Here is a 115,343-nt window from a genome sequence, read left to right on the forward strand (position 1 = left end):
GGGAATGCATTCGTCTGTGGGAGCGGGCTTGCTCGCGAAGAGGCCCAGTCAGGCAACACAGATTCTACAGAAGAAACCCGGCCACTTTCTGCGCCGCCGCCTCCAAATGCTGCTCATGGCTAAACCCCGAGGCCTTGAGCGGTTTCAAATCATGATCCCCCGCCCCCAGCCACATCACCTCGATACTCGGTGACAGCACGTAACCGCGCACCGCCTCGCGGTTACCCAAGGCATCGCGCTCGCCCTGGACGATCAGGGTCGGGGTCTTCAATTCTGCCAAGTGCTCGACCCGCGGCTTCTGCGGTTTGCCCACCGCATAGAAGGGATACCCCAGGCACACCAGGGCATCAGCTTTCAGCTCATCGGCCAGCAGGCTCGCCATGCGCCCGCCCATGGACTTGCCGCCAATGGCCAGCCGCCCAGCGACATAAGGCCGCACCGTGGCGTGCACCTCGCGCCAGCACTCCAGCAACCTGGGGGCCGGGTTCGGCGGACGTTTACCGCCGTCCAGGCGTCGTTGAGCCATGTAGGGAAACTCGAAGCGCAACACGTTGATGCCATGCCCGGCAAGCCGCGCGGCCATTTCGTTCATGAACCCGCTGTCCATCGGCGCACCGGCGCCATGGGCCAGGATCAGGGTCGGCGGCTCGGCGCCAACACCCGCTTGCGCCGCCGTCCATAGCCAACCGTGTTCGGCCACACATCGCGCCCATTGATCTCTATCAATACTGGCCTTGTGCTGTTTGTCCATGCTTGCCTCGCTTTTAGTCTGCCTATAACTCCAGGCGAAGAACGCCGCACTGCCTTGCGCAGGCGCTCACTTCGGCTGAACCGTGGATGGGGAACCATGAACACTTCTATCAGTACCGCCTACAACTACAAGGTGGTCCGCCAATTCGCCATTATGACGGTGGTGTGGGGCATCGTCGGCATGGGGCTCGGGGTTTTTCTCGCGGCCCAATTGGTCTGGCCACAACTCAACTTCGATTTGCCATGGACCAGCTTCGGTCGTCTGCGCCCACTGCACACCAACGCGGTGATCTTCGCCTTCGGCGGCTGCGCCCTGTTCGCCAGTTCGTTCTATTCGGTGCAACGCACCTGCCAGACTCAATTGTTCGCCCCGAAACTGGCCGCGTTCTGCTTCTGGGGCTGGCAACTGGTGATTCTGCTGGCGGCCATCAGCCTGCCGCTGGGCTACACCAGCTCCAAGGAATACGCCGAACTGGAATGGCCGATCGACATTCTGATCACCATCGTCTGGGTCGCCTACGCCATCGTGTTCTTCGGCACCGTGGCCAAGCGCAACACCAAACACATCTATGTCGGTAACTGGTTCTTCGGCGGGTTCATCCTGACCGTGGCGATCCTGCACATCGTCAACAACCTGGAACTGCCGGTGAGCTTCACCAAATCCTACTCGGTGTATGCCGGGGCCACGGACGCGATGGTGCAATGGTGGTATGGCCACAACGCCGTGGGCTTCTTCCTCACCGCAGGCTTCCTGGGGATGATGTATTACTTCGTGCCCAAGCAGGCCGAGCGTCCGGTGTATTCCTATCGCTTGTCCATCGTGCACTTCTGGGCGCTGATCACCCTGTACATCTGGGCCGGCCCGCACCACCTGCACTACACCGCGCTGCCGGACTGGGCCCAGTCGCTGGGCATGGTGATGTCACTGATCCTGCTGGCACCAAGCTGGGGCGGCATGATCAACGGCATGATGACCCTCTCGGGCGCCTGGCATAAATTGCGCAGCGACCCGATCCTGCGGTTCCTGGTGGTGTCCCTGGCGTTCTACGGCATGTCGACCTTTGAAGGCCCGATGATGGCGATCAAGACCGTCAACGCCCTCTCCCACTACACCGACTGGACCATCGGTCACGTTCACGCCGGCGCCTTGGGGTGGGTGGCGATGATTTCCATCGGTGCGCTGTATCACATGATCCCGAAAGTCTTCGGTCGCCCCCAAATGCACAGCATCGGCCTGATCAACGCGCACTTCTGGCTCGCGACCATCGGCACCGTGCTGTACATCGCCTCCATGTGGGTCAACGGCATCGCCCAGGGCCTGATGTGGCGTGCGGTGAACGAGGACGGCACCCTGACCTACTCCTTCGTCGAAACCCTGGTGGCCAGCCACCCTGGCTTCGTCGTGCGGTTGGCGGGCGGGGCAATCTTCCTCTTCGGCATGTTGCTGATGGCCTACAACACCTGGCGCACCGTGCGGGCCTACCAGCCCGACGAAGCCGCCGCTGCCGCGCAGATGGCTTGAGGAGTCCGCCATGAAACACGAAACAATCGAAAAAAACGTCGGCCTGCTGATGCTGCTGATGGTCCTGGCCGTGAGCATTGGCGGCCTGACCCAGATCGTGCCGCTGTTCTTCCAGGACGTGACCAACAAACCGGTGGACGGCATGAAGCCCTACACCGCGCTGCAACTGGAAGGCCGTGACATCTATATCCGCGAAGGCTGCGTCGGCTGCCACTCGCAGATGATTCGTCCGTTCCGCGCCGAGACCGAGCGCTACGGCCACTATTCGGTAGCCGGTGAAAGCGTCTGGGACCACCCATTCCTGTGGGGTTCCAAGCGCACCGGGCCGGACCTGGCCCGGGTCGGTGCGCGTTACTCCGATGACTGGCATCGCGCTCACTTGTACAACCCGCGCAACGTAGTGCCTGAGTCGAAGATGCCGGCCTACCCGTGGCTGGTGACCCAAGCGGTGGACAGCAGCCACACCGAAGGCAAGCTGCGCGCCATGCGCACCCTCGGCGTGCCGTACACCGACGACGACATCAGCGCCAGCGTGGCCTCCCTCAAGGGCAAGACAGAGATGGACGCCCTGGTGGCCTACCTGCAAGTGCTCGGCACTGCCATCAAGAGCAAGAGGTGAGCCTATGTTCCTTGAAATGAGCACTGGAATGATCCGCGGCCTGGGCACGGTCGTGGTGTTCGTGGCCTTCATCGGCCTGACCCTGTGGGTGTTCAGCAGCAAGCGCAGCCCGGAATTTGCCGAAGCGCGCCTGCTGCCGTTCGCCGACGAGCCACCCGCCGACATCGCCAACCCCCAAGACCCCGCAACAAGGAGCACCCGGCCATGACCACCTTCTGGAGTACGTGGATCAGCGTACTGACCATCGGCAGCCTGATGGGTCTGACCTGGCTGCTGATCGGCACCCGCAAGGGCGAGACCAAGGGCAGCGTCGACCAGACCATGGGCCACAGCTTCGACGGCATCGAGGAGTACGACAACCCGCTGCCGCAGTGGTGGTTCCTGTTGTTCGCCGGCACCTTGGTGTTTTCCGTCGGCTACCTGGTCCTGTATCCGGGCCTGGGCAACTGGAAAGGCATCCTGCCCGGCTACGAGAATGGCTGGACCGGCGCCCATGAATGGGAAAAGGAAATGGCCAGGGCCGATGCCAAATTCGGGCCGATCTTCGCCAAGTTCGCCGCGATGCCGCTGGAAGAAGTCGCCAAGGACCCGCAGGCACTGAAGATGGGTGGGCGTTTGTTCGCCTCCAACTGCTCGGTCTGCCACGGCTCGGACGCCAAGGGTGCCTTCGGCTTCCCGAACCTGGCCGACAGCCACTGGCGCTGGGGCGGCAGTGCCGAAACCATCAAGGCCACCATCATGGGTGGACGCATGGCCGCGATGCCGGCCTGGGGCGAAGTGTTGGGTGAGGCCGGTGTCAAGAACGTGGCCGCGTATGTACGCCATGATCTGGCGGGCCTGCCGCTGCCGGCAGACAGCAGCGCCGACCTGCAAGCCGGCCAGCAAGCGTTCAATACCACCTGCGTCGCCTGCCACGGTGCCAACGGCAAAGGCACCGAAGCCATGGGCGCGCCAGACCTGACCTTGCCGGCCGGCTTCATCTACGGCACCAGCCTGGCGCAACTGCAACAGACCATCCGTCATGGCCGCCAGGGCCATATGCCGGCGCAGAGTGAGCTGCTCGGCAATGACAAAGTGCAACTGCTGGCGGCTTATGTCTACAGCCTGTCCCACGCGGCGGGCACCGAGCGCCTGCAGGCTGAACGCAAAAGCGAATAAATCCTGACCACACGAACAGCCGCATCCATCTGGATGCGGCTGTTCCGTGCCTCTGCGCGACTCATTGTCGCACCCCTTCTCTACGCGCCTTTCGGTTACCCGCAATCGGGTCTAAGCTTGCCCGAGCGAGCACTGGCGACTGCCGGTTTCAGGTTGATCCGAACCGATGTGTCCCACAATCCGGTCGATAAAAAGGCCGCAAAGGCCGGTGGATACCGGCTATTGCGCCAAGGGCCTCCCATGACCCCAACGCCGTGTTGGAACACACCCCGTTACAACCGACCCGACCCCCTCGCCTCTTTCCTTCGCTGCGACAATTTGTCGAGGGCCAATTTTGTCCCTACGTCGCGCATGGAAAGGCCGCAGAATCAGCTTTCGAAAGCATTGACCCAGGTCATGGCGCGTTGCAATGACCCCCCGCTTTCTCCATACTTGCGACCGATTTTTATCCTAATAAAACACCCAAACCGTGGAACCTTAGAATGAGCACAGCAATCAGTCCGACTGCTTATAACTATAAGGTAGTCCGCCAGTTCGCCATCATGACGGTGGTCTGGGGGATCCTTGGCATGGGGCTCGGTGTATTCATCGCCTCGCAACTGGTCTGGCCGGAGTTGAACTTCGATCTGCCATGGACGACGTTTGGACGCCTGCGCCCGCTGCACACCAACCTGGTGATCTTCGCCTTCGGTGGTTGTGCGTTGTTTGCCACTTCCTATTACGTCGTGCAGCGAACCTGCCAAACGCGACTGATTTCCGACAGCCTCGCCGCCTTCACCTTCTGGGGTTGGCAAGCGGTCATCGTCGGTGCGATCGTGACCTTGCCGATGGGTTTCACCACCACCAAGGAATACGCAGAGCTGGAATGGCCCCTGGCTATTCTGCTGGCCATCGTCTGGGTGACCTACGGTCTGGTGTTCTTCGGCACCATCGTCAAGCGCAAGACCAAGCACATCTATGTCGGTAACTGGTTCTACGGTGCCTTCATTGTCGTCACCGCCATGCTGCACATCGTCAACCACGCGTCCCTGCCGGTCAGTTTCTTCAAGTCCTACTCGGCCTACTCGGGCGCCACCGACGCGATGATCCAGTGGTGGTACGGCCATAACGCCGTGGGCTTCTTCCTGACCACCGGCTTCCTGGGGATGATGTATTACTTCGTGCCGAAACAGGCCGAGCGTCCGATCTATTCCTATCGCCTGTCCATCGTCCACTTCTGGGCGCTGATCACCTTGTACATCTGGGCTGGTCCGCACCACTTGCACTACACCGCGCTGCCGGACTGGGCACAGTCCCTGGGCATGGCGATGTCGATCATCCTGCTGGCTCCGAGCTGGGGCGGCATGATCAACGGCATGATGACTCTCTCGGGCGCCTGGCATAAGTTGCGCACCGACCCGATCCTGCGGTTCCTGGTGGTTTCCCTGGCGTTCTACGGCATGTCGACCTTCGAAGGCCCGATGATGGCCATCAAGACCGTCAACTCCCTGAGCCACTACACCGACTGGACCATCGGCCACGTACACGCCGGTGCCTTGGGCTGGGTGGCGATGATCTCCATCGGCGCGATCTACCACATGATCCCGAAACTGTTCGGTCGGGCGCAGATGCACAGCACCGCGCTGATCAACACTCACTTCTGGCTCGCTACCATCGGCACCGTGCTCTACATCGCCTCGATGTGGGTCAACGGCATCACCCAGGGCCTGATGTGGCGTGCAATCAACGACGACGGCACCCTGACCTACTCGTTCGTTGAAGCGCTGCAAGCCAGCCACCCTGGTTTCATCGTCCGAGCCCTGGGCGGCGCGTTCTTCGCCAGCGGCATGCTGTTCATGGCCTACAACGTGTATCGCACCGTTCGTGCCTCTGACCCGGCCGAAGCTGAAGCCGCCGCCAAGATCGCCGTAGTTGGAGCTCACTGATGAAGCACGAAACAGTAGAGAAGAATATCGGCCTGCTGGCCTTCTTCATGGTCATCGCCGTCAGCATCGGCGGCCTGACCCAGATCGTTCCGCTGTTTTTCCAGGACGTGACCAACAAGCCGGTCGAAGGCATGAAGCCGCGCACCGCCCTTGAACTGGAAGGTCGCGACGTCTACATCGCCAACGGCTGTGTCGGCTGCCACTCGCAGATGATCCGTCCGTTTCGCGCCGAAACCGAACGCTACGGCCACTACTCGGTCGCCGGTGAAAGCGTCTGGGACCACCCGTTCCTGTGGGGTTCCAAGCGTACCGGCCCGGACCTGGCCCGTGTGGGCGGTCGTTACTCCGACGACTGGCAGCGTGCGCACCTGTACAACCCGCGCAACGTAGTGCCTGAGTCGAAAATGCCGGCTTACCCGTTCCTCGTAGAAAACAAGCTCGACGGCAAAGACACCGCCAAGAAAATGGAAGTCTTGCGTACCCTGGGCGTGCCTTACACCGACGAAGACATCGCCGGTGCCAAGGATGCCGTGAAGGGCAAGACTGAAATGGACGCGCTGGTGGCCTATCTGCAAGGCCTGGGCACCATCATCAAAAGCAAACGGTGATTTAGATGGATATCGGGATGATTCGTGGCCTGGGCACCGTCGTCGTGATGGTGGCCTTTATCGGTCTGGCGTTGTGGGTGTTCAGCCCCAAGCGCAAGTCGGAGTTTGACGACGCGACCTTGCTGCCGTTCGCGGATGATCCCGAAGCCATCAAGCACGTCGAGCAAGCTTCTAGGAGTAACAAAGAATGACTACGTTCTGGAGTCTGTACGTCACAGTCCTCAGTCTGGGTACGATCTTCGCCCTGACCTGGCTGCTGCTGTCGACCCGTAAGGGCCAGCGCGCCGAACAAACGGAGGAGACTGTCGGTCACTCGTTCGATGGCATCGAAGAGTACGACAACCCACTGCCTAAATGGTGGTTCATGTTGTTCGTGGGCACCATTATCTTCGCCTTGGGTTATCTGGTGCTCTACCCGGGCCTGGGCAACTGGAAAGGCCTGCTGCCGGGGTATAACTACCTGGACACCGAAAAGCAGACCCCTTTCGCCAATGGCCAGACCGGCTGGACCGGCGTTCATGAGTGGGAAAAGGAAATGGCTCGTTCGGACGCCAAATTCGGCCCGATCTTCGCCAAGTTCGCTTCCATGCCGATTGAAGAAGTCGCCAAGGACCCGCAAGCCCTGAAGATGGGTGGCCGCCTGTTCGCCTCCAACTGCTCGGTCTGCCACGGTTCCGACGCCAAGGGTGCCTATGGCTTCCCGAACCTGACCGACGCCGACTGGCGCTGGGGTGGCGAGCCGGAAACCATCAAGACCACCATCATGGGCGGTCGTCATGCGGTGATGCCGGGCTGGGCTGCCGTGGTTGGCGAGCAAGGTGTCGCCGACGTCTCCGCCTACGTGGTGACCAGCTTGCACGGCCGTAAACTGCCGGAAGGCGCCAAGGCCGATCCGGCCAACGGCCAGAAGCTGTTCGCGGCCAACTGCGTGGCCTGCCACGGTCCAGCCGGCAAGGGCACGCCTGCCATGGGCGCACCTGACCTGACGCACCCGGCCGGGTTCATCTACGGTTCGAGCTTCGCTCAGTTGCAGCAGACCATCCGTTACGGTCGCCAGGGCCAGATGCCTGCCCAGGCCGATCTGCAGGGTAACGACAAGGTCCACCTGCTGGCTGCCTACGTCTACAGCCTCTCTCACGGTGAAAAAGCGCCCGCGGCTGACGCCCAGTAACGCCAACGCCTGATGTACCAAAGGCCCCGTCAACTCACGTTGACGGGGCCTTTTGTTTGCCGGTGCGATGAGACGAAATTGTTTTATCTTGCCCGCAATCAGCAGCGGTAGTAACGTGCCTACATTCAGTTCTATTGAGGACGCCGCCATGTCCATCACCACTATTTCCAGCCGCGAATTCAACCACGACACAAGTGGTGCCAAAAAAGCCACCCGCCAGGGGCCGGTCATCATCACCGACCGTGGCAAGCCGGCCCATGTGCTGCTAAGCATTGAGGAGTACCAGAAACTGACCGGCATCGGCACCAGCATTGTCGAGTTGCTGGTCATGCCCGACACGCCGGATATTGATTTCGATACCGAACGTGCCGTCATCTCTCCTCGACCGGTGGACCTGTCCTGATGTACCTGCTCGACACCAACGTCATCTCGGAACTGCGCAAGCCCCATGCCGATAAAAACGTACAGGCCTGGGCGCGTAGCGTGCCCGCCCCCAGCCTTTACGTCTCGGCGATTACCGTATTGGAATTGGAAACCGGCGTGTTGCGCTTCGAGCGCAAAGACCCGACGCAAGGCAGCCACCTGCGCGCATGGCTGGATAACCACGTCATGCCCGCATTCGCCGGAAGAATCCTGGCGGTCGACCGCGCCGTGGCGCTGCGCTGCGCTCGCCTGCACGTACCGGATCGCAGCAATGAATGCGATGCACTGATTGCCGCCACCGCACTGGTCCATGGCCTGATCGTGGTCACCCGCAATGTGACTGATTTCCAAAGCAGCGGCGTGGCCTTGCTCAATCCATGGTCGAGCTAATATAACGTCGCGACGGACCCTCAATTATCGCCAAGGAGATAGGCGCAATGGACATCGAAACACTTCAGCGCCCAACGATGAGCCCCCGGCATGTCTGACGCGCTCTGGGCCGCTCGCCTGGGCGATGCACTGAACCACACATCGATGATGGCTGACATTCTCGGCGGCGTGCTGGAAGTGGCAGGGTCTTTCCTTTATCAAAAACGAGCAAACCTCGTTCTACAACATCTTGTACCGCCAGTAGCAACCACTCTCAGATCACGTTTGCCGACATAGCACTCCCTCATCATCTTTGCGCCTTTACGTCGATCCACGATACCGGCACAAATCAAGCAAGCGCGCCTGTCGAACGAGTTGCCAGGCCTTTGGTTTTTTCGCCAACGCCATGGAATGTCTATAGTCAATTGATCTGGGTCATGACTTGTTACATCCGCTACACCATTCTGCGCAGAGCCCCAACGCGACCAAAGGTCGCACCCTTGGACTAGACCTACAGGCGTATCATTGCGCCACTGCAATACCCTTTCTGACCGTGGTTGGCACGTACTGACCCCGGCACTTTTCCACTGCCGTGGGATGCATTCTGATGAGTAACCAGATTCCGGTACATGACGTCACCCCGCCTGCCAAAGACGCGAGCAAAAGCGTTGACTTGTATGCCTCTCGGGAAAAAATCTACACACGCGCCTTCACCGGCCTGTTCCGCAACTTGCGGATGGTCGGCGGTGGTTTTTTGTTCCTGCTGTATTTCGGCACGGTCTGGTTGAATTGGGGCGGCCACCAGGCTGTCTGGTGGAACCTGCCCGAACGCAAATTCTTTATTTTCGGCGCGACCTTCTGGCCCCAGGACTTCATCCTTCTGTCAGGGCTGCTGATCATTGCCGCCTTTGGCCTGTTTTTCATCACGGTATACGCTGGACGGGTCTGGTGCGGCTACACCTGCCCGCAAAGCGTATGGACTTGGATTTTCATGTGGTGCGAGAAGGTCACCGAAGGCGACCGCAACCAACGCATCAAGCTCGACAAGGCGCCCATGAGCGGGAACAAATTCCTGCGCAAGGCGGCCAAGCACAGCCTGTGGTTGCTGATCGGTTTTGTGACCGGCATGACCTTCGTCGGCTATTTCACGCCGATTCGCGAACTGGTGTTCGAATTTTTTACCGGCCAGGCCGATGGCTGGTCGTATTTCTGGGTCGGCTTCTTCACTCTCGCCACTTACGGCAACGCCGGTTGGCTGCGCGAGCAGGTGTGCATCTACATGTGCCCTTACGCTCGTTTCCAAAGCGTGATGTTCGACAAGGACACCCTGATCGTTTCCTACGACCCGCGTCGCGGCGAAAGCCGTGGCCCGCGCAAAAAGGGCGTTGACTACAAAGCCCTGGGCCTGGGGGACTGCATCGACTGCACCATGTGCGTCCAGGTCTGCCCCACCGGTATCGACATTCGCGATGGCCTGCAGATTGAATGCATCGGCTGCGCGGCGTGCATCGACGCCTGCGACAACATCATGGACAAGATGGATTATCCGCGCGGGCTGATCAGTTACACCACCGAACATAACCTCTCGGGGCAGAAAACCCATAAACTGCGCCCACGCCTGATCGGTTATGCCCTGGTGCTGCTGGCAATGATCAGCCTGTTGGTGACCGCGTTCTTCATGCGTTCGCTGGTGGGTTTCGACGTCAGCAAGGACCGTGTGCTGTACCGCGAGAACGCCGAAGGCCGGATCGAGAACGTCTACAGCCTCAAGATCATGAACAAGGACCAGCGCGATCATACATACGTGCTGGAGGCCTCCGGCCTGCCGGATCTCAAGCTCCAGGGACGCCGGGAAATCAAGGTCGCGGCCGGTGAGATCTTCACCCAGCCGGTAGAACTGTCCAGCGCACCGGACCAACTGCCGTCGAGCACCAACGAGGTGACGTTCATCCTCAAGGATGCCGATGACGACAGCGTTCATGTTGAAGCCAAAAGCCGGTTCATCGGCCCACAAATTCGTTGAGAGAACTGAACATGCCTGCAGCAACCGCCACCAGCCCTTGGTACAAGCATCTCTGGCCGTGGATCATCATTGCGATCCTGGCCTGCTCGGTGACGCTGAGCCTGACCATGGTGACCATCGCCGTGAACAACCCGGACAATCTGGTCAACGACAATTACTACGAAGCCGGCAAAGGCATCAACCGCTCCCTGGAGCGCGAACTGCTGGGCCAGACCTTGCAGTTACATGCCAACGTACAACTGGATGACGTCACCGGCGAAGTCAATCTGCGCCTGAGCGGTGACAGCCGGCCCCAGACCCTGGAACTGAGCCTGATCTCGCCCACCCAGCCGGAGAAGGACCGCAAGATCGTCCTGACCCGCAACGACAGCGAACCGGGCCGGTATGTCGGCCAGTTGACGGACAAGATCGAAGGTCGGCGCTTCGTCGAATTGCTGGGGGTCGAGAACGACAAGACCTGGCGCCTGTTCGAAGAAGAGCAGATCAACCATGACCAGGCCATCCTGCTCGGCGATGAACCGCTGCAAGGCGCTGAAGACCTGAAAAAATAAGCTGCTTTCCTGTGGCGAGGGAGCTTGCTCCCGCCGGGCTGCGAAGCGGCCCTGTCTTTTGGCCTGACACTCCTTTCAGGCATATTGAGTTCCAGGATTACGACTGCTTCGCAGCCGAGCGGGAGCAAGCTCCCTCGCCACAAAGGCCTTCATAGCGACAACCATGACCACTCCACAGCCTTGCTACCACTGCGCCCTGCCCGTCCCCCCGGGCAGTCGCTTCACCGCCGTTGTCCTGGGTGAAACCCGTGAGCTGTGCTGCCCGGGCTGCCAGGCGGTGGCCGAGGCCATCGTCGCCGGAGGCCTGGAAAGCTATTACCAGCATCGCAGCGAAGCATCGGCCAACCCCGAAACCCTGCCGGTCCAGTTGACCGATGAGCTTGCGCTGTACGACCGCCCGGACGTGCAGCGGTCGTTCGTGCGCCATGAAGACGAGCTGGCCGAAGCCACCCTGCTGATCGAAGGCATCAGTTGCGCCGCCTGCGGCTGGCTGATCGAAAAACACCTGCGCAGCCTGCCGGCCGTGGCCGAGGCGCGGCTGAACCTGTCCAATCACCGCCTGCACGTGAGCTGGGCCGACGCTCAATTACCGCTGAGCACCTTGCTGGCCGAACTGCGCCAGATCGGCTACGTCGCCCATCCCTACCAGGCCGACCAGGCCAGCGAACAACTGGCCGCGCAAAATCGCCTGGCCCTGCGCCAATTGGGTGTCGCCGGTTTGCTCTGGTTCCAAGCGATGATGGCGACCATGGCCACCTGGCCGGAATTCAACATCGACCTGAGCCCGGAGATGCACACCATCCTGCGCTGGGTCGCGCTGTTCCTCACCACACCCATCGTCTTCTATAGCTGTGCGCCGTTCTTCAAGGGCGCGATGCGCGACCTGCGCACCCGGCATCTGACCATGGACGTTTCGGTGTCCCTGGCCATTGGCGGCGCCTACGTCGCCGGGATCTGGACGTCCGTCACCGGCGTCGGCGAGCTGTATTTCGATGCCGTGGGCATGTTCGCATTGTTCCTTCTGGCCGGTCGCTACCTGGAACGCCGCGCCCGGGAGCGCACCGCAGCCGCCACCGCTCAACTGGTCAACCTGCTGCCGGCCTCGTGCCTGCGCCTGGAGGACAACGGCCAGAGCGAACGGATCCTGCTCAGCGAACTGCGCACCGGTGACCGGGTGCTGGTGCATCCCGGCGCGGTCCTGCCAGCCGACGGCAGAATTCTCGACGGTCAGTCCAGCGTCGACGAATCGCTACTGACCGGCGAATACCTGCCACAACCTCGTCAAGTGGGCGACACGGTGACCGCTGGCACGCTTAACGTGGAGGGCGCATTGACGGTCCAGGTCCTGGCACTGGGGCAAGACACCCGACTGTCAGCCATCGTCCGGTTGCTGGAACGGGCCCAGGCCGAGAAGCCGCGGCTGGCGGAAATCGCCGACCGCGCCGCCCAATGGTTCCTGCTGTTCTCCCTGGTCGCCGCGGCGGCCATCGGTGTGCTGTGGTGGCAGCTGGATGCCTCTCGCGCCTTCTGGATCGTGCTGGCGATGCTGGTCGCCACCTGCCCTTGCGCACTGTCCCTGGCCACGCCCACCGCGCTGACCGCCGCCACCGGCACGCTGCACAAGCTTGGCCTGTTGCTGACTCGCGGCCATGTGCTGGAGGGCCTGAACCAAATCGATACGGTGATTTTCGACAAGACCGGCACCCTCACCGAAGGGCGTCTGGCGTTGCGCGCCATTCGAACGCTGACGGCCTTGGACAGTGATCGATGCCTGGGTCTGGCCGCCGCCCTGGAAAATCGCTCCGAGCACCCCATCGCCCGTGCCTTCGGCCGCGCGCCACTGGCCGCCGAGCAAGTACAGAGCACGCCGGGGCTGGGACTCGAAGGCCTGGTGGGCGAACAACGCCTGCGCATTGGCCATCCCGGTTTTGTCTGCGAACTCAGTGGCGCGGCGGTGCCGGTGATGCCGGATGAACCCGGACAATGGTTGCTGCTGGGAGATGATATCGGTCCGCTGGCCTGGTTCGTCCTCGATGACCGCCTGCGCGCCGACGCTCCAGCTTTACTGGCCGCTTGCAAAGCCCGGGGCTGGCGCACCCTGCTGCTGTCGGGCGACAGTTCGCCCATGGTCGCCAGTGTCGCCGCCGACCTGGGCATCGATGAAGCCCGGGGCGGTTTGCGCCCGGACGATAAACTGGCTGTGTTGCAACAGCTGCATCAGCAGGGCCGCAAGGTGCTGATGCTCGGCGACGGGGTGAACGACGTGCCGGTGCTGGCAGCGGCGGACATCAGTGTCGCCATGGGCTCGGCCACCGATCTTGCCAAGACCAGCGCCGATGCGGTGCTGCTGTCCAACCGTCTCGACGCCCTGATCCACGCCTTCAGCCTGGCCCGGCGTACACGGCGGGTGATCATTGAGAACCTGGTCTGGGCAGCCCTGTACAATGGCCTCATGTTGCCGTTCGCCGCCCTCGGCTGGATTACGCCGGTGTGGGCCGCGATCGGCATGTCCATCAGTTCGCTGACCGTGGTGTTGAATGCGCTGAGGCTGACTCGCCAGCCCAAGACGCAGGTTTTCGATGCCTCGCCCGATACCCGCCCGCTGCCGGCCTGAGCCGCGCGGGCATGGAGTTCCGACATGCCAGCTCTTTACGTGATGATACCGGCCGCACTGCTGATCGTGGCCATCGCCGTCTACATCTTCTTCTGGGCCGTGGACAGCGGGCAGTACGACGACCTCGACGGTCCGGCCCACAGCATTCTGTTCGACGATCAGGATCCGAACCACAAGGCGGCGGTGGACGAAGCCAGCGGCGAGCCCCGCCATCCGGACGACAAGGCCCCGCCCCATGCTTGATCTGGCGCCACTGTTGGTCTCGGCGCTCATCCTGGGTTTATTGGGCGGCGGGCATTGCCTGGGGATGTGCGGCGGCCTGATGGGTGCGCTGACCCTGGCAATTCCCAAGGAACAGCGTAGCCGGCGCTTTCGGTTGCTGCTGGCCTACAACCTGGGGCGGATTCTGAGTTACGCCACTGCAGGGTTACTGATCGGCCTGGCCGGCTGGGCCGTGGCCAATAGCCCGGCGGCGATGGTCATGCGCGTGTTGGCCGGGCTGCTGTTGATCGCCATGGGCCTGTACCTGGCGGGCTGGTGGAGCGGGCTGACCCGCATCGAAGGTGTCGGTCGTGGCCTGTGGCGGCATATCCAGCCCGTGGCCAACCGTTTGCTGCCGGTGTCGAGCCTGCCCCGAGCCTTGCTGCTCGGCGCGCTCTGGGGCTGGTTGCCGTGCGGGTTGGTCTACAGCACCCTGCTCTGGTCGGCCAGCCAGGGCGATGCGCTGGACAGCGCGTTGCTGATGCTCGCCTTCGGCCTCGGCACCTGGCCGGTGTTGCTCGCCACCGGCATGGCCGCCGAACGCATCACCGCCCTGTTGCGCAAACGCAGCGTGCGCATGGCCGGTGGCTTGCTGGTGATTGTCTTTGGCGTCTGGACCCTGCCAGGACCGCATCAGCATTGGCTCATGGGGCATTGACCGAGTCGCCGCCATCGCGAGCAGGCTCGCTCCCACACTGGATCGCGGCTTACCCCACATCTCATGAACACCGCAAACCCCTGTGGGAGCGAGCTTGCTCGCGATGAGCCCCCCAGCCCCACGCCCGTTGACGCAAATCAACACGCCCCCACGCCCACTTCCCTAGACTCGCGCCCATGCCTGCCTATCCGGGGAACGCCCGCATGCTCAACGCCATTCATTGGGACTCAAACCTGATCCGCCGCTACGATCTGGCGGGGCCCCGCTACACCTCGTACCCGACTGCGGCGCAATTCGGTAGCCAGGTAGGGACCTTCGACCTGCTCCACGCCCTGCGCGAGAGCCGCAAGGCCCTGAAGCCACTGTCGCTGTATGTGCATGTGCCGTTCTGCGCGAACATTTGCTACTACTGCGCCTGCAACAAAGTCATCACCAAGGACCGCAGCCGCGCCCATGCCTATCTGCAACGCCTGGAGCAGGAGATCCAACTGATCGGCTGCCATTTGGACCCTTCCCAGCGCGTTGAGCAGTTGCACCTGGGCGGCGGCACCCCGACGTTCCTCAACCATGACGAATTGCGCCAGTTGATGGCGAGGTTGCGCCAACACTTCAACCTGCTGGAGGACAATGGCGGCGACTACAGTATCGAAATCGATCCCCGGGAAGCCGACTGGTCCACCATGGGTCTGCTGCGGGAACTGGGTTTCAACCGGGTCAGCATAGGCCTGCAAGACCTTGACCCGGCCGTGCAGCGCGCCGTCAATCGCCTGCAAAGCCTGGAAGAAACCCGCGCGGTGATCGAAGCCGCCCGGACCTTGCAGTTCCGTTCGATCAACATCGACCTGATCTACGGGCTGCCCAAACAGACCCCGGAAAACTTCGCCCGCACCGTCCAGGAAGTCATCCATCTGCAGCCGGACCGGCTTTCGGTGTTCAACTACGCCCACTTGCCGGAACGCTTCATGCCCCAACGCCGCATCAACAGCCAGGACCTGCCCAATCCGGCGCAGAAGCTGGCGATGCTGCAAGGCACCATCGAACAACTGACCGCGGCGGGTTATCGCTATATCGGCATGGACCACTTTGCCCTGCCCGACGACGAACTGGCGATTGCCCAAGAAGACGCCACCCTGCAACGCAACTTCCAAGGCTATACCACTCATGGTCACTGCGACCTGATCGGTCTTGGCGTGTCGGCCATCAGCCAGATCGGCGATTTGTACTGCCAGAACAGCAGCGACCTGAACCATTACCAGAACACCCTGGCCGACGGTCAACTGGCGACCAGTCGCGGGCTGCTGTGCAATGCCGACGACCGGCTGCGGCGCGCGGTGATCCAGCAGTTGATCTGCCGCTTCAATCTGGTATTCACCGACATCGAGCAAACGTTCAACATCGATTTTCGCGGTTACTTCGCCCCGGTGTGGCCACAACTACAAGGGATGGCCGAGGACGGGCTCATTGAATTAAACAGCACCCACATCAAGATACTGCCCGCTGGGCGCCTGCTGGTGCGATCAGTGTGCATGGTTTTTGATGCCTATCTGGACGGACACAATCGACAGCGCTTCTCCCGGGTCGTCTGAGCGCGACAATTTGACGACGAAAGCCCACTGGCCGGAGTACCTGCGCTGGGTTACCCTTACGGCTTATGTGTGTTTTCCCACAAGGATTTAAGAAATGTCCGAGCCAGTCAAACTGCGCGCTCACAACCAGGCCCATTGCAAGGACTGCAGCCTGGCCCCCCTCTGCCTGCCACTTTCGTTGAATCTGGAGGATATGGATGCGCTAGACGACATCGTTAAACGAGGCCGACCGTTGAAAAAAGGTGAATTCCTGTTTCGCCAGGGTGACACCTTCGATTCCGTCTATGCCGTGCGCTCGGGCGCCTTGAAAACCTTCAATCTGAGCGATGGCGGCGAAGAGCAGCTCACCGGCTTTCACCTGCCCAGTGAACTGGTGGGTCTGTCGGGCATGGACACCGAGAGCCATCCGGTCTCGGCCCAGGCGCTGGAAACCACCTCGGTGTGCGAGATCCCCTTTGATCGCCTGGACGAGCTGGCCTTGCAACTGCCGCAACTGCGGCGTCAGTTGATGCGGGTCATGAGTCGGGAGATCCGCGACGATCAGCAAATGATGCTGCTGCTCTCGAAGAAAACCGCCGACGAACGCATCGCCACGTTCCTGGTCAACCTCTCGGCACGTTTCCGTGCCCGCGGTTTTTCGGCCAACCAGTTCCGGCTGAGCATGTCGCGTAACGAAATCGGCAACTACCTGGGCCTGGCGGTGGAAACCGTGTCCCGGGTATTCACCCGTTTCCAGCAAAATGAATTGATCGCCGCCGAAGGCAAGGAAATTCATATCCTCGACCCGATCCAGCTCTGCGCCCTGGCAGGCGGCTCGATCGACGGCTGATGGGGAGCGCGGCCCGAGGTTCGTCCTGCCGCGCTATACTCCGGCGTTTGCAGCCTGCCAGGACACTAGACGATGGTCTTCGACTCCTTCGACATCAAATCCCTGATCCGCCCCGTGATCGACTTCCCCAAGCCGGGCGTGATCTTTCGCGACATTACCCCACTGTTCCAGTCCCCCACCGCACTGCGGCTGGTGATGGACAGCTTTGCCCACCGTTATGTCGAGGCCGAATTCACGCACATCGGCGCGATGGATGCCCGGGGCTTCCTGATCGGCTCGATCCTGGCCTATCAACTGAACAAACCCCTGGTGCTATTTCGCAAGCAGGGCAAGCTGCCGGCGGATGTGCTGGCCGAGGGTTACCAGACCGAATACGGCGAGGCCTTCCTGGAAGTCCACGCCGACAGCCTGTGCGAGGGTGATTCGGTGGTGATGTTCGATGACCTGATTGCCACCGGCGGCACGCTGATCGCCGCCGCCAACCTGATCCGCCGCATGGGCGCCAAAGTCCACGAAGCCGCAGCGATCATCGACCTGCCGGAGTTGCTTGGCTCTCAGCGTCTGGAAGACATGGGGATACCGACGTTCTGCCTGACGCAGTTTTCGCTGAGCGAAAGATAACCGGCAAACGACGAACCTGTGGGAGCGGGCTTGCTCGCGAAAGCGGTGGGTCAGCTGACGCTTATGTTGACTGACACACTGCCTTCGCGAGCAAGCCCGCTCCCACTGGCTTTTGGGTGGCGGTTACAACGCGATCGGTTTGCGCCCGGCAAACGAATGCGCCAGCGTCCCGCCGTCCACCAGTTCCAGCTCGCCACCCAGCGGCACACCATGGGCGATGCGTGAGGCGATCAGGCCCTTGTTGTTCAGCAGTTGGGCAATGTAGTGGGCGGTGGCTTCGCCTTCGACCGTCGGGTTGGTGGCGAGGATGACTTCCGTGAAAGTACCGGCCTCTTCAATCCGCGCCATCAGCTGCGGAATGCCGATGGCTTCCGGCCCCAGGCCGTCGAGCGGAGACAAATGCCCCTTGAGCACGAAATAGCGCCCGCGAAAACCGGTCTGCTCCACGGCGTACACATCCATGGGACCTTCCACGACGCACAGCAGGCTGTCGTCCCGACGCGGGTCGGCGCATTGTGGGCAAAGGTCGTCTTCCGTGAGGGTGCGGCATAAGCGGCAATGCCCGACCCCCTCCATGGCCTGACTCAGGGCCAGAGCCAGACGCGAGCCGCCGCTGCGATCACGCTCAAGCAATTGCAACGCCATGCGCTGAGCAGTTTTCTGACCCACACCCGGCAAAGTTCGCAGGGCGTCGATCAGTTGGCGAATCAAAGGGCTGAAGCTCATGGTGGAAATGTCCGACATAACAACGAGACGCGGTTTATACCCGCGCCTCCGATTAGCGTCAAATACTCAATCCTGCGCCACCCGGACCACCAACTTGCCGAAGTTGCGCCCTTCCAGCAGACCGATAAAGGCCTGAGGCGCATTCTCAAGGCCATCGACCATGTCTTCGCGGAACTTGACCTTGCCGTCGCGCACCCAAGGCGCCATCGCGCTGATGAACTCCGGCTGACGGCCACTGAAGTCGTCGAACACGATAAACCCCTGGATCCGTACGCGTTTGGTCAGCAAGGTGCGCTGCAATTGCGGCAAGCGATCCGGACCACTCGGGGCTTCATGCTCGTTGTAGGACGCGATCAGGCCACAGAGTGGAATGCGCGCCTTGGCGTTGAGCAGCGGCACCACGGTGTCGAACACCTTGCCACCGACGTTTTCGTAATAGATGTCGATGCCCTTGTCGCAAGCCCGGGCCAGTGCCTCGGCAAAGTCATCGCGCTTGTGATCGACACAGGCGTCGAACCCCAACTCGTCGACCACGTACTTGCATTTCTCGGGGCCGCCGGCCACACCGACCACCCGCAGGCCCTTGATCTTCGCCACCTGGCCGACCACCGAGCCGACTGCACCCGAGGCCGCCGCGACCACCAGAGTTTCCCCGGTCTTGGGCTGACCGATCTCCATCAAGCCCATGTACGCGGTCATGCCCGGCATGCCCAGCACACCCAGCGCCATCGACGGGCTGGGCAGCCCGGATGGGATCGGAATGACATTGCGGCCATCGCTGACCGTGTGGCTCTGCCACCCCGTAGCGCCCACCACCAGATCCCCCTCCTGAAACTTCGGATGCATCGAACGCTCGACCCGGCTGACAGCACCACCGGTCATCACCTCATCGATTTCCACCGGCGCGGCGTAGGAAGGTGCATCACTCATGCGCCCACGCATGTAAGGGTCCAATGAGAGAAACAACGTCTTGAGCAGGATCTGCCCCTCCTCCAGCTCCGGCAACGTCACCTGCTCCAGACGAAAGTTGTCCGGGGTGGGGGCACCTGTGGGGCGGGAGGCGAGGACGATGCGCTGGTGGGTGGTCGATGCTTGTGACATGGAAGCGTCTCCTTGATCGTTGAGTGGGACCTATAGGAAGCAGACTCTTTTGAATGGGGTGTGTTCGATGTTTTTGCCGTTGGACCGCGGCGCCGCTTTCGCGAGCAAGCCCGTTCCCACAGGGGACTGTGGTGGACATAGATATTGATGTCCCTCCTGGGACAGTGTGGAAGCGAGCTTGCCCGCGAAAGCAATCGTACAGACACCACATTTCCCGAACACAAACAAAAATGCCAGGCGCGATGCCTGGCATTGTGTGTAGCCCATCCCGATCGGGATGGCGAGTCAGAACGGCAGTTTCATGCCCGGCGGCAGTTGCATGCCAGCGGTCATGCCGGACATTTTGTCCTGGCTGTTGGCTTCGATCTTGCGCACTGCGTCATTGACGGCGGCGGCGAACAGGGCTTCGAGCATTTCCTTGTCGTCTTCGCTCAGGCCTTCGACCACACTCGGATCGATGCTGACACGCTTGATGTCGTGGCGGCCGGTCATGACCACGGTCACCATATCGCCGCCGGACTTGCCGGTGACTTCGGCGTTGGCCAGTTCTTCCTGCATCTTGGCCATTTTTTCCTGCATTTGCTGCGCCTGCTTCATCAGGCCGGCCATGCCACCTTTCATCATGGGAATCACCTCGAAAGTACTTGGATAAACACCGCGCCCGGCCCGTTCGGCCTGGCGCTTTCAGTTATGAGCCCTGGGTCACCGGGGCCTCGACAGGTTCGATAGTATCGTGACGGACCACGGCGCCGAACTGTTGCATCATTTGCTGGATGAACGGATCACTGTGGATCGACTCCTCGGCTTCGCGCTGACGGTCGGCACGGCGGCGGGACGCAGCCTGGGCCGGCGTCTCCTGCTCAGGCTTGATCAGCTCGATGCTCAGCGTCAGGGTGCGCTGGTGATACTGGTTCAGCGCATCGTTGAGACGGCGCTGCTGCGTGGCGTTGAACAACGCACTGTGGGCCGGGTCCAGGTGCAGCAGCCAGTGGTCGCCCTCTACGGAGATCAGCGTGCAGTTGGCGGCAATACTGCCGGTCATGCCGGTAATCGGCAGTTTCGGGAACAGCTCCAGCCATTGCAGGGCCAGCCCGGTGGCCGGCATCGCCGCCGGTTCAGGCTCGGGCTCCGGGGCCGGCTCCGCGGTATGTTCGCTGGCCAGCTCGTCCAGATAGCTGTAGGCCGAATCCATGTCCGGCTCGATGTAATCCTCGTCCAGTGGCGGCTCATCATCCAGGTCCATGCCCGGCGTGGCGACATCAACGTCCGCCACCGTGGGCTCAGGCACCGGTGCAGCCACCCACTCGGGTGCGTCGGGTACCACGCTGTCGGGCGTGGGCATGGGCATCGGCGGCAGCTCGGGTTGCTCAGCGACGGTTTCCAGCACCGGCTCCACGGCGGGCTGCTGGACGACCTGGGCCTCGACCGGATCGTTCCAAGGCAGGTCGACCACTGCTTCAGCGACCGGCTGCGGCAAGGCCTCGACGACCGGCTCAGGCTCGGGTTCAGGCGCCGCGACGACAGGCACGGGGGCCGGTTGCGCCACCGCTGCCGGGACAGAGACCACTGCCGGCGCAACGACGGGCGCGGCAGCCACTGGCTTGGCGGAATCAGCTGTGGCCTGGCTGATCCCCACTGGCTTTAGCGGTTGCCTCGGGGCGTTTTCCGTGTCGGCCGGCCGGAACGCGAGCATTCGCAGCAGCACCATTTCGAAACCGCCGCGCGGATCCGGCGCCAGGGGCAGGTCACGACGGCCGATCAGCCCCATCTGGTAATAGAACTGCACGTCTTCGGCCGGCAGTGCCTGAGCCAGGGCCAGCACGCGGTCACGGTCACCATGACCGTTATCGACCCCCTCGGGCAAGGCCTGGGCAATGGCGACACGGTGCAATACGTTGAGAATTTCCGAGAGCACGCCATTCCAGTCCGGCCCCTGCTCAGCCAGGTGACGCACTGCTTCGAGCAACGCCTTGGCGTCACCTTCGATCAGCGCATGCAACACGTCGTAGACCTGGCCGTGGTCGAGAGTGCCAAGCATGGCCCGCACATCGGCGGCCATGACCTTGCCTTCACCAAAGGCAATGGCCTGGTCGGTCAGGCTCATGGCGTCACGCATCGAACCATCGGCGGCGCGCCCCAGCAGCCACAGCGCATCGTCTTCGAACGGTACGTTCTCGACACCCAATACGTGGGTCAAATGCTCGACGACCCGCTCCGGCGTCATGTTCTTGAGAGAGAACTGCAGGCAGCGGGACAAAATGGTTGCAGGAAGCTTCTGCGGGTCGGTGGTCGCCAGAATGAACTTGACGTAGGGCGGCGGCTCCTCGAGGGTCTTGAGCAGCGCATTGAAGGAATGGCTGGACAGCATGTGCACTTCGTCGATCAGGTAGACCTTGAAGCGCCCACGGCTGGGTGCGTACTGCACGTTGTCGAGCAACTCACGGGTGTCTTCGACCTTGGTGCGGCTGGCGGCGTCGATCTCGATCAGGTCGACAAAACGGCCTTCGTCGATTTCCCGGCATACCGAACACTCGCCACACGGCGTCGAGGTAATGCCGGTTTCACAGTTCAGGCACTTGGCGATGATCCGCGCGATAGTCGTCTTGCCAACGCCGCGCGTGCCGGTGAACAGGTAGGCGTGATGCAACCGCTGGCTGTCCAAGGCATTGATCAGAGCCTTGAGCACATGGGTCTGGCCGACCATTTCGCGGAACGAGCGCGGACGCCATTTACGTGCAAGAACCTGATAACTCATCGAAAACCATCGCCACTGGAAAGCAGAAGCGGCTAATGCTAGCGGAGCAGGGGCGAAATTGCATCCGGTGTGCTCGTCTAATCTGTCTAAGCTTGGGTCAGAGCCCGGTTGTCGGCAGGATTTTGCACCATCAGGAGAGTTTATGCGTTCGGCCATGGGGGCTTTGCTGCTAATAGGTTCAGGGTGTTTTGCAGGCGAAATTCCGTTGCGTTTCGCCATTACCGATAGCTGGGCCATGCCCATGCTCCAGACTGAAGACGGTCGCCCGATCCAGGGCATCATCCCCGACGTAATGACGCGCCTGGCGGCCAAGGTGGGGAGGCCGGCGCAGTTTCATGTGCTGGCCCGCGCTCGCCTGGACAATGCCATGAAACACGACGAAGTCGACGTACGGTGTTATGTCATCCCCGACTGGGTAAAGGATACGGGTGGCGATTACCTGTGGAGCGTCCCGCTGTTTTTCCAACGCGACGTACTGGTGGGCACGGCCAGCGCCCCCAAGGTGGTGACACCCGCCACCCTGCCCCACCAGCCTATCGGGACCGTGCTCAGTTATGCCTACCCGACCTTGCAGCCGCTATTCGACGGCGGGCATCTGCGGCGTGACGATGCACGCAGCCAGGAACAAGTCCTGGCAAAACTTCTGGCCGGTCGTTATCGCTACGCGGTGAGCAATCAATGGGCGCTGGACTGGTTCAATCAACAGCATCCCCCGGACCGGCAACTGCGTGCCGTGGCTGTTCTCCAGGAGCGCGTGCTGGGCTGCTATGTGCGCGATGATCCAAACATTCCGGCACAACGCATTCTGCGTACTTTATTGACCATGAAAACGTCAGGGGAAATCGACGTGATCATCCGGTCCTACACCGGACATAAAGAGTCGCCGGAGGCCGGATCCGATTCGCCCTGAACGTCCGGCTGATGCTGCCATTGCGGCGGCGAAGCAAATCCGCTCACCCAATCAGGTACCTGGCCGGGTGGCATGGGCCGGGCGATAAAATAACCTTGGGCCACTTCGCAGCCCAGGCGCAGCAGCAATTGACCATGCTCCAGGCTGTCCAGCCCCTCCGCCACCACCTGACGACCAAACGCCCTGGCCAAACCGATGACCGCTTCGGTCAGCGCCAGATCATCCCGGTCATTGAGTATGTCGCGGACAAAGGTTTTGTCGATCTTGATGGTCTGCGTGCGTAAATGCTTGAGGTCGTTGAGCGAACAGTATCCCGTGCCGAAACCGCCCAGGGAAAAGCCCACACCCAAGGCCTGGCACGCCTGGAGGCAGGCACTGACGTGGGCAAGGTTTTCCACCGCGACGGATTCAACGATCTGCAGATCCAGCATACGCGGCGACACCGCCGGATGCCGTTGCAGGACCTGCCGCAATCGCTCGACGAAATCCGCACGCTGAAAATGCCGCGCCGAGATATTGATACTCACCGGCCAGACTTGCCCCGCCTGCTGCCATTGCTGCAACTGAATCAGCACCTGCTCCATGACCCACTCACCGATCTCGACGATCAGGTCGGTCTCCTCCACCAGCGGCAGGAACTCCCGGGGCGGCACCAAGCCTCGTTGTGGATGTTTCCAGCGCAGCAGCGCTTCGAGCCCCACTACCGTGCCATGGCGCATGTTGACCTTGGGCTGGAAATGCAGCCGCAACTCGTTGCCGGCCATGGCCTGCCGGATTCGCTCGACGGTCTGATAAGTGGCCCGCACCTCCTGGTCCCGGGACACGTCGAACAAATGAAAGCGATTGCGGCCGCTCTGCTTGGCCACGTACATCGCCTGGTCGGCGTGGCGCAACAAGGTATCGGCGTCTTCATTGTCAGCGGGAAACAGGGTGACGCCAATGCTGGCGAAAACCTTGATGCCTTTGCCATCGATGGTGTATGGCAGGGAGACGGCAACCAGCACCCGGTTCAATGCGGCATGCAATTCATCAAGCCCGCGCACATGGCGCAGCACCAGCACAAATTCATCGCCAGCCAACCGCGCCACCACATCCTCACCGCGCACGATGCTGCGCAAACGCCTGGCGACCTCCACCAGCAACTGGTCACCACTGGCATGGCCGTGACCATCGTTCACGGCCTTGAAGCCGTCCAGGTCAAGCATGCACACCGCCAGGGGCAAGCTCTGCGCCCTGGAGAAGTCCAGGGCCTGGTCCAGCAGATCGGACAGGTAGGTGCGGTTGGGCAGTCCGGTCAACACATCGTGACCGACCCGCCATTGCAACGAATGCAACAACTGACGCTTCTCGCTGACATCAAAACGAATCGCCAGGTAGCGCTCGATCTGCCCGGTCGCATCGTCGATCACCGGCACCAGGGTGGTATCGACCCAATGCAGCGTACCGTCCTTGGCCCGGTTGCAGATTTCGCCCTTCCAGACCTGCCCCAGGGCGATGGTGCGCCACATGGCACTGAAGAACTCGCCAGGGTGCTGGCCTGAGTTGATCAGGCGATGATTCTGCCCCAGCAGCTCGTCGCGCGGGTAGCCAAAAAGCTTACAGAATTGGTCATTGACGTAGGTAATGCGCCCGCTCAGATCGGTTTCAGAAAAAATCGCGGCGGCGTCAACGGCTCTGCGGTACTTCTTATCCATCGAAGCAGTCATCCATGAGTCAGGCTCATTTGTCGCGCGCGGTTGCACCGCCCCAGGACAGGCGAAAAATCAACTAGGCTCAAACACCTTGAGATACGCTGGAGCGCGGGCCGTGGCGGTGCTACCTGAAGGCGCCCAGCGTCGCCTTGTGTACAACAAGAAAACACAAGGCCCACTCTTTTCGCACATCCAGGCTTCTGAAGCAGGTCACCAAATGCCCGTGCCAAAGGCCGATTCTACGAAACGCATCACATTTTGCAAAGCAAGGTGATGGATCATGCGGTTGCCTAATGCAAAAATCTATCGTTAAGTTCTTGATTCTAAATGGGAATTAAGCGATGCAAATTTCAAGTTTGGGTCCAGCCATCAGACGCTATCGCAAAGTAGCGGGGCTTACTCAGGCTGAACTTGGCGAAAAAACCGGTTTTGACCCTAAAACCATCAGCCGCTTCGAAACCGGCACCTACACCCCGAGCATCGAAGCCTTGGTCTTGCTTGCCGACAAACTGGATGTGCAGCTCAAAGCATTTTTTGCCGACATGGACGACGAGGATGAACAGCGAGCGTACCTGTTTGGCGTCATCCACAGAGCCACCGCGAAGGATCTGGGGAAGCTGATTGCGGCGGTAGACCACGCACTGTCGAAGCCCTGATGAGGTGATGCAAAGAAGCCCGGCCTGTCGATGAGCGACAGGCCGGGCTTCTTTTTTGGTGTTCGGTAGTTCTGCCCTCTGAATCCAGACAGCAGAAAGCGACGATAAATATCGTTCGGTCAATAAAAGAAATATGGAATGTTAGAAAACCTTGCGAACGAAGGCTTGGGCGTTATGGAGGCAACCCCACCAGCCACACCCCGGCACACAATGTTCCCGCTGTGGCTGCTTCCTTCCGGATCTGACCAGGTTCACGGGTAATCGTTGCGGGGGGACCGATGGGGTCACCATAACGACGCCCGCCTGACGGCGAGCCGCGCCATTGTACCTATCTGACGAGAAGTTACAACCGTTCGCGCCAGATTAAAAAACTGAAGATGTTCAAGCACTTGCCTGTGAGAACAAAGGGGCTCCCACACGTCGAGCGGTTACAGCAACACTTGGTCAGCCCGACCGCCCTCCTCCTGAATCACCAGATGGATGAAATGCAGCTTGGTGATCACCGCGGCCGGTACGACGAACGGGTAGAAATCCGGTTGGCCCATGCTGCGCGACAGTTCGTTGAGCATGCCGGCCAGTTCGATCCAGGCGTTGACGAACGAGAGGAAGGCCACGCCACCTGTATGTTCGGGGTCGAACAAGGTCTCAGGCGGGAACGGTTGGTAGTCGAAATCCATGTCCCCGGCGCTCATACCGAACCCCAGGGCCGTGTCCACCGCGTCCATCATGTGCAGGTAATGCGCCCAGGTTTCCGCCCAGTCTTCCCAGGGATGCATGGTCGCGTAGGCGCTGACGTAGTGGGTTTGCCAGTCCAGCGGCGCGCCTTGCTGATAGTGGCGCTCCAGGGCTTCGGTATAACTGGCTCGCTCGTCGCCAAACTGCTCGCGAAAGGCATCGAGCCAATGGCTGTTGGCGATCAACCGGTCCCAATAGTAGTGCCCCACTTCATGACGAAAGTGCCCGAGCAAGGTGCGATATGGCTCGTGCATCTGCTGGCGCACATGCTCACGGTGGGCATCGTCCGCCTCTTTGATGTCGAGGGTGACCAATCCGCTGGCGTGGCCGGTGGTTGGAGGCGTGCCGTCGAGATCGACGCCGATGAAATCGAAGGCCAGGCCCTCACTTTCACTGACGGTTTTTGGAATGACCGGCAAACCAAGGGTGATCAGTTGCGCCACCAGCCGGCGCTTGGCGGTTTCGACTTTGCACCAGCGTTCGGGGTTTTCCGGGATCGACAGGTCGGGAATGGTGCGGTTCAGGCTGCAGGCGATGCACAGGGTATCGTGCCCGTTGGCCGGCAGCAGCCAATTGCAGGCCGCCGGGGTGTCGAGGTTGGCGCAACGGCGGAACAACCCGGCTTGCGGATCGGCGTCCAGCGTCCAGGTGCCGGGTTGCTCCGCGGGTTGCAGGGACGACAACCGGCTTTGCTCGGGTTGATAACCCAGCGCTGCCAAGCAGGCCAGGCACTGGCTGTTGCGAAAAAACAGGGACTGGCCGCAGCGACACGTCCATACCTTACTGTTGCGCGGGCGCTCGCCCATGAAAGGGGCGGTGATGCGGGAGCTCAGTTGTTCGAAAAAGCGGTACATGGTGATCTCCGGGGACCTGCAAGACTAGATCCTCCCCTGTGCGTGATCGTTCCCGGAAGCGTGCGAATCATCCGAAAATTGTGAGCATTGTGTAGGACGCTGCCGGACCGGGCTACGTCGCCTTGCGCCATTGCCTACAACTGCGCCAGAATCCGCCGGCTTGTGCGCCTAGGGGCCGGGCTTTATCGTTTCCGGGTCGCTGACGAATCAGCGATCGGGTTTGGTAGCCCGTCTCCCACATGACGCATAGCGTCACCTTTGGCGGTGTCTTTTTTGGCATTTGTCTAATGGTGGCCATGCGCAGGGCGCCCTCGGGCGCGCCGGTTTTCCATGTGGGCCGGTCTACCAACCTTCGTATGGCCGCCACCCAATCGTTTGGTAGCGAGGGTGATGGCTCCTTTAAACACACATGGAACTTCATCGTATGTTCAAAGCAACCCCCAACCCACCGGACACCGATCCAACATCCCCGCACAAAACCGCCGCTGCTCAAAAACTCGACGAAGCCGCCGAGCGCGCCCTCGACTTCTACCTGAAACCAAAACCGGAACAGCCGGAGGCCGATCCCGCACCTGGCCAACTCTTCACCGTGGTGAACGGCGTCGACACCGAGTGCCTGCTCGCCAACCTCAGCGAAACCCTGGCTTCGGGCCGATGCCATGATCAGTGATCTGGTGTTCGAGCAGGAGGGTTCACGGCGGCATGTTGCGCTGGGCATTGCGCAGTTGATCGAGCTGGGAAGGTTGCTGGCGAACCGGGCGCTGGATAACGTCGACCCGCGCTAGCCGACTCTCCACATGCCCCTGTGGCGAGGGGATTTATCCCCGCTGGGCCGCGCAGCGGCCCCAACCCTGTCAACTCAATCAACCAGACAGACCGAGATGTCAGATTTAGGACTGCTGCGCAGCCCAGCGGGGATAAATCCCCTCGCCACAATGGGTCCGAGTTTCCTGCGAATTGCTCGCACGGTGCGGGCCCATCTCCAAAAGCGGAATGCGGAGCGTCCTTGGCAACGCTCCTTTGCTGCACGAGCAAACGTTCCCGGCTAAACCGTGATGCCGTGCTGACTCAAAAACGCCACAAACGCCTCTTCATCCAGCACCTTGAGCCCAAGCTCATTGGCCTTGGTCAGTTTCGACCCCGCCCCCGGCCCGGCGACGACGCAATGGGTTTTCGCCGACACGGAACCGGCCACCTTGGCCCCCAGGCTTTCCAGTTTGTCCTTGGCGACATCGCGGCTCATCAGCTCCAGCGACCCGGTCAGTACCCAGGTGTGCCCCGCTTCAGGCAGGCCTTCGACGACTTTTTTCTCGCTCTGCCAGTGCATGCCGAAATCCTGCAACTGCTTCTCGGCGGCTTCGGCCTGTTGGCGGTTGGCGGCGACAGCGAAGAACTCGCGCACGGCGTTGGCCTGCTTTTCCGGCAGAGCCTGGCGCATGTCCAGCCAGTCGGCGTTCATGACCGCTTCAAGCGAGCCAAACTTGTCCGCCAGTTTCTGCGCCCCGCCCGGCCCGACCGAAGGGATGTTCAGTTTGTCCAGAAAACCGCCCAGGGTGGTGCTGGCGGAGAACTCGGCGCCCAGTTCGCCCTGGTCCTGGATCTCCAGGCCATGGCGCAGCAGATCCTTGATCACCTGGCGATTGTGCGGGTCTTCGAAGAAGCTGTGGATCTCGTGGGCCACTTCCAGGCCGACGTCCGGCAAGTACGTGAGCACGTGAGGCAAGGCCGCTTGCACACGCTCCAGTGAACCGAGGGAGCGGGCCAGGACCTTGGCGGTTTCCTCACCCACGTCCGGGATGCCGAGGGCGTAGATGAAGCGCGCCAGGCTCGGCTTCTTGCTGTCGACGATGGCCGCCAACAGGTTCCTGCTCGACAGCTCGGCGAAGCCTTCCAGGTCGACCACTTGCTCGAAGGTCAGGGCATACAGATCGGCAGGCGAACCCACCAGCCCCTCGTCCACCAACTGTTCGACGCTTTTCTCGCCCAGGCCTTCGATGTCCATGGCCCGGCGCGACACGAAATGAATGATTGCCTGCTTGAGCTGGGCCCCGCAGGCCAGACGCCCGACACAACGGTACACCGCGCCTTCACTGATGGTTTCGCGGCCCTTGCTGCGCTTGATCAGTTGCGTACGCTCCACGTGGGAGCCGCACACTGGGCATTGTTGCGGCACTTCAACGGGGCGGGCGTTTTCCGGGCGACGCTCGGTGACGACTTGCACCACTTGCGGAATCACGTCACCGGCGCGTCGGATAATCACCGTGTCCCCGATCATCAGGCCCAAGCGCGCCACTTCGTCCATGTTGTGCAGCGTGGCGTTGGCCACGGTCACGCCGGCCACCTTGACCGGCTTGAGTCGTGCAACGGGTGTCACGGCGCCGGTGCGGCCGACCTGGAACTCGACGTCCAACAGTTCGGTGAGTTCTTCGCTGGCCGGGAATTTATGGGCGATGGCCCAGCGCGGTTCCCGGGCGCGGAAACCCAGTTCGCGCTGGGAGGCGATGCTGTTGACCTTGAACACCACGCCGTCGATTTCGTAAGGCAGCGCATTACGCCGCTCGCCGATGTCGCGGTAGTAATCCAGGCACTCGTCGATGCCGTGGGCCCGTTTCAATTCGCGGCTGATGGGCAGGCCCCAGGCTTTGAGCTGCTTGAGATTGCCGATGTGGGTGTCGGCAATGTCCGTGGTCACCTGGCCGATGCCATAACAGCAGAATTCCAAGGGACGATTGGCGGTGATCTTCGAATCCAGCTGACGCAGGCTGCCCGCGGCCGCGTTGCGCGGGTTGGCAAAGGTCTTGCCCCCCGCCTCCAGTTGCGTGGCGTTGAGACGCTCGAAGCCGGCCTTTGACATGTACACCTCGCCGCGCACTTCCAGCACCGGCGGCCAGCCAGTGCCCTGCAGCTTGAGGGGAATGTTGCGCACCGTGCGTACGTTGACGCTGATGTCTTCGCCGGTGGTGCCGTCGCCGCGCGTGGCACCGCGCACCAGCAGACCGTCCTGGTACAACAGGCTGACCGCCAGGCCGTCGAGCTTCGGCTCACAGCTGTACTCCACCGCCGCGCCGCCGCCCAGCAAGTCACCCATGGGCAGGTCGAGGCCTTCGGTCACCCGACGGTCGAACTCACGCATCGTGGTTTCGTCGAAAGCGTTGCCCAGGCTGAGCATCGGGATTTCGTGGCGGACCTGGCTGAAGGCCGACAGTGCAACACTGCCGACCCGCTGGGTCGGGGAATCGCTGGTCACCAGTTCAGGATGCTGTTCTTCCAGGGCCTTGAGCTCATGGAACAAGCGATCGTACTCGGCGTCCGGGATGCTCGGTTCGTCGAGGACGTGGTAGCGGTAATTGTGCTGATCCAGCTCGGTACGCAGCTGTTGGATGCGGGTTTCGACGGCAGTCATGGATGTTCTCTCATAAAGCAAAAGAGCAGCCTAGGCTGCTCATTCTCAATACTTCGATCGCTCGTAGGAACTGTAGGAGCTGTAGGAGCTGACGAGTGCAACGAGGCTGCGACCTTTTTTCCCCGGACTAGCGTCTCAAGCCAAAGACCGCAGCCTTCGGCAGCTCCTACAGGGCCTGCGATCTTTGGCCTCAGCGTTTCTGGGTCAACGCCCGGCGTTCGAATTCGACGATGCGCTGGCGGTAATGTTCGATGGTCTGGGCGGTCAGCACGCTGCGCTGGTCATCCTTGAGCTCACCATTGAGTTCCTGGGACAGCTTGCGCGCCGCGGCCACCATCACGTCGAAGGCCTGCTTGGGATGACGCGGGCCTGGCAAGCCGAGGAAGAAACTCACCGCCGGGGTGCTGAAGTGGTCGATGTCGTCCAGGTCGAACACGCCAGGCTTGACAGCGTTGGCCATGGAGAACAGCACCTCGCCGTTGCCGGCCATGCTTTCATGACGGTGAAAAATGTCCATCTCGCCAAAACGCAGGCCGCTTTCCAGGATGTTCTGCAACAGCGCCGGGCCCTTGAAGCCGGCCGGGTCGCGGCAGATCACACTGATCACCAGCACTTCCTCGGCCTGGGCCTGGTCCTTGTCGCCGCGCACGGGCTTGCTCTCGTCCGGGAAGTCGTCGCGGCTGCTGAAGCTAGGGCCGCCGTCCAGGTCAAGATTGAGGTTCAGGTCGCCCTGGGACGGCTCGCTGTTGCGCTTGCCGCGCTTGGAACCCGACTCCCGCGGCTCGCGCACTGGCGCGCTCATCGATGGCAAGTCGTGCTCATCCAGTTGCGGCTCCTTATGGGTATCCAGCACCCGGGGCGGGCCCAACAGCTCGGCATTGCCATCGTCATCCGGCAGGTTCGACAGGCTGCGGTCGAGGCGAAACTTGAGTTTCCCCTTGCCGCCGCGCATGCGCCGCCAGCCGTCGAAAAGAATACCGGCAATGACAATAATGCCGATGACGATCAGCCACTCGCGCAGACCGATTTCCATGTAATCCCGTGCCTCTATAAAAATGCTGAAAAATAAGGGGCTTAGCTATGTGCAAACCGCTTTAAAACGTGGCGCCAACTCTATGTTCTGAATGGCGTTTTGCCCACGCATACGAAAAATTGACATTAAACTAGCACGACCAAAGATAACTTTACACCGTCTGTCGAATAGGCTTGCGCCATTCTGTGAATTGAATGACGCGCCCAAGGTTCAAAAAAATCCTACAGCATCCCAAGTAGATGCCCTACGGGCTATGTTTCAGGCATCCACCATCGCCATCGCCTCCTCCACATCCACCGCCACCAGACGCGAGCAACCCGGCTCATGCATGGTCACGCCCATCAACTGGTCGGCCATTTCCATGGCGATCTTGTTGTGGGTGATGTAGATGAACTGCACCGTCTCAGACATCTCTTTTACCAGCCGTGCATACCGCCCCACGTTAGCATCGTCCAGCGGCGCATCCACCTCGTCGAGCATGCAGAACGGCGCCGGGTTCAATTTGAAAATGGCAAAAACCAGAGCCAGTGCCGTCAGCGCTTTTTCACCCCCGGAGAGCAAATGGATGGTGCTGTTCTTCTTGCCTGGGGGGCGCGCCATGATAGTCACCCCTGTATCGAGTAAATCTTCGCCCGTCAGTTCCAAGTAAGCGCTGCCGCCACCGAAAACTTTCGGGAAAAGTGCCTGCAAACCGCCGTTGATCTGATCAAAGGTATCCTTGAAGCGATTACGGGTTTCCTTGTCGATCTTGCGGATAACGTTTTCCAGGGTCTGCAACGCTTCCACCAGATCGTCGTTCTGGGCATCCAGATAGCGCTTGCGCTCGGACTGCTGCTGATATTCGTCGATGGCCGCCAGGTTGATGGCGCCCAGACGCTGAATGCGGGCGGCGATGCGTTCCAGCTCTTCTTCAGCCTCTTTCTCGTTGGCCCCGGCCAGCAACGTGGCGAGCACGCCGTCGAGGTCGTAGCCGTCTTCGAGCAACTGGTCCTGCAAGGCTTTGCGGCGCACCGTCAGGGCCTGCCATTCCATGCGTTGCTGTTCCATCTGGCTGCGGATCAGTTGGGATTGCTGTTCGGCCTGACTGCGGCGCTTTTCGGCGTCGCGCAGTTCGCGGTCGGCGTCTTCCAGGGCAATTTGTGCGGTCTTGAGCTCTTCATCAACGCTCATGCGCTTGTCGAGCAATTCTTCAAGTTTGAGGCGCAACTCTTCCAGCGGCGCTTCGCCCTCCTCCAGGTTCAGGCTCAATTGCTCGCGTTTTTCGGTCAGGCGCTCGGACTGCATTTCCAGCCGCTCCAAGGCCTGGCGCGTGGAATCGTACTGCGCCTTGAGCGAACCCAGGCGTACCGCCAACTGATGGGCGTGATCCTTATGTTGTCGCGCATCCTGACGCACCCGGTCGAGGCGTTCGCGCAGACCGTCGCGCTGAGCCAGCAGCAACTCGCGCTGCTCGGTGTCCACGGCCATGGCATCGAGGGCTTCCTGCAGTTGCAAGCGCGCTTCACCGACCTGCTCATGCTCCAGCACCCGCTGTTCACTCAGCTCGGCGATTTCTTCCTCAAAGCGCGTGCGGCGCAGGGCCAGTTGTTCAACCTTGGCTTTGCCGGCCGACAACTGCGCCTTGAGTTCGCCCTGCTGGCGTGCTTCGTCCTGCAACAGCCGACGCAAGTGTTCGCGGCCGTTCTCCTGCTGGCGCTGTTGCGCCCGCAGATTCTGTAATTCGGCTTCCAGGGCTTCGACGCTCGCTTCACGCTCTTCGCGCTCGGCACTCAGGTGCTGGATTTCCTGGCCCCGGGCGAGCATGCCGCTCTCGGCTTCGCTGGCCCGGCGCACCCGCAGAAAATGTCGGCCGACCCAATAGCCGTCCCGGCTGATCAGGCTTTCACCGGTCGCCAGTTGCCCCCGCAGGGCCAAGGCTTGTTCAAGACTGTCCACCGGTTTCACCTGCCCTAACCAAGGGGACAGGTCGACCTGGGCCTCGACTTTATCCAGCAAGCTGCCCGGCACCCGCACGCCATCGCCAGCGGGGCTGAGCAGGCGCAGATCGCCCTGGGTGAAGCCCGACAGATCGAAGCCTGCGAAGTCATCCACCAGCACCGCTTGCAGATCGGCGCCCAGTACGGTTTCCACCGCCAGCTCCCAGCCGGCATCGACCTTCAGGCCTTCAGCCAGTCGTGGACGCTCGGCCAGATGCTGGTCGCGCAGCCATTCGGCGGTGCCGGTGCCTGGGTCCAGCGCGGCTTGCTGCAAAGCCTCCAGCGAAGCCAGACGGCCATTGAGGCGCTGCAATTCGCCCTGGGCCTGCTGCTGATTCTGCAGGGCCAGTTGCAAGGCCTGGCGCAGCTGCTCGAGCCGTTCAACCTGGGCATCTTCACTGGCTTGCAAGTCTTCCAGGGTCGCTTCGCTGGCAGCCAGTTGTTCGCCCAGTTCAACAATTGCCGCGTCTTCGGGGTCTGCCGCAAGCAATGCGCGCTCTTCCGTCAGGCGGCGCTGACGCTCGGCCAGACGTTCCATGCTGGCTTCCAACTGCTGGATGCGCGACTGCTGGACTTCGGCCTGACGCCGCGGCTCGGCGGAGGCCAGGTTGAAACTGTCCCACTGCTCCTGCCAGCCATGCATCGTCAGCTCGGCTTCTTCCAGGGCGGCGGCAGCCTCTTCGGCCGCCGCGCTGGTGAGCTCCTGCTCCGGCGTGAGCCGGTCCAGTTCTTCGCCAAGGGTCAGCAGCAACGTGCGGTCGTGGCCCAGGTGGGATTCGGTTTCCAGGCGCGCGCGCTCGGCCTCTTTCAAATCATCCTGCAACTGGCGCAGCCGTTGCTGACCGTGCTGGATGCTCTGCTCGACCCGGGCAATGTCGCCACCCACCGAATAGAAGCGCCCTTGCACCAGGTTGAAGCGCTCGGACAGGTCGTGGTGGCCGTCGCGCAAACGCTCGATGGCGGCGTCGGCATTGCGCTGCTCGGCCACCAGGGCTTCGAAGCTGACCTCCTGATTGCCGATGATCGCCTCGCGCTGGCCCACCTGCTCGTTCAGTGCCTGCCAACGCAAGGCTGACAGCTGGGCCTTGAGCTGACGCTCTTCGCCTTTGTATTCCTGGTACTTCTTGGCGGCCTCGGCCTGGCGGTGCAAGCGTTCGAGCTGGCGCTCGAGTTCTTCGCGCAGGTCGGTCAGGCGGGCCAGGTTTTCATGAGTGCGACGAATGCGGTTTTCGGTCTCCCGGCGCCGCTCCTTGTATTTGGAGATGCCGGCGGCTTCTTCGATGAAGTTGCGCAGGTCTTCGGGCTTGGCCTCGATCAGCTTGGAGATCATGCCCTGCTCGATGATCGAGTAGCTGCGCGGGCCCAGGCCGGTGCCGAGGAAAATATCGGTGATGTCGCGACGTCGGCACTTGGTGCCGTTGAGGAAATAACTGTTTTGGCTGTCGCGGGTCACCTTGCGGCGGATGGAGATTTCCGCGTAGGCCGCGTACTCGCCGATCAGGGTGCCGTCGGAATTGTCGAACACCAGCTCGATGCTCGCCTGGCTCACCGGTTTGCGACTGGTGGAGCCGTTGAAGATGACATCGGTCATCGACTCGCCGCGCAGGTTCTTGGCCGAGCTCTCGCCCATCACCCAGCGTACGGCGTCGATGATGTTCGACTTGCCGCACCCGTTGGGCCCGACCACCGCCGCCATGTTACTGGGGAAGTTCACCGTGGTCGGGTCGACGAAGGATTTAAACCCCGCCAGTTTGATGCACTTGAGCCGCACGTTCAGGCCGCCGTCAGGGCAGAAACCACCAGATCGCAACTGCGCTGGGCGTAGGCCGTCAGCACGATGCGGATCTGCGGCAAATCACGGGCCAGCACGGCGCTCAGCAGGCGCTGGAACAGGTCGAGGAATTCGCTCATCTCGGCCTTGCGCTGGTCCAGGGCCAGGAAGTACGCGCGGCTCATGGCCGGTTGCAGGTTCTCGACGGTTTCCTGCAAATACGGGTTGTTGGCAAAGGGGTACGCCGCGCGCATCACACTGAAACTTTCATCGACGAAGGTGCGGATGTCCTGGCGCGCGAAGGCGTCCTGAAGGCGCTGCTGGATCTCGAGGAACGGCGCCATGTCCGCCTGTTCCTGCCAGCCATGGGCAACCGCATTGCCCAACAGGATGTACAGCTCGCTCATCAGCGCACAGAGGCTGCGCACCTTGTGTTCGCTCAGTTCGGTGACGTGTGCGCCACGGCGCGGCAGGATCGCGATCAGATGCCGGCGCTCCAGTATCAGCAAAGCCTCACGGACCGAGCCGCGACTGACGTTGAGCGCCAGCGTGACCTTCTGCTCCTGGATGCGCTCGCCCGGCTTCATTTCGCCACGGATGATGCGCTCGGCCAGGTGATGGGCGATTTGCTCAGCGAGGCTGTCCGGGGCCTTGAACGTCATGGTTGTCCTTCAAACTCTTCGATTTGCACAAGCGGCGCAGTGTAGCGCACTCGATACGTCATGGCGCAGGGCCTGCAGCGGGTTTTTGGCACGATCTAAGCAAAAAAGTTTGAGCCCTCATCCTGAAACAGAATCTGTGGAAGAACCTGTGGGAGCCGAGCTTGCTCGCGATAGCGGTCTGTCAGCTTGCATCCATACTGAATGTACCGCCGTCATCGCGAGCAAGCTCGGCTCCCACAGGGTTCTACAGTGTTCCTAGATCGTTGCTCATCGACAAAGCGGATTTTCTTGACCTTTAAGTCAGAAAATCGTTGACCGCAAAGTCAGACCTGATAAATTCAGCCTAAGTCGATACAACAATAATGAGTCTGCGAGGCCTTCCGTGATCCAGTTTTTACTCAACCAGGAACTCCGTAGCGAGCACGCCCTGGACCCGAACCTGACCGTGCTCAACTATTTGCGCGAACACGTCGGCAAATCCGGTACCAAAGAAGGCTGCGCCAGCGGCGACTGTGGCGCCTGCACTGTGGTCGTAGGCGAGTTGCAGACCGACGAGGACGGCCGTGAACGCATTCGTTATCGCAGCCTCAATTCGTGCCTGACCTTTGTCTCGTCCCTGCACGGCAAACAACTGATCAGCGTCGAAGACCTCAAACACCAAGGCCAATTACACAGCGTCCAACAGGCGATGGTCGATTGCCACGGTTCGCAATGCGGCTTCTGCACACCGGGCTTTGTGATGTCTCTGTTCGCCCTGCAAAAGAACAGCGAACAGCCCGACGCCCACAAGGCCCACGAAGCCTTGGCCGGCAATCTGTGCCGCTGCACCGGCTACCGGCCGATTCTGGCAGCCGCCGAGCAGGTCTGCTGCGCCAAGCAAGCGGACCAGTTCGACGCCCGCGAAGCCGAGACCATCATTCGGCTCAAGGCCATCGCGCCGACTGACACTGGCGAGCTCAACAGCGGCGACAAACGCTGTCTGGTGCCGCTGACAGTGGCCGACCTGGCCGACCTCTACGACGCCTATCCCCAAGCGCGCCTGCTGGCCGGCGGCACGGACCTGGCCCTGGAAGTCACCCAGTTCCATCGCACCCTGCCGGTGATGATCTACGTCGGCAACGTCGCTGAGCTAAAACGTATCGAGCGTTTTGACGATCGCCTGGAGATCGGCGCTGCCACCACACTCTCCGACTGCTACGAGGCCTTGCAGGCGCAATACCCGGACTTTGGCGAACTGCTGCAGCGCTTCGCTTCGTTGCAGATCCGCAACCAGGGCACCCTGGGCGGCAACATCGGCAATGCTTCGCCGATTGGCGACTCGCCGCCCTTGCTGATCGCCCTCGGCGCACAGATCGTGTTGTGCAAGGGCCAGACCCGCCGCACCCTGGCGCTGGAAGACTATTTCATCGATTACCGGGTCACCGCCCGCCAGGAAAGCGAATTCATCGAGAAGATCATCGTGCCCCGGGCCAGCGCTGAGCAGGCGTTCCGCGCCTACAAGGTTTCCAAGCGCCTGGACGATGACATTTCCGCTGTGTGCGCGGCGTTCAACCTGCGTATCGAGCATGGCGTGGTCCAGGACGCCCGGGTGGCCTTCGGCGGCATGGCTGCGACACCCAAGCGTGCCAAGCATTGTGAAGCCGCGTTGATCGGTGCTCCGTGGAACGACAGCACAGTCGAACGGGCTTGCGCCGCCCTGGCCGAGGACTTCACACCGCTGTCGGACTTCCGCGCCAGCAAGGAATACCGCCTGCTCAGCGCGCGCAACCTGCTGCGAAAATATTTCATCGAACTGCAAACGCCGCACATCGAGACTCGGGTGACCGCTTATGTCTAACCATCACGCCGTAGAGAAAACTCAAGCCGAGCTGGCCGAACTGTTCGCCCGCGACCTGACCACCGGCGTGGGTCGCAGCGTCAAGCATGACAGCGCCGCCAAGCACGTGTCCGGCGAAGCCCAGTACATCGACGACCGCCTGGAATTCCCGAACCAGTTGCACGTTTACGCCCGCCTGTCGGACCGCGCCCACGCGCGGATCATCCGCATCGACACGGCGCCTTGCTACGCCTTTGAGGGCGTGCGCATCGCCATCACCCATGAAGACGTGCCGGGCCTCAAGGACATCGGCCCGCTGTTGCCCGGCGATCCGCTGCTGGCCATCGATGACGTACAGTTCGTCGGCCAACCGGTGCTGGCCGTCGCCGCCAAGGACCTGGAAACCGCGCGCAAGGCCGCGATGGCGGCCATCATCGAATACGAAGACCTGGAACCGGTGCTGGACGTGGTCGAGGCCCTGCGCAAGCGGCATTTCGTGCTGGACAGCCACACCCACCAGCGCGGTGATTCGGCGGCGGCGCTGGCCAGTGCCGAGCATCGCATCCAGGGCTCGCTGCACATTGGCGGCCAGGAACACTTTTACCTGGAAACCCAGATTTCCTCGGTGATGCCCACCGAAGACGGCGGCATGATCGTCTACTGCTCCACGCAGAACCCCACCGAAGTACAGAAACTGGTGGCCGAAGTACTCGACGTTTCGATGAACAAAGTCGTGGTGGACATGCGCCGCATGGGCGGCGGCTTCGGTGGCAAGGAAACCCAGGCCGCCAGCCCGGCGTGCCTGTGCGCGGTCATCGCCCACCTCACCGGCCAGCCGACCAAGATGCGCCTGCCCCGGGTCGAAGACATGCTGATGACCGGCAAGCGCCACCCTTTCTACATCGAATACGACGTCGGCTTCGACAGCACCGGACGTCTGCACGGCATTGCCCTGGAGCTGGCCGGCAACTGCGGGTGCTCGCCGGACCTGTCGGCCTCGATTGTGGACCGGGCGATGTTCCATGCCGACAACGCCTATTACCTGGGCGATGCAACCATCAACGGCCATCGCTGCAAGACCAACACCGCGTCGAACACCGCTTACCGGGGCTTCGGCGGGCCGCAAGGCATGGTCGCCATCGAAGAGGTGATGGATGCCATTGCCCGGCATCTGGGGCTCGATCCACTGGCGGTGCGCAAGGCCAACTACTACGGCAAGACCGAGCGCAACGTCACCCACTACTACCAGACCGTCGAGCACAACATGCTCGAGGAGATGACCGCTGAACTTGAGCAAAGCAGCCAGTATGCCGAACGCCGCGAAGCGGTCCGTCGCTACAACGCTAACAGCCCTGTGCTGAAAAAAGGCCTGGCGCTGACCCCGGTGAAATTTGGCATTTCGTTCACCGCCAGTTTTCTCAACCAGGCCGGGGCGCTGATTCACGTCTATACCGACGGCAGCATCCATCTGAACCATGGCGGCACGGAAATGGGCCAGGGCTTGAACACCAAAGTCGCGCAAGTGGTGGCCGAGGTGTTCCAGGTGGAAATGGACCGGGTGCAAATCACCGCAACCAACACCGACAAGGTGCCAAATACCTCACCCACCGCTGCCTCCAGCGGTGCCGACCTCAATGGCAAGGCTGCGCAGAATGCCGCCGAAACCATCAAGCAACGCCTGGTGGAGTTCGCTGCGCGGCAGTACAAGGTCAGCGAAGAAGACGTGGCGTTCCACAACGGCCATGTGCGGGTGCGCGATCACATCCTGACGTTCGAGGCGCTGGTCCAGCAGGCGTATTTCGCCCAGGTCTCGCTGTCGAGCACCGGTTTCTACAAGACCCCGAAAATCTATTACGACCGCAGCCAGGCCCGGGGCCGGCCGTTCTACTACTACGCCTACGGCGCGGCGTGTGCCGAGGTGATCGTCGACACCCTGACCGGTGAATACAAGATGCTGCGCACCGACATCCTCCACGACGTCGGCGCCTCGCTGAACCCGGCCATCGACATCGGCCAGGTCGAGGGCGGTTTCATCCAGGGCATGGGCTGGCTGACCATGGAAGAGCTGGTCTGGAACGACAAAGGCAAGCTACAGACCTGCGGCCCGGCCAGCTACAAGATTCCGGCGGTGGCTGACATGCCGCTGGATCTGCGGGTCAAGCTGGTGGAAAACCGCAAGAACCCGGAAGACACCGTGTTCCACTCCAAAGCCGTGGGTGAGCCGCCGTTCATGCTTGGTATCGCCGCGTGGTGCGCCATCAAGGACGCCGTGGCGAGCCTGGGGGATTACCAGCACCAGCCAAAAATCGATGCGCCGGCGACCCCGGAGCGGGTGTTGTGGGGGTGTGAGCAGATGCGGGCATTGAAGGTGGCCAAGGCGGAGGAAGCAGAAGTCGAAGTGGCTTCGCTCTAGACCGCGGCGCGGCCGATCGCGAGCAAGCTCGCTCCCACAGGGGATTTGTGAACACCGCCCCAATGTGGGAGCGAGCTTGCTCGCGATGAGGCCAGAACAGACAAAAGAGATGTTGAGGTGAAATATGTACAACTGGATCAGCGCCCTCGCCGACCTGCAAGATCGCGGTGAACCCTGCGTGCTGGTGACGATCATCGAGGAACTCGGCTCGACCCCGCGTAATGCCGGTTCGAAGATGGTGATCAGCGCCAGCCAGACGTTCGACACCATCGGCGGTGGGCACCTGGAATACAAAGCCATGGAGCTCGCCCGGCAGATGCTCGCCAGCGGCCAGCAAAGCACCCATCTGGAGCGCTTCAGCCTCGGCGCCAGCCTGGGCCAGTGCTGCGGCGGCGTGACCGTGCTGCTGTTCGAACCCATGGGCCAGGTCCAGGCGCAGATTGCCGTATTCGGCGCCGGCCATGTCGGCCGCGCCCTGGTGCCGCTACTGGCGAGCCTGCCCTGCAAGGTGCGCTGGATCGACTCCCGGGAAGCGGAGTTTCCCGAACACCTCCCCCACGGCGTGCGCAAGATCGTCAGTGAAGAGCCGCTGGATGAAATCGACGAACTGCCCGCCGGCAGCTACTGCATCGTCATGACCCATAACCATCAACTGGACCTGGAATTGAGCGCCGCGATCCTCAAGCGCAACGACTTCGCCTACTTCGGCCTGATCGGTTCGAAAACCAAACGGGTCAAGTTCGAACATCGCCTGCGTGAGCGCGGCTTCGACAGCAGCACCTTGCAACGCATGCGCTGCCCGATGGGCATCGGCGACGTCAAAGGCAAGTTGCCTGTGGAAATCGCCATCTCCATCGCCGGTGAAATCATCGCCACCTATAACGCGGATTTCGGCCAGCACACCACGCGCGCCGAACCGATTGCCAAGCTGCTGCCGGCCTCGCGCCGCAGCCAGGCGCACCGTTGAACCATCGTTGAGAATTCCCATGCCCCTGACACGTAAAGCCTACCGCGCCGCCCTGCTCCACAGCCTCGCCGACCCTGCCGAAGTCGGTATTGAAGCGTCCTATGAATATTTTGCAGACGGTCTGCTGGTGGTGGAAAACGGCCAGATCAGCGCCATCGGCCACGCCAGCGAGTTGCTGCCGACCCTGGCGGCCGACATCGAGATCACGCATTACCAGGACGCGCTGATCACCCCCGGCTTCATCGACACCCACATCCACCTGCCGCAAACCGGCATGGTCGGGGCTTACGGCGAGCAATTGCTGGACTGGCTCAACACCTACACCTTCCCCTGCGAAAGCCAGTTCGCCGACAAGGCCCACGCCGACGCCGTCGCCGATATTTTCGTCAAGGAGCTGCTGCGCAACGGCACCACCACCGCGCTGGTGTTCGGCAGTGTGCATCCGCAATCGGTTAATTCGTTTTTCGAGGTGGCCGAGCAACTCGACCTGCGGATGATCGCCGGCAAAGTGATGATGGATCGGAACGCCCCGGACTACCTGACCGACACCGCCGAATCCAGCTACACCGAAAGCAAAGCGCTGATCGAGCGCTGGCATGGCAAGGGCCGCCTGCATTACGCCGTGACCCCGCGTTTTGCGCCGACCAGCACGCCGGAACAACTGGCCCTGGCGGGTCAGTTGCTGGGGGAATATCCCGACCTGTACATGCAGACGCACATCAGTGAGAACCTGCAGGAAGTGCAATGGGTCAAGGAACTGTTTCCAGAGCGCAAAGGCTATCTGGACGTCTACGACCACTACCAATTGCTGGGCGAGCGTTCGGTGTTCGCCCACGGCGTGCACCTGTGTGACGACGAATGCGCGCGCCTGGCACAGACCGGTTCGGCCATCGCATTCTGCCCGACCTCGAACTTTTTCCTCGGCAGCGGCCTGTTCAATCTGCCAATGGCCGAGAAGCACAAAGTGAACGTGGGATTGGGCACGGACGTCGGTGGCGGTACCAGTTTCTCGTTGCTGCAAACCCTGAACGAAGCCTACAAGGTGATGCAGTTGCAGGGTGCTCGCCTGAGCCCGTTCAAGTCGCTGTACCTGGCCACTCTTGGCGGCGCCCGGGCCTTGCGTCTGGAAGACAAAATCGGGAGTTTGCAGCCAGGCAGCGATGCGGACTTTCTGGTGTTGGACTACAACGCCACGCCGCTGCTGAGCTATCGCCTGCAACAGGCCCGGGACATTGCCGAGCGGTTATTCGTGTTGATGACGCTGGGGGATGACCGGACGGTGGCGCAGACTTATGCAGCTGGCCGATTGGTGCATCAGCGCTAGATTTCTAGCGCCTGTCAGACCGCCAATCGCGAGCCTGCTCGCGATGAAGGCAACTCGGAACGCCTGATTCAACCCATCAAAGCTTGGCCGTCGACCGCCCTGGCTTCTTGCTCTGCAACAAGTGCGAAAACACCGCATGCAAATCATCCGATGCGCTTTCTTCGTCGAGGTTGAGCTTGCTGTCGATGTGGTCCATGTGATGCATCATCAGGTCCACCGCCAGGGTGGCATCGCGGGCCTCGATGGCGTCGATCAATTGGGTGTGTTCGTCGTAGGAACAGTGGGAGCGGTTGCCGCTTTCATACTGGGCGATGATCAGCGAGGTCTGGGACACCAGGCTGCGCTGGAAGCTGATCAGCGGGGCATTCTTCGCCGCCTCGGCCAGCTTGAGGTGGAACTCGCCTGACAGGCGGATGCCGGCGCCACGGTCACCCCGGGAAAAACTGTCGCGCTCGTCGCTGACCATCTGCCGCAGCTCGGCAAGCTGTTCGGCGGTAGCGTGCTGCACCGCCAGCTCGGTGATTGCCCGCTCCACCAGACGCCGGGCCATGAATACCTGGCGGGCCTCTTCGACACTCGGACTGGCCACCACGGCGCCACGATTGGGCCGCAACAGCACCACACCTTCGTGGGCCAGACGCGACAGCGCACGGCGAATGATGGTGCGGCTGACCCCGAAAATCTCTCCCAACGCCTCTTCGCTCAACTTTGTACCGGGCGCCAGGCGCTGCTCGAGGATGGCCTCGAAGATATGCGCATAGACAATATCGTCCTGGGTTCCGCTGCGGCCGGCTTTGCCTGCTCGCGGTTGTTTCTTGAGGGGTTGCAACTGTTCGTTCATGGGCACTCGAGTCGGGAGAACTGCGGCGAATTGACCGTGACTGTAATACGCCTCAGCGGGTCGCTGACAAGTATCACGTAAATAATACGGCGATTGTACACAACCTCTGATGGCAACACGACTGTACGGCTGTTTGCGGACGTGGCTGTATTGCAATCGGCAACGGGGTTGAGTTTAGGCTTAAACCCCTAATCTGTGGCCCCAGCCCTCCTGTAATTTACAACAAGGACCACCGCCCACCATGACCGAAGTCACGACCACGCCACTTCGCCCGCTGGCCGATACGTCGCCCTCGGCCATCGTCGCCGGGTTCATCGCGATGATGACCGGTTACACCAGTTCCCTGGTGCTGATGTTCCAGGCCGGGCAGGCGGCAGGGCTGACCAGCGGGCAGATTTCTTCGTGGATCTGGGCGATTTCCATCGGCATGGCCGTGTGCTCCATTGGCCTGTCGTTGCGGTATCGCACACCGATCACCATCGCCTGGTCGACACCCGGCGCGGCGCTGCTGATCACCAGTCTGGGCGGGGTCAGTTATGGCGAGGCCATCGGCGCCTACATCACCTGCGCGGTACTGGTGACGATCTGTGGCTTGACCGGCAGCTTTGAGCGTCTGGTCAAGCGCATTCCGGCCTCGCTGGCGGCGGCGTTGCTGGCGGGGATCCTGTTCAAGATCGGCAGCGAGATTTTCGTCGCCGCCCAGCATCGAACCGGCCTGGTGCTGGGGATGTTTTTCACCTACTTAATCGTCAAGCGCCTGTCGCCGCGCTACGCGGTGCTGGCGGCGTTGCTGATCGGTACAGCGCTGTCTGGTTTGATGGGACTCCTGGACTTCAGCGGCTTTGCCTTGGAAGTCGCCACGCCGGTATGGACCACGCCGCACTTCTCACTGGCGGCCACCATCAGCATCGGCATTCCATTGTTCGTAGTGGCGATGACCTCGCAAAACATGCCGGGCATCGCCGTGCTGCGGGCAGACGGCTACAACGTGCCGGCCTCGCCACTGATCACCAGCACGGGCATCGCCTCGCTGCTGCTGGCGCCGTTCGGCTCCCACGGCATCAACCTGGCGGCCATCAGCGCGGCCATCTGCACCGGTCCCCACGCCCATGAGGATCGTAATAAGCGCTACACAGCGGCGGTCTGGTGCGGGATTTTCTACGGGATTGCCGGAGTGTTCGGCGCGACACTGGCAGCATTGTTCGCGGCGCTGCCCAAGGAACTGGTGCTGTCCATCGCGGCGCTGGCCCTGTTCGGCTCAATCATCAATGGCTTGAGCATCGCCATGAGCGAAGCCCGGGAACGGGAAGCGGCGCTGATCACCTTCATGGTCACGGCATCGGGGTTGACGCTGTTTTCCATCGGCTCGGCGTTCTGGGGGATTGTGGCGGGGGTGTTGACCTTAGTGATTCTGAACTGGCGCAATGCCTAAAAAAAAGATCGCAGCCTTCGGCAGCGCCTACATTGGAATGCGTACATCCTGTAGGAGCTGCCGAAGGCTGCGATCTTTTTGACCGGCAACCCGAGGAACGGGCTGCCGGCTCAAACCATCAAGCGACCGGATTGATCGGCTTTTCCGGGTACCAGACGTCCATCAGCGGGCTGACTTCAACGCTGGTCAGCTCAGGACGCGCCTTGAGCCAGGCTTCAACGGCCGCACGCTGCTCTTCGGACACCGAGCCACGCTTCTGCAGGCAAACCAGACCGTAGTCGTCGCCGCCAACATAGCCCAAGCCATTGGCTTCCATGGCTTCTTTCAGGAAAGCGTCGAGGAAAGCGTCAACGGCCTCATCGGCCAGATCTTCTTTGAAATCCAGGTTCAGTTCGAAACCCAGCTCTTGAAATTCATCCACGCACAGTTTTTTGCGCAGACGCTGGGAACGGTTAGTCGCCATTGGAACAATCCTCATAAGTAATAACGGCCGGCACTCTACCAGTTTGGTGCACCGTTTGCCCGCCTGATCGGGTGTGTGGGCCTACCGTCGGTAAAAAATAGCGCCCCGAAGGGCTCAGGCACGGCACAAGCGGTTGCACCTTGGGGCATAATGCGGACACTTTCATGACGTTGAGGGCGTTCATTTTCATGTCCTCGTTTTTTCCCCCTCGCCCGTAGGGTTTTATTTCAAATGATCAAATCGTTGCGTCCACTGCTTTTGGCCGGCCTTCTTCTTCCCCTGGCCCTGCCCGCGCCCACCAGCGCCGCCACCATCAATACGGCCCTGACGCCCAATGTGCAAAAGGCCCTCAAGAACAGCAAGCTGCAAAACAACGCCTTGTCCCTGGTGATGATCCCGCTCAACGGCCCTGGCACCCCGACCCTGTACAACGCCGACGTCTCGGTAAACCCGGCCTCCACCATGAAACTGGTGACCACCTATGCCGCCCTGGAGATGCTGGGGCCCAATCACCAGTGGAAGACCGAGTTCTACACCGACGGCACTCTCAGCGGCGGGATTCTCAACGGTAACCTGTACCTCAAGGGCGGCGGCGATCCCAAGCTGAACATGGAAAAGCTCTGGCTGCTGATGCGCGACCTGCGGGCCAATGGCGTGCAACAGGTGACCGGTGACCTGGTGCTGGACCGCGGTTTCTTCGTCAAACCGCAGTTGCCTGAATTCAACGACGACGGCAACGACAAAAACAAACCGTTCCTGGTCAAGCCCGATTCCCTGCTGGTCAACCTCAAGGCCTTGCGTTTTGTGGCCCGCAATGACGCCGGCCGGGTGCTGGTGTCGGTGGAGCCACCGATCGCCAGCATTCGCATCGAAAACCAGGTCAAGGCACTCAACTCCAAGCAATGCACGGGTGGCGTGCGCTACAACCCGGTGCCCCAGGCGGACGGCAGCGTGACCGTGACCGTTGGTGGTCAGCTCGGTGACGGTTGCAGTTCCCAGACTTACCTGGCGCTGCTGGACCACCCGACCTACACCGCCGGAGCGGTGCGGGCGATCTGGAAGGAGCTGGGCGGCAGCATCCAGGGCAAGGACCGTCTGGCGGCGACTCCGAAAAGCGCCAAAGTGCTGGCCCGGGCATTCTCGCCGGACCTGGCGGAGATCATTCGCGACATCAACAAATACAGTAACAACACCATGGCCCAGCAGTTGTTCCTGAGCCTGGGCGCAGAATTTCGCAACGAAGCCGACGGTGACGACGCCAAGGCGGCACAACGGGTGGTGCGCCAATGGCTGGCGAGGAAAGGCATCACCGCGCCGCACCTGGTCATGGAGAACGGCTCCGGCCTGTCCCGCGCCGAAAGGGTGAGTGCCCGGGAAATGGCCGCGATGCTGCAAGCCGCGTGGCGCAGCCCGTACTCCGCCGAATTCATCAGTTCGATGCCTATCGCCGGCACGGACGGCACCATGCGCAAACGCCTCAAGACCACCGCCATGGCCGGCGAAGCCCACGTCAAGACCGGTACCCTGAACACCGTTCGCGCCATCGCAGGCTACAGCCGTGACATCAACGGCAACACCTGGGCCGTGGTGGCGATCCTCAACGACCCGCGGCCATGGGGCGCTTCGTCAGTGCTGGATCAGGTGCTGCTGGACCTGTACCGCCAGCCGAAACTGCCGCAGACAGCTTCGGTGCTCTAAACCGAGGCACAAGGCATGCGCCTGTGGGAGCGGGCTTGCTCGCGAAGGCGGTATCACATTCAACCTCTGCGTTGACCAGTGCGCCGCTTTCGCGAGCAAGCCCGCTCCCACAGGTGACCGAGTGCACTTACAGGTTACTACCCCAACTGCACCTCTACCCGATCCCGTCCGGCCTGCTTGGCCGCGTACACGCCGGAGTCGGCTCGCAACAGCAGCGCATCCGCCCCCTCCCCCACGCGCCAGGTGGCGATGCCGAAGCTGGCGGTGATGACGCCCACATCCTCGATCGGCGCGCTGCGCACCCCCTCCCACAACCCCAAGGCCAAGGCATGGGCGCTTTCGCCGTCGGTGTCCGGGCATAACACGACAAACTCTTCACCGCCCAACCGGCAGAACACGTCGGTGCGTCGCAGCCGCTGGGTGATGCGCTGGCAAACCGCCTGCAACACCCGATCGCCCACTGCATGGCCGTGCTGATCATTGATGCGTTTGAAGTGGTCGATGTCGAGCATGATGACCGCCAGCTCCCCGGTGCCTCGCTCCACCCGAGCCATCTCGGTGGTCAGGCGCTCCTGGAAATAGCGTCGATTGCGAATACCGGTCAGGGCGTCGGTCACTGACAAGGCGCGCAGTTCCTCTTCCACTCGTTTGAGATCGGAAATGTCCGAAATGTACCCATGCCATAACACCCCACCGCCCGGCAGTTCCTCGGGCGTGGCCTCGCCGCGCACCCAACGCAACCCACGCTGCGGCAGTTGCAGCCGATACTCCTCGCGCCATGGGCTCAGCGTTTCGGCGGAGGTCCGGATCGAAGCGCGTACCCGTGCACCGTCCAACGGATGGATGCGCGAAAAAATCGATTCGGCGTTGCGCACCAGCACATCGGGCTCCAATTCATAGATATCGCGAAGGCCGTCGCTGGCGTACATCACGCTGAACTGCCCATTGAAGTCCATCTTGAACTGGTAGATGCCCCCGGGCACGTGGGCACTGAGTTTCTTCAGCAACAGGTCCCGGGCGGCCAGGGCCTCGTGAACGCGCTTGCGTTCGGTGATGTCGATGCAGATCGCCAGATGCCCGACCCACAGTCCCTGATCATCAAGCATCGGGGTGGCCAGCATGTTCACGGCCAGATGGCTGCCATCGCGGCGCACCAGCGTCCATTCCCGGGCCTGCTGGCCACCCTGTTCGCCGCCCTCGACCAACATAGCGTGGCACGTGGGGATCGGCTTGCCATAACGCGCAGCCAGTTGTACGGCCCGGGCCTGCAGCTCACGCGGAAGGTGCAGGCTTTCAAGGGTCATGCTGTGCAAGACCTCGCTGCTGTCGTAACCCAGCATCTGTTCGGCGCCCGCATTGAACGTGGTGATCACCCCGCGCAGATCCGTGGCGATGATCGCAACCTGGGTCGCGGCATTCAGCACGCCACGCAACTGGCTGTGGGTGCCTCGCAGTTCCTGCTCACGGTCGCGCAGTTCCCGGGTCCGTTGCTCTACCAGTTCCAGGGCCCGCTGTCGCTGGCTGACCAACACATACAGCAAGGCGCTGAGGAGCAGGCTGAGCAAACTACCCAACACCATCAGGCTCGCCACTGAAGAAGAGTTGGTGGACAGGAACATGCGACTGGGCCGAAGCTCTATCCGATAGTCGTGATCGGCCAAGCGCAACAGGCGGGTGGCTGACAAATTGCTTTCCCCTGGTGGATCGGGCGACTCGAACAGCACTTCCTCACGATCGTCCGTGGACAGGTCCATGACCCGCATCGAAAGATTGTCCTGACCGGACGCCGGCAGGCCATCCCCCACCAACTGGCGCATGCTCACGGCAGCCGCGACGTAACCGAACGGTTCCCTGGACCACGCCCTCGTGACCGGCGCGACCAGCAACACCCCGCGCACCGTGGTGGAAGCCTCACTCACCAAGTCCAGTGGTTGCGATACCACCATGGTGTCACGGTGGCGAGCGCGCTCAAGGGTGGCACGGCGCAAGGGATGGGCGAGCAGATCCAAACCCCGTGGGGCCTTGAAGGAAGGCTGACTCTGGAGGTACAGCACGGGCGCGTATTCGTCCCGCTCGGCGGCCAGGCGCAGGCCACCGGAGTCGTCTGGCTCACGGATGGAAAACGTATCGCCCCCCTCGGTCCGGGCTTGTTGTTCGAACGATGATCGTTCGGCGCGCTGTACCCGAGGCGCCCAGGCAAACGCCTGGGTGCGCCGCAATAAGGCTTCGGCATAGCCATGGAATTCCCTCTCGGAAACCCCGGCCGAATTGGCAAAGAAACGCCTCAGGCTGTCGAGACGTTGCTCTTGGTCCTGGAAACGCTCCTCGATACGACTGAAGCGCTCCTGGGCTTGCAGTTCAAAGCGCTGGCGCAATTGCTGGTCAAACAGACTGGCCATCGCCCAGGTCAGCAAACCGGTCAGGAACGCACCGGCCAGCAGCACCAGCGAAGCCACCAGCCAGGCCGACACATCTTCGCTGATAAAACCCAGGATCCTGGGGCGCACCTGATGCAATGCCATAAATACAACTCAGAAAGGGGCAGGCATAGGTATCGCCCTGTCCACAGGCTTAAGTTATAGCTATTAGCCATTACTTTGACCAGTACAAAAACGCCCGAAAGCCTTGAGTTTCAAGGCTTCCTGGATCCAAAGGGCTAGGGGTCAGCGGGCCATGATCTTCCAGGCACGATGAATCTTGCCGTTGCGGGCAAAATCCGGATCGATGGTCTTGGCGGTGATCTCCTCCACCGCATAACGCTCGCCCAGATTGTCCTCGAGCTGGAACTTGCGGAAGTTGTTGGAGAAGTACAGCACGCCCCCCGGCGCCAGGCGCGCCATGGCCAAGTCCAGCAGTTGGACGTGGTCGCGCTGTACGTCGAACACCCCTTCCATGCGCTTGGAATTGGAGAAGGTCGGCGGGTCGATGAAGATCAGGTCGTATTCGTCACGACTGGCTTCGAGCCAAGCCATCACGTCGCCCTGCTCCAGGCGATTCTTGTCCGAGAAGCCATTGAGCGACAGATTGCGCCGCGCCCAGTCCAGGTAGGTTTTCGACAGGTCGACACTGGTGGTGCTGCGCGCACCGCCCTTGGCGGCGTGGACACTGGCGGTCGCGGTGTAGCAGAACAGATTGAGGAAGCGCTTGCCGGCCGCCTCTTTCTGGATCCGCAGGCGCATCGGCCGGTGGTCGAGAAACAGCCCGGTGTCCAGGTAGTCGGTGAGGTTGACCAGCAGCTTCACGCCGCCTTCGTTGACCTCGGTGAACTTGCCCTGGGCGCTCTGACGCTCGTACTGCTTGGTGCCGCTCTGCCGCTCGCGACGCTTGATCACCACGCGGCTCTTGTCGATATTCAGTGCCTGGGGGATGGCGGCCAGGGCGTCGAACAGCCGGGCCGAGGCCTTTTCCGGGTCGATGGATTTTGGCGCGACGTATTCCTGGACATGCACCCAATCGTGGTACAGGTCGATGGCCATGGAGTATTCCGGCATGTCGGCATCGTAGACCCGATAGCAGTCTACGCCTTCACGCTTGGCCCATTTGCTCAGCAGCTTGAGGTTCTTTTGCAGGCGATTGGCAAACATCTGCCCGCCTTCGCTCAAGCGCGCCTGCTCGATCACGGGCGCTGGGGCCGGTGCCGGTTTGATAGGGTTGCCGTTCTTATTGTACTGGCGCTCTTGCGGCACCTCGGGCGCCTGTTCGTACTCAGCCTGCTCACGCTCGGCCTGGCGCTGTTCCGGGGTACGACGCTCGCCGGTGACGAACTGATCCGGCAGGACCTTGATCAGCAGCAACTTGCACGGCAAGGCGCCGTTCCAGAACGAATACTGCTTGTGACTGCGAATGCCCATGCGCTTGCCCAGGTCCGGCGCACCGGTGAATACCGCAGCCTCCCAGTTCAGGCAGGCCTGGCGCAGGCGCTCGCCAAGGTTCTGGTAGAGATAAAGCAAGCTGGCTTCGTCGCCCAGACGCTCGCCGTACGGCGGGTTACAGATCACCAAGCCTTTCTGGTTCTGGTCCGGGCGGGGTTCAAAGGTGGCGACTTCACCTTGATAGATCTTGATCCACTCGCTCAGGCCGGCACGTTCGATGTTGTTGCGTCCGGGTTGAATCAACCGTGGGTCTGCCTCGTAACCGCGAATCCATAGCGGTGGCTTGGCCAGCCCGGCGGCGGCACGGGCGCTGGCCTCTTCGTGCAGTTTCTTCCATAACGCCGGCACATGGCCGAGCCAGGCGGTAAAACCCCACTGCTGGCGACGCAGGTTCGGCGCCATGTCGGCGGCGATCATGCCGGCTTCCACCAGGAAGGTGCCCACGCCGCACATCGGGTCGGCCAGCGCCCCGCCTTCAGCGGCAATACGCGGCCAGCCGGCACGGATCAGGATGGCCGCGGCAAGGTTTTCTTTCAGGGGCGCGGCACCTTGCTGCAGGCGATAGCCGCGCTGGTGCAAGCTGTGGCCGGAAAGATCAAGAGAGAGAATCGCTTCGCCACGATCCAGGCGCAGGTGAATGCGCAGATCCGGGTTGAGCTTGTCGATGGACGGCCGCTCGCCTGTCGGGGTGCGCAGTTTGTCGACAATGGCGTCCTTGACCTTCAAGGCGCCGAAGTGGGTATTGTCGATACCCGAACCGTGTCCGCTGAATTCCACCGCGAGGGTGCCATCGGCGAGCATGTGGTCTTGCCAATCGACATCCAGCACGCCGTGATACAGGTCTTCGGCGTCCTTCATCGGGAAACGCTTGAGCACCAGCAACACGCGGTTGGCCAGGCGCGACCACAGGCACAGGCGGTAAGCCGTTTCCATGTCGGCCATGCCACGCACGGCCGATGTGTGTTCACGCGCCTCTTCAAGGCCAAGCCCGACGGCTTCCTCGATCAGCAGGCCTTCAAGACCTTTGGGGCAAGTGAGGAAGAGTTCGAAACGATCGGACATGGGGTTTTCCAGAGCCTTTGGCTAAGTGGACCGGGCAACGCATTGCCGGACCGGGTTCAATCAGGCGCTTTTCTCAAGAGCACCCGCGTGGCACGAGAGTGTGCCGTCCCGCCCTCGCCGTTCAGCTTAAAAGAGCTTAGAGGCGAGGGCAGATAAAAAATTCTGTGCAACAAATTGTGAAAACTCGACCCTTTCGTCGAATAGTACCCGAGTGCAACGGGAGGACATTCTCATTCGCCTGGGCCTGCCCCCTTCGATGCAGGGCCGATCATACAGGGGTCTTGCTCGAAAGCGGGTAACGAACATCATGTTACTTATCGCCCTAACATCTTTATTGTTACGTGCTTATGACAAAACGATCATTCCATCCATGTGACGCTTTGGTTAGAACTCAACACAGGTTGACGTCGCAACGGCGTCAACACCTCGGCTCGTCACGCCGGCAACGAGCCACCAACGGCAGAATGATTCTGCCCTGGCCTCGATAGAGGTCAACGCGAAGCAACAGTCAACAAGTGAGGGCAACACCCTATGAGAAGACTTAAGCGTGATCCGTTGGAAAGAGCATTTTTACGCGGTTACCAATATGGCGTTGGTGGTAAATCCCGTGAGCTTTGCCCCTTTACTCTACCGTCGGTACGTCAAGCCTGGATCAATGGCTGGCGAGAAGGACGCGGCGACAACTGGGACGGTATGACCGGCACTGCGGGTATCCACAGACTCAACGAACTTCACGCCGTAGGCTGACACAGGGCTTAACACTCAAGAACTCGACAATTTGATACCCACATCGATTTAACCACGCGCGTCCCATCCGGACGGCGGGCTACGGCCCAGGGGCTCCTTTGAGGAGCCCTTTTTAATGCCTGGGTTTCAGCGAACGCTGCAAAAAGCCGAGCGGTGAACCCAGTTGTGGCGAGGGGATTCATCCCCGCTGGGCTGCTCAGCAGCCCCTCAGAGTGTCAGGTTTAACGAGTAAACTGTTTGGGGCCGCTTCGCGCCCCAGCGGGGATAAATCCCCTCGCCACAGTTGAATCGCGTTGCACCTTGATAATCAACGCAGCGCGGCAATCGCATCCACCGACTCCCGAATCAACGCCGGCCCCTTATAGATAAAGCCCGAATAAATCTGCACCAGGCTCGCGCCCGCGCTTATTTTCTCGGCAGCATGCTTGCCCTCGGTGATGCCGCCCGCCGCGATGATCGGCAAGCGCCCCGCCAGTTCCGCGGCCAGGACCTTTACGGTATGGGTGCTTTTTTCACGCACCGGCGCACCCGAGAGCCCGCCCGCCTCGTCGCCGTGTTCCACCCCCTCGACGCCTTCGCGACCCAACGTCGTGTTGGTGGCAATCACCGCATCCATTCCTGTTTCGATCAGGGCCTGGGCCACTTGAGCGGTCTCTTCGTCGGTCATGTCCGGGGCGATCTTGATGGCCAGTGGTACATGCTTGCCATGGATCACCGCCAACTCGGCGCGACGCCGGGCCAGGTCAGCCAACAGTTGCTTGAGCGAATCACCGAATTGCAGGCTGCGCAGCCCCGGCGTGTTCGGGGAGCTGACGTTGACGGTCACATAACTGGCATGTGCGTAGACCTTGTCCAGGCAGATCAGATAATCGTCGACCGCACGCTCCACCGGTGTATCGAAGTTCTTGCCGATATTGATGCCCAGCACACCCTTGTACTTGGCCGCGGCCACCCGCCCCAGTAAATGGTCGACACCCAGGTTGTTAAAGCCCATGCGGTTGATGATCGCCTCGGCGTGCGGCAGGCGGAAAATCCGTGGCTTGGGGTTGCCTGGCTGGGCACGCGGGGTGACGGTGCCGATTTCCACGAAACCGAACCCCAGTTGGGCAAAACCGTCGATGGCCGCGCCATTCTTGTCCAGGCCCGCCGCCAATCCGACCGGGTTGGGGAATTCAAGCCCCATCACCTTCACCGGCAGTTTCGCCGGCGCCTTGCACAGCAGACCATTGAGGCCCAAACGTCCACCCGCGCCGATCAGGTCCAGGGACAGATCGTGGGAGGTTTCCGGGGAAAGTTTGAACAGCAGTTCACGGGCCAGGGTGTACATGGGCGGCTTGGACTCGGGCGACGAAATGAGGCGGCGATTATAGCCGGGCAACGATGATTCAAGCGAGGCGCCCGGACAAAACAGCGGCGATGGCATATGCCTTGCACCACTTGTGTTCATCGGTGCCCATACCAACGACGGAATGAGTGCCACACTGTATTTGAAGGACAACGGCGTCGTCATCCGGCCTTGCAACCATCCGGATACGGCGCCTTTTTTGTGGAAAGGTGATGCGCGATGAATGAAATTCCAGCCAACCCCCTGGCCTGGGTCAACGGCAGCGATGCCCCGGAAAAGAGCGCGATCAATCTTGGCTTCATGGCTTTGAGCGACTGCGCCCCGCTGGTGGTGGCCGCCACTCAGGGCTTCGCCCAGCCTTACGGGCTGACCTTGAACCTCAAGCGCCAAGCATCCTGGGCCAACCTGCGGGACAAGCTGGTCAGCGGTGAAATCGACGCCGCCCACAGCCTGTATGGCCTGATCTACGCAGTGCACCTGGGCATCGGCGGGGTCGCGCCAACCGACATGGCGGTGTTGATGGGGCTGAACCAGAACGGCCAGAGCATCAACCTTTCCCATGGCTTGCAGGCCCAAGGCGTGACCAGTCCTGAGGCACTGGAACGGCATGTGCACCAAACTCGCCCGAAACTGACCTTCGCCCAGACGTTCCCCACTGGCACCCACGCCATGTGGCTGTATTACTGGCTTGCGGCCCAGGGCATCCATCCGTTGTCGGATGTCGACAGCGTGGTGGTGCCACCACCGCAAATGATCGCCCACCTGCAGGCCGGACGCATTGACGGGTTCTGCGTGGGCGAGCCGTGGTGCGCCAGTGCGGTAAAGCAGAACCTGGGCTTCACCCTGGCGACCACCCAGACCATCTGGCCCGATCACCCGGAAAAAGTCCTGGGCTGCACTCGCGCATTTGTCGAGCAATACCCCAATACCGCCCGCGCACTGGTGATGGCGATCCTGCAAGCCAGTCGCTTCATTGAGCAAAGCACCGAGAACCGCCGCAGCACCGCACAACTGCTGAGTGCGCCCGAATACCTGGATGCGCCGCTGGACTGCATCGAGCCGCGCCTGCTGGGGATTTACGCCGACGGCCTGGGCAACAGCTGGCAGGACCCTCACGCGATGCGCTTCCACGGCAACGGCGAAGTGAACCTGCCCTACCTGTCCGATGGCATGTGGTTCATGACCCAGTTCCGCCGCTGGGGCCTGTTGCGTGAAGACCCGGACTACCTGGCCGTGGCGCGGCAAGTCCAGCAACTCAAGCTATACCGTGAAGCCTGCGCGGCGCTGGACATTGCATCCCCCTGCCAGGACATGCGCAGCAGCCAATTGATCGACGGCACCACCTGGGACGGCTCGGAGCCGGCCGCTTATGCCAAAAGCTTCAAACTGCACGCCTTGAGCGATGCGGCTCCCCTCTTCGCCAGCCGCTGACAGGAGCCTCGACCATGCTGCGTATCCTGCTGATCAACGACACCGCGAAAAAAGTCGGCCGCCTCAAAGCGGCCCTGATTGAGGCCGGGTTCGAAGTCATCGACGAATCCGGCTTGACCATCGACCTGCCGGCGCGCGTCGAAACAGTGCGTCCGGACGTGATCCTGATCGATACCGAGTCACCGGGGCGCGATGTCATGGAGCAAGTGGTGCTGGTCAGTCGTGACCAACCACGACCGATCGTCATGTTTACCGACGAACATGACCCGGATGTCATGCGCCAGGCGATCAAGTCGGGCGTCAGCGCCTACATCGTCGAAGGCATCCACGCGGCGCGCCTGCAACCGATCCTCGACGTGGCGATGGCGCGCTTCGAAAGCGACCAGGCCCTGCGCGCCCAACTCCTGGCCCGGGACCAGCAACTGGCCGAGCGCAAACGCATCGAACTGGCCAAGGGCATGCTGATGAAGATGAAAGAATGCAACGAAGAACAGGCCTACACCCTGATGCGTCGCCAGGCCATGAGCCGCCAGCAGAAGCTGATCCAGGTGGCCGAGCAGATCATTGCAATGAATGAGCTGCTCGGCTGAAAGCCTTGCAGTGCCTGACCCGGCGCTATCGCGAGCAAGCTCGCTCCCACATGGGTTCTAGGGTGAACGCAGCATTCGCTAGCGCCCCAGATCAAGTGTGGGAGCGGGCTTGCTCGCGAAGGCGGTGGGTCAGTCGATATCGATGTTGGAGATGAGATTGCTTTCGCGAGCAAGCCCGCTCCCACAGAGGTCAAGTGGTGGACGCAGCATTCGCGCGCGCCCCAATCCACTGTGGGAGCGAGCTTGCTCGCGATAGGCCTTGCCCCAATCCTCTGTTGGCACAGTTCTCGCTTTAACAAACCCACAGGTAACCAACGGCGGTTGCCCCACCTACGACAAAGACGTCGCACACCCTCCTCGCCCTCTGGCGATCCGGGTTGCGGCGTTTTTTTGTTTTGGCCCCAAAGCCCGGGGCCGGTGGTGCAGCCACAGGCGGCGCACTGCTTCAAGGCACTGACTCATTTCTCGAGACTTTTACAGCTGAGGTGCGCGATGAATTCAAGCTTCTGGAAATCCGGCCACACCCCGACACTGTTCGCGGCCTTCCTCTATTTCGACCTGAGTTTCATGGTCTGGTACCTGCTCGGCCCGCTGGCGGTACAAATTGCCGCCGATCTGCAACTGACCACTCAACAGCGCGGCCTGATGGTGGCGACGCCGATCCTGGCCGGTGCCGTGCTGCGCTTGTTCATGGGCCTGCTGGCCGATCGCATTTCACCGAAAACCGCTGGCATCGTCGGCCAGGTGATTGTGATCGGTGCACTGTTCTGCGCCTGGAAACTGGGCATCCACAGCTACGAACAAGCCTTGCTGCTGGGGCTGTTCCTGGGCGTGGCCGGCGCTTCATTCGCCGTGGCCCTGCCGCTGGCGTCCCAATGGTATCCGCCACAGCACCAAGGCAAGGCCATGGGCATCGCCGGTGCCGGTAACTCGGGCACTGTGCTGGCAGCCTTGATCGCACCGGTCATGGCGGTGGCATTCGGCTGGGGCAACGTCTTCGGCTTCGCGCTGATCCCGCTGGTGCTGACCCTGGTCCTCTTCACCTGGCTGGCCAAGAACGCTCCCGAGCGACCAAAAGCCAAGTCCATGAGCGACTACCTCAAGGCCCTGGGCGACCGGGACAGTTGGTGGTTCATGTTCTTCTACAGCGTGACCTTCGGCGGTTTCATCGGCCTGGCCAGTGCCCTGCCCGGTTACTTCAACGACCAGTACGGCCTGAGCCCGGTGACCGCCGGTTACTACACCGCCGCCTGCGTCTTCGGTGGCAGCCTGATGCGTCCATTGGGCGGCGCGCTGGCGGACCGTTTCGGCGGCATTCGCACGCTGTTGGGCATGTACACCGTCGCAGCCGTCTGCATCGCGGCCGTGGGCTTCAATCTGCCAAGCTCCTACGCGGCCCTGGCCCTGTTCGTCTGCACCATGCTTGGTCTGGGTGCGGGCAACGGCGCAGTCTTTCAATTGGTGCCACAACGCTTCCGTCGCGAGATCGGCGTGATGACCGGCCTGATCGGCATGGCCGGCGGCATCGGTGGTTTTGCCCTGGCGGCGGGCATGGGCGCGATCAAGCAAAGCACTGGCAGCTATCAACTGGCGCTGTGGCTGTTCGCCAGCCTTGGCGTGCTGGCCTGGTTCGGCCTGTATGGCGTCAAGCGTCGCTGGAGGACCACCTGGGGTTCGGCAGCCGTCACCGCGGCTCGGGTATAAATAGCCCCCATGAGCCTGCAACTGAGTTTTGCCGAAGCCAGTGCCATCGGCCCGCGGGAAGAAAACCAGGACGCCCTGCGCCTGGTGACCCCGGCGCCGGCCCTGGCCGCCAGCAAGGGCTACCTGTTCGCCATCGCCGACGGCGTGAGCCAATGCGCCGATGGCGGACTGGCCGCTCGTTCGACCTTGCAGGCCCTGGCCCTGGACTACTATTCCACCCCGCAAACCTGGGGTGTCGCCCAGGCGCTGGACCGGCTGTTACTGGCACAGAATCGCTGGCTGCAAGCCAACGGTGGCGGGCAACCGCTGCTCACCACCGTCAGTGCCCTGGTCCTGCGCGGCCGGCGCTTCACCCTGGCCCACGTGGGCGATTGCCGGGTCTACCGCTGGCACGACAATCATCTGCAACGGGTCAGCGAGGATCACGTTTGGGAACAACAGGGCATGCAGCACGTGCTCAAGCGTGCCCTGGGACTGGATCAGCACCTGATCCTGGACTTCCTTGATGGAGAACTGCGCACCGACGAGACCTTCGTACTGCTCAGCGACGGCGTCTGGGCGGTTCTGGGGGATACGGCCATCGCCGCTATCCTGCGCGACCAACCGGACCTGGACAGTGCCGCGCAAACCCTGGTCAACGCCGCGCACCTGGCCGGCAGCCAGGATAACGCCAGTGCCCTGCTGGTGCGGGTCGACGCGGTGGGCGAAGCAAGCATTGGCGATGCACTGGCCCGGTTGCAGCAATGGCCCCTTCCCCCGGCCCTGAAACCGGGGCAAGTGTTCGAAGGTTGGCAGATCGAAGGTCTGCTTGGTCAAAGCCAGCAATCGTTGCTCTACCGGGTACACGATGGCCAGGGCCAACCGTGGTTGCTGAAAACCTTGCCGGGGCACCTCCGGGACGATGCCCAGGCCGGGCAGTCGTTGCTGTCGGAAGAATGGTTCCTGAAGCGGGTGGCAGGGCGGCAGTTTCCAGAAGTCCACGGCGTTCCCCAGCGTCAGCATTTGTACTACGTCATGCGGGAGTATTCCGGCAAGACCCTGGCCGAGCTATTCAACCAGGGCGGCCCATTGCCTCTGCCTCAGTGGCAGGACCTGGCGCAGCGGCTGGTGCACGCGGTGGGCCTGTTGCATCGAAGGCAGATCTTTCACCGCGATATCAAGCCGGAGAACCTGCACCTGGGCGATGACGGGGAACTGCGCTTGCTGGATTTCGGACTGGCGTACTGCCCGGGATTATCTGAAGACCAGGCCAACGTGCTGCCCGGCACGCCCAGCTATATCGCACCGGAAGCCTTCGCGGGCACCGCACCGACCGCGCAACAGGATTTGTACGCCGTCGGCGTGACCTTGTATTTCCTGCTGACGGGGCACTACCCCTACGGCGAAATCGAAGCGTTTCAGCGTCCGCGCTTTGGCGTGCCCGTCAGTGCCAGTCGCTATCGGCCGGACCTGGCCGAATGGCTCGGGCAAAGTCTGGAGCGTGCCATCGCCGCCGATCCGGCGCAGCGCTTTGAAACGGCCGAGGAGTGGTTGTTGCTGCTGGAACAGGGCGAGCGGCGCAGCTTGAGCGTCAGGCCTCGGCCGTTGCTGGAAAGGGAGCCGCTGAAGGTCTGGCGCACGTTGGCGCTGGTGTCGTTGGTGGTGAATATTGTGCTGCTGTATTTAGCGTTTCATGGCTGAAACCCAGTCGCGTCCATCGCGAGCAAGCTTTGCTCCCACAGGGGATCTGCTTCCATAAGAGATCTGCTGTGGGAGCAAAGCTTGCTCGCGATAGGCGGCCGCACTGCCCATACAAACTTTCCGGCCAAACGCTCCATTACCGGGCAACACGCTTTGATTCGGTGCAATAAATCCCTGCCCCACGCGTGCAGCCCGTCGCTTGCCCAGTAAATCCGCGCCCTCAAACCACTTGGCACAACCACTGCATAGCCTCTCTCACCATACATAAAGCCACGCCTCCAACGATGAAGGCGGTGCTTCCCGAGAGAACGGGACCAGGACAAAGGCGTCCTCGCTAGCTTGCTAGCGGGACGCCTTTTTTTGTTTTCGTAAAAATTGCCGAGCCAGTCCGAACGCCGTGATGAACGGGCTTGAGCTTGCGGAGAACCCTGATGAAAAAACTCAAACTGGTGATGATCGGCAACGGCATGGCCGGGGTTCGAACCCTCGAAGAACTGCTCAAGCTGAGCAATGAACTGTACGACATCACGGTGTTCGGCGCCGAGCCTCACACCAACTACAACCGCATCCTGCTCTCGCCCGTGCTCGCCGGCGAGCAGACGTTTGAAGAGATCGTGCTCAACGACCTGAGCTGGTACCTGGACAACAACATCAAACTACTGCTCAACCGCAAAGTCGTGGAGATCGACCGAATCAAGCGCCGGGTCATCGCCGAGGACGGCAGCGAAGCCGAATACGACCGCCTGCTGATCGCCACAGGCTCCACGCCGTTCATCCTGCCAATCCCCGGCAACACCCTGGAGGGCGTCATCGGCTACCGCGACATCGCCGACACCCAGGCGATGATCAACACCGCCAAGACCCACAAACACGCCGTGGTGATCGGCGGCGGGCTGCTGGGTCTGGAAGCCGCTAACGGCTTGAAACTGCGGGGCATGGACGTGACCGTGGTGCACCTGGGTGAGTGGCTGTTGGAACGGCAACTGGACAAGACCAGCGGTCAGTTGCTGCAAACCGCCCTGGAAAACCGTGGCCTGAAATTCCGCCTGAGCGAACAGACGCAAGCCCTGCACGACGCTGGCAATGGTCGGGTTGGCTCGGTGCAATTCAAGAACGGTGACATCATCCCGGCCGACCTGGTGGTGATGGCCGCCGGCATCCGCCCCAACACCGAACTGGCGGAAAAATCCGGCATCCCGTGCAACCGTGGGATCCTGGTCAACGACACGATGCAAACCTACGACCCGCGCATCTACGCCATCGGTGAATGCGCCAACCATCGTGGTACCGCCTACGGTTTGGTGGCACCGCTGTTCGAACAGGCCAAGGTCTGCGCCAACCATCTCGCGCAACTGGGTTTCGCCACTTACAAGGGCTCGGTCACATCGACCAAATTGAAAGTCACTGGCATCGACCTGTTCTCCGCCGGGGACTTCATGGGCGGCGAAGGCACGGAAACCATCACCCTTTCCGACCCCATCGGCGGCGTCTATAAAAAGCTGGTGATCAAGGACGACGTGCTGGTCGGTGCCTGCCTGTACGGCGATACGGCAGACGGTGGCTGGTATTTCCGCCAGATCCGTGAAAACCACGGCATCAGCGAGATCCGCGATCACCTGATGTTTGGCGAAAATGCTTTGGGCGACGTCGGCCACCAAGGCCAGGACAAGGCCATGAACATGGCCGACACCGCCGAAGTCTGCGGCTGCAACGGCGTGTGCAAGGGCACCATCGTCAAGGCGATCCAGGAGCAGGGGTTGTTCAGCGTCGATGACGTGAAAAAACACACCAAGGCCGCCAGCTCCTGCGGCTCCTGCGCCGGTTTGGTGGAGCAGATCCTGATCAACACCGTGGGCGGCGCGGCGGACGTCAAACCAAAAAGCGAGAAAGCCATCTGCGGTTGCAGTGACCTCAACCACGGGCAGATTCGCCAGGCGATCCGCGACCAGCACCTGCTGACCATCGCCGCAACCATGAGCTACTTGAACTGGCGTACCCCGAACGGCTGCGCTACCTGCCGCCCGGCGCTCAACTACTACCTGATTTCCACTTGGCCCGGCGAAGCCCACGACGATCCGCAGTCGCGCCTGATCAACGAGCGTGCCCACGCCAACATCCAGAAAGACGGCACTTATTCCGTCGTCCCGCGGATGTGGGGTGGCGTGACCAATCCGTCTGAACTACGGCGCATTGCCGATGTGGCCGACAAGTACAACGTGCCGATGGTCAAGGTCACCGGCGGCCAGCGTATCGACCTGTTGGGGATCAAAAAGCAGGATCTGCCCGGAGTCTGGAAAGACCTGGACATGCCGTCCGGCCACGCTTATGGCAAATCCATCCGCACTGTAAAAACCTGCGTGGGCAGCGAGTTCTGCCGCTTTGGCACGCAGAATTCCACCCAGTTGGGAATCGAACTGGAGCACGACCTCTTCAACATGTGGTCGCCCCACAAAGTGAAGCTGGCCGTGTCCGGTTGCCCACGCAACTGCTCGGAAGCGGGCATCAAGGACGTCGGCATTATTGGCGTCGATTCCGGCTGGGAGATGTACATCGGCGGTAACGGCGGGATCAAAACGGAGGTCGCCGAATTCTTCGTCAAACTCAAGACCGCCGAAGAAGTGCGCGAATACAACGGCGCGTTCCTGCAGTTGTATCGCGAAGAAGCTTTCTACCTCGAACGCACCGTGCACTACATGCAACGGGTCGGCATGGAGCACATCAAAAAAGCGGTACTTGAAGATCCGCAGCGACGTAAAGCCTTGCATGACCGCCTGAAGTTTTCCCTGTCGTTGGAACAGGACCCATGGAAAGAACGCCTGGAACAGCCCCATCTGAAAAAAGAGTTTGAAGCCATCCCCGTGAAAAACCTGGAGGTGCCGGCATGAACTGGCTGGATATCTGCGCACTGGAAGAGATCAACGCCCTGGGCTCGCGCATCATCAATGGCCCGAAAGGCGATATCGCGATTTTTCGTACCAGCGACGATGAGGTTTTCGCACTCGATGACCGCTGCCCGCACAAGGGTGGCCCGCTGTCCCAAGGGTTGATCTATGGCAAGCGCGTGGCCTGCCCACTGCACAACTGGCAGATCGACTTGGAAACCGGCCAGGCCCAGGCCCCGGATGTGGGTTGCGCTCATCATCATTCGGCGCGGGTCGAAAACGGCCGGGTGATGCTGGCCTTGCGGGAAGCAATCAGATGAGCCATCAAACCACCGCCTCGACCTGCTGTTATTGCGGGGTCGGTTGCGGCGTGCTGATCGAACATGACGACGAGCGCATCCTCGGCGTCAGTGGCGATCCCGCCCACCCGGCCAACTTCGGCAAGCTGTGCAGCAAGGGTTCGACCCTGCACCTGACCGGCGACCTCGCCGCGCGCGCCTTGTATCCCGAACTGCGCCTGGGCAAGGGCCTGTCCCGAGCCCGCACAGACTGGGACAGCGCGCTGGATCACGCGGCCAGCATCTTCGCCGATACCATCGCCGAACACGGCCCCGACAGCGTGGCGTTCTACATCTCCGGGCAACTGCTGACCGAGGACTACTACGCCTTCAACAAACTCGCCCGGGCGCTGGTGGGCACCAACAACATCGACAGCAATTCCCGGCTGTGCATGTCCTCCGCCGTGGTGGGCTACAAGCGCAGCCTCGGTGCCGACGCCCCGCCCTGCAGCTATGAAGACCTGGAGCTGAGCGACTGTGTGATGATTGTCGGCAGTAACATGGCCTACGCCCATCCGATCCTGTTTCGCCGCCTCGAGGAAGCCAAGTCCCGCCGGCCACAGATGAAAATCATCGTCATCGACCCACGGCGTACCGACACCTGCGACCTTGCCGACCTGCATCTGGCGATCCTGCCGGGCACCGATGTCGCCTTGTTCCATGGGATTTTGCATCTGCTGTTGTGGGAAGACTGGGTCGACCGCGATTTCATCAAGGCCCACACCGAAGGCCTGGCGGACCTCAAGAACCTGGTGCGCGACTACACCCCGGCCATGGTCGCCCAAATCTGCGGCATCAGCGTCGAGCAATTGCACCAGTGCGCCGAATGGGTCGGCACGTCGCCCAGCTTCCTGTCGTTGTGGTGCATGGGTTTGAATCAATCCACCGCCGGCAGTGCGAAGAACAGCGCGTTGATCAACCTGCACCTGGCCACCGGGCAAATCGGCCGGCCGGGCGCCGGGCCCTTCTCGCTGACCGGTCAGCCCAATGCCATGGGCGGTCGGGAAACCGGTAGCTTGTCGAACCTGCTACCGGGTCATCGCGACGCCGCCAACGCCGAACATCGCGCCGAAGTCGCCCGCTACTGGGGTGTTGAGCAATTGCCCGCGACCACGGGCTTGAGCGCCATCGAACTGTTCGAACAGGTTCGCAGTGGCAAGATCAAGGCGCTGTGGATTGCCTGCACCAACCCCGCGCAGTCGATGCCTGACCAGACGGCGGTACGGGAGGCACTGCAAGCCTGCCCATTCGTGGTGCTGCAAGAGGCCTTCCGGACCACCGAAACCGCCGTGTTTGCCGACCTGTTGCTGCCAGCGGCCAGTTGGGGCGAGAAAGAAGGCTCGGTGACCAACTCCGAACGGCGTATTTCCCACGTCCGCCGGGCGATTGCCGCACCGGGCGAAGCACGACCGGACTGGGCGATTACCGTGGATTTCGCCCAACGCTTGGAAAAACGCCTGCGCCCGGGTCAACCCAGCCTGTTCGCCTTTGAAACCCCGGCCCAGTTGTTCGATGAATACAAGCAACTGACCCGAGGCCGCGACCTGGACTTGTCCGGTATCAGCCACGCCCTGATCGATCAACTTGGCCCGCAACAATGGCCGTTCCCCGAAGGCGCCAGCAGCGGAACGCCGCGCCTGTATCTGGACGGAATTTTTCCAACCGACACTGGCCGCGCGCGGTTTGTCGCAGAGCCGTATCGCGCCGCCAAAGAGCTGCGCGATGCCCGCTACCCATTGACCCTCAACACGGGTCGACTGCGGGACCAATGGCATGGCATGAGCCGCACCGGCACCGCAGCGCAATTGTTCGGCCATGTGAACGAAGCCGTGCTCAGCCTGCACCCTGACGAACTGCTTCGCCATCGCCTGCAAGCCGGTGACCTGGTCAGCCTCAAGAGCCGCCGTGGCGCCGTGATCGTGGCGGTGGACAGCGACGACAGCGTGCGCCCCGGCCAGGCGTTTCTGCCCATGCACTGGGGCGACCGCTTTCTCAAGGGTGGGGTCAATACCCTGACTCAACCGGCCTTCGACCCCTTGTCAAAACAGCCGGAACTCAAACACAGCGGCGTGCGCCTGGAACCGGTGAACCTGCCCTGGCAGCTTTTCGCCCTGGTCGAAGACGATGTTCAACAGCACTTGGAGTCTTTGCGACCACTGTGTGAGGCGTTTGCCTACGTCAGCCTGAGCCTGACGGGGCGCGAACGTCCCGCGCTGCTGATTCGCGCGGCCAGCGCCGTCGCCCCCGACCCGCAGTTGCTGCAGGCGATCGACGAACAACTGGGACTGATCGAAGGACCGGTGCTGGCCTATGACGATCCGCGTCGTTCCATCGGTAAACGTGTGCGAATCGAGAACGGTCGCATCACCGCCATTCGCCTGGCCGGCGAAACCCTCGCCCGGCACTGGCTGCAAAACCTGTGGCTCGAAGGGCGTGCCGATGAACAGTTGCGGCGCTGGTTGCTGGCGCCTTTGAGCGCTCCGCCAGGCAATGCTGGCGCCGCCCTTGGCGGCAGCAAAACACTGTGCAACTGCATGAACGTCAGCCAGCGTGCAATCTGCTCGGGCATTGAACGTGGCCTGGACTTGCAGGGCCTGAAACAGGAATTGGGCTGCGGCACGCAATGCGGCTCCTGTGTACCGGAAATCAAACGCCTGCTGGTTGCCACCGTGCAACCAGTGGCCGCTGCCTCGTGAGGAAAAGCACTATGAACGCAAAAGTCTGGCTGGTGGGTGCAGGTCCTGGCGACCCTGAATTGCTGACCCTCAAAGCCGTACGCGCCTTGGGCGAAGCCGACGTGGTGTTGATCGACGATCTGGTCAACGATGCGGTGCTGGAGCATTGCCCTGGCGCGCGGATCATCGCCGTGGGCAAGCGCGGCGGATGCCGTTCCACGCCCCAGGCTTTTATCCATCGGCTGATGCTGCGTTATGCCCGTCAGGGCAAGTGCGTGGTGCGCCTCAAGGGCGGCGACCCGTGCATTTTCGGCCGCGGCGGCGAAGAGGCGCAGTGGCTGCGCGCGCACGGCGTCGAAGTCGAGCTGGTCAATGGCATTACGGCCGGCCTTGCGGGTGCGACGCAATGTGATATTCCGCTGACGCTGCGCGGGATTGCCCGTGGCGTGACGCTGGTCACCGCCCACACCCAGGACGGTAGCAGCCTGAATTGGGGAGCCTTGGCACAAAGCGGGACCACCCTGGTGGTGTACATGGGGGTGGCGAAACTGAGCGAGATCCGCGAACAACTGCTGGCCGGTGGCCTGGCGGCGGACACGCCGGTGGCCATGATCGAAAATGCCTCCCTGCCCCATCAGCGTGATTGCCGCAGTGATCTGGCCTCAATGGAAGCCGATGCAGGTGCGTTTCAACTCAAAAGCCCGGCGATTCTGGTGATTGGGGCGGTGGCGGGCGCTGCCGAATGGGAGGAATCGCAACCTGCGTGGGTCCAGGCTTCAGCGCTGTAGCAAATAACACAAGTGCCACCGAACCTGTGGGAGCCAAGCTTGCTCGCGATGGGGTAGGGTCAGCAACATTCATACGGGCTGACACACCGCTATCGCGAGCAAGCTTTGCTCCCACAGGTTTGGTGTTTTAACCAACTGAACTGGGGCGCGCGCGCCCCTCATTTCCCAAATCGCAGGCAAAGAAAAGCCCGGCCTAAGCCGGGCTTTTCCAGAGCTGTGGGCTAATTACTTAGCTTGGGCTTCAACTTCTGCTTCTACGCGACGGTTTACAGCGCGGCCAGCGTCAGTAGCGTTGTCGGCAACTGGGCGGGATTCGCCGTAGCCAACAGACTGAACGCGGGACGATTCAACACCGTACTGGTTGGTCAGAACGTCTTTAACGGCGTTTGCACGACGCTCAGACAGTTTCTGGTTGTAAGCGTCAGGACCGACGGAGTCAGTGTGACCTTCAACAGTGGTGCTGGTGGATGGGTACTGCTTCATGAAATCAGCCAGGTTCTTGATGTCGCCATAGCTGTTTTCTTTAACGACCGACTTGTCGAAGTCGAACTTGACGTCCAGCTCAACACGGACGACTTCAGCAACAGCTGGGCAGCCATCAGCGTCAACGGTTACGTTGGCTGGGGTGTCAGGGCACTTGTCGACGTTGTCGCACACGCCATCGTTGTCGCTGTCGGAGCAGACTTCAGCCGGAGCTGGAACTGGAGCAGCAGCAGGCTTGGAGCCGCCACCGAAGTTCACACCGATACCGACGCTTGGAGCCCACTCGGTGTCGCCCTGGTCGATGTTGTACTGAGCTTCAACGCCGGCACGGGCGTAGAAGTTGTCAGTGAAGTACAGCTTGGCACCGCCGCCAACGTTGGCGAAGGTGGAGCCGTTGCGACCGCTACGGCCGTTCTGACCGATGCTCTGATCGGAGAAACCAGCCGATACGTACGGACGCAGCATGTCGCCTGGGTTGTTGAAGTGGTACAGAGCGTCCAGGGCAGTGTTGGAGCCCTTGATGTTACGACCGTCGTCGGAACGTGCGTTGTGCACTTCGTCGTAAGCCAGACGCAGCTCAACGTCGTCGGTCAGGAAGTAGCCGATCGAACCGCCGAACAGGTTGCCGTTGTTCTTGAAGTTACGAGCGCTGTCGAATTGTTCTTTCTTGGCGAAGCCTTCGATTTCAACTGCGCCTTGGCCTTGTGCCAGAGCGCCGAACGAAGTGGCAGCAATCAAAGAACCAATGGCAAAGCCCAAGGTGTTTTTCAGTTTCATCCGTTAAATCCCCATCTGGTGATTGTAAAGCAGTCCCGCAAACCGGGGGACAACTCGGCGACAAGTCTATCAGAACTTGCCTACACGTAAGAGATATTTGCGCCGAACTAAGTTTCAGCAATACCCGCAAATTTCTCACGCAATTTATCAAGAGCGCGCTTGTAACGCATTTTTGTCGCGCTCAACCCCATGTGCATTATGTCTGCGATCTCTTGGAATTCCAGCTCTGCGACAAATCGTAGCACCAGAATTTCCCGGTCGATCGGGTTCACATGGACAAGCCAACGATCAAGCCCGCCTTTCTCCTCCGGTTTGGGCGCCTTTTCTTCGGACGCTTCCTCCAGAGGGTCCAAGCTTAAAGCGTCCATCAAGCGACGCTTTCGCCGTTCCTTGCGGTACTGCGTGATGCATTCATTGTACGTGATGCTATATAGCCACGTCTTAAACTTCGATTTCCCCTCGAAGTTCTTCAGGCCATACAGCACCTTCAACATCACCTCCTGACAGACATCGTCAGCATCACGATCGTTCCCCAGATAACGTGCACAAACGTTAAATAATGTTCTCTGGTAACGGCGCATCAATTCTTCGTAAGCACGGGTTACGTGGAAAAGTTCCGTATGCGCGCGCGCGACCAACTCCTCATCGGAGAGATCACGGGGGTCGTAGCGCGTGGATAGCGATTGGGGTTTGTTCAAAACAAGTCGGGCCGACAGTCTAGGTCAATGTGCGCCGCAGCCTGCGTTAACAGGCATTTTGCGGCGGCATACATTAGCAGGGTTTGCCGGGTTAGCGGCTACTCACATGCTGCTCCAGCAGGATCCGATTGGAGAGCGATACCAATTCGCCCTCCTCGGTCAGCAATGTGGTCTTCACCGTGCCGATCTCTTCGATCTGGCCTTCGACCTCGCCAACACGCACTTGTTGCCCAACCTCATACAATTCACGCACATAGATTCCCGCAAGAATCTGACCGGCGATTTCCCGGCTTCCCAACCCCATGGCCAGCGCAACCGCCAGACCAACGGTAATCAATACGATGACGATCACATGGTTGAGCAGGTCAGTCTTGACCTCCAACTGGCTGATCGCGACCGAAATACTGATGATGATCACCAGGCCCTGGGCAATTCGTCCCAAGCCCTGGGCGTAGTCAAGCCCGACACCTTCGGCCGCGCCACGCACCAGCCCGTTGGCCAGTTGCGCCAGCAGGACGCCCACCAGCAATACCAGCGCGGCGCCGAAAACCTTCGGCAAATACAACGCAAGCATGTCGAGCGTAGCTGAAACTCGCTCAAGGCCAAGGGATTCAGCCGCGGAAACCAGGAAAATCAGCAGAACGAACCAGTAGACGATCTTGCCGACCAAGGTCGAGATCGGCACCTGGATGCCACCGCGCGACAGCAGCTTGGTCAGGCCAGTGCCGCCCATCAGGCGGTCGAGCCCCAGTTTGGCGAGCAGTTTTGAAAGCAGGGTGTCCAGCAGCTTGGCCACCACGAACCCCAACAACAGCACCACCAGGGCGCCGAAGAGGTTGGGGATGAAATTAGCCACCTTGGTCCACAACGCAGTCATTGCCGTGACGAGGCTCTGGGTCCAGAGATCAAGTTCCATATTCAATCAGCCTTATCAGCGGTGCGAGTAACAGGTTTACGACGGGAAACCGGCGAAACATGGGCCGACCCGTTATTCAGGGCGATCATCAGCGCGGGCAACCAGCGGCCCAGCAGGCTGAACAGATCGCCGGCGCCAACCTGGCGGTTGGCGGTTTTCAGTACACGTCCCAGGCATGCATCGTCGTCCCGGCTGGACGGCGAAGCCTTGAGCATGTCGCGCAAAGACTGTTCAAACGGATCGTGCATACGCACCTCTCGTGATGTCTGTGGAAGACGCGATCAAATTTCGGCAGGTCACATGGTGCTCCGTCAAACCCAGCGTAAACGCCGGAATAGCCACCACTGCCCCAGGGCCACGCCGACCATCAACAGGCACGCGACCAGGAAGCCATAAGGGCTTTCGGAGAACGGAATACCGCCCACATTGATGCCCAAAAGACCGGTGAGAAAACTCATCGGCAGGAAGATCCCGGTGATGATGCCGAAGCGGTACATGGTGCGATTCATGCGCACCGACAGACGCCGGTCCTCGGCCTCCAGCACAAGCCCCACGCGCTCTCGGGTCAATTCCAGCTCTTCGAGGTAGCGGGTCAGGCTGTTGTTCAATTCGTTCCAGTAATCGCCATCATCTTCGACAAACCACGGCAGTTTGAGCCGTGTCATCTGGCCGAAAATATCCCGCTGGGGGGCGAGGAACCGCTTGAGCCCAGCCGCCCTTCTACGGATGTGCAAAATGGCATCATGCTCGGGGGTATACCGTTCGTCGGTATCGATCTTTTCTTCTTCACCGTCGACGATTTCCGAGAGCTGGGTGACCAGATCCTGCACCTTGTTGGTCAGGTATTGCGCCATATAAAGGATGAGTTCCGACGCGGTTCTCGGCCCCTTGCCCTCGGCCAGTTGCGTCAACAGTTCATCGGTAGCGCGCAACGGACGCAGGCGCAGGGAGATGACTCGCTGGGCGGAGGCGAAGATCCGCACCGACACCATGTCCTCCGGTTCGGCGCCCGGGTTGAGATTGATGCCCCGCAGAAACAGCAACAACTCGGTGCTGGGCAATGGCAACAGGCGCGGCCGGGTGTTCTCCTCCAGCAACAGATCGCAGTTGAACTCGCTCAGGCCACTGGATTTGCGCAGCCAGGTGTGGGTTTGCGGGTGACTGCGATCCCAGTGCAGCCACAGGCTTTCGTGGGCCTGTAACTGCAAATCGTCGAGTTCTGTCCGGGCTATCGAACGCGCGCCACCTTTGCCGTCCAGCACCAGGGCATGCACCAGCCCCCATTGCGCGTTTTCTTCCTCGAACATCCTCATCCCTTATGGCTTTGACACTTCATTCAGGCATTTTCAGCGGGCTGGGCGAAACAATCACACCGTTGTTGTCCGCATAGACATACTCGCCTGGACGAAACGTCACGCCGGCAAAGGTCACCGCGACATTGAGATCGCCGATGCCACGCTTTTCGGTTTTCATCGGATGGCTGGCCAGGGCCTGGACACCGAGGTCTGTCTGGGCGATAACGTCGACGTCGCGGATGCACCCGTAAATCACCAGCCCTTCCCAGCCGTTTTTTGCGGCTTTCTCGGCCAGCATGTCACCCAGCAATGCCCGGCGCAGCGAGCCGCCGCCATCGACTACCAACACTTTGCCGTTTCCCTTGAGTTCCACCTGCTCCTTGACCAGGGAGTTGTCCTCGAAGCACTTGATGGTCACGATTTCGCCACCGAAGGAATCGCGGCCACCGAAATTGCTGAACATCGGCTCCAACACTTGCACCAACTCCGGGTAGGCGTCGCACAGGTCGGGCGTGAGGTAATGGTTCATTGAACAACTCCTGTAAAGGCTGGAACGTCAGGCTGAAGTGAGCAACCGTTTGTGACCGGAACCACGTATCGCGTCATATCTTAGCCGCAAGCCGACAAGAGCGAAATGCCCTTGTCAGAGCCTCCGCTTCAAACTGCCTCGGCCAGCCTGGATGGATCTGCCAGCAGCGGTGCGTGCTGATCTGCCAGCCAGCGCGCCACCAGCGGCCAGACCTCAGCATGGGCCGCTTTACTGACCAGCATTTCGACATGGCCGAAATCGTCGCTGAAACCCTGCTCCCGACCCAGGCCGACAAACTGCTTGTGCGCAGAGCCGATCTGTTCGAAGAGTTTGCGACAAGCCCAGGTCGGGTCCTGCTGGTCGCCGGCCGCGCTCACCGCCAGTACTGGCACCTGCACATCGGCCAACCCCGCCCACCAGTTCTTCTGAGCATCACCGAAACGCCCGAACAGGCCATACCAGCGCATGCTCTCCAGGGCCAGACCGATGGGCTCGTCCTCCGGGCCGCGCCTGAGTCGCGAACCGGACAATTGGGCAAAACGCTTGAGGATGAAACGTCCGCTCCATTCCACCGGTGGGATCTTCAGCGGCCAATAGGTGCGGCTGACCTGGGTGCCAAAAAACGCCGCCGAAGCCACAGCCGGCTCGCCCAAATAGTGGCCGCCCAACGCGGCCGCCAGGGTGATGCCGCCCAAAGAGTGGCCGATCCAGTGCGGCACCTGCTCGCTCTGCTCACGCACAAAGGCGCCGATGGCCGGCAAATCGTAACGAGCGTAATCGGCGACGCGGTTCTTGCGGTAGTCGTGATTGCGCTGGGACAAGCCATGGCCACGCATTTCGGGAATCCACACGTCAAAGCCCAGCCGCGCAAGATAGGCCCCCAGTCCCAGGCCCTTGGGCGAATACCAGAAGCGCCGGTTGGAAAAACTGCCGTGCAGCAGGATCACGGGAACGCCGCGAACCTCGCTGCCGTCGGCCATGCCCAGTCGGGTGACGGCCAATTCAACGCTGTAGTCCGGGCTGTTGCCGGGCTTCAGACGATAGACATCTTCACTCAGATCACCACGCCGCTCAGCGCTGATCAGGGCGACAGGAAAGAGGTTGCTGCTGCTTTGCATAATGCTCTTGCACAAAAAAGGGCGGCATCCACCTGGATGCCCGCCCTACTTCAATCAAAAGGGGCCTATGGGTCAAACCGCGCAACCTGTGGGAGCGAGCCTGCTCGCGATTGCGGCGGGTCAGCAAAATTAATCTTGGCTGACACTCCGCAATCGCGAGCAGGCTCGCTCCCACAGGGGCTTCGCTTAACTGACCGGTATTAGCCGGTCAGGCCCCTTCCCTCGATCAGACCGCTGCCTGACCTTCAGCCAGGAAGAACCAGGTCTCCAGTACGGAGTCGGGGTTCAACGAAACGCTTTCGATGCCCTGCTCCATCAGCCACTTGGCCAGGTCCGGGTGGTCCGAAGGGCCCTGACCGCAGATGCCGATGTACTTGCCGGCCTTGTTGCAGGCGGCAATGGCATTGGCCAGCAGCTTCTTGACCGCCGGGTTCCGCTCATCGAACAGGTGGGCGATGATGCCGGAGTCACGGTCCAGGCCCAGGGTCAATTGGGTCAGGTCGTTGGAGCCGATGGAGAAGCCGTCGAAGAACTCAAGGAACTCTTCAGCGAGGATCGCGTTGGACGGCAGCTCGCACATCATGATCACGCGCAGGCCGTTGTCGCCACGAGCCAGACCGTTTTCCGCCAGCAGGTCGACAACCTGGCTCGCTTCGCCCAGGGTGCGCACGAACGGCACCATGATCTCAACGTTGGTAAGGCCCATCTCGTTGCGCACACGCTTGAGGGCGCGGCACTCGAGTTCGAAGCAGTCACGGAACGATTCGCTGATGTAACGCGAAGCCCCGCGGAAGCCCAACATCGGGTTTTCTTCTTCCGGCTCGTAGAGCTTGCCGCCGATCAGGTTGGCGTATTCGTTGGACTTGAAGTCCGACAGGCGCACGATGACCTTTTTCGGCCAGAACGCGGCCGCCAGGGTGCTGATGCCTTCCACCAGTTTCTCGACGTAGAAACCGACCGGATCGTTGTAACCGGCAATGCGCTTGTCGACGCTGTCCTTGATCTCCGGCGGCAAGCCGTCGTAATTCAACAATGCCTTGGGGTGCACGCCGATCATGCGGTTGATGATGAACTCCAGGCGGGCCAGGCCCACCCCAGCGTTCGGCAACTGCGCGAAGTCGAAGGCGCGATCCGGGTTGCCGACGTTCATCATGATCTTGAACGGCAGGTCCGGCATGGCGTCCACGGAGTTCTTCTTGATGTCGAAGCCCAGTTCGCCTTCGAAGATATAACCGGTATCGCCTTCGGCGCAGGACACGGTCACGCCCTGGCCGTCCTTGAGCAACTGAGTGGCATTGCCGCAACCGACCACGGCCGGAATGCCCAGTTCACGGGCGATGATCGCCGCGTGGCAGGTACGTCCGCCGCGGTTGGTGACGATGGCGCTGGCGCGTTTCATCACCGGTTCCCAATCCGGGTCGGTCATGTCGGAAACCAGCACGTCGCCGGCCTGGACCTTATCCATCTCCGAGACGTCCTTGATGATCCGTACCTTGCCGGCGCCGATGCGCTGGCCGATGGCACGGCCTTCCACCAGCACGGTGCCGGTTTCCTTGAGCAGGTAGCGCTCCATGACGTTGGCCTGGGTACGGCTCTTCACGGTTTCGGGGCGGGCCTGCACGATATACAGCTTGCCGTCGTCACCGTCCTTGGCCCATTCGATGTCCATCGGGCACTTGTAGTGCTTCTCGATGATCATCGCCTGCTTGGCCAGCTCGCTGACCTCGGCGTCGCTCAGGCAGAAGCGCGCGCGTTCAGCCTTGTCCACGTCGACGGTCTTGACCGAACGACCGGCCTTGGCTTCGTCGCCGTAGACCATCTTGATGGCCTTGCTGCCCAGGTTACGGCGCAGGATGGCCGGACGACCGGCTTCCAGCGTGCCTTTATGGACATAGAACTCATCCGGGTTCACCGCGCCTTGTACGACGGTTTCACCCAGGCCGTAGGCGCCGGTGATGAATACCACGTCACGGAAACCCGACTCGGTGTCGAGGGTGAACATCACCCCGGCGGTGCCGGTTTCGGAGCGGACCATGCGCTGCACACCGGCAGACAGGGCGACCAGCTTGTGGTCAAAGCCCTGATGCACACGGTAGGAAATGGCACGGTCGTTAAAAAGAGAGGCGAAGACTTCCTTGGCGGCACGGATGACGTTTTCCACGCCACGGATGTTCAGGAAGGTTTCCTGCTGGCCGGCGAAGGAAGCATCCGGCAGGTCTTCAGCGGTGGCCGAGGAGCGCACGGCGACGGCAATGTCGGGATTGCCTTCGGACAGTTTGGCGAAGGCAGTACGGATTTCGGCGTTCAGTTTCTCGGGGAACTCGGCTTCCATGATCCATTGGCGGATCTGGGCGCCAGTCTTGGCCAGGGCATTGACGTCATCGACGTCCAGGGCATCGAGCGCGTCGTGGATCTGTTTGTTCAGGCCGCTCAGTTCCAGAAAGTCACGATAAGCCTGAGCTGTCGTGGCGAAGCCACCTGGCACCGATACGCCGGCACCGGCGAGGTTACTGATCATCTCGCCCAGGGATGCGTTCTTGCCCCCCACATGCTCTACATCATGGACGCCGAGCTTATCGAGGGAAACTACGTACTCTACCAAGGTGATCTCTCCACTGACTGTGTTGGAAAAGCTCAAGGCACCGGTGGCTCCAGGGGAGCAAATACCGGCGATATGGCCTGGACCTGGAAAATAAGTGAGAATGCGGGCCACTGGCGGCCAGCAAATCGCGCCTATCATATCCAAGAATCGTCACTCGCTCACTAGGGCCCAAGGCGCAAATGAAACGATCTGCTTTCTTTATCTCCGACGGCACCGGCATCACGGCCGAAACACTGGGCCAAAGCCTGTTGGCGCAATTCGAAAACATTACCTTCGCCAAGCTGACCCGCCCCTACATCGACAACGTCGACAAGGCCCGGGCCATGGTACAGCAAATCAATAAAGCCGCCGAAACCGACGGTTTCCGCCCGATTATCTTCGATACCATCGTCAATCAGGACATCCGTGAGATTCTCGCAACGTCCAATGGTTTCATGATCGACATTTTTTCCACCTTCCTGGCGCCCCTGGAGCAGGAGCTGAGCGAACACTCCTCCTACTCGGTCGGCAAGTCCCACTCCATTGGTCATAACTCCAACTACATGGAGCGGATCGAGGCGGTCAACTTTGCCTTGGACAACGATGACGGCGCCCGTACGCATTATTACGACAAGGCCGACTTGATCCTAGTGGGTGTGTCGCGCTGTGGTAAGACGCCGACGTGCCTGTACATGGCCATGCAATTTGGCATTCGCGCGGCCAACTATCCGTTGACCGAAGACGACATGGAGCGCCTGCAGTTGCCCAGCGCCTTGCGCGCCCACCAGCACAAGCTGTTCGGCCTGACCATCGATCCGGACCGCCTCACTGCGATCCGCAACGAGCGCAAGCCCAACAGCCGCTATTCGAGCTACGCCCAGTGCGAATTCGAAGTGCGCGAGGTGGAAAACCTGTTCCGGCGGGAGAACATTCCCCACATCAACTCCACGCATTTTTCCGTGGAAGAGATTTCGGCGAAGATCCTGGTGGAAAAAGGGGTGGAGCGGCGGTTCAAATAACCAGACGGCGTGCCGGAAAAACCTGTGGGAGCGAGCTTGCTCGCGATTGCGGCGGGTCAGCAAGATCAATGTTGGCTGACACTCCGTCATCGCGAGCAAGCTCGCTCCCACAAGGGATAGGAAGTATTCCGGCCTAGGGTTTCAACCGCTCAAGCAACGCCTGCCCCACCGCCAGCGCCGAGGCCGGATTCTGGCCGGTGATCAATTCCCGATCCGTCACCACATGGGACGTCCACGGCGAGGTGTTGCTGCTGTATTGCCCACCGGCCTGCTCCAGCGCGGTTTGTGGATAGAACTTCATGCTCCCGCCGCCCAGCAGCCCCTTGGCCAACTCTTCTTCCTGATTGCTGATCACCGTCATCTTGTACCCGGCATAGATCCAGTCAGCCTTGGCCGAGGCCTGGCCTTTGGTAGTCAACTGGCCAACGAAGCCCTTGGCATCAGGCAGGGTCGACAGCAACGCGATCGGCCCGTGGCAGACCAGCGCGGTGGTCTTGCCCTTGTCATGGAAGTGCGTCAACACCCGCCCCAGCGGTGCGCTCGTGAGCAAATCCTGCATGGGCGCATGCCCGCCGGGAATGTACAGGGCATCGAATTGTTCCAGACCGATCTGCTCGACACGGGCCAGGCTGATCACCGGTGAGTCCTTGGCCGAAGTGATGTTCAGTTGAGCCAGCAACGCCTGGTAGCGCTCCAGCTCCGCCGGGTCATTGTTGAAGTACATCTTGTCCACCGAGGACCGGTCCAGCGTCGGCGCCCTGCCCTCGGGGGTGGCGAACGTCACGTGGTGACCGGCATCCAGCAACAGCTTCACCGGTTGCAGCAATTCGTTGAGGTAAAACCCGGTGGAGAAGACCTTGCCCTTGTTCAGATCCAGATGAGCGGAATCCGACAGGACCACCAGCACGTTATCGGCATGGGCCGCGACGCCAATACCCGCCAGAACCACAGACGTTGCCAAGGTCGTGAGCTTTTTCATGATGACTCCAGGATGTTTCGATAAAAGATGCGCTCACTGTATTGATGCGCTCACCGGCGATAAACTGGCGCACCGGAACATCACTTGGCCTCTGGAGGCAACAATGGCCCGTCGATTCGATTATCTGGCCGACGTGGAAGCCTTCGTCACGGTCGCGGAAAAAGGCACGCTCAGCGCCGCAGCCGTGGCGCTGGGCACCACGCCTTCGGTCCTGAGCCGCGCCATCTCCCGCCTCGAAGCCCGGCTCGGGGTGCAACTGTTGCGACGCACGACCCGGCGGCTGAACCTGACCGATGCCGGCACGTTGTACCTGGAACAGTCGCGCTCGGCCTTTGCCCTGATTGACGACGCCGAGCGGCGAATTCAGGGCCAGGACGGTGTCTTGACCGGTCGCGTGCGCTTGAGCGTGCCGACCACCTACGGTCATTACCGCCTGCCATCACTGCTGTCGCGTTTCGCCGAGGCTTACCCGCAAGTTCGGGTCGAGCTGAGTATCACCAACCGCAATGTCGATTTGGTGGCCGAGGGGTATGACCTGGCGATCCGCCTTGGGCCGCTGCCGGACAGCGGCCTGGTCGGGCGCAAGCTCGAAGACGCCCGCCTTTGCCTGGTGGCCGCGCCGCATTACCTGGAGCGCGCCGGAATTCCCCGGCACGTCGATGAACTGGCTGCCCACGCCTGCCTGCCTTTCGTAATGCCCAGCAGCGGACGCATCGCACCCTGGCTGTTTCGCGACAATCATGAAAACCGGGAATGGCTGCCGGCGGGCAATGTGCAGGTGTCCGATGATGTATTGGGCATCGTGTCCCTGGCACAGGCCGGGATGGGAATCTGCCAGACCTATGAATTCATTGTCCGGGAGCGAATCGAGCGCGGGGAACTGGTGGCTTTGCTGGAGGACTTTGGCGGGCGCAGTCGACCATTTTCAATCATCTACCCGCCCCATCGGCAATTGCCGGCGGCGGCACGGGCGCTGATTGATTTTTTGATCGAGCAATAGCGGGTAACGCCGGCCGGCCTCTGTGGGGGCGAGCTGGCTCGCGATTGCGGAGTGTCAGCCGGCATTAATGTTGCCGATCCACCGCTATCGCGAGCCAGCTCGCTCCCACAGTGATTCTGATGTGACTGCAAGATTTGTATTCTCCCGCAGCCTTGCTGTGGAAAGCTTTCTTGCTGCCACAGGCTCTACATTTAGTGGGCCGCAGCCGCCTGCTCGTCCATTTTCTTGCGCAGGCTCAGCGGGCGCATGTCGGTCCAGACTTCTTCGATGTAGGCCAGGCACTCCTTCTTGAAGCCGCTTTTACCGACGGTACGCCAACCCTCGGGGATGGCCTTGTAGTCTGGCCAGATCGAATATTGCTCTTCGTGGTTGACCACGACCTGAAAGACGATGTCCTCGCGGTCGAATACTGAAGTCATGGGTGTCTCTCCATCTTTGCTCGAGGTTCGCTGCGACATATGCGCAGCCAGGATATGAAAGGAACGTACGGGGTCGGGTGAAAATTAGCTGTCTGTGACCGCCGCATGCAGGGCTCGCCCGAAAATCTCGGCGACCCGGTCGATTTCGGCCCGGGTGATGATCAACGGTGGCAGGAACCGCACCACGCCGCCCTGGCGACCGCCCAGCTCCAGGATCAGCCCGCGCTTGAGGCATTCGCGTTGCAGCCGTGGCGCCAGCTGTGCATTCACCGGCGGATGGCCCAGGGCGTCCGGCTTGCCCGCCGGGTCCACCAACTCGACACCGAGCATCAGCCCGCGACCACGGATATCGCCCAATTGCGGGAAGTCCCGCTGCAGGATGTGCAGGTGCTCACTCAGGCGTTCGCCCATGGCGGCGGCATGGGTCGGCAGGTCGTGTTCACGCAGGTAGCGCATTACCGCGGAACCGGCGGCCATGGCCATCTGATTGCCACGGAAGGTCCCGGCGTGAGCACCCGGCAACCAGGTGTCGAGCCAGTCGCGGTAAACCACTACCGCCAGCGGCAGGCTGCCGCCAATGGCCTTGGACAACACCACCACGTCCGGGATGATGCCGGCATGCTCGAAGGCAAACATTTTGCCGGTGCGGCCGAAGCCGCTCTGGATTTCGTCGACGATCAACGCCACCCCTGCCTGCTCGGTGATCCGCCGCAAGCCGCGCAGCCAGTCCAGGTCGGCGGGTATGACTCCACCTTCGCCCTGCACCACTTCGACGATGACCGCCGCCGGCAATTGCACGCCGGCCTCCGGGTCGTTCAACAGGTTTTCCAGGTAATGCAGGTTGGCCCTCACGCCCTCGACACCGCCCAGCCCGAACGGACAGCGGTAATCGTAGGGGTACGGCATGAACTGCACGCCGCTGCTGAGCAAGGCGCCCAAGGGTTTCTTCGGCCCCAGGCTGCCCATCAGGCTCAGCGCGCCCTGGCTCATGCCGTGATAACCGCCCTGGAACGACAGCACGGTGCTGCGTCCGGTGGCGGTGCGCACCAGCTTGAGGGCGGCTTCCACCGCGTCGGTACCGGTGGGGCCGCAGAACTGAATCTTCGCCTCGGCGGCCAGCTCCACCGGCAACAGGCCGAACAGGTCCTGGACGAAGCGATCCTTGACCGGCGTGGTCAGGTCCAGGGTATGCAACGGCAACTCGTCGGCCAGCACCTGCTGGATCGCGTCGATCACCACCGGGTGGTTATGCCCCAGCGCCAGCGTGCCGGCGCCGGCCAGGCAATCGATGAAGGTGCGGCCCTCGACATCCTCGACATACAACCCCTTGGCGCGCTTGAGAGCCAGGGGTATGCGCCGTGGATAGCTGCGGGCATTGGACTCCTGCCGACTCTGGCGAGCCAGCAGCGGCGACTCATTGAACTGGTAGAGCGTCTCGGCCGGCACGGGGCTGACCCGGGCCGGCTGTGCTTCGATAAGGCTGTTGGCGACTGACATCTCTCGACCCCGCAGTACGTAGTGACCCAAAACGACACACCGGGCAGGTGCGCATCCGGTCGGGGCGCACATGCAGGTTTCCTGTTGTGGAAACGCATCAGCTGCGGGGGGATTTACTCGCGGGCAGCACTTTCTCCTGCGGCGCGATCAGTGGCTTGTGCATCGCAATGGCCTTGACCCCGCCAATAGCGAAGGCGTCAGCGCTTTGCTCGAACCCCAGGTGTCGATAGAACGCCTGGCTGCTACGGGTGCTGTTGAGGCGCACTCGGGCCACCCCGCGCCCGCGCAGCCAGGCCTCGATGTCCCGCACCAGCGCCTGGCCGACACCGCGGCGGAAGGACTCCGGCTGTACGTAGCAGAAGGCGATCCGGCCACTGGCCGAGGCCATGGCGACACCCGCCGGCCGCCCCTGCAAACGTGCCACGGTCAGACGCAAGCGTGGGTCGACCAGCCAGGGGCGGATATGCGCGAGGGTGTTGTTGCGTACCCAGGCGGCGACGACAGTGGGATCGTTGCGGTGTTCGGCGGCACACCCGACCCGGATGGAGCGTTCGGCGATCCGGCTGATGATGCCGGCATCGCTGGGGGTGGCCGTGCAGATTTCGATGAAGGTGTCCATGGCGCGGTTTTCCTCAGTCCTTGAGTCGAGCTGAAAAAAACATAGACCCGGATAAGGCTGGGGCGCCAATGGCAGGTCGTTACAGCAGATGTACAACGACCCTCCCGCTGGGTGCGCCCGTAGGAGCGGACGAGCGCAACGAGGCTGCGATCTTGTCCCAGACAGTTAAATCTCAAGATCAAAAGATCGCAGGCTTCGCCAGCTCCTACACAGCGGTTGTCTGCACCGGCATCGTCAATTCAACCCGCAATCCGTCCGCACGGCTGTCGAAATGCAGACCGCAACCGCAACGCTGGACGATGGCCTGGACGATCGCCAACCCCAGTCCGCAGCCGGTGCTCTGGCCGTTGCGCCAGAAGCGCTGGGTCAGGTGCTGGATATCGTCGGCGGCGATGCCCGGGCCGTGGTCGCGAACCTGGAACCGCACGCGCTGGCCGATCATTTCCAGGCGCAGCTCCACATCGGTGTCATCCGGGGTATGACGCAGCGCATTGTCCAGCAAATTGCGCAAAGCGGCGATGGAGAGCACTGCCGGCATTTGCACCGGCGCGTCGGACAGCTCGGCCGGCACGTGCAGCTTGATTCGCCGGGGTTCGCCACTGGCCGCATCCTGGATTGCCAGCCGCGCCACCTGCTCGGCGTTGCATTGCACGCCATCGTCGAACGACAGGCTGCCTTCGACCCGGGCCAGCAGCAGCAATTGCTCCAGCGTACGGTGCAACCGGTCGGCGCCCTCCTCGGCCCGGGCCAGGGACTGATCGCGGGCGACGCCTTCGGTCATGCGCGCCACTTGCAGGTGAGTCTTGATGGCCGTCAAGGGGCTGCGCAGTTCATGGGCGGCATCACCGGTCAGCCGTCGCTCGCGCTCAATGGTCTTGCCGATACGCTGGAACAATTGATTCTGGGTCTCCAGCAACGGCCGCAGTTCGCTGGGCAGCGGATGGATCTGCAAAGGCTCCAGGGAGTCTGCATTGCGGCGCATCAATGCATCGCGCATGCGATTGAGCGGCGCCAGGCCCTGGCCGATGCCCAGCCACAACAAGCACAGGCAGCCCAGCAGCGCCACGCCGACCGGCACCGAGGCCGCCAACAACACCGACATGTTCAAGGCTTCGCGCTCGATCTGACGGTCGGCGGTGGTGATACGCAAATCCCCTCGGGCCAGGGTAAAACTGCGCCAGGGCGCGCCGTCGATCATCTGGTCATGAAAGCCCAGCTTCTCGGCTTCCAGGGTTTGGTCCGGGGTGCCATGGCTGCGAGCCAGGATCTCTCCCCGCAAGGAACTGACCTGGCAGGCCATGCCCCCCGGAATGCTCACGTGCTCGGTTCTCAGGTGCGTGCCCTCCCCCTTGCTGGGCAATGGCGGCATCTGCTCCAGTAGTCCGGCAACCATCCGCGCCGAAGCCACCAGCCGCTGGTCGAGGGAGAACATCATCTGGTTGCGCAGATCGCTGAGCATCCACGCCGCCGCCAGGGCCCAGATCAGGGCGAAGGCCGCACCGAGGGTCAGGCTCAGGCGCAATCGCAAGCTCATCACTTGGAAGGCTCCCCGTCGTCGGCCGGCCCTAGCCGATAACCCAGCCCGCGGACCGTCTCGACAATCCCATTGCCAAGCTTGCGCCGCAGGTGATGGATATGGACGTTGAGGGCGTTGCTTTCCAGTTCGTCATTGAACCCGTAGACGCTGTCCTTGAGTTGCTCGGTGGACAGGACCCGACCGCGGCTGTGCAACAACGCCTGGAGCAGTGACTGCTCGCGCCGGGAAAGGTCCACCGGCTGTCCGCCGAGGGTGGTTTCGCGGCTGCTGGGGTCGTAAGTCAAACGACCGTGCTCGATCAGATTGACACTGCGCCCCGCCACGCGTCGCAGCAAGGTGTGCAGGCGCGCCGCGAGTTCACGCAGATCGAAGGGCTTGAGCAAATAGTCATCGGCACCGGCCTGCAAACCGTCGACCCGGTCGGTCACCGAGTCCCGGGCGGTGAGGATCAGCACCGGAATCTCCAGGCCTTGCTGGCGCAGTTGGCGCAACAATTTAAGGCCGTCCTCGTCAGGCAGCCCCAGGTCCAGCACCATGACGTCGAACCGGGCCACACCCACCATCGCCCGCGCCGCCGACGCCGTGGCGACGTGCTCGACGGTCAGGCCTTGGGCCGTGAGCCCGGCGACGATCCCGCTGGCGATCAACTCATCGTCTTCGCAGACCAGTACGTGCATGGTAAGCCCCGTGGAAAAAGGTACATTAGGCCGCCGGCCGATTAAGCCGACATTATGCGACGAGTACGGCAAACATGGGCGATCATTGCTGCCTGCCGATCGTCGCCGGGTTAATCGACGGTTAATCGCCATTCGCCATCGTGCATTCCACTTGCTCCGTTCTAAGGCTTTATTCATGCGTCGATTGTTTTTGCTGTGGCTGCTTCTGATCTCGGGCCTGGCCCAGGCCGCCAATCCCTTCGAAACCAAGACCGATTTCCTGCCGGTGGAAAAGGCGTTCGTGTTTACCTCCGAACGCCTGGACTCCGGTGAAACCCAGTTGTTCTGGCAGATTGCCGACGGCTACTACCTGTATCAGCAGCGACTCAAATTCGACGGTCTTGCCGAGGCGCAGAAGCCGAAGCTGCCGGAAGGTGAAGCCCACAGCGACGAGTTTTTCGGCGATCAACAGGTGTATCGCCAGGCGCTGGAACTGAAAATTCCCGCCGGCGCCACCGGCAAGATCAAAGTCGGCTTCCAGGGCTGCGCCGACGCGGGCCTGTGCTATCCACCCCAGACCCAAGTGGTAGACCTGGGTGGGGATGCACCCGCGCTTGCCAGTGGCGAGGCGCCGGACCAGGCCCTGGCCAGCGGCCTGCAACAACGGGCCTTGGGCTGGAGCCTGCTGGTGTTCTTTGGCCTGGGGCTGCTGTTGGCGTTTACACCGTGCTCGCTGCCCATGCTGCCGATCCTGGCCGGGGTGGTGGTGGGCAGCGGCGCCAGCCCTCGGCGTGGATTGGCATTGGCCATCAGCTACGTGATCAGCATGGCCCTGGTGTATGCCGCCATGGGCGTACTCGCCGCGCTGCTGGGGGCCAACCTTCAGGCGCTGCTGCAGCAACCGTGGCTGCTGGGCACTTTCGCGGCGATCTTCGTGGTGTTGGCGCTGCCGATGTTCGGTTTCTTCGAGTTGCAGTTGCCGGCCGCCCTGCGCGACCGCCTGGAAAGCGCCGGACGCCAGCGCCGCGGCGGCAGCCTGGTGGGCGCCGGTATTCTCGGAGCCTTGTCCGGCCTGTTGGTGGGCCCGTGCATGACCGCCCCGCTGGCCGGTGCGCTGCTGTACATCGCCCAAAGCGGCAATGCGTTGCACGGCGGGCTGATCCTGTTCGCCATGGGCGTCGGCATTGGCCTGCCGCTGTTGCTATTGGTGACCGTGGGCAATCGTTTCCTGCCCAAACCCGGCGCCTGGATGAATGTGCTCAAGGGCGTGTTCGGCTTTTTGTTCCTGGGCACCGCGATCCTGATGATCCGCCCGGTCATCGACGGCTCGCTGTGGATCGGCCTGTGGGGCGTGCTGCTGCTGATTGCCGCCTATAGCGCCTGGCGGCAGACCGAAGGCTTCGGTCGTACCGCCTATGTATGCGGCAGCGCGTCGCTGCTGTTCGGCCTGTGGGGCAGCCTGCTGGTGATCGGCGCGGCGGGCGGCGGCGATGATTTCTTCCAGCCCCTGAAGGTCTATGCCGGCACCTCGGCAAGCTCGGCCGTCAGCGCCCATGATGCCTTTATCACGGTCAGCGAACCTGCCGCCCTGCAACGGGAGTTGGACGCTGCCAAGGCCCAGGGCCAATGGGTCCTGCTGGACTACTACGCCGACTGGTGCGTGTCCTGCAAGATCATGGAAAAACAGGTGTTTGGTCGCGCCGAAGTGCTGGATGCCTTGAAAGACGTCCGACTGGTGCGTATCGATGTCACCGCCGACAATACCGCCAGTCGCGAGCTGCTGGGCCGCTATCAAGTGCCGGGGCCTCCGAGCCTGCTGTGGATTGGCGCCGACGGTCAAGAGCGCCGCAGCCAGCGGATCACCGGTGAAGTCAATGCCAAGGTTTTCCTGGAACACTGGAACATCACCCGGAATGCGCGCTGATGCTGACGTTGACCCTGGGCACCTTTGCCATTGCGCTTAACCATCTATTGCTGATCAGCGCCTTGGCACTGGCGACCGTGGTGGGTTGGCGAGTTGCCAAGCGCGGTGGCGAAAACCCGGAATCGGTGCTGTTCGTGCTGTTTTTGCTCGGGCTTCTGGCCGCACGGATCGGCTTCGTCGGCGCCTACTGGAACCATTACCAGGATGACCTGTGGCAGGTCGTCGACCTGCGCGACGGCGGTTTCCTGGCCTGGCCGGGGGTCATTGCGCTGGTGATTGGCGCGTTGCTGTGGAGCCGACACCGACCGGCCTTGCGCCGGCCGTTGGCTTTCGGCGTTGGCAGCGGCCTGTTGTTCTGGCTGCTGGCGACGATGTCGTTGACGATCTACGAACAAGGGACCCGACTGCCGGAAATCAATTTGCGTACCGCCGCCGGCGAGACCGTGAAACTCACTGATTATCAGGGCCGGCCCCTGGTGATCAACCTCTGGGCCACCTGGTGCCCGCCCTGCCGGCGCGAAATGCCCGTGCTGGAAGAAGCCCAGCAGCAGCGCCCGGACCTGACGTTCCTGTTCGTCAACCAGGCCGAAAGCATGCAAAGCGTCAGCACTTACCTCGCCACCCAGGGCTTGAGCCTGGACAACGTGCTGTTTGATGGCAGCGGTCGCCTCGGTCAAGCCGTCGGTTCCATGGCGCTGCCAACGACCTTGTTCTACAGCGCCGACGGTCGCCTGCTGGGCAGCCACTTGGGTGAATTGTCGGAAGCGAGCCTGGCCCGCGCCCTGGAGCACTTCGAAACGCCGGACTCAACAACGCCCCCCCACTCCGCCACAAGGAAACCCTCATGCCCCGCCTCCGCCACTTGCTGACCCTGGCCGTCGCCGCCGCGCTGTCGCAGGCACCGCTGCTGCAGGCTGAAGAACTGCCCGCGGCCATCAAGAAAATCGAAGCCAAGGGCGCGAAAATCGTCGGCACGTTCGAGGCGCCGGACGGGTTGCGCGGTTACGCGGCGCAATACCAGAACCGCGGGATGGCGCTGTACCTGACCCCCGATGGCCAGCATGTCTTGCTGGGCAACCTGTACGACGCCGACGGCAAGGACCTGAGCGCCGAGCCGCTGCAAAAGCTGGTCTATGCGCCAATGGCCAAGGCTATCTGGGAGAAGATGGAAGCGAGCAACTGGATCGCCGACGGCAGCAAGGACGCGCCGCGCACCGTCTACCTGTTCAGTGACCCGAACTGCCCGTACTGCAACATGTTCTGGGAACAGGCACGGCCCTGGGTCAAGGCCGGCAAAGTGCAGTTACGCCACATCATGGTGGGCATCATCCGCGAAGACAGCCCAGGAAAATCCGCCGCCTTGCTGGCAGCCAAGGACCCTGAAAAAGCCTTGGAAACCCACGAGAAGGCCGGCAAGGGCAGCGCGCTCAAACCCCTCAAAAACATACCGCCGGCCATCCAGGCAAAACTGGACGCCAACCTGCAATTGATGGAAGAGCTGGAGCTGTCCGCCACCCCGGCGATTTTTTACCTGGATGACAAGGGCGAACTGCAACAGCAGCAAGGCGCACCGTCGCCAGACAAACTGGTGAGGATTCTCGGGCCGAAGTAACGGGCCCCCACAGCAGATCCCCCGTGGGAGCGAGCTTGCTCGCGAATGCGGTGGGTCAGTCACAGCTGCATCAACTGAACCTGCGCATTCGCGAGCAAGCCCGCTCCCACCGTTTCAGTTGGGCAAAAACTCCAGCAAGGCCCGGGTCACGAATTCCGGGTTTTCCATATTGGAGATGTGCCCCGCCTCTGGAATCAGCACATGCGGGCAGCCGATCAGCTCAGCCATTTCCAGCGCCTCGGACGGTGGTCGCGGCTTGTCCTGGTCGCCGCACATCACCAGCGTGCGCCTGGCGTCGAGCTCAGGCAGGCGCGGCAGGATATCGTCGCGACCGAAAATGATCCGCCCCAGCGGCACGATACTGTCGCGCAGGCGCTCGACCGGCAGTGCGGCCAGTGTGGCGCGAAACTGCTGGTAGAGCGCTGACTGCGGATCGATGCCCGGCCGGAAGAAGATCGGTACGATGATGTCCAGCAACGGCTCGGGGATGCTACCGCTGGCTTGGATTGTGTCGAACAACGAGAAGTAATACTGGCGAGTCGGCTCAGGCTCGACGCCCACGTAAGTGTCCATCAGCACCAGCGCCTCGAGCCGCTTGGGCGCCATCAGCGCCAACCGTGCGCCCCACATCCCACCGACGGAAAGCCCCACCAGGCTGAAACAGTCGATATCCAGATGATCCATCAACGCCAATGCCTGACGAGCCAGGTCGTCCAGAGAGGTCATGCCCTCAGGCAAACGCCCGGACTGGCCGTGGCCCCACAAATCCAGGGCGATCACCCGGTAATGTCGGGACAATGCCTCGATCTGCGGTGCCCACATGGTGTGATCCCACAGGTAGCTGCTGCCCAGCAGCACCACCGGGCCCTGGCCTTGGTCCAGGTAGTGGAGGGGTTGTCCGTCAAGGGTTACAAAAGGCATTGATGACCTCCTTGTTTTGAATGGAGAAAAAGCCTTGGAAGACTGAGCCGTACAGGGCGAGGCGTCAACCTTGGGCTTTGCGGTGTTAGTCATGCCGCCATCGCGAGCAGGCTCGCTCCCACAGGGGATTTGCGTCGATCACAAATCCATTGTGAGAGCGAGCCTGCTCGCGATGGGGCCTCTATAGACGCCGCAGAACTACAATCCTTCCAACTGCGCCATCAAATCATTCAACCGATCCACCTTCTCCTCAGTGAGTTCACTCGCCGCCAGCCCATCGATGTATTCGGCCAGTTCCTGCACCGTGCTGCACTCGAACATCGCCCGCAGCGGCACGTTGCGTTGCAGGGCCTTTTGCACGCGTGAGGCAATTTGCGTCGCCAGTAACGAGTGGCCGCCCAGTTCGAAGAAATTGTCTCGCACGCCCACTCGCTCGACCTTGAGCACCTGGGCCCAGATGTCCGCCAGGGTCTGTTCCAGCGCATTGCCTGGCGCCTGGTAATCCTGGCTTTGCAACTGGCCGATTTCCAGGGCCGGCAAGGCCTTGCGGTCGAGCTTGCCGTTGGCGTTGAGGGGCAAGCGCTCAAGCCACAGCCAGTGCAGCGGCACCATGTATTCCGGCAGTTCGGCCCGCAGACGCTGCTTGATCCGTTCCAGGCGTTCGGTCGGCTTCAGCGCCGAGTCGGCTGCGACCAGATACCCCACCAGATGCTTGCCGTTGGCGCCTTCCTGCACCCCAACCGCCCCATCGCGCACCTCAGGCTGTTCATGCAACCGCGCTTCGATTTCCCCCAGTTCGATGCGGTAACCACGAATCTTCACCTGATGATCGATGCGTCCGACGTACTCCAGCACGCCGTCGCGACGCCGCCGCGCCAGGTCGCCAGTGCGGTACAAGCGCTCCCCTGGCGCACCCAACGGGTTGGGCACAAACACCGGGGCCGTGCGCAATGGATCACTGACATAACCGCGCCCTACCCCAGTGCCCGCCACGCACAACTCGCCTACAGCACCCAGCGGCACCAGGTCCAGCGCACCATCGAGCAGGTACAAACGGTTGTTGTCGGTGGGCGTACCAATCGGCAGGTAGCTGCCACGGGTCGAGGCCATGTCGACCCGGAAGAACGCCACGTCATCGGAGCATTCCGCCGGGCCGTAGGCGTTTACCAGGCCAATGGCCGGGTAGCGCAGCAACCATTGATGGGCCAGCTCCGGTGGCATCGCTTCACCGGTGGGGAGCATCCAGCGCAGGCCGTCCAGGCCGATACGTTCCTGGGCGAGCATGCCCTGGATCAGTGACGGCACGCTTTCCAGCACTGTGATTGCCTGGCGTTGCACGTGCTCCAGCAGACCTTGCGGGTCGTGGGCGATCACGTTGGGCACGATGTCCACCCGGGCGCCGAACAACGGCGCGGCGAGGAACTGCCACACGGAAATGTCGAAACTCTGGGAGGCGGTCTGGGCGATCACGTCAGTCTCGCTCAAGGCCAGGTACGGCACCTTGCTGAGCTGGTTGTTGAGCATGCCGCGTTGTTCCACCATGACCCCTTTGGGCAGCCCAGTGGAGCCCGAGGTGTAGATCACGTACGCCAGGTTGTCCGGGCCGCTGTAGAGGCCGGGGTTGTGCTGCGAAACATCGCTGGCCTGGACATTTTCCCACACCAGCAATTTCGGCCGCCCGGAACAGGCGAACTCGTCCAGCAGCGCCAGCGCCTGGGCATGACAGGCCTGGGTGCAGACCAGCAGCGGCGTGCGGCTCAGCTCAATGATGCGGCTCAGACGCTGACTCGGCAGCCCCGGGTCCAGCGGCAGGTAACCGGCACCGGCCTTGAAGCTGCCGATGATCATGCCCAGCAGGTCCAGGTCGCGCTCGGCCAGCAACGCCACCGGTTGGTCGAGGCCGACGCCGGACGCGATCAAGGCATGGCCGAGGCGGTTGCTCCGTGCATTCAACTCGGCGTAGCTGTATGCCCTGTCCAGGCAGGTGGCGGCCACCCGTTGCGGATGGGCCGCGACCCGGGCCTCGAACAGCTCGACGTAACTGTGCTCCAGCGCGTAGGCACGCTCGCTCTGGTTGCAGCCTTCGATCAGGAAGTCCTGTTCCTCGGCGCCAATCAGCGGCAGCTCGGCCATGTCCCCGTGGAAACCTTCCATCAGCGCCAGCAGCAAGCGCTTGAACTCACCCAGCAAACCCTGGACGGTGGATTCATCGAAATAACGCTGGTCGTAGGACAGATGCAACCCCAGGTCATCCCCCGGATAGCAGACCGCCGTGAGCGGGAAGTTGGTGTGGGTGCGGCCCGAGTCCGAGGTGGCGTTGAGGCTTTGGGCGCGATCCAGCACCGACACCTCCACCGGCGCGTTCTCAAACACGAACAGACTGTCGAACAACGGTTGCCCCTTGGGCAGCTCGCTGACGTCCTGGATGCTCACCAACGGCAGGTATTCGTACTCGCGCAGTTGCATGTTGCTGTCGAGCAACTCACTGAGCCATTGGCGCACACTGCAACGCTGATGATCGTCGGGCATCCGCACGCGCAAGGCGATGCTGTTGATGAACAGGCCCACGGTGCGTTGCATCTGCGGCAGTTCCACCGGGCGCCCGGCCACGGTGACGCCGAACAGCACGTCCCGTTCGCCGCTCACCCGCCGCAGCACCAGAGCCCACGCGGCCTGGGCGAAGGTGTTGACCGTCAACTGATGAGCCTGGGCCAGCTCCCTCAGCCGGGCCCCGTCGCGGACATCGAGGCGGGTGTAGCAGTCGCCGACGATCATGCCGCCACTGTCACCGGCGTGTTCACGCAACAACGGTCGGTCGGTGGGGATCGGCGTGGTCCGTTCGAAACCTTGCAGGTTGCGCGTCCACCACTGCCGGGCTTCGGCCAGGCTCTGGTGTTGCAACCAGCCGATGTAGTCGCGATAACGCGGCGGCACGGCCAATCGGGGTTCGCGATGTTCACCAAGGGCCGTGTAGATCTCGAAGAAATCCTCCATCAGCAACGAACGGCACCAGGCATCGATCAGGATGTGGTGGTTGCTCATCATGAACCAGTAACGCGCCGCGCCCACTCGGATCAGTCGCAGGTGAAACGGAGCCTGGTTCAACAGATCGAAACCGGCCTCGCGCTCGCTTTTGAGCAATGCCTGGAGTTTGGCTTCCTGCTGGTCCTGGGGTACTTCACACCAATCGAGATAATCCACCGGCGTGCTGCCGGGCTTGTGGATGATTTGCAGCATGTCTTCGCCGACGTTCCAGCAGAAGGATGCACGCAGGGCTTCATGACGGGCGATGACCGCCTGCCAGGCCTGGGCGAAACGTTGCGGATCCAGTTCACTGTTGATGCGGTAGCGATCCTGCATGTAGTACAGGCCCGTGCCCGGCTCCAGCAATGTGTGCAGCAGCATGCCCTCCTGCATCGGCGTCAGCGGGTAGACGTCTTCGATCTGCGCGGCCGGCACCGGCAGGCTGTCGAGCTGGGCCTGGGTCAGTTTCGCCAAGGGGAAGTCCGAGGGCGTCAGGCCGCCCGCCGCGTCCGTCAGGCAATGTTCGATCAGGCCCAGCAGCTCCTCGAGGTAAGCATCGGCCAACGCCGCGATGGCCTGGCGGTCGTGCCGCTCGGCGCTGAACGTCCAGCGCAGCACCAGCTCACCGCCGCTGACCTGACTGTCGACACTCAGCTCGTTGGGCAGCGGCGCGTCGGGGTCGTGGATCGCGCCCAACGGGGCGTCCAGGGGTTGGAACAGCGCGTCATGACCCAGGGTCTGATCGAGCTGACCCAGGTAGTTGAAGGTAATCGCCGCTTGCGGCAGGCCGGCCATGGCCTGGCGCGTCGCGGCGTCAGCCAGGTAGCGCAGCACGCCGTAACCGAGACCCTTGTGGGGCACCGCACGCAGTTGCTCCTTGATGGCCTTGATCGAGGTGCCGAAGTCTTCACCCGACGGGCTCAGGCGCAGCGGATAAACGCTGGTGAACCACCCCACCGTACGAGTCAGGTCGATGTCATCGAACAGCGCCTCGCGGCCGTGGCCTTCGAGCTGGATCAGTGCCGACTCATGGCCGCTCCAGCGACACAGCACCCGGGTCAGCGCGGTGAGCAGCAGGTCGTTGACCTGGGTGCGGTAGGCACGCGGTGCCTGTTGCAGCAGTTGCCCGGTGCGCTCGGCGTCCAGGCGCACGCTGACGGTCTGGGCGTGACGCTCCTCACGTCCGCCGTCAGGATGCGCGCAGGGCAGTGCCACCTCCGGGCCGCTCAAGCACCCTTGCCACCAGCCCAGCTCCTCGCGCAGGGACTCGCTGCCGGCGTAGGCCTGCAAGCGCGCGGCCCAATCCCGGAAGGGGCTGGTCTTGGCCGGCAGGTCTGCGGTTTGCCCGGCGCTGATCTGGCGGTAGACCGTTTGCAGGTCATCCATCAGCACTCGCCACGACACGCCATCGACGACCAGATGATGGACGACGATCAGCAACCGTTGTCGGCCATCGGGCAACTGCGCCAGTACCGCACACAGCAGTGGCCCGCTCGACAGATTCAGACTGCGCTGCGTCTGGGCAAACAGCGTTTCACAGGCCTGCTCACTCTCCACGTCCACCTGACGCAACAGCACCGCGTCGGACCCTGACTGGTGCTCGGCGCGCCAATGCCCGGCGGTTTCATCAAAGCCCAGGCGCAACGCATCGTGCTGTTGGAAAACGCTGCGCAGTGCCTGTTCCAGCACGGGGGGTTGCAGGGTAATGGCCGGCTCCAGCAACAACGCCTGGTTCCAGTGATGACGGTTGGCAATCCTGCTCTCGAAGAACCAATGCTGGATCGGCGTCAGCGCCGACTCACCGTCGAGCAGCCCCTGCTCGGCGCTCACTGACTGACTGTGGCTGGCCACACCGGCCAGGGCCTGCACGGTCTGGTGCTGGAACAGGTCGCGGGGCGTGAAATGAATGCCCTGTTGCCGGGCACGGCTGACCACCTGGATGGACAGGATCGAGTCGCCACCCAGTTCGAAGAAGTTGTCATTCAGGCCGACCTGCTTCACGTTCAGTACCTCGCACCAGATCGCCGCCAGGGTCTGCTCCAGGGCACTGCTCGGGGCCAGGTAATGTTGGCGATTGAGTTCAGGATCCGGCATCGGCAAGGCACGCCGGTCGAGCTTGCCATTGGCGGTCAGCGGCATGCTCGCCAGCAGGATCAGATGGGTGGGCACCATGTAGTCCGGCAGTTGGGCCTGGAGGTGATGTCTCAGCGCTTCGCGCAGGGCCGCTTGTTGCTCGGTGTCCTGCTCGGCGACGTCGGTTACCAGATAGCCGGCCAGTTGCTTGCCGCCTGGCCTATCGAGCGCCAATACCACCGCCTCGCGCACGGCGTCATGTTCCAGCAGGCGGGTTTCGATTTCCCCCAGTTCGATGCGGAAACCGCGGATTTTCACCTGATGGTCAATCCGTCCCAAATACTCCACCTGACCATCGACGCGCTGGCGCACCAGGTCACCGGTGCGGTACAGCCGTCCGCCATTGACGGCAAACGGATCGGCGACAAAGCGCTCGGCGGTCATGCCCGGACGCTGGTGATAGCCCTGGGCCAATCCCGCACCGCCGACGTACAACTCCCCGGTGGCGCCTTGGGGCACCAGGGCCAGGTCGGCATCGAGGATATAGGCCACCCGGGCGCCGATCACGCTGCCAATCGGCACACTCGCCGCGCCCTCTTCCAGTTGTTCAGGGGCCAGGCTCGCCAATGGCATGACCACGGTTTCGGTCGGGCCATAGGCGTTGAAGAACAGGCTCGGCTGGAACGCCGCCCGGATACGCTGTAAATGCTCGCCGGTCAGGGCTTCGCCACCGGTGATGCACATGCGCACCGGCAGGGTTTGTCCCTGGGTCGCCAGCCATTGCGCCAACTGGCTGCCGTAGCTGGGGGTGAAGCCGAGGATGTTGATACGGTGCTCGCGAATCAGCCCGCAGATTTGCTCGGCGTCCCACTGCCCTTGCGCACGCAGCACCACCTGGGCACCGCTGAGCAGCGGCACCAGCAGGCGCTCGGTGGCGGCGTCGAAGTTGATGGAATAGAAATGCAGTTCGCAATCGTCCGGGCGCATGCCGAAACGCTGGATCACCGCCTGGCAGTGCATGGCGATTTCACCGTGGGACACCACCACGCCCTTGGGCTTGCCGGTGGAGCCTGAGGTGTAGATCAAGTAGGCCTGATGCTGCGGCAGATTGATCAGCGGCGGTGCCTGGTCCGAATAGCCGGCCAGGGCCGCGCTGTCGTCCTCCAGACACCAGCCCCCTACACCGTCCGGCAATGAGCCCAAGGCCTGGAACATCGCCCGGTCGCTGAGTAGCAAACCGAGGCCACTGTCTTGGATCATGTAATGCAAACGGTCCAGCGGGTATTCCGGGTCCAGGGGCACGTAGGCCCCGCCAGCCTTGAGGATCGCCAACAGGCCAACGACCATCTCCAGCGACCGCTCCAGGGCCAGGCCCACCCGCACCTGCGGCCCGACACCGCGCTCTCGCAACATCCAGGCCAGGCGGTTGGCGCGGCGCTCGAGTTCAGCGTAGCTCAGGGTTTGCCCGGCAAAGGTCAGGGCCGGTGCGTCGGCGCGGGCCAGGACCTGTTCGCTGAACAGTTGCTGGATGCATTGATCCAGGCGGTGTTCGCCGGGTTCGACCCCCAGGCTGTCGAGCATTTGTTGCTGCTCGCGGGCATCGAGCAACGGCAACTCGCTCAGCCGCTGGGTCGGATCGGCCAGCAGCGCCTCCAGCAGATTGCGCCAGTGCCCGGCCATGCGGGCAATGCGCGGCTCATCGAACAGGTCGGTGCTGTAGGTCAGGCAGCAACCCAGGCGATGGTCCAGGTCGGTGACTTCCAGATTCAGGTCGAACTTGGTGGCCCGGGCGTCGTTGGCCAGGTATTCGACGCTCATCCCGGCCAGCGTGCGGCTCTGCTGGAACTCCCAGCGCTGCACGTTGCACATCACTTGGAACAGCGGGTTGTACGCGGCACTGCGCGGTGGCTGCAGGGCTTCGACCAGATGATCGAACGGCAAATCCTGATGGGACTGGCCTTCAATCACGGTGTGGCGCACCTGCTCGAACAACTCACCGACAGACATCTGCCCGTCGAGCTGGCAGCGCAGCACCTGGGTGTTGAGGAACGCCCCGATCAGCCCTTCGCTTTCCGGGCGGATGCGGTTGGCCACCGGCGCACCGATGCGCAGGTCGGTCTGGCCGCTGTAGCGATAAAGCAGCACGGCCAGGGCGGCGGTCATGGTCATGAACAGGGTCAAGCCCTGTTGCGCGTTGAAGGCGCGGACCCGGGCGGCGAGGTCATCACTGAGGTCGAAGCGGAACAATTCGCCGCGATGGCTTTGCACCGGCGGACGCGGACGGTCGCCCGGCAACTCCAGCAACGGGTGTTCGCGCCCCAGTTGCGCGGTCCAGTAGTCCAGTTGCCGTTGGCGCTCGCCAGACTCCAGCCACTGGCGCTGCCAGACGCTGTAGTCCAGGTACTGCACCGGCAACGGTTCCAGTGGCGATTCGCGGTCGTCGACAAAGGCCTCGTACAGCGCACTCAGTTCCCGGGCAAAAATATCCATTGCCCAGCCTTCAGTGACAATGTGGTGCAGGGTCAGCACCAGGTAATGTTCCTGCTCGGCGGTCTTGACCAGACAGACCCGCAGCAGTGGCCCGGTTTCCAGGTCGAAGGGTTTGTGCGCTTCGCTGTCGGCCAGTTGCTGCACCTGCTGTTGGCGAACATCGACGGCGAGCATCGAGAAATCTTGCCAGTCCATGCGCAGACCCGTGGCGGCGTGCACCTGTTGCCGGGGCACGCCATCGACGCTGGGGAAAGTGGTGCGCAGGGTTTCATGGCGCAGGACCAACGCCTGCAACGCCGCTTCGAAACGCCCGACATCCAGCACCCCGCGCAACCGCGCCATGCCGCCGACGTTGTAGGCCGGGCTGTCGGGCTCCATCTGCCAGAGGAACCACATGCGCTGCTGGGAATACGACAGCGGCACCGGTTGGCTGCGATCGACCTTTTGAATCGGCGGTTGCTGGTTGGTCTGGCCGCTGGCCTGGATCGAGCGCACCTGTTCGGCGAACGCACCCAGCTCACTGGCCTCGAACAAGGTACGCAGCGGCAGCTCGATGTCACAGGCCTGGCGGGTGCGGGAAATGATCTGGGTCGCCAACAGCGAATGACCGCCCAGGGCAAAAAAGTCGTCCCGCAGACCGATGCGGTCGAGCCCCAGCACGTCGCGCCAGATGCCAGCGACCTGCTGCTCAAGGGCACTGACCGGCTCGACGTGTTCACGCACTTGCCATTGCGGTTCGGGCAAGGCACGACGGTCGAGTTTGCCGCTGGGGCTCAGGGGCATGGCGTCCAGGCGCAGCAGTTGTGCGGGCACCATGTAGTCCGGCAGTTCGGCGGCCAGGGCGGCGTGGAGTCGGGTGTTTTCGAGGTCTTGATCGTGCGTGACATCGCAAGCGGTGTAATAGCCGATCAGTTGCGGGCCGGCCGAGGTCTCGCGCACCAGGACCGCCACTTGGGCCACGCCGTCCTGAGCCAGCAACCGCGCTTCGATTTCCTGCGGCTCGACCCGAAAGCCGCGCAGCTTGACCTGCTGGTCGAGACGGCCGAGGTATTCGATCACGCCATCGGCGCTCCAACGCGCCCGGTCACCCGTGCGATACAAACGCGTACCCGCCACGCCCAGCGGGTCGGCGATAAAACGCTCAGCGCTCAACCCCGGACGGCCGAGGTAACCCCGCGCCAGACCCAGGCCGCCGATGCACAATTCACCTGGCACACCGGCCGGCACGGGATTGAGTTCACTGTCGAGCACACGGCACAACACATTGCCCAGCGGCCGGCCGATAGGCGAGCGCTCGCCGTCGGCGACGCTGCAATGCCAGTGGGTGACGTTGATGGCGGTTTCGGTCGGGCCATAGCGGTTGTGCAATTGCGCCGACGGCAGTTGCGCCAGCACGCGGTTGCGCAGATCGGCCGACAACGCTTCACCCCCGCAGAATACCCGGCGCAGGCTGGTGCAGCGGGCGCTCAGGGGTTCGTCGATGAACAGGCTGAGCAGCGGCGGCACGAAGTGCAGCGTGGTCACGCCAAATTGTTGGACCAACTGCGCGATGCGGTGCGGGTCACGGTGTTCACCAGGGCCGGCCAATACCAGTTGACTGCCGGTGATCAGCGGCCAGAAACACTCCCACACCGACACGTCGAAGCTGATCGGCGCTTTTTGCATCAGCACATCGGATTCATCCAGGGCGTAAGTGGCCTGCATCCATTGCAGGCGCTCGGCCAGAGCCGCGTGGGTGTTGCCGACGCCTTTGGGCTGGCCGGTGGAGCCGGAGGTGTAAATCACGTAAGCCAGGTGATCACCGTGCAGGTGCAGACCCGGCGGATTGCTCGGCCATTGCTCCAAATGCAAGGCGTCCATGGCAATGACGCTGACACCCTCGCAGAGGGGCAAGCGTTCAAGCAATGCAGTTTGGGTCAGCAGCAGATCGACGCCGCTGTCCTCAAGCATGTAGGCCAGGCGCTCGGCCGGGTAATCGGCATCCAGCGGCACGTAGGCGCCACCGGCCTTGAGGATCGCCAGCACACCGATGAGCATCTGCGGCGAGCGCTCGGCGGCAATCGCCACGCACACGTCCGGGCCGACACCTTTGTCGCGCAGGTAATGGGCCAGGCGGTTGGCCTGGGCGTGCAACTCGGCGTAGTCCAGGCGGCCATCGTCCCACAGCAGCGCTGTACGTTGCGGCGTGCGCCGGGCCTGTTCGTTCAACAGCTCCGGCAGCCACTGTGTGGCCGGCGCGCAGGGGGCCGCACTCCACTGCTGCTGTTGCGCATGCTCATCAACGCTCAGCAACGGCACATCGCCGATGGCTTGTTGCGCATGGGTGCAGACGGCCCGCAGCAGATTGCACAAATGCTCGGCCAACCGGGCGATGGTCGCAGCCTCGAACAGTTCATCGGCGTAGTCGAATGAGAGTGTCAGCCGTCCGTTGCGATCCTCCTCGCTATGCAACTGCAAGTCGAACTTGGCTTCACGGCTGTGCCAGGGCAGTTCGTCGGCCAACAGCCCCGGCAAACGGCGCAAGGCGCTGAGGTCGCGCTGCTGATGGTTGAACATCACCTGGAACAGACCTTGTTCGCGAACCTGGGGGAACGCTTCGAGCAGTTGTTCGAACGGCAGGTCCTGATGGGCCTGGGCGCCCAGCGTGGTCTCCCGGGCCTGGGCCAGCAATGCGGCGAACGACTGGCGCGGATCGACCTGCCCGCGCAGCACCTGGGTATTGATGAAAAAGCCGATCAGGCCTTGGGTCTCCAGGCGCGGACGGTTGGCGTTGGGCACGCCGATGCGGATGTCGGACTGGCCGGTGTAGCGCTGCAACAGCGCTTGGAAGGCGGCCAGCAACAGCATGAATAAGGTTACGTCGTGGGCTTGGGCCACTTGGCGCAAGGCATCGCCGAGGCTTTTGTCCAGACGCAGACTATGGCGTGTGGCGCTGCGCCGATGCTGAGCGCTACGGGGATGGTCCGTGCCCAGGGCCAGACTCGGATGTTCGTCGCCCAGTTGCTGTTTCCAGTAGGCCAGTTGCCGCTCGGCCTCCCCTTGAGCCAACCACTGGCGCTGCCAACTGCCGTAGTCGGCGTACTGCAACGGCAAAGGCGCCAGGGCGGCGACCTGCCCTTGGCATGCAGCCGCGTATAACCGCGAGAACTCATCGATCAGCACGCTCATCGACCAGCCGTCGGCGATGATGTGGTGCAGCGTGACCAGCAATTGGTGGTCAGCCTCATCGAGGCGCAGCAAAGTGACTCGCCACAGTGGGCCCTTCTGTAAATCGAACAGCATCGTGGCTTCATCGTCTCGAACCTGACGCGCCCGGGCTTCGCGCTGGTCGACGGGCAGGTCGCTGAGGTCGATCACTCGCAGTTCGAGTTCAGCGGCCGGGTCGATCTGTTGCAGAGCGACACCCTCGCGCTCCAAAAATCGTGTGCGCAGGGCTTCGTGGCGTTCGAGCAACTGCTGGAAACTGCAGCGCAACGCTTCCTCGTTCAACTCACCACGCAGGTGCAAGCCGCCGGGAATGTTGTAGGCGCGGCTCGCCGGATCCAGTTGCCAGGTGATCCACAAACGATTCTGGGCAAGGGATTGCGGTAACGCTTCGTGGCGCGGTAACCGGCTGATCACGTCTTGGGCCTCGGCACCTGCCTGCTGCAGGCTCGCCACCGCTGCCGTGAACGCTGCGAGGGTCGGCGCTTCAAACAACATGCGCAGATTCAGCGCCAGCCCCAGCCCTTCTTGCAGCCGCGCGATCACTTGGGTGGCGGCGATGGAGTTACCGCCCAACAGGAAGAAATGATCGTCGCCCTGGACGTGTTCAACCTGCAACTGCTCGCACCAGACCTGGCCGATCAATGTTTGCAACGACGATGACGCGCGAGTGTCAGGGCCTGCTTCAACCTCAACCGACGGAAACAGCGCATAACTGTCGAGACTGCCGTCGGCCAATCGGGTCCGGCACGCCGAGCGTTGCAACTTGCCGCTGGAGGTCTTGGGCAACGCGCCCGGATTGAGCAGCACCACCACGCTCGGTGCTTGCTGACAGGCTTCGGCCACCGCCTGGCGAATGGCTTTGATGAGTGCTTCGGGTGGCAGGATCTTCTGCACGCTGCGGCTGATCTCCGCCGCGATGCCGATGCCTTCCTCGCCGCCATCGTTGACCGCGAACGCGGCCACACGGCCTTTGCGCACCACCTCCACTTCCCGCTCGATGGTTTGCTCGATGTCCTGGGGGTAGAGGTTATGACCGCGCACGATCAACAGGTCCTTCAGACGGCCGGTAATGAACAGCTCACCGTCACGCAGGAAACCCAAGTCACCGGTGCGCAGCCAGGTGCGGCCATCGTGCTGGACGAATGTCTTGGCGCTGGCCTCAGGGTTTCGCCAGTAGCCATGGGCAATGCTCGGCCCGCTGGCCCAGACTTCGCCGACCCGGTTGTCGGTCAGCGGCTGCAACGTGTTGGGCTCGACGATCAGCACCGCATGCCCAGGCTGACTCACGCCGCAGCTCATCACCGTACTGCCCTGCCCTGGCTCGGCACGGTTGTGCGCCAGTGCCGTGTCGTCCATCTGCAACGACGGGATACCTTGACTGCGTGGCGTGCCAGCGACGAACAAGGTGGCTTCGGCCAAGCCATAGGAGGCCATGAAACGGTCCGGCGTGAAGCCGCAGGGCGCGAATTTCTCGGCAAAGCGTTCCAGGCTGTCGAGTCGGATCGGCTCGGAGCCTGAATAAGCCACGCGCCAGCCGCTCAGGTCGAGGCGCTTGAGCGCCGATTCACTGACCCGCTCGCTGCACAGCCGATAGGCGAAGTCCGGGCCGCCGCTGATGGTGCCGCCGTATTCGCTGATCGCTTCCAGCCAGCGCAACGGTCGGGCCAGAAAGTACGCCGGCGACATCAGCACGCAGGGCACACCGCTGAAAACCGGCTGCAACAGGCCACCAATCAGGCCCATGTCGTGGTACAGCGGCAGCCAGCTGACGATGACATCGTCAGGGTTCAGATCGATGCCGAAGCCTTGGCGGATCAATAATTCGTTGGCCACCAGGTTCCCATGGCTCACTTGCACCCCCTTGGGCAACGCGGTGGAGCCGGAGGTGTATTGCAGGAAAGCGATGTCAGGGTCCTGCAGGTTCGGCTGCACCCATTGCCCGGCGAGGGCGGGCTCAAGGGTATCGACGCACAGCACGGGCGGGGCCGACTCGATGGCTTGCAGCGGCTCGCGCAAATCGCTGCGGGTGAGCAGCAGGCGCGGCTCGGCATCGGCAATGATCGACAGCAGGCGTTCCTGGTGGTGGCGACGGGCGGACTCCGGCGGATAGGCCGGCACGGCGATCACACCTGCGTAAAGGCAACCAAAAAACGCCGCGACGTAGTCCGGGCCACTGGGAAACAGCAATACCGCACGGTCGCCGAACGCCGCTTCGGCCTGCAAGGCGGCGGCGATGGTCCGGGCCCGCTGATCCAGGTCGCGATAACTCAGCACCACACTTTGCTCCGGGACGTCGGCAAGGAAGCGCAAGGCCACACGGTCCGGCGACAACGCGGCGCGGCGCTGAAGGGCATGAGCCAGGGTGCTGGGGAGTTCGAACGCGTCGGTCATGAGGTTTCCTGCCTGAAATTCGGCTTGCTAGTGGTATCTGGTGGCCTGCGGAATGCGGCGCGGCATCGGGACTGCCGCCCGAAACCTTCATCCCTGAGAACGGATACCACCGGCAAATAATTAGTCAGCAACCTCTTGTTCCAGACCCGCCGGAAGGCAGAACACCGTGGCAACGGGTCGCAGTTCACGCGCTGGACTTTTCAGCATCAATAATTCTTCTTCTCAATTGACAATCATTATCATTCAGCCTAATTTGTCGCTCGATATGTAGGACGCGTCGGGCAGATCCGCCGTCCTGCTAACTTTTTGCAGCAAGGTGAATTCCATGACGGAACAAGTATCCACAAGCAGGTGCGACTCACCGTTACTTCAGGCATTCGTGGATAACCGAATGATCCTGGTCAAGATCGCAGCACGAATTACCGGTTGCCGGTCCCGGGCAGAAGACGTGGTGCAGGATGCGTTTTTCCGGCTGCAATCGGCGCCCCAGATCACCTCGTCCTTCAAGGCTCAGCTCAGTTACCTGTTTCAGATCGTGCGTAACCTGGCGATCGACCATTACCGCAAGCAGGCGCTGGAACAGAAATACTCGGGGCCGGAAGAGGAAGGGTTGAATGTGGTGATCCAGGGGGCTTCGCCAGAAACGTCACACATCAATTTTTCGACGCTGGAGCACATCGCCGACGCGCTCACCGAACTGCCCAGCCGCACCCGCTATGCCTTCGAGATGTACCGCCTGCACGGCGTGCCTCAGAAGGATATCGCCAAGGAACTGGGCGTCTCGCCGACCCTGGTGAACTTCATGATCCGCGACGCCCTGGTGCATTGCCGCAAGGTGTCAGGGATTCGTGGGGATACATTCGCCCGGCGGTAACAGTGCAGTGATTTTGCGGGCCTCATCGCGAGCAGGCTCGCTCCCACAATGGATCTGGGTGTTCACGAAGTCTGTGTTCACCACAAATCCCTGTGGGAGCGAGCCTGCTCGCGATAAGGCCTTGAGGACCTAACCCCTTACATCAACCCACACCGATCAAAAAACCGCTCACGCCCCAGAATCATCAGCGCGGCACGCTTGTGGGGGAAATCGAATTCTTTCTCACAGTGGAAACACTGGTTGTGCAGATGACCGATCATCCGGGCGTTGTCGGCTCGAGGTTCGGCCACCACGCGTTGGGTTCGCGGGTCGTCGAGAAACAGGTAATGCACCAGTGCCGACAGCCAGCTCGCCACTTTGTGCGGGCCACGGTGCTGCTCTTCGCCCACCAGCATGTGGATGCCGCGATCGTAATTGTGCACGTCATAGAACGGCGCGATCCGATCTTCCTTGGCCCAATAGGCTTCGAAGTAGGCGAAAGGCTGGTCGTCGAAACAACCGATCAAGGTCAGCACGCGGGGATCGCGCTGCAGTTTGCTCAGATACTCGCGATGCTGTTCCAGGCTGCCCTCCTCCTGCCAGAAACTCGCCACTCGTGGGCTGTTCTGCCAGCGGTTGAAGCGCGTCAGATCCTGTTCGATTTCCAGGGTGCGCAAGGACACCCAGGCTCCCAGGCGCGCATCGAAGCGCCGGTACACCTCGCCTCGCGGCTTCATGGGCCGACGCGGATGACGCTTGCCATCGGTGATGATCATCTGCTGCGGATAGCTGCCGTTGAACGACTCCCCCAGCCAGGGTTGCGGCAGTTGCCAGAACAGCGTGCGCTCGCAGATGTACTCGTCGGCGAACTCGCCGAGCGTCAGCAGTCCGCTGAGCAAGGCTTCACCGGGGCGTTCGGGCAGATGCCAGGTCAGGCGCCGGCATTCAGGGTCGCGGGCGAACAGCCAATAGCAGGCTGCCCAAAGCGCCGGGCCTACGGGCCGATCGTGGATTTCCTGCAAATGCACATGCAGCTCGGTACCACGTTCCAGGCGCAGCCGGATCAGCGGCGCGCCCTCAAGCATCAGGCTCAGGTGGCGTTCGGTTTCATCGGCGCCGAGACGGCCACCGCCGGGTAAAGGCAGCGTCGTCGGGTGCTTGAGGTTGGACATGGGCGGGGCTCACATAGTCGTCGGTAGTCAACGTGTGACGTGAGCCAGGCAGGGAAATTTAGTGCCCCGATCAATGATCGTGCGTTGGCACCAGTTGTATCTGGTAGGGCTGGAAAATCGCCAGCATCTGACCGTCGTCCCGCAGCTTTTGCAGCAGCCGCGCGAACGCTTCGCCGGAGATCGGCGCTTGGGGCCGGATCAGCGCGAAGTGGTGGTAGATCTGATCGATACGTTCGGATATCAGCAATTGGGGATCGACTTCAGGATTGCGCAGCACGTAATCGATGAGGTAGGAACGGGTGACCAGCGCGATGTCCGCCCGCCCGCGCAAGACCATCAGCAGGTTGCTGTCGTGGGAATACGTCAGCGTGGCGTTGTATTGGCCAGTCAGGAACTTGGGGTCGGCGTTGAATTCGGCAAAGGCGTAGTGGTAGCCGCTGAACAGCGCCAGGCGCTTGCCCCGCAGATCAGAGAAATAGTCTTGCTGACGATCCGGTTGCTGCTGGGCAACGAAGATTTCCGCATCCTCCAGGCCCATGTCTACCGCCGTGTGGGACACATCCTTCCAGCCCCAGTCCGGGTTCTCGAAAATGGCCATGTCGACCCGCCCCTGCTTGAAATCATTGAAACGGCGCGGAATCGACGTCGGAACCAGCACGAATTGATAGTCGCGTTGGGACCGGTTCAAGGCTTCGACCAGTTGCGGCAGCAAACCGGTATCCGCGCCACTTTCGGGGCGTATCGTATAGGGCGGAAAATGCGCTGCGCCAATACGCACCAGTTGCGCAGCCGTGGCCGGCATCGCGACCACCGCAATACACGCAGCCAGCAAGACGCGCGAGGCTATCCCCATCGTTGAAAACGTCAAGACACCTCACTCCCCAGAAAATTAATCATCAGTGAATCAAACCAGGCATCTCAATGCACATCACGCAGGGCACGCACGGCGACCACTCAGCGGCATGGCTGCCTCTTTTTATTTTTCTTCGAGCACCAGAATCAAGGCTTGCTCGGCCAACTCATCAAGACTCAGGCTGCCCTCGGCGCGAAACCAGGTGGTGGTCCAGGACAGGGCGCCGGTCAGGAAACGACGGGTGATGAACACGTCGCCCCGAATATACCCCGCGTCCTTGGCCTGCCCAAGAACCTCAAGCCACAGGGCCTCATAAATATCACGCAAAGCCAGCACCTGTCTTTGCCCTTGCTCGGACAACGAGCGCCATTCGTAGACCAGCACCGCCATCGCCTCGCCGCTGCCGCCCATGATCGACTGCAACTCGCAGCGGATCAGCGCCAGGACCCGCTCGCGCACGCTATCGGCCTCGGCCAGCGCCGCGCGCATCAACGCCGTGTTGTAGCGAATGGTCTCCTCCATCACCGCCCGCAGGATCTCATCCTTGCTTTTGAAATGATGAAAGATGCTGCCCGACTGAATGCCCACCGCGCTCGCCAGGTCGCGCACCGTGGTGCGCTCGAACCCTTTGTTGCGAAACAGATGGGCGGCGGTCTGGAGCAGTTTGCCGCGAGCGCTGTCAGGATCGGTCAGTTGCCCGTTATCGACCAGCTCACGCATCACGTTCAGGGCTTTTTGCTCATCCACCCATTCTCTCCTACAGTCGATCGATCAACGTGGGGCCACGCTTGCGGAACCGACGAGGTGGCGCGGGCAATTTAAGCTGGCCGGGGCACCCAAGCAAGCGCTTGGATCGAAGAACTGGCGGCCGTTTACAAACCAAGCGCTTGCTTGGTAGTCTCGGGCGACGTGGGCCGGAGGGAGCACCATGCCAAAAACGATACGTATCGGTTGTGCCAGCGCCTTCTGGGGCGACACCTGTACCGCTGCGGCGCAACTGGTCGAAGGCACTGAACTGGACTACCTGGTGTTCGATTACCTGGCCGAGGTCACGATGTCGATCATGGCCGCCGCGCGCATGAAAGACTCTCGGGGCGGTTATGCCACGGACTTCATCGAAGTGCTCTCACCGCTGCTTCATCGTTTGCAGGAACGCAAGATCCGCGTCATCAGCAATGCCGGCGGGGTCAACCCCCAGGCCTGCGCCGCCGCTCTACAAGCGGCTTGCGACAAGGCCGGCGTGCCCTTGAAGATCGCGGTGCTGCTGGGAGACGACCTGCAACCGCGATTCGAACAGCTCGCCAGCCAGGGCATGACCGAGATGTTCAGCGGCGCGCCCCTGCCGACGGTGTGCGTGTCCACCAACGCTTACCTGGGTGCCCCCGGCATTGTCGAGGCCTTGCATCTGGGAGCCGACATCGTGATCACCGGCCGGGTGGTCGACAGCGCCGTGGTCAGCGCGGCCCTGGTGCATGAGTTTGGTTGGGCCTGGCACGACTACGACAAACTGGCCCAAGCCGCATTGGCCGGGCACCTCATTGAGTGCGGGGCCCAATGCACGGGCGGTAATTTCACCGACTGGCAGCAGGTGCCGGATTACGAGCACATCGGTTTTCCCATCGTTGAAGTCAGCGCCGACGGCCAATTCATCGTCACCAAGGCCGAAGGCACCGGCGGGCTGGTCACGCCGCTGACGGTCGGGGAACAACTGCTCTATGAAATCGGCGATCCCCAAGGCTATCTCTTGCCGGACGTGATCTGCGACTTCAGCCAGGTCAGGTTGATCCAGCAAGGCCAACACGCCGTGCGCGTCCAAGGCGCCAAGGGCTTGCCGCCCACCGATCAATACAAGGTCTGCGCCACCTGGGCCGATGGTTTTCGCTGCACTGCCCTGTGCCTGATCGCCGGCATCGATGCGGTGGCCAAGGCCGAACGGGTCAGCCAGGCGATCATCGCCAGGACTTCGCAGTTGTTCAGTTCGCGCGGCTGGGCACCCTACAGCGAGGTGAACATCGAGCTACTGGGCAGCGAAGCCACTTACGGTCAGCACGGCCGGCGCCAGGACAGCCGCGAAGTGGTGATCAAACTGGCGGTACGCCACCCCGACAAACAGCCGCTGGTGCTGTTTTCCAGGGAGATCGCCCAGGCCGCCACCGGCATGGTGCCGGGGCTGACCGGCCTGATGGGTGGCCGCCCGACGGTGTATCCGCTGATTCGCCTGTTCTCGTTCCTGATCGACAAGTCCGCTTGCCGGCTCGACATCGAACTCGACCGGCAGAGGCATCCTTGCCTGCTGCCCGCCGTCAAAGCGCTGCAAACCCGCGACTTGCCGGTCGCTCCCGACCTGCCCAAACCCCGGGGCCGGGCTGACGCCAGCGTGCCATTGGTCAAACTGGCGGTGGCGCGCTCCGGCGACAAGGGCAACCACAGCAACATCGGTGTGCTCGCCCGGGCCCCCGAATACTTGCCGTGGATCGCCGAGGCGCTGACGCCCCAAGTGTTGGTTGACTGGATGAGCCACGTGCTCGACCCACTGCTGGGGCGCGTCGAGCGCTGGTATCTGCCGGGCACCCACAGCCTGAACTTCGTGCTGGAAAATGCCCTTGGCGGGGGCGGTGTCGCCAGCCTGCGCATCGATCCGCAGGGCAAGGCGTTCGCTCAGCAGTTGCTGGAGATCCAGATACCGGTGCCACAGAGCATCGCCGATCAGGTCAATTAAAGGACGCTCACCACGGCGTTCGGTTCGAGCACAAGGAACACTCATGCCAGTCATCGAATCGCACCTTGACCCTCACAGCGCCGACTTCGCCCGCAACCACGCGGCCATGCTGGCTGGCGTGGCTCACCTGCGGCAGATCGAACAGGCGGTGCTGGAGAAAGCCGCCCTGGCCCAGACCAGGTTCGAGCAACGCGGCCAACTGCTGCCGCGCGAGCGTCTGAACCTACTGCTGGACCCCGGCGCGCCGTTCCTGGAACTGGCGAGCCTGGCCGGCTACAAACTCCATGACGACAAAGATGGCAGCCAGGCCGGTGGCGGCTTGATCGCGGGGATCGGCTACGTATCCGGCGCTCAGGTATTGGTGGTGGCGAACAACAGCGCGATCAAGGGTGGGACCATCTCTCCCAGCGGCTTGAACAAGACCCTGCGTCTGCAAAAGATCGCCATGGAGAACAAACTGCCGGTCATCACCTTGGCCGAAAGCGGCGGCGCCAATCTCAACTATGCCGCGCAGATTTTTGTCGAAGGTGCGCGCAGCTTCGCCAATCAGGCCCGAATGTCGGCCATGGGCCTGCCGCAGATTACCGTGGTGCATGGCTCGGCCACGGCGGGCGGGGCCTATCAGCCGGGGCTGTCGGACTACGTGGTGGTGGTGCGCGACACCGCACGGCTGTTTCTGGCCGGGCCACCGCTGCTCAAGGCCGCCACCGGCGAAGTCGCCACCGAAGAAGAGCTGGGCGGTGCGCAAATGCATGCGCAAGTGGCCGGCACCGCTGAATACCTGGCCGAGAATGACGCCGATGGCATACGCCTGGCCCGGGAGATCGTCAGCCTGTTGCCCTGGAACGAGCAGCAGCCGCCACAGCCTGAGCGGACCTGGAGAGAGCCGCGCTACCCGGCCGATGAATTGCTGGGGTTAATCCCCGACGACCCGAAAAAACCCTATGACGTGCGGGAAATCATCGCCCGCATCGCCGACGGTTCGGACTTCCTGGAATTCAAAAGCGAGTTCGATCAACAGACGATTTGTGGCCACCTGCGCATTCGTGGCCATGCCTGTGGCCTGATCGGCAACAACGGCCCGATCACGCCCAAGGGCGCGAGCAAGGCCGCGCAATTCATCCAGCTGTGCGACCAGAGCCGCACACCGCTGCTGTTCCTGCACAACACCACCGGATTCATGGTCGGCACCGAGTCGGAACAACAAGGCGTGATCAAGCATGGGGCGAAGATGATCCAGGCCGTGGCCAACGCCCGGGTGCCGAAGCTGACGGTCGTGGTGGGCGGTTCCTACGGCGCCGGCAACTACGCCATGTGCGGCCGAGGGCTGGACCCACGCTTCATCTTCGCCTGGCCCAACAGCCACACAGCGGTGATGGGCGGTGCCCAGGCCGGCAAGGTTTTGCGCATCGTCACGCAGGCGACGCAGATCAAGAATGGCCTCACCCCCGACCCGAAGATGCTGGACCTGCTCGAACAAACCACTGCGCAGACACTCGACAGCCAGTCCACTGCGCTATACGGCAGCGCCAACCTGTGGGATGACGGGCTCATCGACCCGCGCGACACCCGCACGTTGCTAGGCTACCTGCTGGACATCTGCCACGCGGCTGAGCTGCGGCCGCTGCAACCCAACAGTTTCGGTGTGGCCCGTTTCTGAACGTGTGAAGGACTTTTGATCGCTGCCCACAGGAGAACAATAAAAATGATCTTCACCCAGGAACACGTAGCGCTGCGGCGCACCGTTCGCCAGTTTGTCGACCAGCAGATAAACCCCTATGTCGACGAATGGGAGAAGGCCGGACGGTTTCCCATCCACGAGGTGTTCCGCAAGGCCGGTGAACTGGGATTGCTGGGTATATCCAAGCCGGAGCAGTTCGGCGGCATGGGCCTGGACTACAGCTATTCGATCGTCGCCGCCGAGGCGTTCGGCACCATTCATTGTGGCGGCGTGCCGATGTCCATCGGCGTGCAGACCGACATGTGCACCCCGGCCCTGGCGCGCTTCGGCTCCGATGAGCTGCGTGAAGCGTTCTTGCGCCCGGCCATCAGCGGTGAGCAGGTCGGTTGCATCGGCGTCTCGGAAGTCGGGGCCGGCTCTGATGTCGCCGGGCTCAAGACCACAGCCCGCAAAGATGGCGACGACTACATTATCAACGGCAGCAAGATGTGGATCACCAACTCGCCGAGCGCCGATTTCATGTGCCTGCTGGCCAACACGTCGGACGACAAGCCCCACATCAATAAATCACTGATCATGGTGCCGATGGACAGCCCCGGTATCAGCCTCGGCGCGCACCTGGACAAACTCGGCATGCGCAGTTCGGAAACCGCCCAGGTGTTCTTTGACGACGTACGGGTGCCGCAACGCAATCGCATTGGCCAGGAAGGCGCCGGGTTCATGATGCAGATGTTGCAGTTTCAGGAAGAACGACTGTTCGGCGCGGCAAACATGCTCAAAGGCCTGGAGCACTGCATCGACAGCACTATCGAGTACTGCAAGGAGCGCAAGACCTTCGGCACCGCCCTGATCGATAACCAGGTGATTCACTTTCGCCTGGCGGAACTGGCCAGCGAGATCGAATGCCTGCGGGCACTGGTCTACCAGGCCACCGAACAGTACATCAACGGCCAGGATGTGACGCGGCTGGCATCCATGGCCAAGCTCAAGGCCGGGCGCCTGGCCCGGGAAGTCACCGACAGTTGCCTGCAATACTGGGGCGGCATGGGTTTCATGTGGGACAACCCGGTGGCGCGGGCTTACCGCGACGTGCGCCTGGTGTCCATCGGCGCCGGTGCGGACGAGATCATGCTGGGCATCATCTGCAAACTCATGGGCATTTTGCCGGGCAAGAAAAAATGACTACGTCGCCTGCCAGGCCGCCATCGCGAGCAAGCCTTGCTCCCACAGGTGAATGCCACTCACCGGGCATTGTGGGAGCAAAGCTTGCTCGCGATGAGGCCCTGACAGCCACCGTAAAACCCCAGGAATGACCACCATGCCCGCCTTCAGCAAGATCCTCATCGCCAACCGCGGTGAAATCGCCTGCCGGATCCAGCGTACCGCCCAGGCCCTGGGCTATCGCACCGTGGCGGTGTTCAGCGAGGCCGACGCCGACGCGCTGCACGTGCGCCTGGCCGATGAAGCCGTATTCATCGGTGCGGCACCGGTGCAGCAGTCCTACCTCAATCAGCCGGCCATCCTTGATGCCGCCCGGCGTACTGGCGCCGACGCCATCCACCCCGGCTACGGCTTCCTGTCGGAAAATGCCGGGTTCGCCAAGGCCTGCGAGGCGGCCGGGATCGTGTTCATCGGCCCCAGCCCCCACGCCATCGACCTGATGGGCAGCAAACGCCGCTCGAAAATCGCCATGCTCGCCGCCGGCATACCGTGCATCGCCGGTTACCAAGGCGCGGCCCAGGATGACGACACGCTGACTCGCGAAGCCGCCCGCATTGGCTATCCGTTGATGATCAAGGCCAGCGCCGGCGGTGGTGGCCGAGGCATGCGCCTGGTTTGGCGGGCTGAAGACCTACTGGAACAGTTGCGCACCGCGCGCTCCGAGGCGCTGCAGGGTTTTGGCAATGATGAGTTGATCCTCGAACAGGCCTTGATCAATCCTCGGCACGTGGAAATCCAGGTTTTCGGTGACCACCACGGCAATCTGCTCCATTTGGGCGAACGGGACTGTTCGATCCAGCGACGCCACCAGAAGATCATTGAAGAAGCGCCCTGCCCGATCATGACCGCCGACCTGCGTCAGGCCATGGGGGATGCCGCGCTCAAGGCGGGCCGCGCGGTCAATTACGTGGGTGCCGGAACCGTGGAGTTTTTGCTCGCCCCGGACGGCGGTTTTTACTTTCTGGAGATGAACACGCGCCTGCAGGTCGAACATCCAGTCACCGAACTGATCACCGGCCTGGACCTGGTGGCCTGGCAACTGGAGGTGGCCGCCGGTCTGCCACTGCCCCTGCGCCAGGACCAGATCCAGTTCAGTGGTCACGCCATGGAAGTGCGGTTGTATGCCGAAGACCCGGCTGCGAACTTTCTGCCGCAAACCGGCCATTTGCTCAGTTGGGAACCCCCTATCCGCGACGGTGTACGAATCGACCATGGTTTGCTTGAAGGCCAGACCATCACCCCGTTCTACGACCCGATGCTGGGCAAAGTCATCGCCCATGGCGCTACCCGTGAAGAGGCACGACGCAAACTGTTGCGCGCGGTGGAAGATTGCCTGCTGCTCGGTGTCCAGAGCAATCAGCGCTTGCTGGCGGGGTTGCTGGCTCATCCACACTTCATTGATGGAAATTTCGACACAGGCTTCATCGAGCAGCACTGCGCCGATCATCCCGCCTTGCACACCCACGCGCCATCGGCTGAGCAGCTCGCCATCGCCGCAGCCTTGTTCTATCAGGCGATGCATGCACGCCATGCACCCGGGCTGGGAGGATGGAGCAACAATACTGGCACAGCGCGACGCTATCGCATTGGTCTGGGCGAGCGCGACTGGACCCTGACCCTGGCCGCCGAAGCCGGGGGCACGCTGCGTGTCCGGATAGCCGAGCGCGAGATCGCGCTGAAGTGGCTCGAGGCTGATCCGCGCGGCGCAACACTGATGATCGACGGCATTCGCCAACATCACGCCTGGCGTCTGGAGGGGAATGAGCTGTGGCTGTTCACTGGCCCTGGCGGCCTGCATTTTCAGGATCGGACCCAGGCCCGCATCGCCGCCAGGGCCAGCGTCAGCGATGGCACCGTAAAGGCACCGATGGACGGCGCTATCGTCGACGTACTGGTCCGCGAAGGCACCGCCGTGCGCCAGGGGCAACTGTTGATGGTGCTCGAGGCGATGAAAATGGAACATCCACTCAAGGCAGGCATCGATGGGGTGGTCAGGGCGCTGCACGTCAAACAAGGCGATCAGGTGAAAAACCGACAGGTTTTGTTGCTGGTTGAAACAGCGCACTAGGCGGATGCGCAGGGTTTGACTACGCTCAAACCCATCAGCACGCCGATACCGGGAACCCTGCGATGCCTCACTGGCTGGTGATTGATCTGGAGGCCACCACCGATGAAGGTGGCTGGCCGGTTACCGAAATGGAAATTATCGAAATCGGCGCCACACTGGTGAATCGGGATGGCCGCGAGCTGGACCATTTCCAGCGTTTCGTAAAGCCGTTGAGACGGCCCTTGCTCACACCTTTCTGTCGCGAGCTGACCCACATCACCCAGGCCAATATCGACAGCGCCGCGCCCTTGACCGAGGTCTGGCCGGCGTTCGAACGCTGGCTGGCGCCGTATCACGCAAACCTGGAAAGCTGGGTCAGTTGGGGTGATTACGACCGCAAGCAATTGCTTCAGGAATGGCAGCATCAGCGGTTGCACAGTTTTCTCGGCCAGGTACCGCACATGAACCTCAAGCAGCGCTTCGCCAAGGCCCGCCGGCTGGAGCGGCCACTGGGGCTCAACGGGGCGCTGCAACTGGCCGGCCTGCAATTCTGCGGTCAACAACACCGGGCGCTGGAAGATGCGCGCAATACGGCACGATTGTTGCCCCTGGTACTCCCAGGCTGAACGCGCGCCACGACGGCGGAGCGGCAGATGACGAACGTTGCAGCGTTGTGCATACTGGCCGGCCTTTTCCAGCCCCTTTTTCGAGGAATCGCCCATGTTTAAAGTCAACGAGTACTTCGACGGCACCGTCAAGTCGATCGCTTTCGGCACTGCCGAAGGTCCTGCGACCATCGGCGTCATGGCTCCGGGCGAATACGAATTCGGCACCGCGCAGCGGGAAATCATGCACGTCGTCTCCGGCGCCCTGACCGTGAAACTGCCCGACAGCACCGACTGGGAAACCTTCGAGGCCGGCAACCAGTTCAATGTACCGGCCAACAGCAAGTTCCAGCTCAAAGTCGCCGTCGACACCGCCTACCTGTGCGAATACCGCGGCTGAGGCTGTGCCGAGGGGATTTATCCCCGCTGGGCTGCGCAGCAGCCCCAAAAGACGGAACACAGTCAGCCTGATACACCGGGGCTGCAGGTCTTTAGGCTGCTGTGCAGCCAGCGGGGATAGATCCCCTCGCCACAAAAGCCCCGGTGTGGCGTCGGGTAATGAAAAATGCCCGTGTCCGGTGGACACGGGCATTGTTTTTTCAGAAGTGGTGTTTATTCGAGCACTTCAACCGGCATACCCACTTCAAGCCAACCATTGCTGTCATTGACCAGGTTCTGGCCGAACATCGCACCGTCCGGTGTCGAACGATACTGCTGCAACGTGGCGAAGGGTTCGCGATCAGGAGCACGCTCACCGGTTTGCGGATCGACCGTGGTCATGATGCAGCGCGAGCACGGCTTGACCAGCCGGAACTCCACATCGCCAATACGAATGCGCTTCCAGCCATCCTCGGCAAATGCCTCGCTGCCCTCGACAACCAGGTTGGGACGAAAGCGCAGCATCTCCAAAGGGCGGCCAACGCGATCGGACACGTCCTGCAAGGAGCCCTGGCCGATCAGCAGCAATGGGAAGCCGTCCGCGAAGGCAACCTTGTCGTCATCCTTGCCGTAACCGGCGGCGGTGGTACGCGCCAGTTCCACCGGCACATGCACCAGCCGGGTGGGCTTGCCGATGAATTCGCTGACCCAGGCCGCCGCCTCGTCACCGGCATCCGGTACGCGCAAGGTGTCGCGCCAAATGATCACACCGCGCCGTTGCTCTTCGTCAGCAGGCGGTAGCGGTACATCAAGGGTATCGAAACCCGGCGCGCTGAGCGTCAGCCCCCCTGCCTCGTTCCACAATGCCGAGAGCTGGCTCATCTTCGCCACCGCGCGCTGAGTCAGGAAACGCCCGGTGCCCTCGTCCACCAGCATCCAGCGCCGGTCACCGTCCAGGCCCAGCTTGTCCAGGCCTATACCTTGCAGGAGCTGGCCCTTGCCGGACTTCAACGGATAACGATACAACGCGCTCAGCCGCAACATGCTCAACTTCCCTGGTGACGAAAAACGCCACCTTATACGAGCCGGCCATCGAAGCAAACCAAGATCAGCCTCAGTCGAGCATCAGTCGCTGGCGCACCACATCCACCAGCTTGTCCGGCTGGAATTTGGAGAGGAAGTTGTCGCAGCCGACCTTCTTGACCATCGAATCGTTGAAGCTGCCAGACAGCGAGGTGTGCAGCACCACGTAGAGGCCTCGCAAACGAGGGTCGTTGCGGATCTCGGTGGTCAGGCGATAGCCGTCCATTTCCGGCATTTCCGCGTCGGTGAAAACCATCAGCAATTTGTCGGTCATCACTTCGCCGGTATCGGCCCAGGCCTTGAGCATGTTCAGGGCTTTCAAACCGTCGCTGGCAATGTGCATTTTTACACCCAACTGACCCAGCGTATCGCGCAGTTGAGAAAGCGCGACGTTGGAGTCGTCCACCAGCAACACTTCGCGTCCACGGGCGCGCTCCAGCACTGGATCTTCGAGTTTGTCCCGGGAAACCTTGGCGTTGTAGGGCACGATTTCGGCCAGGACTTTTTCCACGTCGATGATTTCCACCAACTGGTCATCAACCTTGCTGATGGCCGTGAGGTAGTGCTCACGTCCGGCACTGGTCGGCGGCGGCAAGATGGCTTCCCAGTTCATATTGACGATGCGGTCCACGCCACCCACCAGGAACGCCTGAACCGAACGGTTGTACTCGGTGACGATAATGGTGCTGTTCGGTCCCGGCACCAGTGGACGCATACCGATGGCCTGGGACAGGTCGATCACCGGCAACGTCTGGCCCCTTAGATTGACTACGCCGCACACAAACGGATGGCGCTGTGGCATCAGCGTCAGCTTCGGCAACTGCAGCACTTCCTGGACCTTGAACACGTTAATGGCGAACAACTGCCGCCCCGCCAGGCGAAACATGAGAATTTCCAGGCGATTCTCACCCACCAGCTGGGTTCGTTGATCTACTGTGTCGAGAATGCCGGCCATCTATGACTCCTGGGCTTGTTCGGATGAATCCATAAAGGGGATATCGGCCGTACAGGCCGGATCTTGACCCCTGTATAAAATGTCGCGCGAGGCATTGATATCACATTAACATCATGCTTTACTGGCTTCACGCATTTCATCCCCCAAGCTCTGTGCGGCGCGACCTCAGTTTTCGCACAAAGTTCCCCCGCCTAGGGGTTTCCCCTAGGAACAATCAGGTCCAACCTGATATTCCCGCTATCCAATAGCCATTAATGTGACGCCATTCTCATTGCTGAACGGAGTCAGGCTTTTGTGCGCGACCGCAGGACACCGGACCACCAGCCAATTGGCCGATCCCGCCAGTGCAATCGTTTGCGAGCATGCTTTTGCCGACCGGCAAAAAAGTGCCTGCGGGTCTTCGTTAGTTGCCGGCCGCGAGGCCCAGCCGTTCGCCACACGCGATTTTCTTTCGCCTGACATGATGTTGTGGAGATAAGCATGCCGAACGATCGTAAAAACTGGAATCAGCGCCTTCCCGAATTTCTGATCGAGGCCGAAACGCTTTTGGCCAAGTCCGAGGAATGCCTGGCCCACCTGCAACTGATCAACAACGACAGGGACGCCATCGATTGCATACTCAGTACCTTGCTGAAGCTGGCAAGCAAGGCCGATGCCTTGGCGCTGGAAGCCGTTTCGGAGTTTTCGCTGCATATCCATGGCTTGCTCAGCCACGCGCAAAGTCGCATCCAATTGCATGATCAGGCACTGGGCGCGCTTAAGGATTGCTTCACCCTGATGGCCTGGCAACTGGAGTTGGTTGATCACACCACCGGCCAGCTCAGCCTGGACACCAGCGAACAGACCTCGTTGATCGAAGCCTTTGCCTTCCAGGTAGGCCAGAGTCCTGTCCAGACATTATCCGCTTCGCGCCCCCTGGGCTTGGTGCCCTACTCGCAAAAACAGGCCTGATGCCGAGGAGTGCGGTTCGACCCGATGCAGCTGACACTGGGCGCTTTCAAGCCATCCTGCTGAACGCGACCAACGAAATATGAAGTGGTACTATCTCCCGCGTCAGTGGCCTCAAGAGAGTGGCATTAAGCCGCCACCTGAGGTTGCCTTCGACCTGAAACGTTTACCCGTCCCGGCCCGTCAGATACGCTGACCGGCCTGCCCGCAGCGAACATTCATTGGCTCCATCCGTCATGTACGCCAGCCTCAAGTCAATCATCACCTGGCCACCCTCCCGAGAAAATGCCCGCCGTTTCACGTTGTCGTTGTGCATCTGCTCAACCCTTGGCAGCCTGCTGGTCTACCTGTTGGCCTCTACCGTCCCCCTGGGTTTGCTGGCGCTGAATATCGCGGCCACGACCTGCGTCTGGATCCAGCATCGCCTGTCTCACAAATCCATCAAGTTTCAGCCCCAGGAATTGGCCGATCGGTTGCTTGAGGTCCAGGAAAACGAGCGCCATCGACTCAGCCGTGAATTGCACGACGATATCGGCCAGTTGCTGACCGCGGCAAAACTGCAAAGCGAATGGCTCAAGCGCCGTCTTCCGGAAGAACTGCACGGCCAGTGCACGATCCTCTGCGAGACGCTGGACGAAACACTCAACAAGGTTCGCGACGTCTCAGCCATTCTCAACCCAAGACAACTGACCAGCCTGGGACTTGAAGCCAGCCTGCGCGCGCACCTGCTCAAGACGCTGGCTAACACCCCGCTGAAATGGAGCCTGGACTGCCAGCAACGCATGAACGGTATCCCTGAGGAAATGACGGTCGCCGTGTTTCGAATCACCCAGGAAGCCGTGACGAATATTTTGCGCCATGCCCAGGCGAAAAACCTGCTGGTGCGCCTGCAACGCCTGCCCGAAGGCCTGACCCTGCTGATCAGCGATGATGGCAAGGGCTTCGTCCCGGCCTCCCACCCCGCCCAAGAAGGGCAACGCGGCATGGCCGGCATGTCGGAGCGGGTTGAACAATTGGGCGGCACCTTGAAGGTC

86 protein-coding genes, 1 other RNA gene and 1 pseudogene (1 of these 88 running past the window's edge) are annotated in these 115,343 nt (G+C 61.8%); 50 read left to right on the top strand and 38 right to left on the bottom strand.

The window, feature by feature from the left end; all coding sequences use genetic code 11:
- Nucleotides 1–64 precede the first annotated feature (64 nt).
- Nucleotides 65–751 carry an alpha/beta family hydrolase gene (locus AAIS01_RS18350; RefSeq protein ID WP_343470110.1) on the bottom strand — a complete coding sequence of 229 codons (687 nt, stop codon included), beginning with the start codon at nt 749–751 and terminating at the stop codon, nt 65–67.
- Nucleotides 752–847: 96 nt separating this feature from the next.
- Here AAIS01_RS18350 and ccoN (AAIS01_RS18355) point away from each other — a divergent pair, with 96 nt between their 5' ends.
- The 18 genes from ccoN (AAIS01_RS18355) (at nt 848) to AAIS01_RS18440 (ending at nt 17,688) form a co-directional block, all read left to right on the top strand.
- Nucleotides 848–2,272: a cytochrome-c oxidase, cbb3-type subunit I gene (gene ccoN, locus AAIS01_RS18355; protein ID WP_092403073.1), complete on the top strand. Its 1,425-nt coding sequence runs from the start codon at nt 848–850 to the stop codon at nt 2,270–2,272.
- 10 nt (nt 2,273–2,282) lie between these two features.
- Entirely contained in the window at nt 2,283–2,891 is a 609-nt protein-coding gene (gene ccoO, locus AAIS01_RS18360) for a cytochrome-c oxidase, cbb3-type subunit II (RefSeq protein ID WP_343470111.1), read from the top strand.
- A gap of 4 nt (nt 2,892–2,895) precedes the next feature.
- A complete protein-coding gene (locus tag AAIS01_RS18365; RefSeq protein ID WP_092403069.1) occupies nt 2,896–3,099 on the top strand; it encodes a cbb3-type cytochrome oxidase subunit 3 in 204 nt (67 codons plus the stop codon).
- Nucleotides 3,096–4,049 (top strand): cytochrome-c oxidase, cbb3-type subunit III, encoded by a 954-nt coding sequence (ccoP, locus tag AAIS01_RS18370; RefSeq protein WP_343470114.1) that lies wholly within the window; start codon nt 3,096–3,098, stop codon nt 4,047–4,049. Before AAIS01_RS18365 ends, ccoP (AAIS01_RS18370) begins: the two co-directional genes overlap by 4 nt.
- Nucleotides 4,050–4,531: 482 nt before the next feature.
- Entirely contained in the window at nt 4,532–5,974 is a 1,443-nt protein-coding gene (gene ccoN / locus AAIS01_RS18375) for a cytochrome-c oxidase, cbb3-type subunit I (RefSeq protein WP_343470116.1), read from the top strand.
- On the top strand, nt 5,974–6,582 hold the full coding sequence (gene ccoO / locus AAIS01_RS18380) for a cytochrome-c oxidase, cbb3-type subunit II (protein WP_014339380.1): 609 nt from the start codon (nt 5,974–5,976) through the stop codon (nt 6,580–6,582). Before ccoN (AAIS01_RS18375) ends, ccoO (AAIS01_RS18380) begins: the two co-directional genes overlap by 1 nt.
- A 5-nt stretch (nt 6,583–6,587) precedes the next feature.
- Nucleotides 6,588–6,773, top strand: a complete 186-nt coding sequence (locus AAIS01_RS18385) for a CcoQ/FixQ family Cbb3-type cytochrome c oxidase assembly chaperone (RefSeq protein WP_003183474.1) — start codon at nt 6,588–6,590, stop codon at nt 6,771–6,773.
- Entirely contained in the window at nt 6,770–7,753 is a 984-nt protein-coding gene (gene ccoP, locus AAIS01_RS18390) for a cytochrome-c oxidase, cbb3-type subunit III (RefSeq protein WP_343470118.1), read from the top strand. The genes AAIS01_RS18385 and ccoP (AAIS01_RS18390) overlap by 4 nt, the downstream gene beginning before the upstream one ends.
- 148 nt (nt 7,754–7,901) lie before the next feature.
- Nucleotides 7,902–8,156, top strand: coding sequence for a type II toxin-antitoxin system Phd/YefM family antitoxin (locus AAIS01_RS18395; protein WP_060738429.1), 255 nt, complete (start codon nt 7,902–7,904; stop codon nt 8,154–8,156).
- Nucleotides 8,156–8,566 (top strand): type II toxin-antitoxin system VapC family toxin, encoded by a 411-nt coding sequence (locus AAIS01_RS18400; protein WP_343470119.1) that lies wholly within the window; start codon nt 8,156–8,158, stop codon nt 8,564–8,566. The genes AAIS01_RS18395 and AAIS01_RS18400 overlap by 1 nt, the downstream gene beginning before the upstream one ends.
- 586 nt (nt 8,567–9,152) lie before the next feature.
- The gene (gene ccoG / locus AAIS01_RS18405) at nt 9,153–10,568 is read left to right on the top strand and encodes a cytochrome c oxidase accessory protein CcoG (RefSeq protein WP_343470121.1); all 1,416 of its coding nucleotides are present in this window, start codon (nt 9,153–9,155) and stop codon (nt 10,566–10,568) included.
- Nucleotides 10,569–10,579: 11 nt separating this feature from the next.
- Nucleotides 10,580–11,119, top strand: coding sequence for a FixH family protein (locus AAIS01_RS18410; RefSeq protein WP_047227181.1), 540 nt, complete (start codon nt 10,580–10,582; stop codon nt 11,117–11,119).
- A 163-nt stretch (nt 11,120–11,282) separates the two neighbouring features.
- Nucleotides 11,283–13,733: a heavy metal translocating P-type ATPase gene (locus AAIS01_RS18415; protein ID WP_343470123.1), complete on the top strand. Its 2,451-nt coding sequence runs from the start codon at nt 11,283–11,285 to the stop codon at nt 13,731–13,733.
- 24 nt (nt 13,734–13,757) lie between these two features.
- Nucleotides 13,758–13,976, top strand: a complete 219-nt coding sequence (ccoS, locus tag AAIS01_RS18420) for a cbb3-type cytochrome oxidase assembly protein CcoS (RefSeq protein ID WP_343470124.1) — start codon at nt 13,758–13,760, stop codon at nt 13,974–13,976.
- Nucleotides 13,969–14,652, top strand: coding sequence for a sulfite exporter TauE/SafE family protein (locus tag AAIS01_RS18425; RefSeq protein WP_343470125.1), 684 nt, complete (start codon nt 13,969–13,971; stop codon nt 14,650–14,652). The genes ccoS and AAIS01_RS18425 overlap by 8 nt, the downstream gene beginning before the upstream one ends.
- 203 nt (nt 14,653–14,855) lie before the next feature.
- Entirely contained in the window at nt 14,856–16,238 is a 1,383-nt protein-coding gene (gene hemN, locus AAIS01_RS18430) for an oxygen-independent coproporphyrinogen III oxidase (RefSeq protein WP_343470126.1), read from the top strand.
- Nucleotides 16,239–16,332: 94 nt separating this feature from the next.
- A complete protein-coding gene (gene fnr / locus AAIS01_RS18435) occupies nt 16,333–17,067 on the top strand; it encodes a fumarate/nitrate reduction transcriptional regulator Fnr (RefSeq protein ID WP_214912944.1) in 735 nt (244 codons plus the stop codon).
- A 72-nt stretch (nt 17,068–17,139) separates the two neighbouring features.
- Nucleotides 17,140–17,688 (top strand): adenine phosphoribosyltransferase, encoded by a 549-nt coding sequence (locus tag AAIS01_RS18440; protein ID WP_041020481.1) that lies wholly within the window; start codon nt 17,140–17,142, stop codon nt 17,686–17,688.
- 123 nt (nt 17,689–17,811) lie between these two features.
- Here AAIS01_RS18440 and recR read toward each other — a convergent pair whose 3' ends face one another.
- From recR to dnaX, 4 genes are all read right to left on the bottom strand, one after another.
- Nucleotides 17,812–18,414, bottom strand: a complete 603-nt coding sequence (gene recR / locus AAIS01_RS18445) for a recombination mediator RecR (protein WP_047227281.1) — start codon at nt 18,412–18,414, stop codon at nt 17,812–17,814.
- A 66-nt stretch (nt 18,415–18,480) separates the two neighbouring features.
- A complete protein-coding gene (locus AAIS01_RS18450) occupies nt 18,481–19,515 on the bottom strand; it encodes an NADP-dependent oxidoreductase (RefSeq protein ID WP_343470127.1) in 1,035 nt (344 codons plus the stop codon).
- Nucleotides 19,516–19,800: 285 nt separating this feature from the next.
- Nucleotides 19,801–20,139 carry a YbaB/EbfC family nucleoid-associated protein gene (locus tag AAIS01_RS18455; protein ID WP_003183512.1) on the bottom strand — a complete coding sequence of 113 codons (339 nt, stop codon included), beginning with the start codon at nt 20,137–20,139 and terminating at the stop codon, nt 19,801–19,803.
- 64 nt (nt 20,140–20,203) lie between these two features.
- Complete coding sequence (dnaX, locus tag AAIS01_RS18460) at nt 20,204–22,270, bottom strand: DNA polymerase III subunit gamma/tau (protein ID WP_343470129.1); 2,067 nt, start codon at nt 22,268–22,270, stop codon at nt 20,204–20,206.
- A gap of 142 nt (nt 22,271–22,412) precedes the next feature.
- Between dnaX and AAIS01_RS18465 the strand changes: the two genes are divergently transcribed.
- Entirely contained in the window at nt 22,413–23,180 is a 768-nt protein-coding gene (locus AAIS01_RS18465; protein WP_343470130.1) for a substrate-binding periplasmic protein, read from the top strand.
- Here the strand turns inward: AAIS01_RS18465 and AAIS01_RS18470 are convergent.
- Nucleotides 23,132–24,874, bottom strand: coding sequence for a putative bifunctional diguanylate cyclase/phosphodiesterase (locus tag AAIS01_RS18470; RefSeq protein WP_343470131.1), 1,743 nt, complete (start codon nt 24,872–24,874; stop codon nt 23,132–23,134). The genes AAIS01_RS18465 and AAIS01_RS18470 overlap by 49 nt on opposite strands.
- A 338-nt stretch (nt 24,875–25,212) precedes the next feature.
- Between AAIS01_RS18470 and AAIS01_RS18475 the strand changes: the two genes are divergently transcribed.
- Nucleotides 25,213–25,527, top strand: a complete 315-nt coding sequence (locus AAIS01_RS18475) for a helix-turn-helix domain-containing protein (protein ID WP_343470132.1) — start codon at nt 25,213–25,215, stop codon at nt 25,525–25,527.
- A 184-nt stretch (nt 25,528–25,711) separates the two neighbouring features.
- Here the strand turns inward: AAIS01_RS18475 and ffs are convergent.
- Nucleotides 25,712–25,808, bottom strand: an RNA gene (gene ffs / locus AAIS01_RS18480) — signal recognition particle sRNA small type.
- A gap of 147 nt (nt 25,809–25,955) precedes the next feature.
- Nucleotides 25,956–27,116: a zinc-binding metallopeptidase family protein gene (locus tag AAIS01_RS18485; RefSeq protein ID WP_343470133.1), complete on the bottom strand. Its 1,161-nt coding sequence runs from the start codon at nt 27,114–27,116 to the stop codon at nt 25,956–25,958.
- Nucleotides 27,117–27,540: 424 nt separating this feature from the next.
- Between AAIS01_RS18485 and AAIS01_RS18490 the strand changes: the two are divergent.
- Nucleotides 27,541–27,901: pseudogene (locus AAIS01_RS18490) on the top strand (DUF6124 family protein).
- A 260-nt stretch (nt 27,902–28,161) separates the two neighbouring features.
- Here AAIS01_RS18490 and ligA read toward each other — a convergent pair.
- The 4 genes from ligA to AAIS01_RS18510 form a co-directional block, all read right to left on the bottom strand.
- Nucleotides 28,162–30,519 (bottom strand): NAD-dependent DNA ligase LigA, encoded by a 2,358-nt coding sequence (ligA, locus tag AAIS01_RS18495; RefSeq protein WP_343470135.1) that lies wholly within the window; start codon nt 30,517–30,519, stop codon nt 28,162–28,164.
- Nucleotides 30,520–30,709: 190 nt separating this feature from the next.
- Nucleotides 30,710–31,552, bottom strand: a complete 843-nt coding sequence (gene zipA, locus AAIS01_RS18500; RefSeq protein ID WP_214912954.1) for a cell division protein ZipA — start codon at nt 31,550–31,552, stop codon at nt 30,710–30,712.
- Between the two features lie 258 nt (nt 31,553–31,810).
- Nucleotides 31,811–35,299: a chromosome segregation protein SMC gene (gene smc / locus AAIS01_RS18505; protein ID WP_343470137.1), complete on the bottom strand. Its 3,489-nt coding sequence runs from the start codon at nt 35,297–35,299 to the stop codon at nt 31,811–31,813.
- 2 nt (nt 35,300–35,301) lie between these two features.
- A complete protein-coding gene (locus AAIS01_RS18510; RefSeq protein WP_343470138.1) occupies nt 35,302–35,961 on the bottom strand; it encodes a GntR family transcriptional regulator in 660 nt (219 codons plus the stop codon).
- Nucleotides 35,962–36,343: 382 nt separating this feature from the next.
- Between AAIS01_RS18510 and xdhA the strand changes: the two genes are divergently transcribed.
- From xdhA to guaD, 4 genes are all read left to right on the top strand, one after another.
- Nucleotides 36,344–37,798, top strand: a complete 1,455-nt coding sequence (gene xdhA / locus AAIS01_RS18515; protein ID WP_343470139.1) for a xanthine dehydrogenase small subunit — start codon at nt 36,344–36,346, stop codon at nt 37,796–37,798.
- The gene (gene xdhB / locus AAIS01_RS18520) at nt 37,791–40,190 is read left to right on the top strand and encodes a xanthine dehydrogenase molybdopterin binding subunit (RefSeq protein WP_343470140.1); all 2,400 of its coding nucleotides are present in this window, start codon (nt 37,791–37,793) and stop codon (nt 40,188–40,190) included. The genes xdhA and xdhB overlap by 8 nt, the downstream gene beginning before the upstream one ends.
- A gap of 124 nt (nt 40,191–40,314) precedes the next feature.
- The gene (xdhC, locus tag AAIS01_RS18525) at nt 40,315–41,157 is read left to right on the top strand and encodes a xanthine dehydrogenase accessory protein XdhC (RefSeq protein WP_343470141.1); all 843 of its coding nucleotides are present in this window, start codon (nt 40,315–40,317) and stop codon (nt 41,155–41,157) included.
- 19 nt (nt 41,158–41,176) lie between these two features.
- Complete coding sequence (guaD, locus tag AAIS01_RS18530; RefSeq protein WP_343470142.1) at nt 41,177–42,481, top strand: guanine deaminase; 1,305 nt, start codon at nt 41,177–41,179, stop codon at nt 42,479–42,481.
- Between the two features lie 76 nt (nt 42,482–42,557).
- Here guaD and AAIS01_RS18535 read toward each other — a convergent pair whose 3' ends face one another.
- A complete protein-coding gene (locus AAIS01_RS18535) occupies nt 42,558–43,322 on the bottom strand; it encodes a GntR family transcriptional regulator (protein ID WP_003183531.1) in 765 nt (254 codons plus the stop codon).
- 241 nt (nt 43,323–43,563) lie between these two features.
- On the opposite strand from AAIS01_RS18535, the gene AAIS01_RS18540 reads away from it, so the two are divergent.
- Nucleotides 43,564–44,754 (top strand): benzoate/H(+) symporter BenE family transporter, encoded by a 1,191-nt coding sequence (locus AAIS01_RS18540; protein WP_343470143.1) that lies wholly within the window; start codon nt 43,564–43,566, stop codon nt 44,752–44,754.
- 118 nt (nt 44,755–44,872) lie between these two features.
- Here AAIS01_RS18540 and AAIS01_RS18545 read toward each other — a convergent pair whose 3' ends face one another.
- The gene (locus AAIS01_RS18545; RefSeq protein ID WP_047227158.1) at nt 44,873–45,217 is read right to left on the bottom strand and encodes a YggL family protein; all 345 of its coding nucleotides are present in this window, start codon (nt 45,215–45,217) and stop codon (nt 44,873–44,875) included.
- Between the two features lie 231 nt (nt 45,218–45,448).
- On the opposite strand from AAIS01_RS18545, the gene dacB reads away from it, so the two are divergent.
- Nucleotides 45,449–46,915 carry a D-alanyl-D-alanine carboxypeptidase/D-alanyl-D-alanine endopeptidase gene (gene dacB, locus AAIS01_RS18550; protein ID WP_343470144.1) on the top strand — a complete coding sequence of 489 codons (1,467 nt, stop codon included), beginning with the start codon at nt 45,449–45,451 and terminating at the stop codon, nt 46,913–46,915.
- A gap of 137 nt (nt 46,916–47,052) precedes the next feature.
- Here dacB and AAIS01_RS18555 read toward each other — a convergent pair whose 3' ends face one another.
- Together AAIS01_RS18555 and rlmKL are read right to left on the bottom strand one after the other, a co-directional pair.
- Nucleotides 47,053–49,437 carry a sensor domain-containing diguanylate cyclase gene (locus tag AAIS01_RS18555; protein ID WP_343470146.1) on the bottom strand — a complete coding sequence of 795 codons (2,385 nt, stop codon included), beginning with the start codon at nt 49,435–49,437 and terminating at the stop codon, nt 47,053–47,055.
- 141 nt (nt 49,438–49,578) lie between these two features.
- Entirely contained in the window at nt 49,579–51,849 is a 2,271-nt protein-coding gene (gene rlmKL, locus AAIS01_RS18560) for a bifunctional 23S rRNA (guanine(2069)-N(7))-methyltransferase RlmK/23S rRNA (guanine(2445)-N(2))-methyltransferase RlmL (protein WP_343470148.1), read from the bottom strand.
- Nucleotides 51,850–52,380: 531 nt separating this feature from the next.
- Here rlmKL and rmf point away from each other — a divergent pair.
- Nucleotides 52,381–52,596: a ribosome modulation factor gene (gene rmf / locus AAIS01_RS18565; RefSeq protein WP_003223300.1), complete on the top strand. Its 216-nt coding sequence runs from the start codon at nt 52,381–52,383 to the stop codon at nt 52,594–52,596.
- Between the two features lie 307 nt (nt 52,597–52,903).
- Here rmf and AAIS01_RS18570 read toward each other — a convergent pair whose 3' ends face one another.
- The gene (locus AAIS01_RS18570; protein WP_343470234.1) at nt 52,904–53,923 is read right to left on the bottom strand and encodes a quinone-dependent dihydroorotate dehydrogenase; all 1,020 of its coding nucleotides are present in this window, start codon (nt 53,921–53,923) and stop codon (nt 52,904–52,906) included.
- A gap of 237 nt (nt 53,924–54,160) precedes the next feature.
- Here AAIS01_RS18570 and AAIS01_RS18575 point away from each other — a divergent pair, with 237 nt between their 5' ends.
- From AAIS01_RS18575 to cobA, 8 genes are all read left to right on the top strand, one after another.
- A complete protein-coding gene (locus AAIS01_RS18575; protein WP_343470150.1) occupies nt 54,161–55,372 on the top strand; it encodes a CmpA/NrtA family ABC transporter substrate-binding protein in 1,212 nt (403 codons plus the stop codon).
- A 14-nt stretch (nt 55,373–55,386) separates the two neighbouring features.
- Complete coding sequence (locus tag AAIS01_RS18580) at nt 55,387–55,962, top strand: ANTAR domain-containing response regulator (RefSeq protein ID WP_025212689.1); 576 nt, start codon at nt 55,387–55,389, stop codon at nt 55,960–55,962.
- 492 nt (nt 55,963–56,454) lie between these two features.
- Nucleotides 56,455–57,666: a nitrate/nitrite transporter gene (locus tag AAIS01_RS18585; RefSeq protein WP_343470151.1), complete on the top strand. Its 1,212-nt coding sequence runs from the start codon at nt 56,455–56,457 to the stop codon at nt 57,664–57,666.
- Between the two features lie 9 nt (nt 57,667–57,675).
- Nucleotides 57,676–59,346, top strand: a complete 1,671-nt coding sequence (locus AAIS01_RS18590) for a bifunctional protein-serine/threonine kinase/phosphatase (RefSeq protein WP_343470153.1) — start codon at nt 57,676–57,678, stop codon at nt 59,344–59,346.
- A gap of 431 nt (nt 59,347–59,777) precedes the next feature.
- The gene (nirB, locus tag AAIS01_RS18595) at nt 59,778–62,231 is read left to right on the top strand and encodes a nitrite reductase large subunit NirB (protein WP_343470154.1); all 2,454 of its coding nucleotides are present in this window, start codon (nt 59,778–59,780) and stop codon (nt 62,229–62,231) included.
- Nucleotides 62,228–62,548 (top strand): nitrite reductase small subunit NirD, encoded by a 321-nt coding sequence (gene nirD / locus AAIS01_RS18600; protein WP_343470155.1) that lies wholly within the window; start codon nt 62,228–62,230, stop codon nt 62,546–62,548. Before nirB ends, nirD begins: the two co-directional genes overlap by 4 nt.
- Nucleotides 62,545–65,262, top strand: coding sequence for a nitrate reductase (locus AAIS01_RS18605; protein ID WP_343470156.1), 2,718 nt, complete (start codon nt 62,545–62,547; stop codon nt 65,260–65,262). The genes nirD and AAIS01_RS18605 overlap by 4 nt, the downstream gene beginning before the upstream one ends.
- 11 nt (nt 65,263–65,273) lie before the next feature.
- Nucleotides 65,274–66,029, top strand: a complete 756-nt coding sequence (gene cobA, locus AAIS01_RS18610; RefSeq protein WP_343470157.1) for a uroporphyrinogen-III C-methyltransferase — start codon at nt 65,274–65,276, stop codon at nt 66,027–66,029.
- Between the two features lie 225 nt (nt 66,030–66,254).
- Here cobA and AAIS01_RS18615 read toward each other — a convergent pair whose 3' ends face one another.
- The 8 genes from AAIS01_RS18615 to ppsA form a co-directional block, all read right to left on the bottom strand.
- The gene (locus tag AAIS01_RS18615; protein ID WP_343470158.1) at nt 66,255–67,289 is read right to left on the bottom strand and encodes an OmpA family protein; all 1,035 of its coding nucleotides are present in this window, start codon (nt 67,287–67,289) and stop codon (nt 66,255–66,257) included.
- A gap of 107 nt (nt 67,290–67,396) precedes the next feature.
- Nucleotides 67,397–67,987 (bottom strand): RNA polymerase sigma factor SigX, encoded by a 591-nt coding sequence (gene sigX, locus AAIS01_RS18620; RefSeq protein ID WP_042729583.1) that lies wholly within the window; start codon nt 67,985–67,987, stop codon nt 67,397–67,399.
- A 91-nt stretch (nt 67,988–68,078) separates the two neighbouring features.
- The gene (locus tag AAIS01_RS18625) at nt 68,079–68,903 is read right to left on the bottom strand and encodes a mechanosensitive ion channel family protein (protein WP_047227144.1); all 825 of its coding nucleotides are present in this window, start codon (nt 68,901–68,903) and stop codon (nt 68,079–68,081) included.
- A gap of 2 nt (nt 68,904–68,905) precedes the next feature.
- Nucleotides 68,906–69,151, bottom strand: coding sequence for a hypothetical protein (locus AAIS01_RS18630; RefSeq protein WP_014337331.1), 246 nt, complete (start codon nt 69,149–69,151; stop codon nt 68,906–68,908).
- A gap of 63 nt (nt 69,152–69,214) precedes the next feature.
- A complete protein-coding gene (locus tag AAIS01_RS18635; protein ID WP_343470160.1) occupies nt 69,215–70,210 on the bottom strand; it encodes a zinc transporter ZntB in 996 nt (331 codons plus the stop codon).
- Nucleotides 70,211–70,235: 25 nt separating this feature from the next.
- Nucleotides 70,236–70,727: a ribonuclease E activity regulator RraA gene (gene rraA, locus AAIS01_RS18640; RefSeq protein WP_343470161.1), complete on the bottom strand. Its 492-nt coding sequence runs from the start codon at nt 70,725–70,727 to the stop codon at nt 70,236–70,238.
- Nucleotides 70,728–70,855: 128 nt separating this feature from the next.
- Nucleotides 70,856–71,845: an alpha/beta fold hydrolase gene (locus AAIS01_RS18645; RefSeq protein WP_343470162.1), complete on the bottom strand. Its 990-nt coding sequence runs from the start codon at nt 71,843–71,845 to the stop codon at nt 70,856–70,858.
- A 226-nt stretch (nt 71,846–72,071) separates the two neighbouring features.
- Complete coding sequence (ppsA, locus tag AAIS01_RS18650; protein WP_186658914.1) at nt 72,072–74,447, bottom strand: phosphoenolpyruvate synthase; 2,376 nt, start codon at nt 74,445–74,447, stop codon at nt 72,072–72,074.
- A gap of 179 nt (nt 74,448–74,626) precedes the next feature.
- Here ppsA and ppsR point away from each other — a divergent pair, with 179 nt between their 5' ends.
- Nucleotides 74,627–75,445: a posphoenolpyruvate synthetase regulatory kinase/phosphorylase PpsR gene (ppsR, locus tag AAIS01_RS18655; RefSeq protein ID WP_230149764.1), complete on the top strand. Its 819-nt coding sequence runs from the start codon at nt 74,627–74,629 to the stop codon at nt 75,443–75,445.
- Between the two features lie 133 nt (nt 75,446–75,578).
- Here the strand turns inward: ppsR and AAIS01_RS18660 are convergent, their stop codons facing one another.
- Nucleotides 75,579–76,424 (bottom strand): type 1 glutamine amidotransferase domain-containing protein, encoded by an 846-nt coding sequence (locus tag AAIS01_RS18660; protein ID WP_343470164.1) that lies wholly within the window; start codon nt 76,422–76,424, stop codon nt 75,579–75,581.
- 103 nt (nt 76,425–76,527) lie between these two features.
- On the opposite strand from AAIS01_RS18660, the gene AAIS01_RS18665 reads away from it, so the two are divergent.
- A complete protein-coding gene (locus AAIS01_RS18665) occupies nt 76,528–77,424 on the top strand; it encodes a LysR family transcriptional regulator (RefSeq protein WP_343470165.1) in 897 nt (298 codons plus the stop codon).
- A gap of 191 nt (nt 77,425–77,615) precedes the next feature.
- Here the strand turns inward: AAIS01_RS18665 and AAIS01_RS18670 are convergent, their stop codons facing one another.
- From AAIS01_RS18670 to AAIS01_RS18690, 5 genes are all read right to left on the bottom strand, one after another.
- Nucleotides 77,616–77,843 (bottom strand): MbtH family protein, encoded by a 228-nt coding sequence (locus AAIS01_RS18670; protein WP_072407945.1) that lies wholly within the window; start codon nt 77,841–77,843, stop codon nt 77,616–77,618.
- 84 nt (nt 77,844–77,927) lie between these two features.
- Complete coding sequence (locus AAIS01_RS18675; RefSeq protein WP_343470167.1) at nt 77,928–79,340, bottom strand: aspartate aminotransferase family protein; 1,413 nt, start codon at nt 79,338–79,340, stop codon at nt 77,928–77,930.
- A gap of 97 nt (nt 79,341–79,437) precedes the next feature.
- Entirely contained in the window at nt 79,438–79,959 is a 522-nt protein-coding gene (locus AAIS01_RS18680; protein WP_343470168.1) for a GNAT family N-acetyltransferase, read from the bottom strand.
- A 205-nt stretch (nt 79,960–80,164) separates the two neighbouring features.
- Nucleotides 80,165–81,496: an ATP-binding protein gene (locus AAIS01_RS18685; RefSeq protein WP_343470169.1), complete on the bottom strand. Its 1,332-nt coding sequence runs from the start codon at nt 81,494–81,496 to the stop codon at nt 80,165–80,167.
- Nucleotides 81,493–82,173 carry a response regulator gene (locus tag AAIS01_RS18690; protein ID WP_343470170.1) on the bottom strand — a complete coding sequence of 227 codons (681 nt, stop codon included), beginning with the start codon at nt 82,171–82,173 and terminating at the stop codon, nt 81,493–81,495. The genes AAIS01_RS18685 and AAIS01_RS18690 overlap by 4 nt, the downstream gene beginning before the upstream one ends.
- A 175-nt stretch (nt 82,174–82,348) precedes the next feature.
- Between AAIS01_RS18690 and dsbD the strand changes: the two genes are divergently transcribed.
- From dsbD to dsbG, 3 genes are read left to right on the top strand one after another with little or no spacing between them, the layout of a single operon-like run.
- Nucleotides 82,349–84,076, top strand: coding sequence for a protein-disulfide reductase DsbD (dsbD, locus tag AAIS01_RS18695; protein WP_343470171.1), 1,728 nt, complete (start codon nt 82,349–82,351; stop codon nt 84,074–84,076).
- Nucleotides 84,076–84,945: a TlpA family protein disulfide reductase gene (locus AAIS01_RS18700; RefSeq protein ID WP_343470172.1), complete on the top strand. Its 870-nt coding sequence runs from the start codon at nt 84,076–84,078 to the stop codon at nt 84,943–84,945. The genes dsbD and AAIS01_RS18700 overlap by 1 nt, the downstream gene beginning before the upstream one ends.
- Entirely contained in the window at nt 84,921–85,688 is a 768-nt protein-coding gene (gene dsbG / locus AAIS01_RS18705; protein WP_343470173.1) for a thiol:disulfide interchange protein DsbG, read from the top strand. Before AAIS01_RS18700 ends, dsbG begins: the two co-directional genes overlap by 25 nt.
- A 114-nt stretch (nt 85,689–85,802) precedes the next feature.
- Here dsbG and AAIS01_RS18710 read toward each other — a convergent pair whose 3' ends face one another.
- Both AAIS01_RS18710 and AAIS01_RS18715 read right to left on the bottom strand, forming a co-directional pair.
- Nucleotides 85,803–86,609: an alpha/beta fold hydrolase gene (locus tag AAIS01_RS18710; protein WP_343470174.1), complete on the bottom strand. Its 807-nt coding sequence runs from the start codon at nt 86,607–86,609 to the stop codon at nt 85,803–85,805.
- A 198-nt stretch (nt 86,610–86,807) separates the two neighbouring features.
- Nucleotides 86,808–99,794: a non-ribosomal peptide synthetase gene (locus AAIS01_RS18715; protein WP_343470175.1), complete on the bottom strand. Its 12,987-nt coding sequence runs from the start codon at nt 99,792–99,794 to the stop codon at nt 86,808–86,810.
- Between the two features lie 325 nt (nt 99,795–100,119).
- Between AAIS01_RS18715 and AAIS01_RS18720 the strand changes: the two genes are divergently transcribed.
- Nucleotides 100,120–100,668, top strand: a complete 549-nt coding sequence (locus AAIS01_RS18720) for an RNA polymerase factor sigma-70 (RefSeq protein WP_092401827.1) — start codon at nt 100,120–100,122, stop codon at nt 100,666–100,668.
- Between the two features lie 137 nt (nt 100,669–100,805).
- Here the strand turns inward: AAIS01_RS18720 and AAIS01_RS18725 are convergent, their stop codons facing one another.
- The 3 genes from AAIS01_RS18725 to AAIS01_RS18735 form a co-directional block, all read right to left on the bottom strand.
- Nucleotides 100,806–101,819 (bottom strand): GNAT family N-acetyltransferase, encoded by a 1,014-nt coding sequence (locus AAIS01_RS18725; protein WP_343470176.1) that lies wholly within the window; start codon nt 101,817–101,819, stop codon nt 100,806–100,808.
- A 70-nt stretch (nt 101,820–101,889) separates the two neighbouring features.
- Nucleotides 101,890–102,672, bottom strand: coding sequence for a substrate-binding periplasmic protein (locus AAIS01_RS18730; protein WP_343470235.1), 783 nt, complete (start codon nt 102,670–102,672; stop codon nt 101,890–101,892).
- A 123-nt stretch (nt 102,673–102,795) separates the two neighbouring features.
- Entirely contained in the window at nt 102,796–103,419 is a 624-nt protein-coding gene (locus AAIS01_RS18735; RefSeq protein WP_047226408.1) for a TetR/AcrR family transcriptional regulator, read from the bottom strand.
- A gap of 181 nt (nt 103,420–103,600) precedes the next feature.
- On the opposite strand from AAIS01_RS18735, the gene AAIS01_RS18740 reads away from it, so the two are divergent.
- From AAIS01_RS18740 to ppnP, 6 genes are all read left to right on the top strand, one after another.
- Nucleotides 103,601–105,391 carry an acyclic terpene utilization AtuA family protein gene (locus AAIS01_RS18740; protein ID WP_343470177.1) on the top strand — a complete coding sequence of 597 codons (1,791 nt, stop codon included), beginning with the start codon at nt 103,601–103,603 and terminating at the stop codon, nt 105,389–105,391.
- 43 nt (nt 105,392–105,434) lie between these two features.
- The gene (gene atuC / locus AAIS01_RS18745) at nt 105,435–107,051 is read left to right on the top strand and encodes a geranyl-CoA carboxylase subunit beta (RefSeq protein WP_343470178.1); all 1,617 of its coding nucleotides are present in this window, start codon (nt 105,435–105,437) and stop codon (nt 107,049–107,051) included.
- A 45-nt stretch (nt 107,052–107,096) separates the two neighbouring features.
- On the top strand, nt 107,097–108,254 hold the full coding sequence (gene atuD / locus AAIS01_RS18750; protein ID WP_343470179.1) for a citronellyl-CoA dehydrogenase: 1,158 nt from the start codon (nt 107,097–107,099) through the stop codon (nt 108,252–108,254).
- A 136-nt stretch (nt 108,255–108,390) separates the two neighbouring features.
- A complete protein-coding gene (locus tag AAIS01_RS18755) occupies nt 108,391–110,361 on the top strand; it encodes an acetyl/propionyl/methylcrotonyl-CoA carboxylase subunit alpha (protein ID WP_343470180.1) in 1,971 nt (656 codons plus the stop codon).
- Nucleotides 110,362–110,423: 62 nt separating this feature from the next.
- A complete protein-coding gene (locus AAIS01_RS18760) occupies nt 110,424–110,966 on the top strand; it encodes a 3'-5' exonuclease (RefSeq protein WP_343470181.1) in 543 nt (180 codons plus the stop codon).
- 94 nt (nt 110,967–111,060) lie between these two features.
- Nucleotides 111,061–111,345, top strand: coding sequence for a pyrimidine/purine nucleoside phosphorylase (gene ppnP / locus AAIS01_RS18765; protein WP_256230290.1), 285 nt, complete (start codon nt 111,061–111,063; stop codon nt 111,343–111,345).
- Nucleotides 111,346–111,557: 212 nt separating this feature from the next.
- On the opposite strand, the gene AAIS01_RS18770 is transcribed toward ppnP, so the two are convergent.
- Together AAIS01_RS18770 and AAIS01_RS18775 are read right to left on the bottom strand one after the other, a co-directional pair.
- Nucleotides 111,558–112,367 (bottom strand): MOSC domain-containing protein, encoded by an 810-nt coding sequence (locus tag AAIS01_RS18770; RefSeq protein WP_343470183.1) that lies wholly within the window; start codon nt 112,365–112,367, stop codon nt 111,558–111,560.
- A 70-nt stretch (nt 112,368–112,437) separates the two neighbouring features.
- A complete protein-coding gene (locus AAIS01_RS18775; RefSeq protein ID WP_058545487.1) occupies nt 112,438–113,361 on the bottom strand; it encodes a chemotaxis protein CheV in 924 nt (307 codons plus the stop codon).
- A 480-nt stretch (nt 113,362–113,841) separates the two neighbouring features.
- Between AAIS01_RS18775 and AAIS01_RS18780 the strand changes: the two genes are divergently transcribed.
- Nucleotides 113,842–114,312, top strand: coding sequence for a hypothetical protein (locus tag AAIS01_RS18780; protein WP_343470184.1), 471 nt, complete (start codon nt 113,842–113,844; stop codon nt 114,310–114,312).
- A gap of 233 nt (nt 114,313–114,545) precedes the next feature.
- Nucleotides 114,546–115,343 carry the 5' portion of a sensor histidine kinase gene (locus tag AAIS01_RS18785; protein ID WP_343470236.1) on the top strand. 96 nt of this gene lie beyond the right edge of the window, so 798 of the gene's 894 nt are visible here — the first part of the coding sequence; its start codon is at nt 114,546–114,548; the stop codon falls past the right edge of the window.

The sequence above is a fragment of the Pseudomonas halotolerans genome (assembly GCF_039581215.1).
Classification (GTDB): Bacteria; Pseudomonadota; Gammaproteobacteria; order Pseudomonadales; family Pseudomonadaceae; genus Aquipseudomonas; species Aquipseudomonas tehranensis.

What these genes read in the sequence shown, in the direction of transcription:
- AAIS01_RS18350 (WP_343470110.1), bottom strand. Translation starts at nt 751, where the DNA reads ATGGACAAACAGCACAAGGCCAGTATTGATAGAGATCAATGGGCGCGA.
- ccoN (WP_092403073.1), top strand. Translation starts at nt 848, where the DNA reads ATGAACACTTCTATCAGTACCGCCTACAACTACAAGGTGGTCCGCCAA.
- ccoO (WP_343470111.1), top strand. Translation starts at nt 2,283, where the DNA reads ATGAAACACGAAACAATCGAAAAAAACGTCGGCCTGCTGATGCTGCTG.
- AAIS01_RS18365 (WP_092403069.1), top strand. Translation starts at nt 2,896, where the DNA reads ATGTTCCTTGAAATGAGCACTGGAATGATCCGCGGCCTGGGCACGGTC.
- ccoP (WP_343470114.1), top strand. Translation starts at nt 3,096, where the DNA reads ATGACCACCTTCTGGAGTACGTGGATCAGCGTACTGACCATCGGCAGC.
- ccoN (WP_343470116.1), top strand. Translation starts at nt 4,532, where the DNA reads ATGAGCACAGCAATCAGTCCGACTGCTTATAACTATAAGGTAGTCCGC.
- ccoO (WP_014339380.1), top strand. Translation starts at nt 5,974, where the DNA reads ATGAAGCACGAAACAGTAGAGAAGAATATCGGCCTGCTGGCCTTCTTC.
- AAIS01_RS18385 (WP_003183474.1), top strand. Translation starts at nt 6,588, where the DNA reads ATGGATATCGGGATGATTCGTGGCCTGGGCACCGTCGTCGTGATGGTG.
- ccoP (WP_343470118.1), top strand. Translation starts at nt 6,770, where the DNA reads ATGACTACGTTCTGGAGTCTGTACGTCACAGTCCTCAGTCTGGGTACG.
- AAIS01_RS18395 (WP_060738429.1), top strand. Translation starts at nt 7,902, where the DNA reads ATGTCCATCACCACTATTTCCAGCCGCGAATTCAACCACGACACAAGT.
- AAIS01_RS18400 (WP_343470119.1), top strand. Translation starts at nt 8,156, where the DNA reads ATGTACCTGCTCGACACCAACGTCATCTCGGAACTGCGCAAGCCCCAT.
- ccoG (WP_343470121.1), top strand. Translation starts at nt 9,153, where the DNA reads ATGAGTAACCAGATTCCGGTACATGACGTCACCCCGCCTGCCAAAGAC.
- AAIS01_RS18410 (WP_047227181.1), top strand. Translation starts at nt 10,580, where the DNA reads ATGCCTGCAGCAACCGCCACCAGCCCTTGGTACAAGCATCTCTGGCCG.
- AAIS01_RS18415 (WP_343470123.1), top strand. Translation starts at nt 11,283, where the DNA reads ATGACCACTCCACAGCCTTGCTACCACTGCGCCCTGCCCGTCCCCCCG.
- ccoS (WP_343470124.1), top strand. Translation starts at nt 13,758, where the DNA reads ATGCCAGCTCTTTACGTGATGATACCGGCCGCACTGCTGATCGTGGCC.
- AAIS01_RS18425 (WP_343470125.1), top strand. Translation starts at nt 13,969, where the DNA reads ATGCTTGATCTGGCGCCACTGTTGGTCTCGGCGCTCATCCTGGGTTTA.
- hemN (WP_343470126.1), top strand. Translation starts at nt 14,856, where the DNA reads ATGCTCAACGCCATTCATTGGGACTCAAACCTGATCCGCCGCTACGAT.
- fnr (WP_214912944.1), top strand. Translation starts at nt 16,333, where the DNA reads ATGTCCGAGCCAGTCAAACTGCGCGCTCACAACCAGGCCCATTGCAAG.
- AAIS01_RS18440 (WP_041020481.1), top strand. Translation starts at nt 17,140, where the DNA reads ATGGTCTTCGACTCCTTCGACATCAAATCCCTGATCCGCCCCGTGATC.
- recR (WP_047227281.1), bottom strand. Translation starts at nt 18,414, where the DNA reads ATGAGCTTCAGCCCTTTGATTCGCCAACTGATCGACGCCCTGCGAACT.
- AAIS01_RS18450 (WP_343470127.1), bottom strand. Translation starts at nt 19,515, where the DNA reads ATGTCACAAGCATCGACCACCCACCAGCGCATCGTCCTCGCCTCCCGC.
- AAIS01_RS18455 (WP_003183512.1), bottom strand. Translation starts at nt 20,139, where the DNA reads ATGATGAAAGGTGGCATGGCCGGCCTGATGAAGCAGGCGCAGCAAATG.
- dnaX (WP_343470129.1), bottom strand. Translation starts at nt 22,270, where the DNA reads ATGAGTTATCAGGTTCTTGCACGTAAATGGCGTCCGCGCTCGTTCCGC.
- AAIS01_RS18465 (WP_343470130.1), top strand. Translation starts at nt 22,413, where the DNA reads ATGCGTTCGGCCATGGGGGCTTTGCTGCTAATAGGTTCAGGGTGTTTT.
- AAIS01_RS18470 (WP_343470131.1), bottom strand. Translation starts at nt 24,874, where the DNA reads ATGGATAAGAAGTACCGCAGAGCCGTTGACGCCGCCGCGATTTTTTCT.
- AAIS01_RS18475 (WP_343470132.1), top strand. Translation starts at nt 25,213, where the DNA reads ATGCAAATTTCAAGTTTGGGTCCAGCCATCAGACGCTATCGCAAAGTA.
- AAIS01_RS18485 (WP_343470133.1), bottom strand. Translation starts at nt 27,116, where the DNA reads ATGTACCGCTTTTTCGAACAACTGAGCTCCCGCATCACCGCCCCTTTC.
- ligA (WP_343470135.1), bottom strand. Translation starts at nt 30,519, where the DNA reads ATGACTGCCGTCGAAACCCGCATCCAACAGCTGCGTACCGAGCTGGAT.
- zipA (WP_214912954.1), bottom strand. Translation starts at nt 31,552, where the DNA reads ATGGAAATCGGTCTGCGCGAGTGGCTGATCGTCATCGGCATTATTGTC.
- AAIS01_RS18510 (WP_343470138.1), bottom strand. Translation starts at nt 35,961, where the DNA reads ATGACGTTCAAGGCCCCGGACAGCCTCGCTGAGCAAATCGCCCATCAC.
- xdhB (WP_343470140.1), top strand. Translation starts at nt 37,791, where the DNA reads ATGTCTAACCATCACGCCGTAGAGAAAACTCAAGCCGAGCTGGCCGAA.
- xdhC (WP_343470141.1), top strand. Translation starts at nt 40,315, where the DNA reads ATGTACAACTGGATCAGCGCCCTCGCCGACCTGCAAGATCGCGGTGAA.
- guaD (WP_343470142.1), top strand. Translation starts at nt 41,177, where the DNA reads ATGCCCCTGACACGTAAAGCCTACCGCGCCGCCCTGCTCCACAGCCTC.
- AAIS01_RS18535 (WP_003183531.1), bottom strand. Translation starts at nt 43,322, where the DNA reads ATGAACGAACAGTTGCAACCCCTCAAGAAACAACCGCGAGCAGGCAAA.
- AAIS01_RS18540 (WP_343470143.1), top strand. Translation starts at nt 43,564, where the DNA reads ATGACCGAAGTCACGACCACGCCACTTCGCCCGCTGGCCGATACGTCG.
- AAIS01_RS18545 (WP_047227158.1), bottom strand. Translation starts at nt 45,217, where the DNA reads ATGGCGACTAACCGTTCCCAGCGTCTGCGCAAAAAACTGTGCGTGGAT.
- dacB (WP_343470144.1), top strand. Translation starts at nt 45,449, where the DNA reads ATGATCAAATCGTTGCGTCCACTGCTTTTGGCCGGCCTTCTTCTTCCC.
- AAIS01_RS18555 (WP_343470146.1), bottom strand. Translation starts at nt 49,437, where the DNA reads ATGGCATTGCATCAGGTGCGCCCCAGGATCCTGGGTTTTATCAGCGAA.
- rlmKL (WP_343470148.1), bottom strand. Translation starts at nt 51,849, where the DNA reads ATGTCCGATCGTTTCGAACTCTTCCTCACTTGCCCCAAAGGTCTTGAA.
- rmf (WP_003223300.1), top strand. Translation starts at nt 52,381, where the DNA reads ATGAGAAGACTTAAGCGTGATCCGTTGGAAAGAGCATTTTTACGCGGT.
- AAIS01_RS18570 (WP_343470234.1), bottom strand. Translation starts at nt 53,923, where the DNA reads ATGTACACCCTGGCCCGTGAACTGCTGTTCAAACTTTCCCCGGAAACC.
- AAIS01_RS18575 (WP_343470150.1), top strand. Translation starts at nt 54,161, where the DNA reads ATGAATGAAATTCCAGCCAACCCCCTGGCCTGGGTCAACGGCAGCGAT.
- AAIS01_RS18580 (WP_025212689.1), top strand. Translation starts at nt 55,387, where the DNA reads ATGCTGCGTATCCTGCTGATCAACGACACCGCGAAAAAAGTCGGCCGC.
- AAIS01_RS18585 (WP_343470151.1), top strand. Translation starts at nt 56,455, where the DNA reads ATGAATTCAAGCTTCTGGAAATCCGGCCACACCCCGACACTGTTCGCG.
- AAIS01_RS18590 (WP_343470153.1), top strand. Translation starts at nt 57,676, where the DNA reads ATGAGCCTGCAACTGAGTTTTGCCGAAGCCAGTGCCATCGGCCCGCGG.
- nirB (WP_343470154.1), top strand. Translation starts at nt 59,778, where the DNA reads ATGAAAAAACTCAAACTGGTGATGATCGGCAACGGCATGGCCGGGGTT.
- nirD (WP_343470155.1), top strand. Translation starts at nt 62,228, where the DNA reads ATGAACTGGCTGGATATCTGCGCACTGGAAGAGATCAACGCCCTGGGC.
- AAIS01_RS18605 (WP_343470156.1), top strand. Translation starts at nt 62,545, where the DNA reads ATGAGCCATCAAACCACCGCCTCGACCTGCTGTTATTGCGGGGTCGGT.
- cobA (WP_343470157.1), top strand. Translation starts at nt 65,274, where the DNA reads ATGAACGCAAAAGTCTGGCTGGTGGGTGCAGGTCCTGGCGACCCTGAA.
- AAIS01_RS18615 (WP_343470158.1), bottom strand. Translation starts at nt 67,289, where the DNA reads ATGAAACTGAAAAACACCTTGGGCTTTGCCATTGGTTCTTTGATTGCT.
- AAIS01_RS18625 (WP_047227144.1), bottom strand. Translation starts at nt 68,903, where the DNA reads ATGGAACTTGATCTCTGGACCCAGAGCCTCGTCACGGCAATGACTGCG.
- AAIS01_RS18630 (WP_014337331.1), bottom strand. Translation starts at nt 69,151, where the DNA reads ATGCACGATCCGTTTGAACAGTCTTTGCGCGACATGCTCAAGGCTTCG.
- AAIS01_RS18635 (WP_343470160.1), bottom strand. Translation starts at nt 70,210, where the DNA reads ATGTTCGAGGAAGAAAACGCGCAATGGGGGCTGGTGCATGCCCTGGTG.
- rraA (WP_343470161.1), bottom strand. Translation starts at nt 70,727, where the DNA reads ATGAACCATTACCTCACGCCCGACCTGTGCGACGCCTACCCGGAGTTG.
- AAIS01_RS18645 (WP_343470162.1), bottom strand. Translation starts at nt 71,845, where the DNA reads ATGCAAAGCAGCAGCAACCTCTTTCCTGTCGCCCTGATCAGCGCTGAG.
- ppsR (WP_230149764.1), top strand. Translation starts at nt 74,627, where the DNA reads ATGAAACGATCTGCTTTCTTTATCTCCGACGGCACCGGCATCACGGCC.
- AAIS01_RS18660 (WP_343470164.1), bottom strand. Translation starts at nt 76,424, where the DNA reads ATGAAAAAGCTCACGACCTTGGCAACGTCTGTGGTTCTGGCGGGTATT.
- AAIS01_RS18665 (WP_343470165.1), top strand. Translation starts at nt 76,528, where the DNA reads ATGGCCCGTCGATTCGATTATCTGGCCGACGTGGAAGCCTTCGTCACG.
- AAIS01_RS18670 (WP_072407945.1), bottom strand. Translation starts at nt 77,843, where the DNA reads ATGACTTCAGTATTCGACCGCGAGGACATCGTCTTTCAGGTCGTGGTC.
- AAIS01_RS18675 (WP_343470167.1), bottom strand. Translation starts at nt 79,340, where the DNA reads ATGTCAGTCGCCAACAGCCTTATCGAAGCACAGCCGGCCCGGGTCAGC.
- AAIS01_RS18680 (WP_343470168.1), bottom strand. Translation starts at nt 79,959, where the DNA reads ATGGACACCTTCATCGAAATCTGCACGGCCACCCCCAGCGATGCCGGC.
- AAIS01_RS18690 (WP_343470170.1), bottom strand. Translation starts at nt 82,173, where the DNA reads ATGCACGTACTGGTCTGCGAAGACGATGAGTTGATCGCCAGCGGGATC.
- dsbD (WP_343470171.1), top strand. Translation starts at nt 82,349, where the DNA reads ATGCGTCGATTGTTTTTGCTGTGGCTGCTTCTGATCTCGGGCCTGGCC.
- AAIS01_RS18700 (WP_343470172.1), top strand. Translation starts at nt 84,076, where the DNA reads ATGCTGACGTTGACCCTGGGCACCTTTGCCATTGCGCTTAACCATCTA.
- dsbG (WP_343470173.1), top strand. Translation starts at nt 84,921, where the DNA reads ATGCCCCGCCTCCGCCACTTGCTGACCCTGGCCGTCGCCGCCGCGCTG.
- AAIS01_RS18710 (WP_343470174.1), bottom strand. Translation starts at nt 86,609, where the DNA reads ATGCCTTTTGTAACCCTTGACGGACAACCCCTCCACTACCTGGACCAA.
- AAIS01_RS18715 (WP_343470175.1), bottom strand. Translation starts at nt 99,794, where the DNA reads ATGACCGACGCGTTCGAACTCCCCAGCACCCTGGCTCATGCCCTTCAG.
- AAIS01_RS18720 (WP_092401827.1), top strand. Translation starts at nt 100,120, where the DNA reads ATGACGGAACAAGTATCCACAAGCAGGTGCGACTCACCGTTACTTCAG.
- AAIS01_RS18725 (WP_343470176.1), bottom strand. Translation starts at nt 101,819, where the DNA reads ATGTCCAACCTCAAGCACCCGACGACGCTGCCTTTACCCGGCGGTGGC.
- AAIS01_RS18730 (WP_343470235.1), bottom strand. Translation starts at nt 102,672, where the DNA reads ATGGGGATAGCCTCGCGCGTCTTGCTGGCTGCGTGTATTGCGGTGGTC.
- AAIS01_RS18740 (WP_343470177.1), top strand. Translation starts at nt 103,601, where the DNA reads ATGCCAAAAACGATACGTATCGGTTGTGCCAGCGCCTTCTGGGGCGAC.
- atuC (WP_343470178.1), top strand. Translation starts at nt 105,435, where the DNA reads ATGCCAGTCATCGAATCGCACCTTGACCCTCACAGCGCCGACTTCGCC.
- atuD (WP_343470179.1), top strand. Translation starts at nt 107,097, where the DNA reads ATGATCTTCACCCAGGAACACGTAGCGCTGCGGCGCACCGTTCGCCAG.
- AAIS01_RS18755 (WP_343470180.1), top strand. Translation starts at nt 108,391, where the DNA reads ATGCCCGCCTTCAGCAAGATCCTCATCGCCAACCGCGGTGAAATCGCC.
- AAIS01_RS18760 (WP_343470181.1), top strand. Translation starts at nt 110,424, where the DNA reads ATGCCTCACTGGCTGGTGATTGATCTGGAGGCCACCACCGATGAAGGT.
- ppnP (WP_256230290.1), top strand. Translation starts at nt 111,061, where the DNA reads ATGTTTAAAGTCAACGAGTACTTCGACGGCACCGTCAAGTCGATCGCT.
- AAIS01_RS18770 (WP_343470183.1), bottom strand. Translation starts at nt 112,367, where the DNA reads ATGTTGCGGCTGAGCGCGTTGTATCGTTATCCGTTGAAGTCCGGCAAG.
- AAIS01_RS18775 (WP_058545487.1), bottom strand. Translation starts at nt 113,361, where the DNA reads ATGGCCGGCATTCTCGACACAGTAGATCAACGAACCCAGCTGGTGGGT.
- AAIS01_RS18780 (WP_343470184.1), top strand. Translation starts at nt 113,842, where the DNA reads ATGCCGAACGATCGTAAAAACTGGAATCAGCGCCTTCCCGAATTTCTG.